Origin of the sequence: Alkalihalobacillus deserti (assembly GCF_020734105.1) — a bacterium.
In the GTDB taxonomy this organism is placed as follows: domain Bacteria; phylum Bacillota; class Bacilli; order Bacillales; family Bacillaceae_D; genus Halalkalibacter; species Halalkalibacter deserti.
This window is the reverse complement of sequence record NZ_JAJAFR010000016.1, coordinates 1-85123: the sequence shown is the minus strand read 5'-3', so window position 1 is coordinate 85123 and position 85123 is coordinate 1. Positions and strand designations below refer to the sequence as shown.

Annotated in this window: 78 protein-coding genes, 2 rRNA genes, 4 pseudogenes and 2 riboswitches; of the genes and pseudogenes, 17 read left to right on the top strand and 67 right to left on the bottom strand. The window is 37.3% G+C overall.

The genetic code is table 11. The features are described from left to right. Positions 1 to 735: pseudogene (locus LDX58_RS20255) on the bottom strand (IS110 family transposase); the annotation flags it as partial. Between the two features lie 146 nt (positions 736 to 881). Between LDX58_RS20255 and LDX58_RS20250 the strand changes: the two are divergent. After that, positions 882 to 1025 (top strand): annotated as a pseudogene (locus LDX58_RS20250) (IS110 family transposase); the annotation flags it as partial. Between the two features lie 129 nt (positions 1026 to 1154). Here the strand turns inward: LDX58_RS20250 and LDX58_RS20245 are convergent. The 4 genes from LDX58_RS20245 to LDX58_RS20230 form a co-directional block, all read right to left on the bottom strand. Next, positions 1155 to 1553, bottom strand: a complete 399-nt coding sequence (locus LDX58_RS20245; RefSeq protein WP_227938843.1) for an OsmC family protein — start codon at positions 1551 to 1553, stop codon at positions 1155 to 1157. 85 nt (positions 1554 to 1638) lie between these two features. Next, complete coding sequence (locus tag LDX58_RS20240; protein ID WP_227938842.1) at positions 1639 to 2820, bottom strand: cobalamin-independent methionine synthase II family protein; 1182 nt, start codon at positions 2818 to 2820, stop codon at positions 1639 to 1641. 143 nt (positions 2821 to 2963) lie between these two features. Next, positions 2964 to 3794, bottom strand: a complete 831-nt coding sequence (locus tag LDX58_RS20235) for a phosphate/phosphite/phosphonate ABC transporter substrate-binding protein (RefSeq protein WP_227938841.1) — start codon at positions 3792 to 3794, stop codon at positions 2964 to 2966. Positions 3795 to 3807: 13 nt separating this feature from the next. Continuing rightward, complete coding sequence (locus LDX58_RS20230) at positions 3808 to 4935, bottom strand: acyl-CoA dehydrogenase family protein (RefSeq protein ID WP_227938840.1); 1128 nt, start codon at positions 4933 to 4935, stop codon at positions 3808 to 3810. Between the two features lie 650 nt (positions 4936 to 5585). Between LDX58_RS20230 and LDX58_RS20225 the strand changes: the two genes are divergently transcribed. From LDX58_RS20225 to LDX58_RS20215, 4 genes and pseudogenes are all read left to right on the top strand, one after another. Continuing rightward, complete coding sequence (locus tag LDX58_RS20225; RefSeq protein WP_227938839.1) at positions 5586 to 6134, top strand: recombinase family protein; 549 nt, start codon at positions 5586 to 5588, stop codon at positions 6132 to 6134. 20 nt (positions 6135 to 6154) lie between these two features. Continuing rightward, positions 6155 to 6367 (top strand): annotated as a pseudogene (locus tag LDX58_RS26510) (recombinase family protein); the annotation flags it as partial. 30 nt (positions 6368 to 6397) lie between these two features. Further along, positions 6398 to 6748 carry a recombinase zinc ribbon domain-containing protein gene (locus LDX58_RS26505; RefSeq protein WP_308017588.1) on the top strand — a complete coding sequence of 117 codons (351 nt, stop codon included), beginning with the start codon at positions 6398 to 6400 and terminating at the stop codon, positions 6746 to 6748. Positions 6749 to 6777: 29 nt separating this feature from the next. Beyond that, entirely contained in the window at positions 6778 to 7062 is a 285-nt protein-coding gene (locus LDX58_RS20215) for a DUF4368 domain-containing protein (protein ID WP_227938837.1), read from the top strand. A gap of 200 nt (positions 7063 to 7262) precedes the next feature. On the opposite strand, the gene LDX58_RS20210 is transcribed toward LDX58_RS20215, so the two are convergent. From LDX58_RS20210 to radC, 7 genes are all read right to left on the bottom strand, one after another. Further along, complete coding sequence (locus tag LDX58_RS20210) at positions 7263 to 8963, bottom strand: YndJ family protein (RefSeq protein ID WP_227938835.1); 1701 nt, start codon at positions 8961 to 8963, stop codon at positions 7263 to 7265. A 30-nt stretch (positions 8964 to 8993) separates the two neighbouring features. After that, positions 8994 to 9674, bottom strand: coding sequence for a DUF4166 domain-containing protein (locus tag LDX58_RS20205; protein WP_227938847.1), 681 nt, complete (start codon positions 9672 to 9674; stop codon positions 8994 to 8996). A gap of 5 nt (positions 9675 to 9679) precedes the next feature. Beyond that, a complete protein-coding gene (locus tag LDX58_RS20200; protein ID WP_227938833.1) occupies positions 9680 to 10591 on the bottom strand; it encodes a DoxX-like family protein in 912 nt (303 codons plus the stop codon). 147 nt (positions 10592 to 10738) lie between these two features. After that, entirely contained in the window at positions 10739 to 11332 is a 594-nt protein-coding gene (locus LDX58_RS20195) for a site-specific integrase (RefSeq protein WP_227938831.1), read from the bottom strand. A 63-nt stretch (positions 11333 to 11395) separates the two neighbouring features. After that, complete coding sequence (locus LDX58_RS20190) at positions 11396 to 11863, bottom strand: site-specific integrase (protein ID WP_227938829.1); 468 nt, start codon at positions 11861 to 11863, stop codon at positions 11396 to 11398. A gap of 167 nt (positions 11864 to 12030) precedes the next feature. After that, on the bottom strand, positions 12031 to 12207 hold the full coding sequence (locus LDX58_RS20185; protein ID WP_227938828.1) for a hypothetical protein: 177 nt from the start codon (positions 12205 to 12207) through the stop codon (positions 12031 to 12033). Between the two features lie 26 nt (positions 12208 to 12233). After that, complete coding sequence (gene radC / locus LDX58_RS20180) at positions 12234 to 12713, bottom strand: RadC family protein (protein WP_227938826.1); 480 nt, start codon at positions 12711 to 12713, stop codon at positions 12234 to 12236. 256 nt (positions 12714 to 12969) lie between these two features. Here radC and LDX58_RS20175 point away from each other — a divergent pair, with 256 nt between their 5' ends. From LDX58_RS20175 to sda, 3 genes are all read left to right on the top strand, one after another. Next, positions 12970 to 13959: a hypothetical protein gene (locus tag LDX58_RS20175; RefSeq protein ID WP_227938824.1), complete on the top strand. Its 990-nt coding sequence runs from the start codon at positions 12970 to 12972 to the stop codon at positions 13957 to 13959. 555 nt (positions 13960 to 14514) lie between these two features. After that, positions 14515 to 14982 (top strand): CBO0543 family protein, encoded by a 468-nt coding sequence (locus tag LDX58_RS26845; RefSeq protein ID WP_372459259.1) that lies wholly within the window; start codon positions 14515 to 14517, stop codon positions 14980 to 14982. A 1100-nt stretch (positions 14983 to 16082) separates the two neighbouring features. Then, a complete protein-coding gene (sda, locus tag LDX58_RS20170) occupies positions 16083 to 16262 on the top strand; it encodes a sporulation histidine kinase inhibitor Sda (RefSeq protein WP_227938822.1) in 180 nt (59 codons plus the stop codon). A 330-nt stretch (positions 16263 to 16592) separates the two neighbouring features. On the opposite strand, the gene LDX58_RS20165 is transcribed toward sda, so the two are convergent. The 3 genes from LDX58_RS20165 to LDX58_RS20155 form a co-directional block, all read right to left on the bottom strand. Beyond that, entirely contained in the window at positions 16593 to 17063 is a 471-nt protein-coding gene (locus LDX58_RS20165) for a hypothetical protein (RefSeq protein WP_227938820.1), read from the bottom strand. A gap of 96 nt (positions 17064 to 17159) precedes the next feature. Beyond that, on the bottom strand, positions 17160 to 17648 hold the full coding sequence (locus LDX58_RS20160; RefSeq protein ID WP_227938814.1) for a MarR family winged helix-turn-helix transcriptional regulator: 489 nt from the start codon (positions 17646 to 17648) through the stop codon (positions 17160 to 17162). A gap of 185 nt (positions 17649 to 17833) precedes the next feature. Further along, on the bottom strand, positions 17834 to 18274 hold the full coding sequence (locus tag LDX58_RS20155; protein ID WP_227938812.1) for an Lrp/AsnC family transcriptional regulator: 441 nt from the start codon (positions 18272 to 18274) through the stop codon (positions 17834 to 17836). 118 nt (positions 18275 to 18392) lie between these two features. On the opposite strand from LDX58_RS20155, the gene LDX58_RS20150 reads away from it, so the two are divergent. After that, entirely contained in the window at positions 18393 to 18956 is a 564-nt protein-coding gene (locus LDX58_RS20150; RefSeq protein ID WP_227938810.1) for a cysteine hydrolase family protein, read from the top strand. A gap of 457 nt (positions 18957 to 19413) precedes the next feature. Here the strand turns inward: LDX58_RS20150 and LDX58_RS20145 are convergent, their stop codons facing one another. Beyond that, the gene (locus tag LDX58_RS20145) at positions 19414 to 20283 is read right to left on the bottom strand and encodes a LysR family transcriptional regulator (protein WP_227938808.1); all 870 of its coding nucleotides are present in this window, start codon (positions 20281 to 20283) and stop codon (positions 19414 to 19416) included. A gap of 147 nt (positions 20284 to 20430) precedes the next feature. On the opposite strand from LDX58_RS20145, the gene LDX58_RS20140 reads away from it, so the two are divergent. Beyond that, the gene (locus tag LDX58_RS20140) at positions 20431 to 20949 is read left to right on the top strand and encodes a prolyl-tRNA synthetase associated domain-containing protein (protein ID WP_227938807.1); all 519 of its coding nucleotides are present in this window, start codon (positions 20431 to 20433) and stop codon (positions 20947 to 20949) included. A 126-nt stretch (positions 20950 to 21075) separates the two neighbouring features. Then, positions 21076 to 22014 carry a DMT family transporter gene (locus LDX58_RS20135; RefSeq protein WP_227938805.1) on the top strand — a complete coding sequence of 313 codons (939 nt, stop codon included), beginning with the start codon at positions 21076 to 21078 and terminating at the stop codon, positions 22012 to 22014. A gap of 310 nt (positions 22015 to 22324) precedes the next feature. On the opposite strand, the gene LDX58_RS20130 is transcribed toward LDX58_RS20135, so the two are convergent. Genes LDX58_RS20130 through LDX58_RS20115 form a run of 4 tightly spaced genes read right to left on the bottom strand, consistent with a single transcriptional unit; the run spans position 22325 to position 25649 of the window. Beyond that, positions 22325 to 23425, bottom strand: coding sequence for a hypothetical protein (locus tag LDX58_RS20130; protein ID WP_227938803.1), 1101 nt, complete (start codon positions 23423 to 23425; stop codon positions 22325 to 22327). Continuing rightward, positions 23425 to 24297: an ABC transporter ATP-binding protein gene (locus tag LDX58_RS20125; protein ID WP_227938801.1), complete on the bottom strand. Its 873-nt coding sequence runs from the start codon at positions 24295 to 24297 to the stop codon at positions 23425 to 23427. Before LDX58_RS20125 ends, LDX58_RS20130 begins: the two co-directional genes overlap by 1 nt. After that, positions 24281 to 25105, bottom strand: a complete 825-nt coding sequence (locus LDX58_RS20120; protein WP_227938799.1) for a hypothetical protein — start codon at positions 25103 to 25105, stop codon at positions 24281 to 24283. The genes LDX58_RS20125 and LDX58_RS20120 overlap by 17 nt, the downstream gene beginning before the upstream one ends. Next, positions 25077 to 25649 (bottom strand): RNA polymerase sigma factor, encoded by a 573-nt coding sequence (locus LDX58_RS20115; protein ID WP_227938796.1) that lies wholly within the window; start codon positions 25647 to 25649, stop codon positions 25077 to 25079. The genes LDX58_RS20120 and LDX58_RS20115 overlap by 29 nt, the downstream gene beginning before the upstream one ends. Positions 25650 to 26222: 573 nt before the next feature. Between LDX58_RS20115 and LDX58_RS20110 the strand changes: the two are divergent. Continuing rightward, positions 26223 to 26322, top strand: a pseudogene (locus LDX58_RS20110) (MBL fold metallo-hydrolase); the annotation flags it as partial. Between the two features lie 152 nt (positions 26323 to 26474). On the opposite strand, the gene LDX58_RS20105 reads toward LDX58_RS20110, so the two are convergent. From LDX58_RS20105 to LDX58_RS20080, 6 genes are all read right to left on the bottom strand, one after another. Further along, on the bottom strand, positions 26475 to 28580 hold the full coding sequence (locus tag LDX58_RS20105; RefSeq protein ID WP_227938793.1) for a HAMP domain-containing sensor histidine kinase: 2106 nt from the start codon (positions 28578 to 28580) through the stop codon (positions 26475 to 26477). Then, positions 28567 to 29253 carry a response regulator transcription factor gene (locus LDX58_RS20100; RefSeq protein ID WP_227938791.1) on the bottom strand — a complete coding sequence of 229 codons (687 nt, stop codon included), beginning with the start codon at positions 29251 to 29253 and terminating at the stop codon, positions 28567 to 28569. Before LDX58_RS20100 ends, LDX58_RS20105 begins: the two co-directional genes overlap by 14 nt. 617 nt (positions 29254 to 29870) lie before the next feature. Then, positions 29871 to 30845, bottom strand: a complete 975-nt coding sequence (locus LDX58_RS20095) for a glycerophosphodiester phosphodiesterase family protein (protein ID WP_227938789.1) — start codon at positions 30843 to 30845, stop codon at positions 29871 to 29873. 263 nt (positions 30846 to 31108) lie between these two features. After that, the gene (locus LDX58_RS20090; protein WP_227938787.1) at positions 31109 to 32356 is read right to left on the bottom strand and encodes a DUF4153 domain-containing protein; all 1248 of its coding nucleotides are present in this window, start codon (positions 32354 to 32356) and stop codon (positions 31109 to 31111) included. 46 nt (positions 32357 to 32402) lie between these two features. Next, entirely contained in the window at positions 32403 to 32618 is a 216-nt protein-coding gene (locus LDX58_RS20085; protein WP_227938785.1) for a helix-turn-helix domain-containing protein, read from the bottom strand. A gap of 10 nt (positions 32619 to 32628) precedes the next feature. Next, positions 32629 to 33111, bottom strand: coding sequence for a DUF2975 domain-containing protein (locus LDX58_RS20080; protein WP_227938783.1), 483 nt, complete (start codon positions 33109 to 33111; stop codon positions 32629 to 32631). A gap of 285 nt (positions 33112 to 33396) precedes the next feature. Between LDX58_RS20080 and LDX58_RS20075 the strand changes: the two genes are divergently transcribed. Beyond that, on the top strand, positions 33397 to 33747 hold the full coding sequence (locus LDX58_RS20075) for a DUF2200 domain-containing protein (RefSeq protein ID WP_227938782.1): 351 nt from the start codon (positions 33397 to 33399) through the stop codon (positions 33745 to 33747). Positions 33748 to 34091: 344 nt separating this feature from the next. After that, positions 34092 to 35570 (top strand): recombinase family protein, encoded by a 1479-nt coding sequence (locus LDX58_RS20070; RefSeq protein ID WP_227938779.1) that lies wholly within the window; start codon positions 34092 to 34094, stop codon positions 35568 to 35570. A gap of 16 nt (positions 35571 to 35586) precedes the next feature. On the opposite strand, the gene rlmD is transcribed toward LDX58_RS20070, so the two are convergent. The 20 genes from rlmD to LDX58_RS19970 all read right to left on the bottom strand — a co-directional run bounded on the left by rlmD (position 35587) and on the right by LDX58_RS19970 (position 61928). Next, positions 35587 to 36975: a 23S rRNA (uracil(1939)-C(5))-methyltransferase RlmD gene (gene rlmD, locus LDX58_RS20065; protein ID WP_227938777.1), complete on the bottom strand. Its 1389-nt coding sequence runs from the start codon at positions 36973 to 36975 to the stop codon at positions 35587 to 35589. Between the two features lie 871 nt (positions 36976 to 37846). Next, positions 37847 to 38749, bottom strand: a complete 903-nt coding sequence (locus LDX58_RS20060; RefSeq protein ID WP_227938776.1) for a diacylglycerol kinase — start codon at positions 38747 to 38749, stop codon at positions 37847 to 37849. Positions 38750 to 38945: 196 nt separating this feature from the next. Further along, the gene (gene gatB, locus LDX58_RS20055) at positions 38946 to 40376 is read right to left on the bottom strand and encodes an Asp-tRNA(Asn)/Glu-tRNA(Gln) amidotransferase subunit GatB (RefSeq protein ID WP_227938774.1); all 1431 of its coding nucleotides are present in this window, start codon (positions 40374 to 40376) and stop codon (positions 38946 to 38948) included. Positions 40377 to 40391: 15 nt separating this feature from the next. After that, positions 40392 to 41849, bottom strand: a complete 1458-nt coding sequence (gene gatA / locus LDX58_RS20050; protein ID WP_227938772.1) for an Asp-tRNA(Asn)/Glu-tRNA(Gln) amidotransferase subunit GatA — start codon at positions 41847 to 41849, stop codon at positions 40392 to 40394. Between the two features lie 18 nt (positions 41850 to 41867). Then, positions 41868 to 42158: an Asp-tRNA(Asn)/Glu-tRNA(Gln) amidotransferase subunit GatC gene (gene gatC / locus LDX58_RS20045; RefSeq protein ID WP_227938770.1), complete on the bottom strand. Its 291-nt coding sequence runs from the start codon at positions 42156 to 42158 to the stop codon at positions 41868 to 41870. Positions 42159 to 42313: 155 nt separating this feature from the next. After that, the gene (gene putP, locus LDX58_RS20040) at positions 42314 to 43822 is read right to left on the bottom strand and encodes a sodium/proline symporter PutP (RefSeq protein WP_227938768.1); all 1509 of its coding nucleotides are present in this window, start codon (positions 43820 to 43822) and stop codon (positions 42314 to 42316) included. A gap of 451 nt (positions 43823 to 44273) precedes the next feature. Then, complete coding sequence (locus LDX58_RS20035) at positions 44274 to 45236, bottom strand: ABC transporter permease (protein WP_227938766.1); 963 nt, start codon at positions 45234 to 45236, stop codon at positions 44274 to 44276. Continuing rightward, positions 45237 to 46295, bottom strand: a complete 1059-nt coding sequence (locus LDX58_RS20030) for an ABC transporter permease (RefSeq protein WP_227938846.1) — start codon at positions 46293 to 46295, stop codon at positions 45237 to 45239. Next, complete coding sequence (locus LDX58_RS20025) at positions 46295 to 47824, bottom strand: ABC transporter ATP-binding protein (RefSeq protein WP_227938765.1); 1530 nt, start codon at positions 47822 to 47824, stop codon at positions 46295 to 46297. The genes LDX58_RS20030 and LDX58_RS20025 overlap by 1 nt, the downstream gene beginning before the upstream one ends. Positions 47825 to 48180: 356 nt before the next feature. Then, positions 48181 to 49293 (bottom strand): BMP family lipoprotein, encoded by a 1113-nt coding sequence (locus LDX58_RS20020; protein ID WP_227938760.1) that lies wholly within the window; start codon positions 49291 to 49293, stop codon positions 48181 to 48183. A 370-nt stretch (positions 49294 to 49663) separates the two neighbouring features. Beyond that, on the bottom strand, positions 49664 to 50830 hold the full coding sequence (locus LDX58_RS20015; protein ID WP_227938758.1) for a CamS family sex pheromone protein: 1167 nt from the start codon (positions 50828 to 50830) through the stop codon (positions 49664 to 49666). 31 nt (positions 50831 to 50861) lie between these two features. After that, complete coding sequence (gene ligA, locus LDX58_RS20010; RefSeq protein ID WP_227938756.1) at positions 50862 to 52871, bottom strand: NAD-dependent DNA ligase LigA; 2010 nt, start codon at positions 52869 to 52871, stop codon at positions 50862 to 50864. Between the two features lie 62 nt (positions 52872 to 52933). Next, complete coding sequence (gene pcrA, locus LDX58_RS20005) at positions 52934 to 55144, bottom strand: DNA helicase PcrA (RefSeq protein WP_227938845.1); 2211 nt, start codon at positions 55142 to 55144, stop codon at positions 52934 to 52936. 109 nt (positions 55145 to 55253) lie between these two features. After that, on the bottom strand, positions 55254 to 55949 hold the full coding sequence (pcrB, locus tag LDX58_RS20000) for a heptaprenylglyceryl phosphate synthase (protein ID WP_227938754.1): 696 nt from the start codon (positions 55947 to 55949) through the stop codon (positions 55254 to 55256). 655 nt (positions 55950 to 56604) lie between these two features. Continuing rightward, a complete protein-coding gene (locus LDX58_RS19995; RefSeq protein WP_372459260.1) occupies positions 56605 to 57633 on the bottom strand; it encodes a ribonucleotide-diphosphate reductase subunit beta in 1029 nt (342 codons plus the stop codon). A gap of 27 nt (positions 57634 to 57660) precedes the next feature. Next, the gene (locus tag LDX58_RS19990) at positions 57661 to 59841 is read right to left on the bottom strand and encodes a ribonucleoside-diphosphate reductase subunit alpha (RefSeq protein ID WP_227938750.1); all 2181 of its coding nucleotides are present in this window, start codon (positions 59839 to 59841) and stop codon (positions 57661 to 57663) included. A gap of 147 nt (positions 59842 to 59988) precedes the next feature. Further along, positions 59989 to 60173, bottom strand: a riboswitch (cobalamin riboswitch). 138 nt (positions 60174 to 60311) lie between these two features. Further along, positions 60312 to 60632, bottom strand: coding sequence for a YbjQ family protein (locus tag LDX58_RS19985; RefSeq protein ID WP_227938749.1), 321 nt, complete (start codon positions 60630 to 60632; stop codon positions 60312 to 60314). Continuing rightward, positions 60613 to 60819: a hypothetical protein gene (locus tag LDX58_RS19980; protein ID WP_227938748.1), complete on the bottom strand. Its 207-nt coding sequence runs from the start codon at positions 60817 to 60819 to the stop codon at positions 60613 to 60615. Before LDX58_RS19980 ends, LDX58_RS19985 begins: the two co-directional genes overlap by 20 nt. Before the next feature lie 434 nt (positions 60820 to 61253). Continuing rightward, complete coding sequence (locus tag LDX58_RS19975) at positions 61254 to 61430, bottom strand: hypothetical protein (protein WP_227938747.1); 177 nt, start codon at positions 61428 to 61430, stop codon at positions 61254 to 61256. 15 nt (positions 61431 to 61445) lie between these two features. Continuing rightward, complete coding sequence (locus tag LDX58_RS19970; protein ID WP_227938844.1) at positions 61446 to 61928, bottom strand: helix-turn-helix domain-containing protein; 483 nt, start codon at positions 61926 to 61928, stop codon at positions 61446 to 61448. A gap of 180 nt (positions 61929 to 62108) precedes the next feature. On the opposite strand from LDX58_RS19970, the gene LDX58_RS19965 reads away from it, so the two are divergent. Continuing rightward, a complete protein-coding gene (locus tag LDX58_RS19965; protein WP_227938746.1) occupies positions 62109 to 63362 on the top strand; it encodes a PucR family transcriptional regulator in 1254 nt (417 codons plus the stop codon). Positions 63363 to 63537: 175 nt separating this feature from the next. Here the strand turns inward: LDX58_RS19965 and ade are convergent, their stop codons facing one another. The 4 genes from ade to LDX58_RS19945 all read right to left on the bottom strand — a co-directional run bounded on the left by ade (position 63538) and on the right by LDX58_RS19945 (position 68687). After that, positions 63538 to 65280 carry an adenine deaminase gene (ade, locus tag LDX58_RS19960; protein ID WP_227938745.1) on the bottom strand — a complete coding sequence of 581 codons (1743 nt, stop codon included), beginning with the start codon at positions 65278 to 65280 and terminating at the stop codon, positions 63538 to 63540. 152 nt (positions 65281 to 65432) lie between these two features. Further along, positions 65433 to 65744 carry a YerC/YecD family TrpR-related protein gene (locus tag LDX58_RS19955; protein WP_227938744.1) on the bottom strand — a complete coding sequence of 104 codons (312 nt, stop codon included), beginning with the start codon at positions 65742 to 65744 and terminating at the stop codon, positions 65433 to 65435. A 119-nt stretch (positions 65745 to 65863) separates the two neighbouring features. Then, positions 65864 to 66889 carry a DUF3048 domain-containing protein gene (locus tag LDX58_RS19950; protein ID WP_227938742.1) on the bottom strand — a complete coding sequence of 342 codons (1026 nt, stop codon included), beginning with the start codon at positions 66887 to 66889 and terminating at the stop codon, positions 65864 to 65866. Positions 66890 to 66947: 58 nt separating this feature from the next. Then, entirely contained in the window at positions 66948 to 68687 is a 1740-nt protein-coding gene (locus LDX58_RS19945) for an adenine deaminase C-terminal domain-containing protein (protein WP_227938740.1), read from the bottom strand. 135 nt (positions 68688 to 68822) lie between these two features. On the opposite strand from LDX58_RS19945, the gene LDX58_RS19940 reads away from it, so the two are divergent. Next, on the top strand, positions 68823 to 69065 hold the full coding sequence (locus LDX58_RS19940; RefSeq protein WP_227938739.1) for a YgaP family membrane protein: 243 nt from the start codon (positions 68823 to 68825) through the stop codon (positions 69063 to 69065). A 123-nt stretch (positions 69066 to 69188) separates the two neighbouring features. After that, positions 69189 to 69299 carry an EYxxD motif small membrane protein gene (locus LDX58_RS26840; protein ID WP_372459257.1) on the top strand — a complete coding sequence of 37 codons (111 nt, stop codon included), beginning with the start codon at positions 69189 to 69191 and terminating at the stop codon, positions 69297 to 69299. Here the strand turns inward: LDX58_RS26840 and purD are convergent. From purD to LDX58_RS19855, 17 genes are all read right to left on the bottom strand, one after another. Next, positions 69274 to 70545 carry a phosphoribosylamine--glycine ligase gene (purD, locus tag LDX58_RS19935; RefSeq protein WP_227938737.1) on the bottom strand — a complete coding sequence of 424 codons (1272 nt, stop codon included), beginning with the start codon at positions 70543 to 70545 and terminating at the stop codon, positions 69274 to 69276. The genes LDX58_RS26840 and purD overlap by 26 nt on opposite strands. 21 nt (positions 70546 to 70566) lie before the next feature. Continuing rightward, positions 70567 to 72105, bottom strand: a complete 1539-nt coding sequence (gene purH / locus LDX58_RS19930; RefSeq protein ID WP_227938735.1) for a bifunctional phosphoribosylaminoimidazolecarboxamide formyltransferase/IMP cyclohydrolase — start codon at positions 72103 to 72105, stop codon at positions 70567 to 70569. 2 nt (positions 72106 to 72107) lie between these two features. Next, the gene (gene purN, locus LDX58_RS19925; protein WP_227938733.1) at positions 72108 to 72686 is read right to left on the bottom strand and encodes a phosphoribosylglycinamide formyltransferase; all 579 of its coding nucleotides are present in this window, start codon (positions 72684 to 72686) and stop codon (positions 72108 to 72110) included. Beyond that, positions 72686 to 73720, bottom strand: a complete 1035-nt coding sequence (gene purM / locus LDX58_RS19920) for a phosphoribosylformylglycinamidine cyclo-ligase (protein ID WP_227938731.1) — start codon at positions 73718 to 73720, stop codon at positions 72686 to 72688. Before purM ends, purN begins: the two co-directional genes overlap by 1 nt. 20 nt (positions 73721 to 73740) lie before the next feature. Next, entirely contained in the window at positions 73741 to 75153 is a 1413-nt protein-coding gene (gene purF, locus LDX58_RS19915; RefSeq protein ID WP_227938730.1) for an amidophosphoribosyltransferase, read from the bottom strand. Then, positions 75129 to 77354 carry a phosphoribosylformylglycinamidine synthase subunit PurL gene (gene purL, locus LDX58_RS19910; RefSeq protein WP_227938729.1) on the bottom strand — a complete coding sequence of 742 codons (2226 nt, stop codon included), beginning with the start codon at positions 77352 to 77354 and terminating at the stop codon, positions 75129 to 75131. Before purL ends, purF begins: the two co-directional genes overlap by 25 nt. After that, entirely contained in the window at positions 77338 to 78021 is a 684-nt protein-coding gene (gene purQ, locus LDX58_RS19905) for a phosphoribosylformylglycinamidine synthase subunit PurQ (RefSeq protein WP_227938728.1), read from the bottom strand. The genes purL and purQ overlap by 17 nt, the downstream gene beginning before the upstream one ends. Then, the gene (purS, locus tag LDX58_RS19900; protein ID WP_227938727.1) at positions 78018 to 78269 is read right to left on the bottom strand and encodes a phosphoribosylformylglycinamidine synthase subunit PurS; all 252 of its coding nucleotides are present in this window, start codon (positions 78267 to 78269) and stop codon (positions 78018 to 78020) included. Before purS ends, purQ begins: the two co-directional genes overlap by 4 nt. Continuing rightward, complete coding sequence (purC, locus tag LDX58_RS19895) at positions 78263 to 78979, bottom strand: phosphoribosylaminoimidazolesuccinocarboxamide synthase (protein WP_227938726.1); 717 nt, start codon at positions 78977 to 78979, stop codon at positions 78263 to 78265. The genes purS and purC overlap by 7 nt, the downstream gene beginning before the upstream one ends. A gap of 68 nt (positions 78980 to 79047) precedes the next feature. Further along, positions 79048 to 80346, bottom strand: coding sequence for an adenylosuccinate lyase (purB, locus tag LDX58_RS19890; protein ID WP_227938724.1), 1299 nt, complete (start codon positions 80344 to 80346; stop codon positions 79048 to 79050). A gap of 40 nt (positions 80347 to 80386) precedes the next feature. Further along, complete coding sequence (purK, locus tag LDX58_RS19885; protein WP_227938718.1) at positions 80387 to 81505, bottom strand: 5-(carboxyamino)imidazole ribonucleotide synthase; 1119 nt, start codon at positions 81503 to 81505, stop codon at positions 80387 to 80389. After that, entirely contained in the window at positions 81502 to 81987 is a 486-nt protein-coding gene (gene purE / locus LDX58_RS19880) for a 5-(carboxyamino)imidazole ribonucleotide mutase (RefSeq protein WP_227938716.1), read from the bottom strand. The genes purK and purE overlap by 4 nt, the downstream gene beginning before the upstream one ends. Before the next feature lie 147 nt (positions 81988 to 82134). After that, a riboswitch (purine riboswitch) is annotated at positions 82135 to 82237 on the bottom strand. 76 nt (positions 82238 to 82313) lie between these two features. Further along, a complete protein-coding gene (locus LDX58_RS19875; RefSeq protein WP_227938714.1) occupies positions 82314 to 82523 on the bottom strand; it encodes an NETI motif-containing protein in 210 nt (69 codons plus the stop codon). 105 nt (positions 82524 to 82628) lie between these two features. Beyond that, a complete protein-coding gene (locus LDX58_RS19870; protein WP_227938713.1) occupies positions 82629 to 83189 on the bottom strand; it encodes an isoprenylcysteine carboxyl methyltransferase family protein in 561 nt (186 codons plus the stop codon). After that, the gene (locus LDX58_RS19865) at positions 83189 to 84289 is read right to left on the bottom strand and encodes a type III polyketide synthase (RefSeq protein WP_227938711.1); all 1101 of its coding nucleotides are present in this window, start codon (positions 84287 to 84289) and stop codon (positions 83189 to 83191) included. The genes LDX58_RS19870 and LDX58_RS19865 overlap by 1 nt, the downstream gene beginning before the upstream one ends. A 479-nt stretch (positions 84290 to 84768) precedes the next feature. Next, positions 84769 to 84884: ribosomal RNA gene (gene rrf, locus LDX58_RS19860) — 5S ribosomal RNA — on the bottom strand. Between the two features lie 114 nt (positions 84885 to 84998). Further along, positions 84999 to 85123 (bottom strand): 23S ribosomal RNA (locus LDX58_RS19855); the annotation flags it as partial.

The following is an 85123-nucleotide window of genomic DNA, read 5'->3' as shown; positions in this document are numbered from 1 at the left end:
AACCCTCACGGATTCCAATTGAAACACTAGCTGCCTTCTTTAATTCTATTATTCTACTTATGCCCACTGCACGTTTCACAGCTTTTCTTAGATGAGTTAATATCTCTTGATCAGGGAGTTGAACTAACTCATGTGGTAGTAGATTTAGCTTTAATATTTGAAGAGCTGACTGCCCTTCCCAATCCTTAAACACTGTTAAGAATTCAGGAAAATATCGATCAATCCAATTGTGAATTTGTCCTTGTAGAGATCAACGGATAATAGATCACGTATTTTTCTTGCGATTCGTAGATCAGCATATACTCCCTCTGGAATTTTAGGTTCAGCGTATCTTCCGTCTTTCACTAATTGAGCAATAACCTTAGCGTCTTTCACATCATTTTTTGTGGGGGAATTATCATCTAATTCCTTCGTCTTCTTAACATGCATTGGATTAACAACGACAAGCTTGAGATTAAGTTCTTTAAGATAATGAGCTAAATTAAGCCAGTAGTGACCAGTAGGTTCAACACCGACAATTACTTTATTCATATCTTGTTGACCCTGAATCTCTCTAATCCATTCAACAAATACATCAAAACTATCTTTTGTATTTTCAAAGTGTAAAGGTTTTCCAAACTCCAAACCTCTGAAGTCTTGAGCACGAGCTACGTGCTTGAATTTCGCAATATCAACACCTATAATGAGTGTTTGAGAAGTAATTTGAGCAATTTTATTATTTTGGTTATAATTCATTTGAAGGCCTCCTGGTTTATATAATTTGTCCTTTCGCTGGCCAGCTTCGGACATTTATATCATACCAAGAGGTTATTTTTTTGTTCAAACTCCATTTTTATCATTACAGGAATGCTGCCCGTTCGTATTATAAGGTCAGCCAGAAAAGAAAATTAAGCTTAGGTATGTACATTAACATTATTCTTCAATACAAAGAGCATCTATCAAAATTAGAGTCAGAGATAGACGCTCTCGCTAAAGAAATTGAAGAATATAATATTATCAAATCCATCCCCGGTATTGGAGAAAAAACCTTACTGTCCATGAAACAGAAAGGAAAAATGGCTCTCAATCTAGTAACAGAAGTCCGAGAATCTCCTACAGATTCTCGGACTCGAACATAATGAATGGCATCATTTGGATCTGTTGAACTTGGCTCCTCATACAAGCTTTTTAAAGTTTACTTCAAGATCCATGGATCTCTTTAAAGTATTATAAACAGGTGAATGATTGAGCGCCTTAGTGCAAAAATCAGAAAGGTCACTGTCCTCAAGCTCAACATATAAATAAACGGTTACCGTTATTTTATTAATACACGGTTCTTCATCATAACCTCTTACAACTAACAAAGATAGAGGGTTTTCCAGTGAAAGATTCAAAACTCCTTCAATTTCTTCAATAATGGAACCCTTCTTTTTGGACTGCTCTAAAAGCGTCAATATAATGCTACTTAAAACAGACCCTGCAAAGTATTCTAGACTGCTGATTTGTTCGTATTCTGAGTCAAAACTTACTTGCTTTTCAATCTGAAAGCTATTTTTATTTGTAAAAATTTTCACAGATGAGAGATCATTAGACGTTCCCCTAAAGCTCATATCAAAAACTCTGGACTCATATAATGTGTTTATTTCATCTCTCGGCTGGTTATTCATATTTGCTCCTTAGCATTGAAGCGGCTTCTGTTAGTGAGCGTATTTTACCCGAGATATTTTCAAGTATGTTAACTGGACTACTTGAGAAGGTTGCAAACCCGCAGTCAGGATTGAGCCATATTTTTTCCTTTGGAAGATCATTCATGGCTTCTTCCACTCTTGAAAGAATCGAGTCCATTGTCTCAATTTCATCTGTACGTGGATTGATCACACCTAAACCAAGTGCTGTATTCTCACGAATTCTTGTATCAGACAATAAGGAGCTCAGCTCTCCTGCCCTTGGTGTTGAGAATTCAAGTGTCAATAGATCTGAATTCACCTTCGCAAATAACTCAAGCAGCGGCGTATAGGGGCCTGTCAATAATATGCTCTCATTCTTGCTCCAGTTTCCTCTGCAGACATGAAGAGAAGTAACGGTCTTTGTTCTATCAATATACTCCATAATTTGCCCAATCAAGGAGCTGGCGAATTCTAGCTCCTCTTTAGGATCCTTTCTTTCGGAAAGAGCAGCGCACATAAACGACCTTGGCTTTCCATCTGTGAAAACAACCTCGGTCAATACTGGTTCATCAAATTGAATTACATCAACTCCGATGTTGATCAGATTGTCTATCTCTTCCTTCATAATCTTTATAACATCTTGCCCAAGTTCCTCCTTGCTCCCGTAAAAATTACCAGAGAGATTAGGAAGCCACATTGATCTAGTAAGGAGATAGGGGCCTGGTAATGTAATCTTTACGGGTTTATCGGTAAATTTCTTCATAGTCCTAAGCTCATCTGCGACAATATCACCTTTGTATTTCAGCTTACCGACACAAATGGCATTTTTAATACTGATTGCTGGAACATCAAGCGTGGTCAAAATATTTTCAAAAGCTTGTTTATCATCAATATAATCGAGCATTTCACTCATGCTCATCATTTCAACGCCACCAATTTTATCGGAAACGAAGGACACATAGTTATCCCGCCCAATTTCTCCACTTGTGATGATGTCAATCCCAAGATCCTCTTGTAGCTTAATCACCTTTTCCGTTTCCATCTCAATCAGCTTGTTAAAGTCATTTCGTTCAATCGTTCCTCTTCTCATCTTTCTGAGTGCGCTTAGTACTTCTTTCGATCTAGGCATGCTTCCCATTAAAGAAGTAGGAAATAGCGGTAATGGTCTTTTCATTTTTCTCATCTCCTAAAGTGGATGTAAATAGGTAAAGAGAAGCAACGGATAACCCACGCTTCTCTTTTTCATTGCTGTTGAATAAACCAGTTTAATAGAAACGGTTGATTCTGACCGACACGTAAAATTCGATTCCTCAGAAATTACTTGTTAATGAACTTCAGATAATCATTCGCTTCACGTAATTGCTGATATCCTGTGATTCTGCCTTCAACCCATTCCTTCAGGCCTTCCATATCCATCATCTTCTTATGGTCGTCGTTATTGTAATCCATTTTATTAAGCACTTTTTCCCATTCTATAAACCTTTCCGTTGAAAAATCAGGATGCGCAACGAAAATACAGTGATCAAATACATCTGTCGTATCAATACATACCAATTGATTTTCATCAATCGTGCCATCCTTCTTCCAAGCTTCCCAGTTTAAATCCAATGTGACAGATGCGTCTACAGTACCTGCCAACAATGCTTTGATGGCATCTAACTCTCCTCCTACGTGGTCTCCATGAAGACCGATGCCAATATTAAACAATTTCTCCGTGTAATCTTCACCATACTCAAGCCCATATTTTTTATGTAAATGGTTGATCGGGATCAGTCTTGCTTGAGGTGAGTCTATAGCACCAAAACCAATCGTCTTGCCCTTTAACTCTATAAGATTTGTGATACCGCTGTCTTTTCTGACAATGATGCAGGTCTTTCTGTCTCTATCCGTATCTCTCATTGAACCCATCTGACATTTCCCATCGGTTCGCAAATATGTGTCCAACCATGCTAGAGGAGAATTCCAGGCAATGTCTATTTCCTTGTTCAATAATCCGTCTACCTGACCTTCATAATCCTTATAGAAGACACATTCTATTTCAATTCCTTTCTCCTTGAAAAAATCAGCTATGATCTCCCAGATCACTGTAACCCTCGGATCATAAATTACGGCTCCTACTTTTATTTTATCGTTATTCAATGAACTCACTCCTTATTGTTTTTTATGGAATCATCTGACCTGTTAGCGATTTGCCAAGCCAAACAGTCAGAACGTCGGTGCTTGGAGCCATAACTTGCCCAGCATATGCATCTCTCAAAAGTCTTTCAATCGGTAATTCCTTATTGTAAGCTTTCCCTCCTCCAACTCTCATGGCAAGCCTTCCACATTCGATTGCAGCTTCAGATGCGAAGATTCTGGCCGCCAGTATCTTTGCAAGCGCATCTGTTTCTCCGTTGGCTCCTGCATTTGCAGCATCTAAGGTCATTGCTTTTGCTGCAGCTGCCTGCTTATAAATATGGCCGATATGCACTTGTACCGTTTCAATATTTGAAAGTGAACTTCCATCAGGATATTTCCGATCCACAGCATAATGGCTTACGATATCAAACATATGCATGGCAGTACCACTATAAACGGCTCCTAGTCCTGTGATGAAGAATGGTGCTACGACGTTGAATACTTGCTCTTCACCAGAACCTTCTGCTCCAATGCGGTAAAAGGAGTGCAAAGTCACATTATTAATGTGCATAGGACATGACGAGTTCCCCCTCATTCCAAGTCCATTCCAACTTGAACTTTCAAAAGTTAAGCCTTTTTCTTCCAGAGAGATGACCCAGTTGTTTATTTTTCCTTCTTCTACAGATGGAGCAAGAATGAGATAACAGGAAGCATACGTAGCAGATGTGACCATGCTCTTTGTACCGTTAAAAGTTGTGTAGTCACCATTAACCTCAGCTGTTATTTCTGGTTTATAGAAGTGTGTTCCTGTTCCGATTTCGCTATAGGCTAAAGCTAAGAATTCCCCTTTTTCTACGATGTCTTTAAAAATCTTTTTCTTGAGTTCGTCACTTCCATGCGTTAGAACACACATTAACGCAACATTATGCATCATGTAGCAAAGAGCAGTAGTAGCACACGTCTCTGCAAAGGCTAGACAAGCCTGAGCATGTTCCACAAGTCCTTTGCCATATCCACCATATTCTTCAGGTACAAGCAGTTTTAAAAAGCCCTTTTCCCCCAGTTCCTTGAACGACTCTTCAGGAAATCTCGACTCCTGATCCGTCAATTCAGTGTAAGGTAGTATGTAGGACTTTGCAAAATCCTTACCATCTTGATAAACATTTTTCATTATTATCCTCCTTGTGAATGGAATCATGTTTTAAATAGTCTATGAGACTATCATTATAAGGATATAAAATTTTATTATATCTAAAATAACTTTTACTTATTATAAAGTATCACACATATTAAAAATACTCAAGATTGTGAATCTTATTTATTAGCTGATACATACCAATTTCGAAACTAAACATGAAAAGAAGCAGATCCCCCTTGGTCAGGGACCTGCTTTCTCTTCCAAATTCCAGGTGAATTAATCTTTCTCTTTACAAACAGAATAAGCATTACCTTTGTTGTGGTAACTGCTTCAATTCTTTCACAAAGTCATCTAGAATTGAAATCCCTTGTTGCGCAGTATTAGTCTAACGCGCAATAACTTCAAAGAAGATAGAATCTAAAAAGCTGATTTCCCGTCTAAGTCTAGGGAATATCAGCTTCTTTATATTTGTGAAATTATGTACTTAAACTCTGTTATATTTTAACATAAAAATCCAAATATCTTTTCTAATTACATAGAGATGTGCAGTTAACACCTCTAAAACACAATCTGGTGATATTCACTCCACCAAGGTACGTTATAATTTTATGTGTCTTGTAAATAATGTTACTAAGGTAAACACTGCTACATCTCAAATTACTCAAAAAGGAAATGATGTGAGAATGAGATGTGCAGTATATATTCGAGTGTCAACTGATAAGGATGAGCAAAAAGCATCGTTAAAGTACCAAAAGGAGCTTTTTTACAGGTACATTGAAGAAAAAGGATGGGACATATACGAATTTTATGTGGATGTCCAGACAGGAACTACGGGAAAAAGAAAAAATCTTCAAAAGATGATTGAAGAGGCTCAGGCAAAAAAGTTCGATATCATCTTAGCTAAAGAACTTTCTCGTCTAGCTCGCAATGGAGAATTATCCTACAAAATTAAAAACATTTGCGAGAATCAAGGGATCCATATCATCACTTTAGATAATGCGATTAATACTTTGACAGGTAACACTAACATGTTTGGTTTATATGCCTGGATGTATGAACAGGAATCTCAAAATACATCGAATCGGGTGAAAGAGACCTTACGTACTAGAGCCAAAAAAGGTCTTTTCAAGGGTTCTAATCCCCCATATGGATATGAGGTTCGAGAAGGAACACTGTATGTTAGAGATGATATTACCTCTAGTATTGTAAAAAGGATCTTTGAAAGTACCTAGCTGGAAGTGGTAGACAAAGTATCGCAAGAAGGCTGTACAAAGAAGGCATTTCAACACCAGCTGATTTAGCTGGTAAAAAGAATGCAGGAGATAAATGGAATGACTCAACCATTAAGCTTATTCTTACTAATCCTCCTTACGTTGGGGACTTAGTACAAAATCGTTCAACTACTGTCAGTGTTACAAGTAAGAAAAGGAGACAAGTTGAACAGGAAAATCAAATTATTGTTAAAGATACGCATGAAGCGATAATCCCACGGGATGTGTTTGATGCGGTCCAGCAGCAATTGAAAATTCGCATTAAGTTTATAACGGCACCAAAGAAACATCTTTTTACGAATGTTCTATTCTGCTCTCATTGCGGAAAAGGAATGTGGTACCGGAGCAACCGAAAGGGTTATGTATGTGGCAATTATGCACGGCACGGTAAAAAGGCATGCAGTAGTCATTCGATTAAAGAAGATTTACTCAAAGATACTGTATTAACTGACATTCAAAAGTTAGTAAAAGAAATTTATCAAGAGCAATACGTTAAGCAGTTAGAAGCTCAATCAAAGAAATTGAAGAAAGCCTTCAAAAGCAACTCGATAAAGTCGAGAAGCAAGTCAATATAATAAACGGTCGAAAAAGAAAATACATTAATATGTTAGCCGAAGAGATTATTACTCAAGAGAAATACCGCGAAATTGTTGAAGCTAATAATATTGAAATTAAAGAGTTGGTCGAGAAAAAGACCGATTTACTAACAGCAATGGCAAGTGAAAAAACAGTGGATAACATCGAGTTGTTAAAACAAGAGTTACTTCAATTTCTAAACTTTAATGAGTTAACACCAGAGATTTTACATCGTTTAATTAATCGTATTGAAGTAAAAGCTGATGGAACGCCTATAATTCACTATCGTTTTTCAGCTCCAAAAATCAAATAAACGCAGCAGGAACCCCTATTTGAGGGACCCTGCTTCTTTTAAAACTATCTGCGAGACGCACTCCACATGACTTGAATTTGTATTATTGACAACCAGTGTAACCAAATAAAATGTAGCAGTATTCACCTACTTTATTAATAATGCTTTAAAAGGAGACTAAATAACATAAGATATTCATCGTTCTTTCTAAAACACTTCACCTACGACTCGGTTTTCTCAATTGAATAATCTATTGAAAGGAATTTTATGCCCAACATCCACATTTCATGACTTGCCTTGATTTTATTTGGTGTAGAGGCTGGTACCCAAACAATAAAACGCTCATTAAGTGGTAACCGTATAGTAAACCACTTTGTAACATAATAGATTCCTTCATCCCCTTTGTCATCCCGTTTTTCTAAGCTAGTAAGGATCAACCCATTTCTTTTATTTCCCATATGTGGATTTTCAAAACGTAGTACACCCGTCATTTGTCCAAAAGGAAGTGGGAGTGCAATATTTAAATAAACTTTCTTATCATGTTCATGGTAGGAATAAGCTGCGACAAAGACTGCTTTTTTGGTTTTTCTTGATGTTCTGATCCAAGCACGAACCTTACGCCTTCCATCCTTATTACTATCCAATGCGATAATTTTACTATCTACTACTAACTCACCATCTTCATTATTTAGCGGAAGATTAATTTGTTCTATTTTTGAACTAAATATTTTATACAAACGAGATAGACCACGAAATCCCCTATGCCAATAGGTTTTTGATAATAATTGATATTCTAAAGTATTTTCATAAAAGTTTCTAATATCAGGATGAACTTCATTTTTTTCAAAACCTTTTTGCTGAAAAGTGTTCAAGTTATCCACTAAACCGTGGTAAGGAACACTATGTTCTTCGTGAAGAACGTGATCTTGAAAAAAATCCGCTCCAATTCTCCATTGACCATAGTAATTACTATATGGGATACCATATGGATTAAAATACATTTTAGGATTTATTAAAAACCACCCAATTACACCTAGAAAAACAAACCCGAAAGCATTCCCAATACCATGCAGCCATACCATATCAGGGATAGAGATAAGTTCTATATGTAGAAGCCTACCTAATCCATAATAAAAAGCAAGTACCATCGTAAAGACTAATGTACCTGAAGAAAACACTAATAGAACATAAGCAAATTTATTCAATAAGTCTTTTCGAATAGTAACAATTGTAAAATAAGCATAAGCCCATAAACATATAACAAAAACCACAACAAAAATAAATTCAATTAATCTAGAGAAAGTAATTCCGATTGCAATTCCTAGTGAACTAACCATTACACCAATCGCAATAATACGATAGATAATATGTAAATGCCCATCACAATGTCTTAATACTCTTCCCAATAGACCAACAAATATAGGAGTAATAAATGCAGAGAAATGAAAATGGATTGCAGTTAATAGAATAATTATAGAACCAAATTCCATCACATCGAACCCAAACTGAAAAATTGAAAACCAAACTCCTCCAAGAACGAGATACATCAATCCAATATCAATGCTTATTTCCTCAATAAAGTATATACCTCTAGCAAGAAGTCTGAATAAGCCATATAAAAAAACGAGAGAAGTCCAAAGCAACCATGCAATTGACAGTATTCCTGCGGTTATACCAATCGGAAAGAAAAATGAAATAAAAGCTAGTAGAGCTGCAACAGGATAAAGATAAACGCTTAACAAATAAGTTTTGAAATAATTTCCTTTACGATCTTTCGTTTCGGTTAAATATAGCGTCAATGGAAGGATCACTAACATCGCAAAAAGTAATAACCTTTCTATTTGTGGAACATCAAGGAAATAAAAAGATATTAGCCAAAAAAGCAGTCCTAATGACGCTTGTACGGTAATAATTTTCTTCATAGGTATTCTCCCTTATTGCATGAATGACAATTAGATCGATTTAAGATAAATTTCCCTTCTTGGCTTTGCATACTCAGGTATTTCATCATTACAACTAAAATAATCTATCGTAAATGTTCCTTTATACCCAAAAATCGTTCCGAAATGTTTATTCTTTACCTCGACATTGATGTGAAACTGCTCTTTATCTTCGTCATACCATTCCTGAGCTTCAGCAATTCCAGAAAAAAATGTTGGTATTGGTATTTTCACACCTTTTTTATAAAAAACTAGGGGACCTGATAAAAGTCTAATCCCTCCATTATTTAACACAGAAATATCTATGTCTGTTATCAAGTCCTGATCAATTCCTAAATAATCTACTATACCTCGCCTTTTTGAACTATATATCATAGTTGCATCAAAATGTCTCGTCTTGTCAAAATGAAATTTTCGTATCCAAGCCATACACTCGTGACCGAAGGAATTTTGATAAGCATAATTCTCTAGGGTAAAGGGGATGTTACTCCCCCTTTCTGGAAAAGTGATATGTTTTAGAGTACCTAGCTGAAGAAATGTGTACATATAAGAGCTGCCACCCCATATTTCCTCCATAACTCCCTTACAAATACTTGCCGTTTTTGCTTCACTTGTCAGCCCAAATTTTTTCTGTAATTGAGGATGAAGTTGCTTATAATCTTCCCCCAAGGCTTGTTCATATATTGAAATCATTGTTCTCACCTTCTACTAACTCGTTGTCTTTTACAGTTTGAAGCGTTTGGTAAATCACGAATATTTACCAAAGCAATAACTGAATAACCAATCATAGCGATTGTTATTGTTGTTGGATTAAAAGGAGCAGCAAAAACGATCCCTTGGCTCATTAAAGCACCGAATCCTAAACACAAAAGAGCTAGAATGTTTATTATATGGAGCAATTTTGTTCTACTAAAGCGAAGGAAAAGCAATCCAAAAATGATTTGAATCGTTCCTAAAGCATATAAAAATAGCCCCTCTTGACCTTGAAACCATCCTGTTCCTTCTAATAAAGCTAATTCCCCAGCTTCTTGATAAAGAACCTTAGGAACTAATCCTTGATAAATCCAGATAAAAGCTAAAACAAAACTCGAAATAAAATGAATTATACTTCTAATAAAGGAAATACGAGGAGGTATTTCTTTTTCTAACCACAATCGTAAACAATCAAAACTCCAAGCAGTAGCCCAACCCATAAGTGGTTTAAAGAGTTGATCAATAATCCTACCTACATAGCCAAATCTTGTTTTATAGTCATATTGAGTGAAGAATTTGATTCCACTATCAGTAGTAACATATTTCCAATACCCGCTCCCCTCTTCGATTAATGATAAAGGATGATCTGTCCAAAATTTTAACGAGGACATCCGTTCATCATCCTTATGTATTGTTTTTATACTTTCTCCTTTACCTGCAATACTAATTCCAAAACCAATATTTGTTTTGTAAAGAAACCTTTGTGGATCATTTTCTTTTTCTTTTGGCAAATAGTCAATATTGGAAAAACGTAAATCCCATTGTTGATGTATTTCGGGATCTTGTGTGTATCCCCATACTTTTTCGATATCACTATTTATTAGTGTCTCAACATAAATCGGCTTAGATTTTAACATTATTATTACCTCATTTTATATTCATTGTCTAAACTTATAGTTTAATAATTATTTTAACACAATTATTCATAAGTCTTCTTGCTACAACATCCTGTCATTTTAATATTGCCTTTTAATAATACTCCATAATAATCCATTAAAACTGTACTACATTAAACGATATTCAGCATAAAAACGAACTATATCGATTCTCCCATGACCTAAATCCGCAGATGTAAGCCATTGGCATAATTCTTTATGAGACAACTGACGTTTTGAGCGGTCTTCATCCTTAATCTTTGACCGAATGTTTTTCAGTGTATTCTTGAGTTTTTGTTTTAAATTTGGATCTAATGCAATTTTATCGGCAACTTGCCGTTTTAATTGAGAAATTGTCATTTTACAGTAATTATCCATTTGAGCCTGTGCATAGCATTTCCTACCTGAGTGCGAACTGTACTTTTTACCATCTCTATCAACACCAGCTTTTAAAGCAGCCTTTCGTATATTCTCTTCTACTTGGTTTTTTGAATTTCGAATTGATTTATCCTGATGTTCAATATTCTTTATCTGAAAAACAGGTGCACCCTCTTTTTTGTCCATTACCTGGTTTTCCAACATTTTTATCGTTTCACTGTCTGTTGTTTTTACAAAACGAACTAACCCTCCTTTCCCTTTTATTCGGGCTGTTAAAGAGCCATCACTGTTAAATATTAAATCGGATTTTTTTAAGGAGATAGCTTCAGTTATTCGTGCACCCAAATATCTTTGTACTTGATGGATTTTTGATATGACTTCTGCATTTGGTGAACGGAGTTTTAAAATTCAACATTGCACCTTTTCATAGTCTGAATGATTTGCCTTTAATGCTTTTGAATCAACACTTCTTCTATAAATCCCTGCATCTGTAATCTTTTTTAAAATAACCCTCTTATCCCCTACTTTTACTTTCCCCTTATAAACACCAGTTACCTTAGATGCTTCATGAAAAGAATGGAGGGCGTGGGCGAAACGCCGCATTGTATAAGCTGAAACATTAGGATCATTAACTTGATATTTTTTAATTTGATTATCAATATAATCATAAGCATACCTCGGTTTCGCTCGTGCTAAATCAGAAATTCCGTGTTCACGATATAAATAATTTGCATATGCTTTGACCACATCACGATATGTTTTAATTGTTCGATCTGACAGTTGTTTCTTTCGGTGATGACTTCCAAAGGTCAAACACTTTTCTTTAACCCTATCAAAAACTTTATCTATTTTCCCTAAACATTTATCTATACTCATTCATCTTATCTGACCAAGTATGTCCTAATGCTCTTGCATTAGAATTAATAATGGACTGCACTTTAGCTTTAGATCCGTGACAGTGGTCGGATCAGATGTGAAAATTGATATATTACATAATTAAGCTTTTTACATTAATAGGGAGGAAAATTTCCTCCTCCCAATAATTAAGAATCTTCATCTAAGCTGTGGTACCATTCAAACCCATTTTCTTGGGCTTCTTCTACCGTTTTTAAATCAAACTCCCAATACATTTCTTGAAATAATTTTCTTACAGTCTCTTTTTCTAAATTAGCCTTTTTACAGGCTAAAAGCATATATCCGATGGCTTGTCGGTTGGTCATATTCAATTCCTCACTTCCAAAAATCTTTAAATATATCCTTTTTCCTTCATGCTAAAATACTTACCATCGTCACCAACAATTACATGATCAAGTAGCTCTATCCCTAATAACTTTCCAGCGTCTTTAATTCTTTCCGTAACACTGATATCTTCGCGTGAAGCGATGGGACACCCACTTGGATGATTATGTCCAACAATAATACTTGCACTATTTGCTAGTATTGCTGTTTTAAAAATTTCCCTTGGACTAACGATTGCCGAATTAAGACTACCGATAGAAACTGTATTAAGAGCTGTTACTTTGTTCTTTGTATCCAAACAAATAAGTACGAAATGTTCCCTATCTTCTTTTCCAATAAATTCTTCAAGAAGTCGTACTGCTGATGTTGGATCTGTTATTTTGTTCGTGTTATAAGGAAATGTTTTTTCCTTCAACATTTGAACTTTTACAACACTTAACCTCCTTTTTCTTACTGTCTTTTTTTCTTCAATTTGTGGTTGTTGCATATCTTGCAACCTCCTTATCATTTATATTGTCGTATTTGTTACTAGTTCGCACTAGTAATCGTTGCCGCAACGCTCGCACATTTTTTGCGACTTTTTAAATCCTTCAGATAATAACACCGATTTAAAAATTGTGTGAAAAAAAATCCACTTTTTTTAAAACCATGGTATAAGGTAATTGTTTAATATGGAGGTGATTAATTTGAAACAAATGAAGCAACAGCTCTTATGAGCAAAAAATATTCCTGAATTCAAAATTTTGATACAGCAGATAGAAAGCGATAGGATAACACAAAAAGAATTTGATGAATCCACTTTAAAGCCATATATAAAAACTGGAGCAAGATTACATGAAAATACTATCGAACTCCCTATTTGGGATGATCAACAAATATTTAAAGGAGCATTTCCTCCCTGGGGATTTCACAAATTTTGTGACTATCAAAAGAGCGAATTTGGCTTAGGTCTTGTTCATGTTCAATTTCGATACGGAAAGAAAATTAGAAAAAGAAGTGATTACAGGTTTAGGGAAGAAAAGGATGTTGAAGCTATCGATTTCTATTTTTTATACGATTTTGATAAGGGACACTATATAGAGGTAAAGCCTGAAAATAACGATGATTGGAAGAAAAGAATATTCGACATGGAAACCCTAGAGAATGAAACATTTACATTTATTTGGGATTATCTTGTTAATAGAAGACCCCAAATAATAGAATTAAATGTGAACTTTAAAAAAATCGAACGGAAAACTTACTTAATCATAAAAAAACACCTTAATCTGGTTGAGGACTTTTTAGGCGATACTCGATTTTATTTCGATTTGCTGTTTATTATTTATGGAGATTTAACACAGGAAGAACATTATTATTTGGAACAATCAATTAGAAGATTTAAAAAACAAGTAATAATTACACTGGAATATATGCAACAATATGAGGATAATCAACCATTTGACGTACATCGTGACTATGCAAATAGACTTGATACAAAATCATCATTTGGCATTATTACAGAGACACTCTTTATGTTTGATAATTTACTAAGGGAAAGAAAAGAGAAAATAGATAACGATGAATGGTTCGTATATAACCCTAGGCAGGGTTATATACGAGTAGATAAGAAAAATAAAAAACTTTATCCTAATTTGAGTGAAATTGAAAGAAGGCGTTCTCTATATTCTCACGCTGCGAATTTGGAATCCGAAAACATACTCAATAACGAAATTGTATCAAGAGTAAAAAAATGATTGACAATAATATTAATAGAATTATAATTCACCAAACGGATGACTAATTATTAATACGAAGATAAACCTCCTTTTAAATTCGGGGACTGGCTTTGCCAGTCCCCACTTTTAAATTTAAGTACCAATTCACTAACGCCCTTACGGTTGTTGGCGATAAAAAAATGGTTGCAAATAATTTGCAACCATTTTTTTATCGAATTTTTAAAAACAAAAAAGGGTTTCTCCTTTTAAATATAAATATTTATATCACACGAAAAAAATATCACTGGCAGAGAGCCTCAATTAGCTATGGAAGGCATGACTAACAAACAGTAGTTAGCTTAAGTACATTCTTCCACAAAGTCAACTAAAAATGAAGACTTTTGTTGCATAGTCTAGGTCTACTACGTATTAGGAAACGATGACTTTCTTATTCCACATTATGCCTCGTTAGTTCAACAAAACCCTTCTTTTCTATTACATAATAATGATCGAACTGTACATCATTTTTTTACTATTAATCGGATCTGAATAAAAATTCAAATAAAAGACAAACTGAAAATCGGAGGTGTACCCATGAAACAAACATTTGAAAAAAACGTTTTAAGGTTCTTGTTAATATTTGGTTTAATTGCATGTATAAACATCACAAGAAAACCACCTGCTAAAGATTGGGTGATAGTATTTCTGTTCAAAGGATTCCTTGCATCCATACTTGATAAAGTAATAGTTCGCGGAGGCTATATTAAATATCCAGTTAAATTAGCTAAATGCTGTGATATCAGCTTTGTATTTGATTATTTAATATATCCAATAATATGTGTCTATTATAATCAAGTTACTAAAACCTCAAATTATCTGGGGATATTGATTAAAACACTATGTTTTAGTATTCCTATGGGTATAATCGAACACTTTCTTGAAAAACGAACGAGTTTAATTAGTTTCCATAAAGGATGGAATTCATTTATTAGTTTCTTTACAATGAGTAATAACATTTCTAATTTCTCGTACGTTCATAGCAATAATCAGAAAAGCTCCTAACAAGCCTGTTCCCGAAAACTAATTGGATCAGGCTTATTACTTGTTACACAGTTTTTAGTCTACTACGTAATACAAGAGTTAATCTGGCCTGTTGCAGAAGACGGTGTTTTTGAAAATCAATCAAATTTTTACTACATTTTTGATTCTCAGAAATATGGTTTTATATCTTTTATCACCAGAAGGATAGCAGTGGTAAACAGTCTGCCATTCTTTGGTACACTTTTTGTCATTTGGTGGTAAATACTATGTCAGAGGTGGTACATTTCAATGGCTGTAATCAATTACTATTATGGACTGGGAAAAAATAAGGAAAGATTACTTGAGGTTCTTAGAAGACTTAACAAAATTTGAGTATAGTATACGGTATTTAACATCCGTTAATTTGCGGTTAAGCTTTGATTCAAAATGTTTAACAACTTCAGCAAAAGTTAGCTTCATGGACAACACTCCTTTTTTCATAGTTACATTATGAAAAAAACAAATAGAATGTGTGGATTATTCCCCGAATAACAAATACATATTTTATCAATTATTACAATTAGTGGTTCACGACTGACGAATGCTCTAAACAAACTAATTAACCATGTAAATTAATCCCTCGTCTCATGATGTGAGGGATTTTTTAATTATAAAGTGAGTTAAGGACTTGTATTGTTTGATTGTTTGGCGTAGCTATATAGAGAGAATCTTAACCGGCTTCCGCACTTCACTAAAAAAGGTGTTAAAGCGTAACTGGAGAGAATTATTGGGGGTTATATTGAGGACTTTTGTTTTTCATTTTCAACCATCCATTTAATAAATGTAATTTCTCCCTCTTTTAAATCTCGTTGTAATTTTTCCTCAAAAAATTTTACAAGTTTTTCGTATGTCATAAGTAAAAACTCCTTTTCTATGATAGTAGCATATTTCCATTTTTCATCAATATTTTTTATCGAATAAATAGATAATCCATGTATATTTTGTCGAAAATTTAATAAATTAATTTTACTAATTCGGTTTATTAATACGTCTTAAATAGTTAAAATATTACGTATGACTACCATGCCAGTTTAAAACAAAGATAATTATATGTAAGTAGATAGGTAAAAGGAGGGAAGCATGTGTTAGATTTGTTAAGTGATGAGTCTCTATTAGAATCCTACTCCGAAGCCATTAAACAAAACTTAGATATAGAATTTATTTCAATCTTAAAAGAGGAGATCGAAGAAAGAGGTCTATCTAAAGAACTAATAAAAACACCAGCTATTGATCGTTATAATTTTTCACTTATTATGGATTGACCTTTAGTAAGCGGTATCATACACGAATAACATTTACATTTACTGGATACCATTAAAATACATGGTTGTATCCAATGAACAAACATCTCGCGAATAGATATGTCTAACCATGTAATGGAAGCCCCCACAATGATGGTAGTGGTGGGCTTTTTACACCTTTTATCTATGTTTACATGTAACCATAGATAAGCTTTTAAGGACTTGACTTGGAACCTCTGTGGGCATGATTGGTCTTGAAAGGCTAAAGTCATTGTTTTTGACAGGGAAGTCAGACCACAAGGTGTCCTATCCTGCAAGCAATAAATGAAGAGAATCCTACAATAATTCACTTCAATAAATCCAACTTTTAAGTTTATTCTTCGGATTCTCTAAGAATAATTGGTAGCTATAAATAATAATTGAATATAAAACATATGTACTAGAAATGTGAATTGGTCTGAAGTTATCCAATTTAAAAAGCTTAAGTTTTTGCAAAATGTAGCATATAGGATAAGCAAGCAAAAAGTCCATGATGATATTAGCTAGTAAATATAACCGAAACTTACCAAAGGTGAAATGGAATATCCATAAGGTACCGGTAAAAAATGGTCCTAAAATTATGCTTAAATCATTGAAAATTTTATCATTAAATCCTTTTTCAACTCTCCATAATTTGTAAGGAACAGCAAACATACTTAGTATCAATGGCAAGCTTATTGCCAAATTGGCTACAGGTAAATATCTTTTGAAGGAATTTTTGGGCAAAAAAACAATTGATAACCAGGATATAGCAAACATTCCGATTCGAATAAAAGATACCATTAAAGATATTCCTCCTTTTTGTAAAATAAGTTATTGATGAATAAACAGGATCTTCTTCTTTTTTATGCCGTATCTCGACTTGCTCAATGTTCTCATTTATACATATTTTATCCCCTTTACTTTTGCATTTATAACCTTGCTATTAAAACTCTCTCCTTTATGAGCCTTTAAAATTTGTTGTCCAACTTGTAAAAAAGCATCAAGTTCTTCACTAGTAAGATGAGCCGTATCTAAAGGGAATGTTTCCATTTGTTGTACCGAGGTAACTAACTCATTAAACAATTCAATACCCTTTAAAGTAATTGTTACATTTTTAAATTTTGGTTTATTTCTATCCCTAGATATATCAACTAACCCGTGTGAGTGTAATGGTTTCAATAATCTTGTCACTGTAGAAATGTGCCAACATCCCAACTGGCTTATTTCTGTTGGGGTAAGTTTATTATTACTAACAAGTAAAAATAAGATATGTTGTTGTGCTGGTGAAATCTTATATTTCTCTCCTAGATTAGCCCACTGTTCTTCCGCACAGAAGTATAAAGCTCTTATCATTAAAAGAAGATTTTGTTTAAGCAATAAATTCATAACTCACCCATCCCTTGTAAGTACAATTGTATTTACAAGTAATAGTGTGCAGAAATTAAGATTTCATACATAATCGTTGTACTCCGCAGCAAACGATTATGTTTTGTTAGAATTTTTTTAACTTAAGCACCCTTTAGCTCAAGTATAATTCATAACAATCTGTATTTTCATTAAGATTCATATTGTTATGTAGCAGTCAGCGGATGACGTTGTTTTATCTCTTGTATAGATAGGTTTAAACTATAATTTCCATGTTCGAGAAGTTTATTAAGAAAAATATTTAGTTCTTCTTGGGATTTAATTTTTATTTTTAAAAGGTAACAACCTTCCCCAGATATTCGGTGAGCTTCCACTACCTCATTCCTCTCATTAATAAAACCAATAAACGAATCATGATTTGCTGTTTTCATATGCATAATGACAAACGCCGTATAAGGAAGTCCTAATTTCATTTCATTAATGATTAAGGAATAGGCTTTAATTACACCATTTTCCTCAAGTTTTTTAATACGATTCCCTACTGCTTGCCCAGTCATATGAATCTGTTCTCCTAAGTCCTTCCATTGAACACGGGAATTTTCGGATAGTAACCGAAGGATCTGAAAATCGATATTATCAAGTTCCATAAAAAATTCCTTTCACTATGAAATTAATTGATATAGAAGTGTTTCATCAAAGTATCGATTAAAATCAAGATATTATTTATCATTATATTATATTAAATATTTTAATGAGGTGAAAAAAATGAGCACTGCTTTAATTATTATTGATATTCAAAACGACTATTTTCCAAACGGAAAAATGGAATTAAGCAATCCAGTAAAAGTAGCTAATAATGCAGGTGAAATTCTTGAATGGTTTAGGCAGAATAACAAAGATAATATTTTTCATGTCCAGCATATTTCGGATGATGAAGGGATAGGCTTCTTTCTTCCAAATACTGAGGGAGTAAAAATAAATGAGGCTGTATTACCAATAGAAGAAGAGAATATTATCATAAAACATACACCTAACAGCTTCTTCAATACTGATTTAGAAAGCAAATTAAAAGAAAACGGAGTGACCAAGCTAGTGATTGTAGGTATGATGACGCATATGTGTGTGGATGCCACAGTCAGAGCAGCAATGGAGCTAGGTTTTGAATCTACACTTATAGAAGATGCTTGTACGACAACAGACTTAGCTTACCAAGGTAAGATAGTGCCAGCAGAACAGGTTCATTATGCATTCATTAGCGCACTTAATGGAATATATGCCAATGTTATTTCGACCGAGGATTTCATTCAACAAGTAGCTAACAAGAACTAAAAAAGCAAAAAATTAATATGAAAGGGAGTTTGTTTTGATAACAATCTTCCTTTTTTGCTGATGTTTAAGCCAATAAATAAAGTCTCTATTCAACTAAACTCATTAACTTAAGTACATCTTTCACAAACTCGAATAAAATGAAGTCATTTGCTGCGCAGTATAGGTCAAATACGAAAAGACGATCACACTGAGCGTAATCGTCTCTTAGGTAGGTAATTTTTAAACAGTATGGTTGTACTACGTAGCAAATAGATCTGTTGTTTTTTCGGCTTGATTATTCAACATTAGCTTCTATTCCTGAATAGTTGAAAATGCGAAAAAACATGCATTCTTACCTGTCTGAATCCTTTTTTGAGTATTTTAAAAGGTCCGGACTAGAGTACAGTCGCTAACCATGATTTCAAATATTTCAAACTGACTGTCATGTGTATTTTACATTTTGATTCATCATACTTATTCACTCAATGTTCCTATATGATAAATATTCTAAAAATTCCTTGGACGCAAGGGAAAGTGATTTTTGGTCCCTTGTAGCTATACCAATATTTCTAAAAGCAGGAATTTCAAGCTCTTTCGCTATAATCTTGTGAGGAATACGCTTCAAGATCAATTCTGGTAATATACTGATTCCTAGTCCGTTTTCCACCATAGACATAATGGCATAATCATCCCATGTTGTAAAATTAACTTGGGGTGAAATTTGGTGCATCTCAAAAATTTCAGAGATTTCTGCTTTTGCTCCCTTTTCCAGTAGCATAAACGGACTATTCAATAAGTCATTGATTGGAAACCTTTCACAATTAGCAAGAGGATGATTTAACGGCATCACGACCAGCAAACGGTCTTGCTCCACAAAGATAGTATCTAAATCTGGTTTTGATGGAAGTCGCACAAATCCAAAATCAACACGTCCATTTAGAATCCAACTTTCAATTTCTGTATAATCACCAAGCAGAAGTTCAAAATCGATTTTTGGGTAATCCTTCTTAAAAATTCTAATCATATTAGGAAGCCAATGGGTTGCTACGCTAGAAAATGTCCCAATACGAATCACCCCAGTCTTTATATCGTGTAAGTCTTCGATCTGAGTCATTAAGATTTCATGCTCATTACATATTCTCTTTAATTGGGGCAGTAACTTTAAGCCATCAGAGGTTAAATTAATACCGGCACGTCCTCTTTCAAAAAGGGAAACCCCCCATTCCGTTTCTAAATCGTTGATCATACGGCTGATCCCCGACTGTGTATAGTCTAAGCTTTGAGCAGCTTTTGTAAAGCTACCCAATTCTACTACTTTTACAAACGCCACATATTTTTGGATATTCATACTCGTTTCCTTTTCCATCTGTTTTTGTCATGCGTATCATGACGAAAATTCGTTTTTGTAATACATGTGAACATGATATGTTATTACTATCAAAAATTCAAGTTAGGAAAGGCTAGGGATATAAAGATGTTTTTTGTGAGTGATATTATGGAAAAAGTACCAGATAGCTATAAGTCTCCGCTACAAGAAATGGTCTACGAATCATTGACAAAGTTACAGATTTCATTTAAACGAGTGACCACAGATGAAGCCATATCAATGGAGGACTGTATCGAGATCAATCAAAAATTGGATATGAAAATGGTAAAAACGCTGTTGCTCTGCAATAGTAAAAAGACAAAGTTTTATTTATTTATAACCACCGCTGATAAGCCATTCAAATCAAAAGATTTTAGCAATGCACTCGACATTTCACGCGTATCCTTTGCTCCGGCGGAACTAATGGAAAGTATTCTTGGCGTAAAAATCGGTGCTGCTACTGTATTTGGCGTTTTAATGGACAAGGAAAATCTTGTGCAGGTTGTTTTTGATAGGGATGTGCTTTGGGAAGAGTGGTATGGATGTAGCGATGGAACGACAACCGGATATATGAAGGTCAAAACAAAGCTGATCGTCAATAACTTCCTAACCTATGCAAAGCACATTCCGACAGTAATCGAAGTCTAAATTCGGAAAAAGAATGGTGATTCATTACTTTATTTAATAACAGGTTAATTCTATGCGAAATATAAGCAGTTTCGAGATTATTAGGAGTAGACGATGAAAACTAAAAGGTTCAAAGGAGGGAAGTTTGTGGATCAAAAGCGATTATTACTAATCTATGGTTTAGTATTTTTTGTCACAGCTATTTGGGGACTTAATATGGTTTTAATTAAAGTATTGGTGGAACATTTACCTCCACAAACCATGACGGCATTTCGAATTATGATGGCTGGGATTACGGCATTGATCATAATTGTTCTTGGAAAATCATTTCGTCGTTTATCGAAAAGAGAATGGATTTATACACTACTCGGGTGTGTTTTTGGTGTCATTCTACATCACTCGCTTATAGCAATAGGCTTAACAATTATTGATGCTTCGAATGCTTCTTTAATTCTATCATTAGTACCACTTACAACAGCAATACTTGCCGTCCTCTTTTTAGGTGAACAATTAACAAAATTACGAATCATAGGATTTATCCTTGCATTAACTGGTGTCTTTTTTATTCAAGGTGGTTCATTCAGTAATATGCAATTGTCTCAAGGAGAATTGATTTTATTTATTGCAATGTTCGTCCAAGCCATTAGTTTTATTTTTGTAAAAAAGGCAACAGCAACTCTCGATTCCAAACAGGTAACAACAATAATGTATTTATTAGGTTCAATAGGTTTGTTGATTATTAGTTTTATAACTGAACCTAAAGGATTCAACGAAATGACTTCAGCCACTTTCTTTATTTACTTTTTATTTATTGTGTCAGGGGTAGTGGCAACAGGTGTGGGGTATATAGTTTTTTATGCAGCGATCCAGCAGATAGGAGCAGGAAAAACAGCCATATTTAATAACTTTGTTCCTTTTTTTGGTCTTGTGTTCTCCGCACTTTTCTTAAATGAAACCATTACAGCTTCACAATTAATTGGATTTGTGTTTATTGTAGCTGGAGTTCTATCTGGAACAGGTTATATTGAAAAACTATGGGCGAAAAAGCATAATCGGATTAATAATACACAAAAGAGTATAGGATAATATCAATTTTTTTCAGTATTAACAATTGGAGGTTCTTATCTCTTACCTTACGCAGATCAACTATCACTATTAGTAAAAGACGCAGCACTTCAAGCACATTCTTTTAATATAGAAAACTTTTGTGGAGCAGTAATTGTTAAAGAGACGATTACTTAATATAAATGATCGTCTCTTTGAATTTTTCTCAGTATATTTGTACTACGCAGTAAATAAAGCTGTTTTATTTTTGCTTATTCAATAAAAGCGCCCGATAACGTAATAACTAGGAGAGGATTATATTTGGCATCTCGTAATATAAGTTCCGTGATTTTTACGACGTGATTTCTTTATGCTTAATTATTTGTAAAACAGTCTTAATGGAAATCAGTAGTAACATAATCATTATTAAACAAGCGAAAACAGGGTATGAAATCGGATATCCAAAGACGTCAACTGTTTTAAATTCATTAAATAAAAATTGTACTCTCAAAACTTCAGTGTAAGAAAATGCTAGAATCGTTTCTAACCACTGAACACCATCTATGATTATGGGTACTGCGAAAATAGATAATGAAACAAAAAAGGCGATTAATGAATTTTTACTAATAGACGAAATTAATACAATCAATAACGCAAAGGCGAATGCTGCTAATAAATGTATACCTAATTGAACGAAATGGTACTCTAATGCTGTAAAAGAATACGGAGAATCCCTATAATAAGGAGCCGTTAAGAATTGAATCGGTGTGCTCCAACCATCATTCCCGTGTTGGAGGAAATTCATTAGCAAACTAAACATTTCCCATACAAAAACAACAATTAGAGTATAAATAAGCGATGCACCCATTTTTGCCCAAGCTAACGATTTTCTACCTTTTTTGGAACTGAATATATAATTATCAACATTCGAACTATATTCATTAGAATATATTGGGGACAATCCAAGTAGCAGCATAACTCCAAGAACCATGAAACCACCGTCTGCTACAAAAATAACTATTTGCGAAGGTCCTGTAAAATAGGAAAAATAATTGAGGTTTATTTTTTCCAACATATTCTTTTCCACATTCGCTTTTACACTGTTTTCGCCTTCTAGTTCGTTTAACCTTTGTGTAACACTATTTTTTATCGTATCTACCATCATAATTTTTTCAAGAATTTGCGGCTCTATAAATTTAGTATCAGTGTAATTATCTCCTGGATCTACACTATGTTGTGTTCCTTTTGACTGCAAAACTTCATATTCACTTTCAGCCAGTTTAACTTTTTCCTCCGTAATAGGACCCTCCCACTTCTTATATAACTCTTTTTCTACATTTGGATCATAAGGATAATCCAAAATTAGATAAGACATGCCTAATAGAATAATGAGTGTAATCCAGATACTTTTTTGTTTAAAAATTTTATATAATTCAAATTTCAAAAGTTGCATTATACGATCACCTCTCCATCTAAATAATAAAGATATAGGTCTTCTAAGTTTGGAACCTCATTTTTTGCATCCACATGGGGTTTTGAATCGCTTATAATTCGCAATTGGAATTTTTCCTGAGCACGAGCAATATTTCCTACTTTATACTTGGATTGAAAGTTCGAAATTTCTGCTTCACTTACAAAAGCCGTCCACACTTTATCTTCAATCCCTTTTAATAATTTTTGTGGAGTTTCTTTTTCAATTAACCGACCATTTTTTAGGACTAAAATTTCTTTTGCAATAACCTCAATATCCGATACAATATGAGTGGATAATAATACGATTCGGTTTGTCGATATTTTAGATAGTAAATTTCTAAATCGAATTCTTTCTTTTGGATCAAGTCCTGCTGTTGGCTCATCTACAATTAAAATCTTGGGATCGTTTAATAACGCCTGAGCAATGCCAACCCGTCGCTTCATTCCTCCAGAGAATTTACCCACTTTTACATTGCGATCATCGGTTAATCCGACTAGAGCTAATACTTCATTTACCTTTTCTTGTGCCTTCTTTTTCGACAACCCTTTTACAGAAGCGATATATTTCAAAAACTTATCGGCTGAGAAATTTTTGTACAATCCTACATGTTGTGGTAAATATCCGATTAACTCTCGATATTGATGATCCATTCTAACAATATCTTGACCATCCAAAAACACTTTTCCAGAGCTAGGTTTTGTCACGCTAGCAAGAATTCGCATTAACGTTGTTTTCCCTGAACCATTCGCCCCAAGAATACCGTATACCCCAGTAGTTAATTCTAAATTTATTTCATTTAAAGCCTTTTTGTTTCCAAAATTTTTAGAAACCTTATCAATGGTTAAGTTCATAGTTAACACCTCTTTTATAAATTCGATTCAATTGAATAATGACAACTATCGCAGCAATCAAAGACACTAAAATATGAACTACTATTGGAATACTTTCTATTCTTTCAACCAATTTTGATTGGCTAATCATGCTACCAAAGACAATCCAAACCGCAAGCCCCGCTGTTACTGCATATACATGCCTAAATCTACTAACAATGACAAATGAAATTGCTGTGATTACAGTGAAAGGTGTAATCCAATAAAGCATCAATTTCCAAATCACTACATCTTGATAGAAAAAAGATGTACTGAACGTTAAAAATAAATTAATGATCAAGTTAAACCCACCTACTACAACCATTTTAGATAGGATAATCTCCTGTAAACTATATTTAAAAGTCACCTCGAGCTCAGCCATTCCAGCATTCATTCTCTTTATCACTTCCAACAAACCAGTGATTGTAGGAATTGGTCCAAGTAACAATAAAATCACATAGGGATTTATTTCAGATAAAAGAACAGCAGAAAGACCTATAAGGAGAAATAAACTATTTGAAAACCAAAATATAGGGCTCATATAAAAGAACTCAATTATGGATTGCTTCATAATAGCAGACATGCCCTCAAAACGATTTTTCCATTTGCTTTCTTTAACAGGAACATAAGGTCTAATAGCATCAATGGTCATCATCATTTCTGACTCACTAGGATACTCCACATCGTATTCATCTAACAAAAGCCCTATTTCTCGTTCGAGTTCGTCCAGTTCCGGATCATAATCCATATCATATTCAAATTCAGTCTTGTCCATTTTTTTCTTGCTCATCTACCTCACCTCTTCTCAAAAGTTTGGCTAATTTATTCAGCCCTTGTTTCAGTCTGGATTTAACTGTAGGAACACTAGTGTTTGTCACTTTAGAAATTTCTTTTATTTTCATGTGGTGAAAATATTTCAGAATTAGAGCCTCCTTCTGATAATCAGGTAGGCTAGCTAGAGCTAATCTCACTTGTTCTCTCATCACTTTCCGTTCAAAAATATAAGGAATACTTTTCTCGCCACTTTCTAATGTCTCAGGTAACTCTGTTTTCTGAGAGGTATGCCTGTAATACGCACTTCCCCAGTAATCCCTGCAATGATTAATGGCAATTGAGAATAGCCAGCTTTTGAATGTTCCTTTATGCGAATACGATTGTATTCTTTGTATGACTTTTATAAATACTTCTTGAGTTAAGTCATATGCGGTTTCCTTGTCGCCCACTTTACGGTAGATAAAAGCATAGATGGATTTGTAATACTTTCTCGTTAACACCTCCATCGCAGCTTGACTACCGCCTAATATTTCTTCTATTAGCTCTTGGTCATCAGGCACTTTCATCACCTCACCCAATTAAGACGAAATTAAATAAAAAAAGATTTAATCCTGCATAATTTTATAATGTTCAAATAACTGATAAAAACCTTTAAAAATGAAATTGGTATGAGAATTATTTTTCCTTCTTAAAAGAAATATCTATTACAAAGATCGCTAAAAAAAAGAGGAGCCAATATAAATTAGCTCCTCTAAAAAATATTTGTTACGATTTTACTTTTTGATTTTTCCTCCATAATCTATTCTATATTTTAACATAAGTATCCAAATTTCTTCGGGATTGATCTTCCACAATATGGCCCGATTGTTGCACAGTAATGGTCTAATACGAAAAACGATCACTAAAAAAGAGATAGTGATCGCCTTTAAAACGTATATTTAGTTACCAGTATTTTTGTACTGCGAAGTAAATATCTTTGTTTTGTTAGTTGCTCTTCTTCAAAACAACCCCCATTAGCATAACTGAAATTCTTTATAATAATTTTAAACTTTTTTTGTTTTCCAAAATTCTCCGTTCAGTCAAAAAAAGACCCATCTCCTAAAGAAATGAGTCACAATTCTTATTATTAAACTAACCACTGGACATTATCTAGAGAAGAATTAAAAAGCTTTACGAATCAAAAAAAAAATTTCTTCTAATGTTTTAGTACCAAATGATGGAGAATCATATTAATTTCAAAAAGTTAAAACAGGCAGAAATGCTCTACCATTTCTGCCTGTTTTTCATTAATATGTCCTAGTCTACACCCACTTTTTTATTTAATACTTAACTATCCCGCTCTTGAACAAAAGAAAAGCTATCGAGCTTTGTTTGTTTTTCTGTAATTACTCATTACTATATTTATACTTAGGTAAGGAGATACTAGCCTTAAATAAATCTCCGTCAACGTGGATGTTAAATCTCCCCTTTTGGATTTCAATAAGATTTTTTGCGATGGACAGGCCTAATCCACTGCCTTGGCTCGTTCTGGATTCGTCTCCTCTTTTAAAACGCTCCATTAATTCGTCTGCTGAGATATTTAACTCAGTTGCTGAAATATTTTTGAAGGTGAGAAGTACTTCGTTATCTAAATCCTCGATATCTATATATACTCTCGACCCTTCTGCTGCATATTTAAATATATTCGATAATAAGTTCTCTACAGACCGCCACAATAATTTTCCATCTGCTGAAATATAGACCTTATTCTCTGGATAGTTCATCTTAAAGTCTAAATCCATGGTTTGAATTTTATCATTCACTTCCCCTAGCCCCTGGGTTACCAAAGATACGATATCAATTTTCTCGTAATGAACTGGGATATTTCCACTAGAAGCCTTTGCTGCTTCAAATAAATCTTCTGTCAATACTTTTAGCCTTTTCGATTTTTGATCTAATACTTCAATATATTCTTCTACCCTCAATGAGTCCTTCTCCTGTTTTAATAAGTCAACATAAGTGATAATAGAAGTTAACGGAGTTCTTATATCATGGGATACATTAGTGATCAGTTCCGTTTTTAACCGCTCACTTTTAAGTTCACTATCAACTGCTTTTTTCAAACCATCCGTAATGCTGTTAATATTGGATGCAAGCCTTCCAAACTCTCCGTTTCCACTCACTTCTATTCGATGATGAAGATTTCCATCCTTTACTGTTTCCACGCCTTCCTGTAACGCCTTAAAGGTCTTGATCTTTTTAAAGGCAAACCAAGCTGCTATACCAATAGTTACCGGGAACATGAAGAACGTCAAAGCAATCAATATCGGATAACCGATGACGATCAGCACCGTTTTAACGCCGACATTACCACTTCTATATACATCTCCTACAAATGAAACTATCTTATAGATTAGGCTAAAGATCAATGTATGCTTGAAAAATGTCTTCTTTTTGATATGCTTCACGAGTGACAGTACTAGTACTAGTACTAAACCAACAATGGCAATAGGAACCGTTATTGGTATGAGGAATATTTCAATACTATTAGAGGCCTCCTCTACCAACAAAATCCAAATAGGTATAAGTAGTATACACATCACTATTTTTATATCATTGTATAGTTTATCTATTGCGTGTAAGTGTAACTCTTGATCCTGAAATGACTTTTTTCCTATGACGACGACAAGATAGGAAAATGAAAGAATAAATCCTGCCAAAAATCCTACTAATTTATACAAGTTTTTTGTGGCAATCGCTTTGTTTTCTTGCCATTCTTTTATTTCAGACTCTAAAAATTCTTCTGGGAAGGCAAGATAAAACACCGTGTTCTCTGGGTTCAATCTATCAAAGTGTCGTGTTAACCGATTTAAATAATCATTTTCTTCTTTTATTTCCTTTGGAAAAATCTCTTGTTTGTAATTTTCAAATACAATAAAAGAAGGATAGGTTTCAAACTGCTGTTTTTCTATCATAGTCGTGTTTGTGAACACATTTGTACCATCACTTGCATAAAATAATGGTCCCTTACTCTCTTCTAGGTTTTGCATGAGCATGTGATATTCTTTTAAATCATCCTTTATCATCTTTTCTTTTGCCTTGGCTAATTCATCTTCATATTCTTGTTTAAACATCTCATAATTTTCCTGTTTAAACATCTCATAACTTTCCTCATTACTTAACTCAGGATTATCACTTCTAGAACGGTGATAGTAATCTGAAAATAAATTTTCTTCTACACTCCTCCACTCATCTTCACCAATCGTTCCGCCATTTAAGATATGTTCCTCACTCTTATATTCCTCTATAAGGGTTGTGAGGTTACGGACTAGTTTTTCACTTCCCTGTACATATGACCAACTTTGAAAATAATGATCTTCCACCGCGTTGCTAAATTCCGCATCATTTTCAATTTCTACTTCTACGACTGCTTTCATGACACCCGTCAAACAGATAATTGCAATCATAAAAACTACGATTTTCGTTATAAATAAATAGCTATAATTTTTCAACTTTATATCCAACTCCCCACACTACTTTCAAATATTTTGGTTCTTTCGGATTGATTTCTATTTTTTCTCTGATTTTTCTTATATGAACGGTTACGGTATTTTCAGGACTATGAGCCGCTTCATTCCATACCTTCTCGTAGATCTCCTCAATCGAGAATACTTTTCCCGCATTTGCGCTCAGAAGTAATAGTATCTTATATTGCACGGGTGTAAGGTGAACTTCATCATCATCGACTGTGATTGTTTTACTATCATCATCGATCATAAGTCCCCCTGTCCGGTATACACTACTCCTAGTTTCAAGACCTCCTAGTGCTGTATATCTTCTCAGCTGTGACTTAACTCTTGCTATCAATTCCAAGGGATTATATGGCTTGGTGATATAGTCATCTGCTCCAAAATTTAATCCTAAGATTTTATCTGAATCCTCTGATTTTGCAGAAAGAAGGATTAAAGGTATATTATTTTCTTCTCTAATCTTCTTGGTAGCTCTGATACCATCCATTTTAGGCATCATAATATCAATGATAATGAGATGAATCTCATGATCTTTAATTATTTTAATTGCTTCAATTCCATTAAAAGCTTTGAATATTTTATAGCCTTCATTTTCTAAGTAGATCCCTATTGCATCTACAATTGCTTTATCATCATCACAAACCAATATGTTCATGTAAGTTCCTCCTAATTTTGATTTTCGACATTCGATATCACCTCTTTAAAGTACTAAGGGAATGATATCAACAAAATCTTAATATATACTTTATGAAATTCTTAAGATTTTCTTAGTGTCTTAAATGAAGTTTAACTATAAGTCGGACCCCTGTAAGTTATACTTATTTTAATTAATCAAAAAGCAAGTTATGTATAGTAAAAACACCAAACAAGGTTTGGTATTTTTATTCCATTATCATAAAACATTATTAATATCTAAGAGATATTTTTTACGAATAGACCTATCATTTTGTTACTGATAAGGTATTTTGTTCTTTTTGAAAACTTTATAATGTAGCTCTACAAATTTCAATACCCACCAATGGTGGGATTCCCCTATAATCCTACACTTTTGGCAAAAGGGTTTCTTTATACATACCTCTACAATCCCTTTATTAAAAAAAATTTTATTACATGGTATTTAGTCAAATAAGAAAGACGATCACTTTAAAGTGACCGTCTTTTAAAATTTATATCCCGTTACTAGTATCGTTGTACTATGCAGTAAATTGACTTTCTTTTGTTAGTTTATACATTTCTACATAGAACAATCCAGTCGTTTAACTTGCACGATAATTATTCTTCTAAAATAGGGGCTATAATATCAATACGATTAGTCCATATACCACCTGTGTAATTTTTAGGAAGGCGTTCTAAGTCTTGCTTTTTATCAAAACCTTCTGACCATCCACCATCGCCCGCTACGAGAATTACTCTTGTATTAGCATCCTCCATTCTGTCTAGAAATTTGCTTGGAAATCCCCATAAATATGGTGCAATTTTTTCTAGAATGTGTAATTGTGCGTTTCCGCACGCTGACGGTACATATCCTGTCCAACCAACTGCTATGTATGGAAGTAGGCAACTTTTCATCGTTTCTTTTGACATGACACGAAGTTCAGGTAGTTTTTCTTTCAGAGACAAAATCGGCTTGTCGCCACCATAAACTGAAAGGTTTTTTAACCGACTATCTGGAACCTTTGTGAGATAGTTAGACAAATGCTCGCCTTCATTTGGGCCATTACTTTTAATATGAATTAAAAAAGATTGTTCAGGAAAATGCGACAACACTTCTTCAAGTGTAGGCATAAGTCCTATTCCTTTGCCACGGAAAGGATAAGTTTCTCCGTTATTAGCCGTATAGCCATAACCAATATCTAACTGTTTTAGTTCTTGAATAGTATGCTCCCTTGTTATTCCTTCTCCATTTGTTCTACACTCTAGTGTCCAATCATGAAAAACAGCAAACTCTCCGTCTTTTGTGAGTTGAACATCAAACTCTACAATATCGGCTCCTGCCTTAAAAGCTGCTTCCATTGAAGGTATTGTATTTTCTATAAATGGATGGTCAGGTTCGAAAATTCTCTCTGCTGTACATGTTTCCCCAGTTATTCCTTTCATATCGAAAGTCTGTGCCAATCCACGATGTGCCAGTAATAAAGGGTCTCTATTACTATCTTTTGTAAATAATGATGTGTTATTTAGGTACATAAAAGCTACTAAAATAAATAGAAAAATAAAAAACCTTTTAATATTTCGTTTTAACTTCATACTTTCCTCCATATGCTACATTTAACTGCATGTTTCAATAGGAAAAATAACTTTTTAACTACTCTCCCATGTTACTTCAACAAGCTTCTGATGCAAATTCTACCGACAATACTAGTTTAAATATCCGCTTTAACTTTAGTAAAAAAAGTAAACCAAAACTATGCAGCTCTGTATAAAAAGCTGCATAGTGTCGACTCTGGCTCTAAGGATTGTGTCCATTATAGAATGGTTAGCTTGTCGTTCGTTACATTTACAGCGCCTTTCTAATTAAAAATGATAGGAAATAAAAATGTAACGAAAGCTGCCCAAAGTCCGTAGACCGGCAAATATTTAGTAATAGCATCTTGGATAGTTGAAGGTCCGGAATTTTTTTTTAGAAAACGCATATAGGAGACCATGATCCAAATTAGATTTGCCCAAATCAGTATGTTTACTCCTAAAACAGCAAGTCTATTAGGGGTAATCCCATATGAAGAAAGTCTGAAAACGATGGCTGATAGAGCCACGCTGTCAATGATAAGCGCAAGAACAATTAAGGCAAAATTTATATAATCTGAAATGTTCTTTTTCTTGTCTGAGTCGCTTTCAGTAATGGAAAATATGGTAACCGCCAATACACCAAGAAGTATCCCATTGAAGACTATGAGGAAATTACGATCCAAGAATGGATTTTTTCCTACCCATATAACCGTTATAAGATAGACCAACAATGTGATCAGGACAAGAGGACTAAAAATCTTAGCTATATATGGTGTAATATTCTTAGCAAGTTTAAGATTTATTGAGACCAGGTATGCAGCAACAATAGCGAGAGCGGCAGCACCAAATAAAACGACATTACTAAAATAAAAACCTTCTATATCCAAGCCAATAAAGCTGAATAGCTGCATGGTTAATGCTGCCAGCACCATTCCACTAACAGCCATGCTAGCGTAGAGAATACCATATTCCAAATTAAATTTGATATAGGCTAATCTAGTACTCCCTTTTGAATATTCATTTCCTGTAAATGCAAGCCCTACCAATACCCATAAGAATATTGGTAGGTGTAAATAAGCAAGAATAATACTGTCTTTATAATTTAATGGCAGCATATTAAGATAAATCCCAGAAATTAGGAACAACGCTACAAGAGAATAAATAACACTTTTGTTTGGGGTATTTTTGTAAACAAAATAGCCAGCAATAAAGGGCATTATACCAAAAGCCAGGTTAATTGGAGTAATTACTTCCTGTTCGACATAATGGAAAATGATCCTGGTGCTTAACCCTGCCAGAATGGCTAAAATGCCCATAAAAATGAAATCTTTTCGAAGCAAGGGAGATTTTTCTGTATTTGCTGTCTCCTTGAAATGCAATCTTTCATACCAAACGCCAAGAATCTGAGAATCAGGATTTTGTTCCCATGCTTGTAAGAATGAATTTTTAAAAGCTTTTGGGTCTTGTCTATATAGTCTCTCAAGTTCATAAGGGTTAGCAATGTTTTCAATAATCGAATTGTTAAATTCCATCGTTAAACCTCCTCTAATACTGTACAGTAAGTTTTCTCCACATTGATTAACTGTCTTCGTCACTTTTGTATTCTAAAACATCTCCAGGCTGACACTCTAAAGCCTTACAAATTGCCTCTAAAGTAGATAATCGAATTGCTTTTGCCTTTCCATTTTTCAATATAGAAAGGTTGGCCATCGTTATCCCAACCCTCTCCGAAAGCTCTGTTACGCTCATTTTCCTTTTCGCAAGCATTACGTCAATATTAATTATAATTGCCATTGTTTACACCTCACACTATTAAATCATTTTCTGATTTAATATCTATTGCTTCTTGTAATAGTTTTTGGAGAACAGCAGCAAAGACTGCGATAACCAGCGAAGCGAAAGGAACAGCCAATCCGACAAAGATAACTCCTGGTGCATCGTCTATTTCCGCAAAAATATAGAAGAGCGGTAAAACTAGCACATGTAAAATACTGATTGTGATTGCACAGTATTTGATTTTCTTTAAAGCTTTTACAGATAAATCAGAGAAAGCTTTATTTTTGTCAATATAGCGTAAGAGTTTGAAAGCCTGATACAAAGCAAAGTAAAAAGGTATCGCCGATCCATCAAAAACGATGAAAGCAAAATATTTTATAAAAGCAAACTCTGGAAGCAATTTTGCTGAAAGATTTGCCAGCTCAGGCACCAAAAAGATGCACAGACCGAGAACTGGGACTCCTAAAAGAATAACCGCTATTTTTAAAAACAACGTTGTAACTTTTTCCATTTAAAGCACCTCACTTATTTGTTTTGATTTTGATTTTAATATATTTTTTATCGTTTTACAATAAATATTTATTAAATTTAATGAAATTTTTATTATTAGGTTTTGTTTCTGCACAAATAAAAAGCATTCTTCATTCAAAAAAACGCTCTACTTTAAATTGTTAAATTTTATAACTTATACATCAGATTGGTAAGGGTTTAGTCCATAATTAATTGACTGGTACTTCGTTTGAACCCGCATATTTTTGTACTATAATAAAGAAAACCCTATAAGGGAGGGTGTATCATGGCCAAACATAAGATCTATAGAATGAGTGTCACAAGTGTCTATCCCCATTATGTTACGAAGGCGGAGAAAAAAGGACGTTCCAAAACAGAAGTCGATGAAATCACCCATTGGTTGACAGGGTATAACCAGGAAGAGTTAGAAGCACAACTGGAAAAACAGACAGACTTTGAAACCTTCTTTGCGGAAGCTCCTCAACTGAATCCTTCGAGGGCTTTGATCAAAGATGTAGTCTGCGGTGTCCAAGTGGAAGACATCGAAGAACCAACTATGCAGGAAATTCGCTATTTGGACAAACTTATCGATGAGTTAGCAAAAGGAAAAGCGCTAGAGAAGATTTTGCGGAAATAACAAAGAAACACAGATTCCATTTATAAAGGTTAGTGTTTTTTTGTTGAATACTCAAAATTACCCAATCCCCAAAATTTAAATATTTCTACTCTGGATTAATATACAAAACTACACTCATTCACAAAGGCACTTGAAAGTGAAGTTGTTTGCTGCGCAGTATCCGTCTACTACGTAATGAATAGCTACTCCACAATCTGGACCGATTATAGAATATAAAAAATACTTTTACTTAATGTTTCAACTTATGAATCAAGGTACCTTATAATTTTAGCTGTCCTGTCCATAATGTTATTAAGGTAAACACTGCTACATCTCAAATTACTCATAAAGGAAATGATGTAAGAATGAGATGTGCAATATACATTCGAGTTTCGACTGATAAAGAGGAGCAAAAAGCATCGTTAAAATACCAAAAGGAGCTTTTTTACAGGTATGTTGAAGAAAAAGGATGGGACATATATGAATTTTATGTGGATGTCCAGACAGGAACTACGGGAAAAAGAAAAAACCTTCAAAAGATGATTGAAGAGGCTCAGGCAAAAAAGTTCGATATCATCTTAGCTAAAGAACTTTCTCGTCTAGCCCGCAATGGAGAACTATCCTACAAAATTAAAAACCTTTGCGAGAATCAAGGGATCCATATCATCACTTTAGATAATGCGATTAATACTTTGACAGGTAACACTAACATGTTTGGTTTATATGCCTGGATGTATGAACAGGAATCTCAAAATACATCGAATCGGGTGAAAGAGACCTTACGAACTAGAGCCAAAAAAGGGCTTTTCAAGGGTTCTAATCCCCCATATGGATATGAGGTTCGAGAAGGAACACTGTATGTTAGAGATGATATTACCTCTAGTATTGTAAAAAGGATCTTTGAAGAGTATCTAGCTGGAAGTGGTAGACAAAGTATCGCAAGAAGGCTGTACAATGAAGGCATTTCAACACCAGCTGATTTAGCTGGTAAAAAGAATGCAGGAGATAAATGGAATGATTCAACCATTAAGCTTATTCTTACTAATCCTCATTACGTTGGGGACTTAGTACAAAATCGTTCAACTACTGTCAGTGTTACAAGTAAGAAAAGGAGACAAGTTGAACAGGAAAATCAAATTATCGTTAAAGATACGCATGAAGCCATAATCCCACGGGATGTGTTTGATGCGGTCCAGCAGCAATTGAAAATTCGCACTAAGTTTATAACGGCACCAAAGAAACATCTTTTTACGAATGTTCTATTCTGCTCTGATTGCGGAAAAGGAATGTGGTACCGTAGTAACCGAAAGGGTTATGTATGTGGAAATTATGCACGGCACGGTAAAAAGGCATGTAGTAGTCATTCAATTAAAGAAGATTTACTCACAGATACTGTATTAACTGACATTCAAAAGTTAGTAAAAGAAATTTATCAAGAGCGATACGTTAAGCAGTTAGAAGCTCAATCAAAGAAATCGAAGCAAAGCCTTCAAAAGCAACTCGATAAAGTTGAGAACCAAGTCAATATAATAAAGGGTCTAAAAAGAAAATACATTAATATGTTAGCCGAAGAGATTATTACTCAAGAGGAATACCGCGAAATTGTTGAAGTTAATAATATTGAAATTAAAGAGTTAGTCGAGAAAAAGACCGATTTACTTACAGCAATGGCAAGTGAAAAAACAGTGGATAACATCGAGTTGTTAAAACAAGAATTACTTCATTTTCTAAACTTTGATGAGTTAAAACCAGAGATTTTACATCGTTTAATTAATCGTATTGAAGTAAAAGCTGATGGAGCGCCTATAATCCACTATCGGTTTTCAGCTCCAAAAATCAAATAAACACAGCAGGAATCCCCTATTTTGGGGATTCTGCTTCTTTTAAAACTATCTGCGAGACGCACTCAACGTGGGTCGAATGCGGAAACATATCCACCGGTTGTACTTCCTTCGTCTTATACCCACCAGCCTCTAAGATTTTCAAATCCCTTGCTAAGGTAGCTGGATTGCAGGATACATAAACCACGCGCTCCGGCTTCATCGATAGAATCGTTTCTAGCAGTTCTTGGTCGCAACCTTTTCGAGGGGGATCAACGACGACTACATCTGCACGTATTCCTTGTGCATACCACCACGGCATGACCTTCTCTGCTTCTCCAACAGCAAAATCAACATTCGTAAAGCCGTTTAACTTAGCATTTCGCTTGGCATCAGCAATCGCATCAGGGACTATTTCTACACCATAGACATGCTTTGCTTTTTGAGCTAGGAATAGTGAGATGGTTCCAATTCCGCAATAAGCATCAATGACCGTTTCCTGACCTGTTAATTCTGCATATTTCAGCGCTTGATCATAGAGTACTTTGGTTTGTTCAGGGTTAACTTGATAGAAGGAACGAGCTGATATCGCAAATTTAATATCACCTATATAATCATGGATGTATTCATCGCCCCATAGAACGATGGTTTTATCACCAAAAATAACATTGGTTCGTTTCGTATTGATGTTTTGAACAATTGATTTTACGTTTGGCACTTCAGCTAGGATTTCATCGATGATCGCTTTTTTGTTTGGGAGTTCTTTTCCTCTTGTCACTAAGACGACCATAACTTCATTAGTAATCTTCCCAATGCGTGCCACCACATGTCTTAAGATTCCACGATGCTTTTCTTCATCATAGCCACGAATTCCGTGTTTATTGGCAATCTTTTTAACGACTCGGATGATTTGATCATTGTCTTCATGTTGAATCAAGCATTCATTCATATCAATAATGCGATGGCTTCGTTCTTGATAAAACCCTGCAATGACAAGGCCGCCTTCTTCACCAACTGGCACTTGTGCTTTGTTCCGATAACGCCAAGGATTTTCCATTCCCATTGTAGGATGAACGGTTACTTCTATAAGACTGCCAATTCGTTCTAATACGTCTCTCACTTGCTTTTGTTTCGAGACTAGCTGAGCCTCATAGCTTAAATGTTGAATTTGACAACCGCCGCACTGATGATAGATCGGACAAGGTGGTTCAACACGATGTTCACTCGCCTCTTGTATTTCAAGTAAGCGAGCAAAGCCATAGCCTTTATTCGTTTTCACTACTTTAATTTTAACTGTTTCCCCTGGTAAAGCTTGGGGAACAAATAATGTGTAGCCATTTACTTTTGCAACTCCAGCTCCTTCATGTGTTAAATCTTCAATCGTTACCTGAAGCTGATCATTTTTTTTAACCGGTACTTGTTGTTTCATTCTCAATTCCGTCCTTTTAGGTCTATTCGTTTTGTTATTGTACCACAATCAAAGAATTACTCGAAATGTCGACGTATTAGAGAGCTCGTCTTTCTTTCTTGTTCTTAGAAAAAAGAACCCTCCACTAATAGTAACGGGTTCAGTTTCAGGAGAGAAAATCACAAAATAACACCTATTTTAAGACCAAATCGAATAAGATTTTGTCTTCTTCTTTTCCTTGTTATATCAGCATTTTTTAGTTTTTAACATAAGAATTAGCAAGGTAAAGTGCTAATATCTATTATTCACTTATTAAAACTTGTGTAAAAACGACTGTTAATTAACTACTATTTATAGAGGCGTTACCAAGGATTTATGGGGTTTTATGTTAATATGCTAGTATCAACTATTTAACGAAGCATGATACTTTAACAAGCTGTCTTATAAAAATTACCGATTTTAGTTTATGTACGGACATAGGTTCCGTTATTTTGTGAGAAAGAGCTTATTTGTGGATCTACCGGACACAGGATTCGTTATTCGTCTGTATGAAGGGCATTTTCCTTTGATTTTCATTCGATAACGGATCTGGTGTCCTCAAACCTTACCAATAGTAATGATTTTAAGCAAATAGCGTATCTGATGTCCGTTAGTTTCACATATGAATGTTATGCGGACACAAAGTAGAAATCAACCTCTCTGTAACGAACAGGCGTTTTAAGTAAGTTAATATAGTAAAGAACGCTCAGATATTGTATCCAAGCGTTTAATTATAGTGTTATTGGTTGTTAAATAAACGACCAATTACCATGTTATTAAGTCATGTATTTAACGTTTTCTCTCCTAGAACTGCACCCCTTACAACTAATAGGAAGGTTCCATCTAGAAAAAGCTATCTTCGTAGCTTACGATCTTTTGGTGTCAGCATTTGAAAATGTTGATACAAATTTACAAATTCAGTCGGTAATGCCCCACCATGCTCTCCATCTAAATTTAGTTGCATATCGCCTTCAACCTCTACTTTAATGCGATTTGCATGAACATATATGACTTTCGGATGATGAATATGTTCGCCTCTAAGAGCTAACGTAGATAGGTGTAGAAATTCTGGGAAAGAAAGCTTTTTCACGACAATAAAGTCAAACATTCCATCTTGCAATGAAGCATCTGGAGCGAGTTTCTCAAATCCACCTACCGAATTCGTATTGGAAACAAGAAACAACATAATTTCTCCTTCAAATAACTTTCCGTCATATTCAATCTTGACCTTTCTTGGGGTTACTTGAGGGAGTTTTTCAAGTCCTTTAATATAATAAGCTAGTTGACCTACTACTGTCTTCAGCTTACTAGGAACTTCATACGTTAACTCTGTTAACGTTCCTCCTGCTGCGATGTTGATAAAGTAACGATCACCAGCTCGTCCAATATCAATCGGTTCGAAGTGATCTCCACAAAGAACATCGCAGGCTTTTTGAATATCCCGAGGAATATGAAGAGCTCTAGCAAAATCATTTGTCGTACCTGCAGGGATTAGACCAAGGCTTGGTCTTTCTTTTAAGGCGGCTAAACCATTTACCACTTCAAAAATCGTTCCATCTCCACCGGCGGCAATCACTAAGTCATAACCGTTTTCTCCCGCTTTGCGGGCGGCTCGCTTTGCACAGCCTTCACCCGTTGTCGCATGTGCCGAAGTCTCATACCCTGCTTTTTCGAGTCGCTCTAATATATAAGCTAAACTTTTCCGTATTTGTTCACGCCCAGACGTTGGATTATAAATAAGCCGAGCTCTTTTCATTGTAGATCCCCTACTTTATTAACGTAATTATCTCCAAATTTTGTCACTACTTGTTTTATTGTACCTTAAAAGATCCCTGTTCACAAACTCATACACACGTTCTACTAAAAAATCTGATTTCTCTATAGTTAGAGAAACCAGATCTATAACACTAATTAATGTTGGCTTAAAATCTATACATGTTGATCAATCTCAATTAACGCTTCGCTATTTCCTCAAGCAACAGTTTGTTCACCAATGGAGGATTCGCTTTTCCTTTTGACGCCTTCATAATTTGACCAACGAGGAAGCCAATTGCTCGTTCTTTCCCGTTTTTATAGTCCTCAATCGATTGTACGTTGTTGTCGAGAACCTCAGTCACCATCTTCAAAAGTGCACCTTCGTCAGAGATTTGAACAAGACCTTTATCTTTAACGATTTGTTCAGCCTCTCCACCGTTTTCAATCAATTCCTTAAAAACTTTTTTGGCAATTTTAGAAGAGATTGTCCCTTTTTCAATCAGGTCGATCATACCTGCTAAGCCTTTAGGAGTAAGAGGTACTTCTTGAAGTTCTTTTTGTTCAGCATTTAAATAAGCTGATACTTCACCCATTAACCAGTTAGAAGCTTGCTTTGCTCCTGCACCTTGTCCAATTGTCTCTTCAAAGAAATCAGCCATTTCCTTCGTTAAGGTTAAGACCGCTGCATCATAAGCTGGTAATCCAAGTTCGTCGACATAGCGTTTCTTTCTTCCATCTGGAAGCTCAGGAATTTCAGAGCGAATACGAGCTTTCCATTCTTCATCAATGTATAAGTCAACTAGATCCGGCTCTGGAAAGTAACGGTAATCATCCGAACCTTCTTTTACACGCATTAGGACAGTTTTGTTAGCCGCTTCATCAAAACGCCGTGTTTCTTGTTCAATAATGCCACCTGAGAGAAGCACTTGCTCTTGACGCTTCTCTTCATACTCAAGACCTTTTCGTACAAAGTTGAATGAGTTCAAGTTTTTAAGTTCTGCTTTTGTTCCGAATTTCTCTTGTCCAACTGGACGAAGAGAAATATTCGCATCACAACGAAGTGAGCCCTCTTCCATTTTACAATCAGAGACACCCGTGTATTGAACGATCGCTTTTAGCTTCTCTAAATAAGCATAAGCTTCTGCTGGTGTACGAATATCAGGCTCAGATACAATCTCAATTAGTGGTGTCCCTTGACGATTGTAATCTACAAGGGAATAACCATTGCCAGAGTGAGTCAACTTACCAGCATCTTCTTCTAAATGAAGACGTGTGATTCCAATTCGTTTTTTATAGCCATCTACCTCAATCTCGATCCAACCATGCTCTCCAATTGGCTTATCAAACTGAGAGATTTGGTAAGCCTTTGGATTATCAGGATAAAAGTAGTTTTTACGGTCAAATTTGGTATCAGTGGCTACTTCACAATTAAGAGCCATAGCTGCTTTCATTGCGAATTCAACAGCTGACTTATTTAATACTGGTAAAACGCCTGGATATCCAAGATCGATTACACTAGTATTCGCATTCGGCTCTGAGCCGAAATGGTTCGGACTAGCTGAAAAAATTTTCGATTCTGTCTTTAATTCAACGTGGACCTCAAGTCCGATAATGGTTTCGAAATTCATCGCTTGTCTCCCCCCTTATAACGTCGGTTTTTTCGTGTGATAATCTGTTGCTTGTTCAAAAGAATGTGCCACACGATAAACGGTGCTTTCATCAAAATGTTTACCAATAATTTGTAACCCAAGTGGAAGGCCATCTTTAAACCCACAAGGGACAGAAATTCCCGGAACACCAGCAAGGTTAACTGGAATGGTTAAGATGTCATTTGCATACATTGTTAATGGGTCTTTTGTGTTTTCGCCGATTTTAAACGCAGGTGTTGGCGTTGTAGGTCCAATGATTACATCGTATTCCTCAAAAACTTTTTCGAAATCTTGTTTAATTAACGTACGTACTTGCTGTGCTTTTTTATAGTAGGCATCATAATAACCAGAGCTTAACGCAAAGGTTCCAAGCATGATACGACGCTTCACTTCATTTCCGAAGCCTTCCGCACGAGTCTGCTTATACATCTCAAGAAGGTTTTCTGCGTTATCTGTACGGTAGCCATAACGAACACCATCAAAGCGAGAAAGGTTCGCCGAAGCTTCAGAAGAAGAAATCAAATAATAGGTCGCAAGCGCGTATTTAGAGTGGGGTAGAGATACCTCTTCCCATGTAGCACCTTGATCCTCAAGTACTTTTAAAGAAGCAAGGACAGATTGCTTTACTTCTTCTTGTACGCCCTCACCTAGATACTCTTTTGGAACAGCAATTTTTAGTCCTTTCACATCACCAGTAAGAGCAGATAAAAAGTCCGGTACTTCGACATTAGCAGACGTTGAGTCCATTGGGTCTATGCCTGTAATCGTTTGTAACAAATAAGCATTATCTTCTACGTTACGAGTGATTGGACCAATTTGATCAAGTGATGAGGCAAAGGCCACTAATCCGTAACGTGATACTCGTCCATATGTAGGTTTTAATCCAACGACACCACAAAACGAAGCTGGCTGACGAATCGATCCACCTGTGTCTGATCCTAAAGAAAAAGGAACTTCTCCAGCCGCAACTGCTGCCGCTGAACCACCACTCGAACCACCTGGTACCGTATCTAGATTCCAAGGATTTCTCGTTTCTTGAAGGGCAGAGTTCTCTGTAGAAGACCCCATCGCAAATTCGTCCATATTCAGCTTACCAATTGTGATTGCTTGAGCGCCTCTTAGCTTTTGCACAACAGTAGCATCATAAATCGGATCAAAATTCTCTAGAATACGACTTGAACAAGTTGTCCGTAGGTTTTTTGTTACGATGTTATCTTTCACTCCGATTGGCATTCCAAATAAAAGACCGCGTTCGCTGTTTGAGCTAAGAGCTTCATCCAACTCACTCGCATAAGCGCGTGCCTTTTCTTCGTTTAATGTGACAAACGCTTTAACTTTGCCGTCTACTTCAGCAATGCGCTTGTATGATTCATCAACGAGATCAGAGACTTTCACTTCTTTGTTTAGAAGCATTGTATGTAGCTCTGACATCTTATGGTCAAATAAAGACATGAAGCTTGTCCTCCCCTACTATTCTATAATTGACGGTACACGGATTTGTCCGTCTTCATGATCTGGTGCATTTTTTAATACATCTTCAATTGGTAGTCCTTTTGCTGATTTGTCCTCACGTAATACATTCTTCATATCAAGAACATGTGTAGTTGGTTCTACACCTGTTGTATCTAGTTCGTTCAGCTGCTCTGCAAATGTAATAATCGCATCTAATTGTTCTGTAAACATCTTCGCTTCTTCATCTGTAATCGCAAGTCTAGCTAGATGAGCTACGTGCTTGACTTGTTCCTCTTGGATTCGCGACATTTCTCCTTCACCTCCGAAAAAATTCGAGCATTTTGACAATATTATTATAATACCAAATTACACTTTCATAGGCAACAAACCCTAAGTGATGAAATAGTTACATAAGAAAACAAATCCCCTCTTAGTTGTTAGACTAAGAGGGGATTTATATCTTACTATAGTAATTCCTTCCTTGATTTTTCAAATTCTTCCTGAACCTCATTCGAAGGCTCTTGGCCAAGCACACTGACAACCATGATTGCAATCCAAGCGAGAATAAAACCTGGAATAATCTCATAAAGACCTAAAATTGGAAATTGCTCCGCTGATAAGCTGAACCAAGTATCAAGCTCCGCCCACAGAATAACGGTTAAACCACCAACGAGCATACCAGCTAAAGCTCCGTTACGCGTCATTCGTTTCCAGAATAACGCTAGGATTAGAACAGGGCCAAAAGCAGCGCCAAACCCAGCCCAAGCATAACCGACTAGATCAAGAACGGAGCTTTCAGGGTTGTATGCAAGCACGATGGCGATTAACGCAATGAGAACAACGCCAATTCTACCTACCCAAACAAGTTCTGTTTGAGAAGCGTCTTTTCTAATAAATCTTTTATAGATATCTTCTGCTAGAGCACTAGAAGACACTAAAAGTTGCGAATCAATCGTACTCATGATGGCTGATAGAATCGCTGCCAGTAGGAACCCAGCTACCCACGGATTAAAGAGTACTTGAGTAAACATTATAAATAATGTCTCATGTGATCCATCCGCAAGAGGCTGGCCTCCAGGACCATTTTCCGAGAAGTAGGCAATCCCAACAAACCCTGTGAAGATCGCTCCAAATAACGCTAGTACCATCCATGTCATTCCCACAGCACGTGCTTTCGGTATTTCTTTCACAGATTTAACAGCCATAAAACGTGTGACAATATGAGGTTGACCAAAATAACCTAACCCCCATGCAAGTAAGGAAACGACACCAATGAACGTGGCTCCTTGAAACGCATCTAAGTATGCAGGGTCAATCGTTCCGACTGCATGAATCGTCTCACTCCATCCACCGATACTTGAGATCGCCACAATTGGAACGATAATTAAAGCTAAAAACATAAGAATTCCTTGAAAAAAGTCCGTCCAACTTACCGCTAAGAAACCACCTAAAAATGTATATGAAATTATGACTAATGCACCAATCCATAAAGCTTGCGTGTAAGTCATACCAAACGACGCTTCAAATAACAAAGCACCGCCTACAAGTCCTGAAGACGTATAGAAAGCAAAGAAAATAAGAATAAGAACGGCCGAAATAATACGCAATGCCTTCGAGCGATCATGGAAACGATTCTCCAAAAAGTCTGGTAGCGTAATAGAATCATTCGCTATTTCTGTGTAAATTCTAAGTCTTGCTGCAACAAACTGCCAATTTAAATAAGCACCGATTGCCAAACCAACTGCAATCCAGATCTCTCCCATTCCACCAACATACATTGCACCTGGTAGTCCGAGTAACAACCAACTACTCATATCAGATGCACCCGCACTAAGAGCAGCGACACTTCCTCCAAGACGACGTCCACCAAGAACATAATCAGATAAATTACTAGTTAACCGGTACGCGACTAGTCCGATTAAAAGCATCCCTACTAAATAAATAATAAACGTAATAATCGTTGCTAATTCCAATTTTACTCACTCCTCCTTTTAAGTAATGAGATGATTGATAAGACAATTAATAAAGGCATTGGAACATACAGCAAAAACCAAGTTGCTGTTGTTAATCCGTAATCCATCTGTGCACCTCCTTCATAAATCCGCTTTTTGAAGATCTATGCAACGATTTTGTATAACATGACATAAACAAGCGTTTGTTTAATTCTCCTCTTTGAATTGGACATGTTGTTTACCATATCATATTATAAGTTCCGGAACACTTTCAAATAGTTTACATCCTTCGTCTTTATACATTTTTATTCATACTCCCTTCATATATAAACGTTTTCATAGCTATTTAGTGTAATACATACAACCTAACTAATCTTAATTAATTTCTTTTCCGTACTAAAGCAAGTACGTAAAAATCAATTTTTATCGACAAAAAAACCTTCTGATTTTTTTCATCAGAAGGCTAACTTTTTTATCTTGACCCTTTTACATATGGTTTTCCTATTGCTTTAGGTCCTTCAGCACGTCCTACAAATCCAGCAAGTGCCAAAATCGTTAATACATAAGGGGCGATCAAAAGAAACACAGACGGGACATTAGCAAGCACTGGAATTTGTGCTCCCGTAATACTTAACGCTTGAGCCAATCCAAAGAATAAGGCTGCTCCCAACACCCCGAGTGGATTCCACTTCCCAAAAATTAACGCAGCCAGTGCCATAAAGCCTTGACCGACAATCGTCGTTCCAGAAAAGTTGCCAGAGACCGTAACGGCAAATACAGCTCCCCCTAGGCCAGCAAAAGCTCCACTTAACATGACTCCTATATAACGCATGCGAATCACATTGATCCCCATCGTATCAGCAGCCATTGGGTGTTCTCCAACCGATCTGAGACGAAGACCAAATGGAGTATAAAATACAATAAAATAAACAACGAAAGCCAATAGGATTGCAATGTAAGAAGTAATATATACATTAGAGAAAAACAATGGACCAATAATCGGAATATCACTAAGAACCGGAACATCAAAGCGGTAAATTCGATTTCGAATATAGTCCGTTTGTCCTTTGCCATACATTAATCGAATGAGGAATACACTTAATCCTACGGCTAAAAAGTTAAGTGCTACACCACTAACAATTTGATCAGCCCGAAATGTAATTGAAGCGACCGCATGAAATAACGAGAAAATGGCTCCAATTAAAATAGCCGCTAACATCGCAAGCCAAACTGAAGGAGCTCCTAACCCCATTCCTTCTAGTGTCAGAGTGACCACAATTCCTGTAAACGCTCCTATGACCATAAGTCCTTCTAAACCGATATTAACAACGCCTGATCGTTCACTGAACAAACCGCCTAAACCAGTTAAGATAAGGGGAGCAGCGGCGTAAATAGCTGCAGGTATAACAAGCGCCAAAATTTGCATGAAATCCATCTAAATCCCCTCCTTCTTAATTCGATTCATGACCCAGCGAATGATATAACTAGAAGCCACAAAGAAAATGATTAGAGCAATCACAATGTCTATTAATTCGACAGGTACCCCTGCTTTTGATTGCATATTGAGTGCGCCAATTTGCAAACCACCAAATAAGAACGACGCTAATAAAACCCCTACCCCAGTATTTGCACCTAATAAGGCCACTGCGATCCCGTCAAAACCAACTCCAGTAAATCCTGAAAGAATGCTCATATAACCATAAGTTCCTAAGCCCTCCATCGCACCTGCGACACCAGCAAATCCACCGGAAATAAGCATCGCAAGAACGATGTTTTTCTTTACATTCATTCCAGAATATTGTGAAGCATGCTGATTAAACCCAACCGCACGAAGCTCAAAACCCTTTGAAGTTTTCCATAAGATAAACCACATCACTATACAACCTATAAGAGCTACAATAAACCCATAGTGCAGTCTCGAGTAATCAGTTATCGACTCCAGGAATGGAGAAGCTAATGAAGCTGATGGCGAGATAGCTTCTGTTCGTTCTCCTGGTACAAGTAAAAATGCTCGAATTAGATAATTCGCTGTGTATAAAGCAATATAGTTCATCATAATGGTTACAATTACTTCATGAACTTGAAAACGCGCCTTCAAAATCCCTGGAATGAATCCCCATAACGCTCCTGCCAAAGCACCAGCAAGGATGGCTACCGGCAAGTGAATCAGTTTAGGTAGTTCCAAAGCAATCCCGACATAAACTGAAGCAAGCCATCCGACAATCACTTGACCTTCTACCCCAATATTAAAAAGTCCCGTACGAAAAGCAAATGCTACCGCAAGACCAGATAAAATAAGAGGTGTCATCGTTCTTATCGTCTCACCCATATAATACGTATCACTAAAGATTCCTTTTAACAAAGCAGAATACCCTAACACTGGATTGTAACCAGTCAGAAGCATTACAATTGCGCCTATTAAAATCCCTAACAAGACAGCTATTAGCGGGACTAGTAGCGAGAGAAATTTATTTCTTCGAAGCAATTTTTTCATCATCTTGCTTCACCTTCCTTCTCCTTCTTTCCACCAGCCATCAGTAAACCTAATTCTCGTTCATTTGTTTGGTCAGCATCTACAATTCCGACAATTTCCCCTTCATAGATAACAGCGATTCGGTCACTTACGTTAAGAATTTCATCTAATTCAAGCGACATAAGAAGGACCGCTCTTCCTTTATCCCGCTCCATCACGAGTCTTCTATGAATCGACTCAATTGCCCCGACATCTAATCCTCGAGTTGGCTGTGCCGCAATTAAAAAGTCTGGTGACCGATCAACCTCACGCGCGATAATGGCCTTTTGTTGATTTCCTCCAGATAAAGAACGAGCCAATGTGTATTCACTCGGTGTACGAACATCATAATCGTCAATTAGAGTCCGCGCTTTTTTATAAATTTCATTATGATTTAAAATTCCATTTTTCGAATAAGGCTTATGATAGTAAGTTTGTAAAACGATGTTTTCTCCAATGGTAAAATCTAAAACTAGACCATGTTTATGACGATCCTCAGGTATATGCCCAAGCCCAGCCTCTGTAACCTTACGCGGCTTAAAATTGGTAATATCTTTTCCATTCAAAGAAACGGTGCCTGACTCAGCCTTACGTAAACCTGTAATGGCCTCAATTAATTCAGACTGCCCATTTCCATCGACCCCTGCAAGTCCAATGATTTCTCCAGCCTTCAGATCTAAACTTAAGTTGTTAACAGCCGTTACCCCACGTGAATCGTTTACAGTTAAGTTATTTATACTTATAATTGTTTCTTTTGGGTTAGCCGGACCTTTTTCTATACTAAAATTGACTTCACGTCCTACCATCATTGCAGCTAATTTATCAGGATTGGTATCACTCACATCAACAGTACCAATTCCTTTTCCACGCCTTATAACCGTACAGCGGTCACAAACAGCCATAATCTCTTTTAGTTTGTGTGTGATTAGGATGATTGACTTCCCTTCTTTGACTAATGTCTTCATAATACTGATAAGCTCTTGAATCTCCTGTGGTGTTAAGACTGCGGTAGGTTCATCAAAAATAAGAATGTTTGCACCACGATAAAGCGTTTTTAAAATTTCAACCCTTTGCTGCATCCCCACTGAAATGTTTTCAATTTTGGCATAAGGATCTACCTTTAAGCCATATCGATTCGAAATCTCTTCTACTTCCTTAGCTGCCTTTTTTAAGTTAATCCTGCCTGCTTTTTTGGGCTCATTTCCTAAAATGATATTTTCTGTGACAGTGAATTTATCAACGAGCATAAAATGTTGATGTACCATACCGATCCCAAGATTGTTCGCTACATTAGGATCGGTAATTTGTACTTTTTCACCACGAACGACAATTTCACCTTTTTCAGGTTGATACAGTCCAAATAACACATTCATTAAAGTCGATTTCCCAGCTCCATTTTCTCCAAGGAGAGCATGAACTTCTCCATGTTTCACTTGAAGAGTAATATTATCATTTGCCACAATTCCAGGAAATTCTTTACGAATGTTATTCATTTCAATAACATAACTCATCTGTAAATCACTCCTCACCTTTCGACTATATAACGGTTAAGCAAAATGGCTTCAGCCGTCTTTTCTTAGAAGCAATGAGCGGAACAGCTACTTCTTTTAAGTCAAACGACAATTGGTCTTTGTCATTCAACGCGCAATATATAGAGCCACTGCTTTTCTTCAAGTAGGATTTCAGACCTTATTGAACTCGTCCTGTATTCACTTGAAATTCAAACTTTCTTAGTCTTTAAATAAAGAGGCAATGAAGGATTGGGCAATTAACAATCCTTCATTGTCCCTTTGTCCAACTATTTATGTATAGACTTTTTATTGAAAACAAAAGGCTAGTGCGCTACTAGCCTTTTGTCATGAGAAAATTAAAGTGAAGATAGGAATTCTTCGTATTCTTCATCGGTTTGCGGAACTGAAATATCGCCTTCTTGGATTTGTCCTTGATAATCGTCAACGGCTTGAAGAGCTTCTTCAGACATGTTGTCTTGTGAAGAAGCAATTCCCACTGCTTCATCATTTAAACCAAATTCAAGAACTTCACCACCAGGGAAGTCTCCACTCATCGTACGCTCAGATACTAAATATACAGCTCTGTCTACACGTTTTATCATTGAAGTTAGAGTTACTGATTGACCATCGTCACCAAATACTCCTTCTTCATGTTGATCACGGTCAACGCCAATTGCCCAAACATTTTCACCATTTCGAGCACGGTTAATCGCTTCTGTAAAAAGACCATTCCCCGTATCACCAGCTGCGTGATAAATAATATCAGCACCTTGGCTATACATCGTATTTGCAATTTGTGAACCACGGTCAGGATTGTTAAAACTTTCAGCATACTGAACAATAATCTCTCCATCTGGATTTACTGCTTTAACACCTGCTTTAAATCCATTTTCAAATTTCTTAATTAAAGACCCTTCAACTCCACCAATAAAGCCGACTTTATTTCCAGTTGTTTGAAGACCAGCTGCAACACCTACAAGGAAAGATCCTTCATGTTCTTTAAAGGTGATGTTCGCCACATTAGCTAATGGAACACCATCCTCATCTGCTACGACAGAATCGACAATCGCTAATTGAGCATCTTCTACTTGTTGTGCGATCGTACGAATTGCATCTTCCATAAGGAAACCAATTCCCCAAACAAGATCGACATCTTCACGAACCAACGTACGAAGATTTGGTTCGAATTCAGCCATATCACCCGATTGTAAATAGCGATAGCCTGTTCCTTCTTCTAAACCTACTTCTTGTCCAAACAAAGATAGACCTTCCCATGAAGATTGGTTGAATGATTTATCATCAATTCCGCCAACATCTGTAACCATTCCTACTGTAAAGTCCACAGCTTCATCTGTATCCCCTGGAGCTGCTTCATCTTCGGTAGTAGGAGCTTCACCACCCGCTCCACAAGCTGACAAAACAACTGCTGCAGCTGCTGTCACCGTTAACGTACGTAACCACTTTTTCATGTAATATCCCCCTTTTTCCATCGTGCGAACGCTTTCCTTATGTACGTCACACAGTCTTAGAAGTAGAAGTACCCTTTCATACCAAACATTTCTTGTATAGGATTTCAACTTTGATTGATTTCTATTCCTACCTAATTAAAACTGTTTGACTTTTCGAGTGCATCGTAACTAAAATAATTCGTTAGACGTCAGACCCCTTATAAGGTGTCAGTCGGCGAGATAAATAAATCATGTAAGGTAGGATTAATAAATAGTTTTTTTTATAAATACTTAATAACTTTCGTTTCAACAAAAGCATTTAAAAATAGTAGTCTCCTTTAAAGTGAAGCACTTAAAAGGGGACTACTATTTTTGGAATTATTATTTCAATCTAATTTAACACGTGAATAAATGGTTCCTCGTCTGGATTTCGAACAATAATACTCTCTGTATTTCCAGAAACAGATGTGATCTCAACACTTACTTTATAATGCTCTTGGAATCTTTGTTGTAATTGGCTAGCTACATACTGGGAAAGGGCGACAATCTCAGCTTTCCCCTGGAAACGTAAAGGAATTTCAATATTCAATTCTTGAATTTGATTATCCACATAACGTCCTTTTCCAACTACCCCTAGATACGTATCAAAAAAATCTTGAATATCGTCTTTAAATCGCTGGAACTGATCGGCTTCATTTCGAGCTTCTTGATTTGCTTCACTAGAAGGGAACAGAAGGTATCGTTCATTTAAGCGTTGAAAACGACCTAAATCCCCTCTTGGATCAGCTAGCGCTTTCACAAAAAAATGCCCTGGAATCACAGATTCACGAGGTTGCTCTTTGAAAACCGCAAAAAGAATCGGAATATCCTGAAAAACCCCTTCTTCCATTGACCGTAATCTACTTAAAATTTCTTTTGCAATTCGTTCAGCTTCTTGTTCAATTGCTTGCTCGGATAGTGGAAGTTCATAGAAATAGTAACGGCCTTGTTCATCCTCAACTCTAAAATTATAGACACTATTCATCGAGAGTCCAATCACAATCCCACCAAGGTTTAATTGACCATTTGAATCTTTAACAAGATAATTATGTTCCAAAATATGGGATAAATAGCGAGGCTGACTTTCTTCTCTTGCACGCATATCTTCTCCTGACCCAAGTGCTGGATTAAGTCCATCTGGATTAGAGTCCTTATTATAACGCATTAACCAATTATTTAGCTTATTTCTTTCGATAAATTGTCCTTCTCTAAAGAAGTAATCTTTCGGATCAAAATGTTGCTGAGCAATGCGCGTTAAACCCATCTCTAGCTGATCTAAATCAAGGCGATTATAAATAACTGAATTTCCAAATCCTCTTGATTCTCCATGCTTATAAGAACCATCGTATAAAACACTTTGATAATAGTTGTCAGGCGTAATGATTTGTGGAACGACTTCTACTATCTGCTCTTCTTCATTTACATTTTCTTCTACCACCTGCTCTTCTTCGGGTAAACTCGAAAAACACCCCGTCAAAAAAAACAGAATGAGAGAAGTAGCTCCCCACTGTTTCAACATGATCCACTCCCCTCCTCTCTTTAAAACTATTTTATTTAGAATTTAACATCTCAACTAACTTCGCTTCATCCCAAATCTCAATATTGAGTTCTTCTGCTTTTGTTCGCTTTGAGCCAGCATCCTCTCCAGCGATGACAAGATCCGTTTTCTTACTTACGCTTCCTGTCACTTTCCCTCCGAATGCCTCAATCTTTTCCTTAGCCTCATCGCGCGTGAGTTGTTCAAGCTTACCTGTTAACACAACTGTTTTTCCTGCGAACAGACTATCAGAAATTTCACTGTCAGCTAGAGCTTTCGGACCTTTATAGACGATATTGACTCCAAGGCTCACTAGCTCATCAATTAATACTAACACTTCAGGAGTTGAAAAATAACGTTTTATCGAAGACGCCATTTTTTCACCTATTTCATTAACAGCAATCAGCTCTTCTTCTGTTGCCCTTTGAATGTTATCAATCGTTTCAAATTCAATAGCTAATGTTTTGGCTGCTTTGGCTCCAACAAAACGAATCCCTAAGCCAAACAATAGACGTTCAAGCGAATTTCCCTTTGTCTTTTCAATCGCAGCAAGCAATTTATCTACCGACTTTTCTCCCATTCTTTCAAGCTTCAATAATTCATCTCGATTTAGTTTATAAATATCAGCTACATCATGTACGAGGTCATGATCAAATAATTGACTAATGACCTTTTCTCCAAGGCCGTCAATATTCATGGCGTTTCTTGAAACAAAATGAATCAATCCCTCTTTGATCTGTGCCGGACATTGTGGATTAATGCATCTCAATGCTACTTCTCCCTCTAAACGTACAAGGTCACTTTCACAAGCAGGACAATGAGTTGGCATCGTAAATTCACGTTCTGACCCATTCCGTAAATCAGTCAGAACATTTACAACTTCAGGAATGATGTCACCAGCTTTCTTAATGACAACAGAATCACCAAGCTTCAAATCCTTTTCACGAATTAAATCTTCATTATGAAGAGAAGCCCTTTTTACGGTTGTACCCGCAACGGTAACCGGTGATAAAATCGCTGTTGGTGTGACGACTCCTGTTCGCCCTATATTAAGTTCAATATCTTCAAGTGTGGTCACAACTTCCTCAGCCGGAAATTTAAATGCAATTGCCCACCGTGGACTTTTTGCTGTGAATCCCATTTCCTTTTGTTGTTCTAGACGGTCTACTTTAATGACGATCCCATCTATTTCGTAAGGGAGTTCTCCGCGCTTTTTAACCCATTCTCCTGTATACTCGATAACTTCTTCAATAGAAGAACAATTTCTGCTTTCTTTATTTACGCGGAATCCAAGGTCGTGTAAATAATGAATCCCTTCCTGGTGCGACGGAACTTCCTTATCCTCAAGATAGCCAATCGCATAGATAAAAATAGATAAATTACGTTTTGCTGCCAGTTTCGGGTCCAATTGTCGCAGTGAACCTGCCGCTGCGTTTCTTGGATTCGCAAATTTCTCTTCCCCTGCTTGTTCTTTAGCCATATTCAACGCTTCAAAAGATCCTTTGGGCATAAATGCTTCACCACGAACTTCAATATTAACCTTTTCTTTTAAACGAAGAGGAATTGCAGGAATGGTTTTAAGATTAGCTGTTATGTCTTCTCCAACCGTCCCATCTCCACGCGTTGCCCCTCTTATGAATTTTCCATTTTCATAGATAAGTGACACCGCTAAACCATCAATCTTCAACTCGCAGGTATATGTAACATCATTTCCTACTAACTGTCTAACACGGCGATCAAAGTCACGTAGATCTCCATCTGAAAAAGCATTCCCTAAACTTAACATTGGTGAACGATGTTCTACTTTTTTAAAGAATGGAAGGGGTTCCCCGCCGACTCGAATCGATGGAGAATCCTCACTAAAAAACTGAGGATACTGTTGTTCTAATTGTAATAGTTCTTGCATGAGAGCGTCATATTCAGCATCTGAAACAACTGGATTATCAAGTACATAGTAATGATGACCGTACTCTTCTAAAAGCTTACGAAGCTCCTCCAGTCTTGTTTGGGCTTGCTGCTCCATGGCTTTCGTCCTTTCTTGAGTAGGTAAAAAGGGCTCTAAATGCCCTTTTTACCTACCATACTTTACTGTTTAGTGATGGGTGCAAATTTAGCAAAAAGACGTTTTACACCAATTGGATTCGGAAAGGCAATGTCTAACTCTACTGATTCGCCTGCTCCTTTAATACTAACGACCGTTCCAACTCCCCATTTTTTATGGAATGCTTTATCACCGACATTCCAAGAAATTTGGTCGCCACCTGTCTGAATCACTCTAGGTCGCTCAATGTTACGACTAGGCTGAGCTGGTGTTGTTTTTCGAGACGTCTTCATCCATTCAGGGGTTTGCTTTTTCTGTTGCTCATTTAAAGATTCAAGACACTCTTCTGGAATCTCATTGATAAACCTTGAAGGAGGATTGGTATTCGTTCGACCAAACATTGTCCTTAATCTTGCATTAGTAACGTAAAGTTGCTTTTCCGCTCTTGTAATTCCCACATAAGCTAAACGACGCTCTTCTTCCATTTCCTCCGCTTCAAATAACGAGCGGCTATGCGGAAAAATCCCCTCTTCTAATCCGATTAGAAAGACAAGTGGAAATTCTAATCCTTTAGCCGCGTGAAGCGTCATAAGCGTAATGGCATCCTTTGGCTTGCCTTCATTCTCATCATCTAGCTTATCAATATCAGCAACAAGGGCTAAATCCGTTAGAAACGCAACAAGTGATTTGTCATCCTCATTTTGTTTTTCAAACTCATTCGTTACAGTTAAAAATTCATCGATGTTTTCAATCCTGCTTAAAGCTTCAAGTGACTTTTCATTTTTAAGCATCTCACGATAGCCGGTCCGTTCTAATAATTCTTCGACCAATTCCGTTACAGATAAATACTCCTGCATTTCAACCCAGTGAGTCAGTTGTTTAGAGAATTCTTGTAACTTCACCGCTGTACGTCCAGGAAGTCCAACTTGTTCAACTTCTTGAAGCGCTGCAAAAATGGATATCCCTTGATCAATCGCATATGCTCCAATTTTATCAACTGTTGTTGCTCCTATCCCACGCTTAGGTACATTGATAATCCGTTGTAAACTAATATCGTCATCTGGGTTAGCGATTAAACGTAAATAAGCAAGGACGTCTTTAATCTCTTTACGATCATAGAACTTTGTTCCTCCGACGATGTTGTAATCAATATTAGACTTAACAAAGTATTCCTCAATGACACGAGACTGGGCATTGGTTCTGTATAAAATCGCTATATCAGAATATCTATAGTCATTTATTTGCATGGCTTCTCTTACTTTTTCTACGACAAATTGAGCTTCCGAGTGCTCGGTATCTGCTGCATAATAGCCAATTTTCATTCCGGAATCATTTTCCGTCCAAAGGTTTTTAGCTTTTCGATTCGAATTGTTTTCAATGACATGGTTCGCTGCTTGAAGAATCGTCTTGGTTGAACGATAGTTTTGTTCAAGGAGAATAACTTTTGCTTTAGGATAATCCTCTTCGAACGATAAGATATTGGCGATATCCGCTCCACGCCAGCGATAAATAGACTGATCGGAATCACCGACTACACAAATATTCTTAAAGCGTTCCGCTAACATTTTCACGAGCATGTACTGAGCTCGGTTCGTATCTTGATACTCATCAACCAAAATATATTGGAACTTGCGTTGATAGAATTCGAGTACTTCTGGAACTAATTTGAATAACTCAATCGTTTTCATGATTAAATCGTCGAAATCAAGCGCATGGTTTTTCTTTAATTGCTTTTGATAGTCAACATAGACATCGGCTGCTGTTTGATCATATGGGCCCGTCGCCGTTTTTGCAAAAGCATCAGGCTTTTTCAACTCATTTTTCGCACTACTAATCGTCCCAAGAATGCTTCTTGCTTCAAACTTCTTCGGATCGATGTTCTTATTCTTTAAAATTTGTTTAATAACAGATAGCTGATCTCCGGAGTCCAAAATCGTAAAGTTTCGATTGTATCCAATTCGATCAATGTCTCTCCTCAAAATCCTGACACACATTGAGTGGAATGTTGAAATCCAAATATCTTCTGCCACTGGGCCAACTAGTTGAGCAACACGATCTTTCATCTCACGTGCAGCTTTATTCGTAAAAGTAATCGCTAAGACACTCCAAGGTGCAATCTCTTTTTCTCTTAAAAGGTAGGCAATTCTATGTGTTAGTACCCGTGTCTTACCACTTCCAGCCCCCGCCATTAACAGCAAAGGACCATCTGTGTGCTGGACGGCTTGTCTTTGCTCTGGGTTTAGACCAGAGAGCATTTTTTCAATTATTTTCGCTTGCACACCCTCACCACCAAACGTATGTTCTTTTATTTTAGCTTGTTTTTAATTGGATTTCAATGTTCCTTGTTACCTATGTTAATCTATTTTATATACTCGTGCTTTTAACAGCCTCCACGGTCTTTAATGAAGAAATTAAATCTTCATATATAAAGTTCCCAACAACTACAGTATCCGCAAACTGGGCCATTTCTCTTGCTTGTTCCACAGAACGGATTCCGCCACCATAAAATAACTGTGTATTTTTCAATACAGCAGACACGTCTTTTACAATCTTTGGATCACCGTACGTTCCACTATATTCAAGATAAAAGATGGGGAAATGGTAAAGGTGCTCAGCCATACGGGCATAGGCAACAATATCTGCAGTCGTTATGTTCGTTTTGGCTTTTGTTAGCTTCGCGGCTTTGGCTTCTGGATTCAAGATGCAATAGCCTTCAACCGCTATTTCATCCCAATTCATGATAGCCCCAAACTCTTTAATTGCTTGGTGATGATAGCCTTGAACCCATTTTAAGTCAGGACTGTTCATCACAGATGGAATAAAGAAATAGTCAAATCCTGGCGTAATCGCATCCAAATTTGAAATTTCAAGTGCGCACGAAACGGTATACCGGCGAACTCGTGCAAGCAGCTGCAAGGTATTATCAAGAGTTACCCCGTCTGTTCCACCTATAATCAATCCGTCTGTACCTGACTCACAAATAGCTTCTAATGCTTCATCTGTTAACTCCTTGTTTGGATCTAATTTAAATACATGTCTCCATTCTTTTACCTCAAGCATTTTTACCACTCCCGCACATGCTAATTACCAACAAAAATACATATCTGATTAGTCATTATATCAAAGATGAGTTAGGTTGTCGCCCGAGGATGATATCCAATATTTTTAAAATTCTCTCCTGCTAAGCGCTAAGCTATTATATTTTAGTTTTGCCGATACTATCTGTATTTAAGAGCTTGTTCCAAAAGGGAATAGGCTTGGAAAGAAGTAAAATATACCTGGAGATCGAGTTAGAATCAGACAAAATAGTTTAGTCCATGTTTATATTACCTAAATAATAACAGTATCATTTTTCCATTACTCCAATAACGACAAGCCTGAGGAACTTCGTAAGGGCATTAATTGTGATTTTTTACGTATATCAGTGAAATACAGATGTTAACAGCTCACTCGACTTCATTGTGAAAATTCACCCTGCATTGCGATTTCCCCTGGTTTATTAGCGTTCTTTCTGTCTGTTTTTAGACATGATTGCTAATAAACTGCTTGAAAGCTTTTTTTAACAATTGTTAGTAATAGCAGTTCATAGAACAAAAAAAGTGTTAGCCATCCACACGTTAGAAAACTGTGCACGCTTCCCTTTTTTTACTTTTAAAAGAACCCTACCTTTAATATAAGGTAGGGTTCTTGAAAATCTAACACAATAATATTACATTTATAACTCGTCAAAGCCATTGTCACTCGATACTTTTGCATATTGGCGTGACTTTTGTTCAAAGAAATCACTCTTTGCTGCATTTACATCCTCATAAGCTTTAATCCATCTCATTGTGTTTGTCCGATGATCCGGAAAAATTGCTTCATAACCCAGCTGCTTGATTCGTTTGTTCGCCATGAATTTTAAGTACGATTCCATTTCTTGCGGATCAATTCCATCTAATTTATCTCCAATAACATAACGGAACCACTCGATCTCAAGATCGGTCGCCTTCTTAAAAGCATCCTCAACAAACTGATTCATTGCTTGTGTATCTAGTTCTGGATTTTCTTTTAAAAGTTCTTTGTATAGATTAGTAAAGTAATAGACATGAAGCTGTTCATCACGATTAATGTAATTTATCATCGTTGACGTAGATACCATTTTTTGGTTACGAGCTAAATTATAGAAAAATGCAAAACCTGAATAGAAATTTAAGCCTTCTAAGATCACATCATAAACAATGGATTTGGCTAATGTTTCCGGTGTTGGATCCGAGGAAAATTTCTCATAGCCATCAACGATAAATTCATTTCGTTCACGAAGCACGGGATCATGCTTCCAGTATTCATAAATCTCATCTTGTGTGGCCTTTGGAACAAGACTCGAGAGAACATAAGAATAGCTTTGATTATGAACTACCTCTTGAAAAGAAAGCACACTCATCAGCGCTGCCATACTTGAATCTGTTAAATAGTCAGCCACACGTAGCGTATAGTCGGTCTGTATGCTATCAAGAAAAGCTAGTAAGCCAATAATCTTTTTAAACGCTTCCTGTTCATCCTGTGTAAGGGCTGGAAACTGTTTTGCATCATGGGTCATATTAATTTCAAAAGGCGTCCAGAAGTTGGCTAACATATTTTTATATAAAGGATAGGCCCATGAAAAACGGACATCATCCCAATTTAAAACATTCGAACTTCTTCCATTGATTAATGCCGTTGAAGCATTCGGTGCTTTGACATCATATAATTTACGTTTTTGCATTCGATCCAACACTCATTCCCCCTCTTGTTAACTAGAACAACTTTCGCAATCATCTTCTATTGAAACAGATGTCGATCTGATATAATAGGTCGTTTTCAAACCATTCTCCCAGGCTAGTAGGTGCATTTCTAGTAGATCTTTTGCTCTTACCGTGTTTGGAACATAGAGATTAAAAGAAATGCCTTGATCAACATGACGCTGTCTTTTCGCATTTTGACGTATACTCCACTTTTGATCGATGACGTGCGCCGGCTTGTACAGCCACGTTGTTTCAGCATTTAAATCTGGTGCGACAACAGGGATCCGATAATTTTTCTTTTCTTCCATATACGATTTTGCAAAAATCGGATCGATGGAAGCGGTTGAACCTGCTATTAATGAGGTCGTTGCATTTGGCGCAACAGCCATTAAATAGCCATTTCGAATTCCATACTCATTCACTTCAGCTCTTAAATCATTCCACCTTGTAGAATCGTACTTTCGTCTATCAAAGAATTCTCCTGTTTCCCAATCCGAGCCTGCAAAAGCTGGATAAGCTCCTTTCTCTTTTGCAAGCTGCAAGGAGGCTTTCACAGTTAGATAAGCAATTTCTTCATAGACTTCATCTGCATAGACAACCGCTTCTTCACTTTCCCATCGGATTCCATTTGTTGCTAGTAAGTGATGCCATCCGAACGTACCTAGCCCAACGGCACGGTATTTTTCATTTGTCAACTGAGCTTGCTTTACTTCAATCGTGTTTAAGTCAATGACATTATCAAGCATTCTTACTTGAATCGAAATCAATCGGTCAAGTACATCATCATTTACCGCTCTTGCTAGTGCAATAGAAGACAGATTGCAAACGACAAAGTCACCAGGTGTTTTAGTCGTAATGATTTTTCCGTCTTCTGTTGTTTCTTCTTCAATTACGGTGGGACTCATGTTTTGCATAATTTCCGTACAAAGATTCGAACCATAAATCATGCCTTTATGACGGTTTGAGTTAAGACGGTTAACCGTATCCCGATAAAACATGAACGGACTACCTGTCTCCAATTGTGAAAGCATGATTCGCTTCATAATATCAATTGCTTGGACTTCTGTTCTTGATAATTTTTGATTTTCAATACACAATTGATACTTTTCTCGGAAAGATCCGTTTCCTTTTTCCTCATCATAATAATCTTCAAGTGAAAAACCCATTACTTGACGCACTTCATGAGGATCGAACAAATACCAATACTCACGATTATCAACGGCCTCCATGAACACGTCTGGAATTGAAATGGCCGTGAACAAATCATGAGTTCGTTGTCGTTCATCGCCATTATTTAGTTTTGCATCAAGAAAGGAAAAAATATCTTTATGCCAGACATCCAAATAAACAGCAATTGCCCCTTGACGTTGTCCAAGCTGATCGACACTTACAGCTACATTATTTAATTGCTTCATCCAAGGGATCACACCTGATGATACCCCCTTAAAACCACGGATAGATGAGCCTTTTGCACGAATTTTCCCGAGATAAAGTCCCAAACCACCTCCATTTTTACTCACTGTTGCCGCATCTGTACAACTATCAAAAATAGACCTTAAATCATCTTCTACCGTATCAATAAAACAACTCGAAAGCTGTCCATCTTTTTTACCAGCATTTGCAAGAGTTGGCGTCGCAACTGTCATATATAAATTTGATAAAGCCCAGTAACTTTCTTTTACTAGTTCTAGTCTTTTTTCTATTGGTTCTTCTACCATTAACGTCATGGCTATCACCATCCATCGCTCCTGTGGTAGCTCAAGTAAAGTTCGGTCAAAGTGCCTAGTTAAATAACGATCAGCAAGAGTTTTGATTCCAATGTATGTAAAATGTTGATCTTGTTCCAATGTGATCGAGTGAGCTAATTCCGTTAATTCTTTTTTTGAATAGCTTTGCAGTCTTTGGTCATAGAAGCCATCTTCAATCAGCTTCTTTACCCAATCAGCAAATCCAACCTTCCAATCTGTGGACCATCCTCTTACTTTTGTTACTTCCTCGTAAAGTGAATTTAAATAAGCTTGCGCAGCAATATACGTCCAATCAGGTTGGTCCGTATCAAGAAAGTTTAAGGCATCAAGCGCTCGCTTTTCCCAGGTTGATTCTTCTTTCCACCATTCAGCAATAGATAGGTCTGGAAATCTATTTTTCAATTCTTCAACTAAAGATTTTTCTACCGTCATCGTATCCATTAAACAACCACTCCTCATAATCTAAATAAAAAACGCTCTTCCTCAGCTATAAGGAAGAGCGTAAAACGGCGTAAGAGAAAGACACACAAACAACTAAACTTCATTGTCGATGTTAATTGCCGTCTCACTTCTCACACCCCGAAGAAACCTGACTGAGGAATATAGGTAGGTCTCCTGACTCGTGTTTCAACCTCCTCAGAACCTTCCCGTGTCATCATTGCTAACACAGTGGTATTCTCTGAATTGTCGACACTTACAGTTGCGGGGACAGTTCTGGTTTTTCACCAGATTCCCTATTAAGCCGTACGGCACCTATTATTCCGCTTAAATCAATATATAGTTATAATCAAAACACTAGATTACGATATATTGTATATAGTAATAGAGTCAGTGCGAGATTGCAAGTCTAAGTTCCTTTTACAAATTAAAAAAACGTCCAAATGCGCTTTCCTCTAGACGATACGATTCTTCTATTTCTTCTCAATCACAACAGCCGTCCCATACGTAATAATTTCAGCCGCTGCACTCATCACTGTTGACGTTTGCATGCGCATTCCGATAATAGCATTTGCTCCTTTTTCTTCTGCTTCTTGAACCATACGATGCATCGCTAATTTACGAGCTTCCGTCATCATCTCGTTATATCCCTTAATCTCACCACCGACAATACCTTTTAAACTTGCCGTGATATCACGCCCAATGTGCTTGGTTTGAATTGTACTTCCTTTGACATACCCCATAACATCCGTTATTTCATACCCAGCTACTTGATCAGTAGTCACAATCATCATAATCGATTTCCTCCTTTTTTTCTTTCCTACGCTCCACAATAAAAACAACTAATAATATCAGTAAAAGAACTCCATAAGTAAAAAAAGCAATGATGGCCCAAGCCTTATTGAAAAATAAAAGAACCAATCCTCCGAGTTGAAAGATAACAATAAACACAATAAGAATATACTTTAGTAAATCAGACATGCTTATTCAACCATGATCTTAGCAATTCTAAAAAAGCAGATGAAAACGGTTGTCTCCCTACATTTTTGTATGTTTTTTTCAATTGAAGTATACCTATATCTTCTTCTTGATCCCTGAGCATATGGTTCATTCCATCAATAATGTGAGCTTCCGTTTCGACATTTGTATACTTTCCTGTCTCATATACTCGTTCCGGAGTTGCTTGAAGATCCTTTGCACCAGTAACCGCAAGAATTTGACACTCAACCTCTGAGAGCCCTTTATAGACATTTTATCAGAATCAACCAACTGCTCTTCTTTTAGAAATTTAATGGCAGCCCTAGCATCCTCAACCAAATCTCAAAAGCCCGCTTCCATAAAGGCGGCTTCACTTTTTCCAGTCCCGCACTTCTCAAAGCGTAATGTGATAAATCCATTTCTCGTTAAGAAGGAGGCTAGCTGTTTGTATAATTTAATGTTTGGCTTTTTCTTTTTCCGTTACCACTACGATCTAAAGGACCTGATCCTGGAACAAGTAGAATAGCCATCTTCTTATCATCAGAAGATGTAGGAATAGTTATCGTACCAAAAACTTTTATACTGCTTTCAAACTGTATCTCTCTTTCATTCATCCGAGTTCCCTCCCATTATTTTTGCGGAATAAACATCGTTGCAAAAGTTCTTGCTTGCCGTTTTTCAGAAGCTTTAACCTCCGTCCATTTTTGAACTACCTCGCTTAGTTCCTTTCCAAATTGATTCATTTCATCGTTGGTTAAATGTAGAGTTGCTTGCCAGTACCCCAACCCATCTTCTTTATACTGAACTGGTTGGGGTTTATTCGCATATTGCTCAAACTCCTTAAGCAAATTAGCCTGATACGTCATAAAATAACGTAGATGTTCTTCAACTGAAGTATGTTCTATATCCGACTCGGATAATTTTACATTTTCTTTCTTGACCGCATAGTTTTTTTCAATTGTTCCCCTTACTTTATTTGTTTCAATAACTTCAATCAGGTTTGCATCGTTTAGTTGCTTTAGATGACGGTACATTGTCGCTTGAGGAATATCCTCAAGTTTTTCTAATAATTGCACAACCGTCATTTTCTCATATGAGAGTAACGCTTGAATAATTCACATACGGACTGGATGAAGCATAAGGTCGGCTTTTTTAGATTTCATATGAGCCCCTTTCATCATTATCATTATATATAATGATAATGATACTATTTGATAGTGAGCGCAAGTTTATTTTTATAACTTATGCTATAGTAACTAGTATCAAACGGTGAGAATAGTAGGAGTTAAATCATGGATATAAAAAAATTTGACCGTGTTTTCGATTCCCTTGAAGACTTCGTTGACACAGTTAGTAATGTTCTTAATTGCCCAGTCACTCTCGAAGATGCTAACCATCAATTATTAGCTTACAGTTCGCATGACGATACAACAGACGCCACTAGAATTTCTACGATTATCGGCAGGCGTGTGCCGGAAAAGGTGATTAACCGCTTCTGGAAAGATGGCGTGATTCCGGCCTTAAATCAAAGCAACGAGCCATTAGATATTCATAGTATCTCAGAATTGGGTCTTCGTAATCGTGTTGCTGTTTCCATTCGTAAAAACAGTGAAGTACTAGGTTATATTTGGGTGATTGAAGTCGATACAAAACTCTCAGATCAAGAAAAACAACTATTAAAACTAGCTGCGAGCAAAGCAAAAAATTTACTGCTTCAATTGAATCTTCAAAAAAAGCGTCGTGAAAAAAATCATCAACAATTACTCTGGCAGATTATCACAGATACAACGACACACGAAAATACGGCTCTTTTGCTTGAGAAAGTAAATATTAGAGCGCAAACTTTAGCAATTATGATCTTTCAATTTGAAGAAATATCTGATGTTCTTTACCGAAACATCATGTATATTATCAAAACAACTAGTAAGGTTACGATGCTTATTCATACGATTGATGAAGATCAAATGATTTGTCTTGTTAACCCTGTTCATAATCATTCGAGAAAAACGGACTTGATTCATTTTATGGAGACTCTACAACTCCAAATGAAAGAACGCTTTAAAGTTGAGAATATCCACATTGGTTGTGGCTATTTATATAATGATTATTCTAAATTAACTGAGAGTTACCATGAGGCTAAAAAGGTTGTTGAACTAAAACAGAATCGTGACGTAATAATGAAGCGTGCTTTTTTTTATCACGAACTAGGGGTTTTCCGACATCTCGATATTTTGTTACAAGATGAAAAGAATTTGGTCATGAATCCGGCCCTTCAGCAAATTAAATTATATGACAAACAGCATGCGACATCTTTATATGAAACTCTTGAAGTAATTTTAAGCAAAGATACAAATATGAATGAGGCTGCAAAAGAACTCCATATACACGTCAATACACTAAGCTATCGTTTAAAAAGGATTCAAGAGATTACCAATATCGAACTTAAAGACCCTATTCAACGAATCGGTCTTTACTTAGACGTTAAGTTAGGCCCTAAAACACGCGAAAAAAAACTAGCGTGTGCGAGGCCACTGAAAAAGGTGTGATTTCCACCTTTTTCAGTGGCCTTTAAGCGGAACCGTTGGTTTGTCTTAAGCCCTATGAGTGGTTTCTTATAGGGAGCGCAACGTGTGGAGTCATTGCCAAATCCTCGAATCTACTAAAAGGGACTTTTTCAGTGCCCTCGCGTGTGCCTCCTTTTAAAGAGGACACATGGTAGTTTTATTTTTCATCAATGATCTCCACAGATATATGTTGAAAGCTCTCTACATTGAATAAACCGGAATCTGTTAGTTTTAATGAAGGGATAACAGGAAGTGCTAAGAAAGACAAGGTTAAAAACGGATTCCATTTTTCTTGAAAACCAATATCTTTTAATGCATCCTCAATTTTTTCCAATGCTACATTCACTTGTTCATATGGTTGCAGCGACATCAATCCAGCCAGTGGTAATGGCAATTCCGCAAGAACCTCATCGCCTCTCACAACGGCAATTCCTCCTTTTGTTGCTGCCACATGTTCAATCGCGTTTTTAATGCTTTTATCATCCGTACCACAAGCAACTATGTTATGAGAGTCATGCGCAACAGTTGCCACGATGGCTCCCTCTTTTATTGGTATTCCCTTTACAATGCCTACACCAACATAACCAAGCTCACGATGCCGCTCAGCTACAACGAGCTTCAATTGATTGTTTTTAATCGACGGTGTAAATAAGCCTTCGACCAAATCGACTTCTTCAACCAGATGTTCGGTTACAATTGATCCTGGTGTTACACAAATGACATGGGCTTTTGCTGATTCCATTTTCAGCCTTAGACTTTCTGTTGTTATTGGAGCTAAATGCACACTATTTAAGAGAGCAGCCGGTGGAAGTAAGGCATCTCGGATTCCTACAGTCATTTTTCCATTTTCCGCAACTCTTTCGCCTTTAATATAGACCGCTTCAATTTTCAGTTTATCTAAATCGCGAATCAAAACAAAACTTGCTTCATATCCAGGGGCAATAGCACCTTTATCCTGTAATCCAAAGCACTCAGCTGCATTTAAAGTTGCCATCTGAATCGCTTGAAGTGGGTTTACTCCAAGTTTTATTGCTTTTCTAATACTAGCATCGATTGAGCCTTCTTTTACGAGATCGTCTAGATGCTTATCATCTGTTGAAAACACACAACGCCGTGCATTCTCTGGAGTAAGAATAGGAAGTAAAGCCTCGATATCCTTAGCAGCTGTTCCTTCACGCATTAACACAAACATACCCCTTCTCAAGCGAGCAAGAGCCTCCTCAGCTGTAACAGCCTCATGATCGTTGCGTATTCCTGCAACACGATAAGCATTCAACCCCGTCTCGTCTAGACCTGCAGCGTGCCCATCTATTAGCTTCCCACGTTCCATCGCAGCTGTAAGTTTGGACATCATTTTCTTTTCGGCAGAGAATACAGCAGGATAATCCATCACTTCAGCAAGACCATATGCTCCGTATTCATCGAATAACTTTTCAATATCATATGATGTTAGTTCTGCGCCGTTGTGTTCAAAGTCCGTCGCTGGGACACTTGAAGGAACCATGATTTTTACATCAAGTGGCAGATCTTTTGCTGCTTCAATCATGTACGTAACTGCTTCAAGACCTCCCACATTAGCTATTTCATGTGGATCGGCAAAAATGGTCGTAACTCCCCGAGGTACGACGACTTTTGCAAACTCCTCAGGCGGTACCATGGCCGATTCAATATGGACATGTCCATCGATAAATGTTGGAGCTATGTATGCCCCATTTACATCTACTTCCTCTATGCCTTCATACGCTCCCACACCGACAATGACACCGTCTGTAACCGCTACATCTGCCTCATAAGTGGTGAGCGTAAACACATCTATAATGTGCGCTCTTTTGATGACTAAATTTGCTTTTTCTCTTTTCGTTGCTGCTGCTATTCTTCTACTCAGTTGTTGTTTCATCATTTTCACCACTCCGATCTACCTTATATTTCATCTATTGTAGTACTAAATCGATCAAATTACACATGTTCGGAGAGGTTATCTTACAAAAAGTGAATTCATACTTGTTTTCTCAGTGGTTGGAGACATAAAAAAACCACAGGATAGCCTGCGGTTTACTCTTCAACACTTACTTCGTTTTCTTTTACTCGATCCAATGTCATTTTATACCCATCATTTCCGTAGTTCAAACAGCGTTTCACTCGTGAAATTGTCGCTGTGCTAGCACCGGTTTCTGTTTCAATCTTATGATACGTATAACCATTTTGTAGCATCCTTGCTACTTCTAAACGTTGTGCTAGGGATTGAATTTCATTAATTGTACAAAGATCATCAAAAAATTCATAACACTCTTCAAGATCTTTTAGCGATAATACCGCTTTAAATAACTGATCAAGTTCTTTCCCCCGAAGTTTATCTATTTGCATTTATTTCACTCCTTTCTTGAAGCATTAGCATTCACGAGATGTTTATATAGACTGGCACCTAGATCCTATTGAAAAAGAGCGGTTTTTACCTTTTTCAATCCTTCGCAACCTAATCCTTTTTAGTATGAAACCGTTTCTTCTAATCCTGGCGATGTTGGAACTACATTAATCCAAGTTTGACCAGGTTTTAACGGTATTAATTGACCATCTTGAATTGGCACAATTTGTCCATTGCGGTTTTCCCAACTTATTTCATTGGCAATTCCACTTTGGAAAAGAATTGCTTTTCCACCTGATGTTAAATCAATGGCTCGTCGACCTTGGTCATCTAATACCATATGTTCAGTCTCTACAACAAACAGATTTGAAATCTCGATCAATTCCTCTGTTTCAAAATCTACTGTTTGATTTTCTCCGTTGAACCGGTGATAAAGTCCAGACTGCTCATCAAATTTATACTGAACACGGTTAATATTATAATAATTAACCTCGATCTCCTTACCTTCTACACCGACGATGTTCATGTCCTCGTGCTCAAAAAAAGATAAAGGGGTTGTCTCGCCTTCTAAAGAATAGCCTAATGAACTCATTCCCTCAAGAATATGATCTGATGTAATATATGAATTGTGTGGAGCCTTGCGTTCTGAAGAGCGTTTAAAATAGGTTCCATCGTAAAATAGGCCATTTAAAGCATTGATCTCTCCTCTTTCAATTTTCTGTCTTGCTTCAGGACTCCATCCGTGATGAACTATTACCCCATTGTACCCATTTATCAAATCAATATGATAAGGTCTCGCACTTCTAACAGGACCAACCCGTTCAGGCAAACGACTCTGGAATAGAGCCACTAGCCGTGTAATTTCAAATTCAGATAAGATTTCATAAATAATGTCAGCATCGCTAATTCCAGATTGTGGGCGAGCTGCCGGGTGATTATTAATCGTTACCCCAATAACACGACGATTAGACTCCTGTTCCGATTCCATCCCTGTGAGTGGATATGTATACAAAGAAGGAGCCTCAACAAGCTCTTCTTCTTCGACAGGTTCTACCTCTTCTAGCTCAGTTACTGGTTCATTGTTATTTGCACATCCACTTATCATAAAAGCAGCTATAAGGAAAGATATCTTCCAACTTTTATTCATCACACACACGACCTTTTTTAAATTACCACACTAAAGCACAACAGTGCACTTTCTTAGTTTAACGCATAATAGCAGGAAAGAGTACCGTTTTCTTTTTCACATCATAAATCCCTCTTTGTGTCACCCTAATATATGGAAGATGCGTTGAGGAGAAGAAAAATAAACTATAAATAGGATCCTCATATTTATAACCGCGCCCCCTTAACAAAGAGACAAAAAATTTCTCATCTGCCATAACGCCTTCCATCGTTTTCGCAGATAGGATACCGAATAGCTCTAACTCAATACGACCAATAACCTCTCCACCTTCTACAAGAGTCATTCCTCCACCTTGTTCTTTTAAAGCATTGAAGGCTACAATCATATCCGATACACTTTTTCCAATCAGGATAATATCACCTGTATTTGTAAATGAACTTGCAAAACCTGAAACATGTGTTGCAAAACCTTTGATCATTGTCGCGATATGCCATTTGCCAAACTTGTCAATCATCACAAAGAAACTTTCATCATGGTCGGTACTTAATACTCGATTCGTACTTTCAATCGGAATTTGGTAAGGTTTTAAGATAACGGAATTCACCATTTCAATTCCCATTGGCATAGAAAAATACAAATCATCTTCAGTTAGATCCCAATCAATCTTAAATGGCTCAACTCCATATTCCTCCCAAGGGAAAGACGTCATACAATCACATTGTCTTCCATCACGAACAACCCATTGTCCCTTCGCAATCACCGACTGCGGAGTTGGATTTTCTATGCCATCGAGAATATTTAAATGTGCGATTCGACCTGGAGCAATCATCCCTAGCTTATGGTCAAGATTGTAATATTTTGCCACATTATAACTAGCCATTGCATACGCATCTATTGTATCTATACCGCTTTCTAAAGCGATTTTTATTAGATTGTCCATGACCCCCTCCTCATAAAATGAAGGAGGAGATCCGTCTGTTGTCATCAAACAACGTTCAAAATAGTCAACCCCTAATTCCTGCATCTCCTTAAAAAGCCTCGGTAAATCAGGGCGTATTGAAGAGTGTCTTAACGAAGTAGTATAGCCATTATCCAACCTTCTAATGACTTCTTCACCTGTCATAGCCTCATGGTCACACGTCACTCCTAGAAGAGCCATTTGTGCAAGAGTACGCTCGGAGGCACCAGGAAGATGTCCTTCGATTGGTTTACGAAGTCTAGTTGTTTCCTGCATCCAATGAAGGGTTGAATCATCACCATTTAAGACTTTTGGCCAAGACGTTAATTCCCCCCCTTGAACAACAAGGGGATGTTCTAACCATTCCTTCATTTTTGAATTCGATAGTGGTTCCTCATCCCTTAACTCGGTTTGCGCATCATAACGAGACCACCAATACATTGACGTAGGCAGCTCATCAAGTGCCTCAATCAAAGAAAGCGCTTTCTTTTTTTCAAGATGCAAAAAAAACATAAGGTTGTCATTAATAAGTGTAGTTGTTCCCCTAGTTGCTGCATACTTCCCAAAGCTATGGGGATTATAAAGTTGAAACGGGTGAGCGTGGTGCTCAATATAACCTGGTACAACTCGTTTATTTTCACAATCTACAATTTCTGTATCCGTTAAAACGGTTGGCATATCCTGACCGACGTACACAATGCGGTCTTCGGAAATCCATATGTTTGCGGTAAGCCATTTACGCCGTGCAAAATTTAAATAATTAGCATTCCGGAGGACAAGTGAAGGAGCTTTCTCTCCTTTTACTACAGCCAATTGCTGTCGTAAACGTTGTTTTGTCCAGCGGTAAAGTCTCTCAGTCATCCTGTCATCACCCATTTCGTCAATTCCTATTTTTCTAATCGTAACACAAAATTGTTAAAACATTCACTAACAATGTTAAATTTTTTAACATCTTTTATTGTAATATTTGACAAACATGTGAAAGGTGGGTCAATTATGAAACCAAATATCGGTCGAGTTGATGCGTTATGTCGTATTTCCCTAGGTTTCACCGTATTAGCCTGTTCTACCGCAAAGCTTGTTCGAAAACCAAACGAGGGAACGTTGCTTTTTGCTGCAATGTGTGGAGGGATGAAAGTGGCAGAAGGCATTACAAGGTTCTGTCCTCTTACTTACTTGGCAGAAAACAACATGTCCACAATGCAAGAACAAAGTCAAGACGAGAATCACCGACATTAAAAGATGCAGTCAATAAATAAGCCGTATAAAATTCTACGTGAACTTATACGGCTTCTGATTTTTTTAGAGGTTGTTCAATTTGAACAACCTCTCCCCCTTTTAACAATCTAAGGAGATGATAACATGTTTAATGTTCAAGAATTCGCTACTGATAGCCTTTTTATCTATATTATGGTCATTGGTAGCATTATTGCTTTAATTTATATGTTCATGAAGAAGAAACGCGCGAAATAGCTTTATGAGCTATATCTGTCCGGTAATATAATCCGTCCTTGCTCACTTTATCGAGCTCGCTATAAACACGCTGTTGAGCTGCATGTAGTGAGCTTTTTTTTGTTGCCAGTAACAAGACACGACCACCATTTGTTGTCCATTGGTCATTGACCTTTTGTGTCCCAGCATGGAACACAAGAATATCGTCTCCCACTAGGTCAAGACCTTTAATGATCGTTCCTTTATCATAGGAACCCGGGTAGCCTTCACTTGCAACGACAATACCTACAACCTCATCATCTGACCACTCTAATTCCGGTGTTTTTCCATCTAATAATGTTGTGTAAACCTCGACAAGATCAGATTTCAATCTTGGAAGGACAACCTGTGTTTCCGGATCTCCAAAACGAGTATTGAACTCAATGACTTTCGGCCCTGCTGATGTCATCATTAATCCTGCATATAGAATACCCGTAAATGGAGTTCCTTCTTTAATTAATGCGTTGGCAGTTGGTTGCAACACTTTTTCAACTGCTTCGGCAACATCTTCTTTTGAAAATTGAGGTACTGGTGAATAGGCGCCCATTCCACCTGTATTTGGACCTTTATCTCCGTCTAAAGCTCGTTTATGATCTTGTGCTCCGACCATAGGGAGAACTGTTTCGTTATGCACAAAAGCCATTAACGACAACTCTTCACCTTCAAGATATTCCTCGATCACCACTTGTTCGCTAGCTTTTCCGAAAGCTTGGTCTTTTAACATCGCAGAGAGGGCGTTAATAGCTTCCTCTTCCGTCATTGCGACAACAACACCTTTTCCGGCTGCTAAACCATCTGCTTTGATGACAATAGGAGCACCTTGTTCTTTCACGTAAGCCACAGCTTTTTCATAATCAGAGAATGTTTCATAACTTCCTGTTGGGATATCGTACTTTTTCATAATTGATTTGGCAAACGATTTACTTCCTTCAAGCATTGCTGCACCTTTTCTTGGGCCGAAAATGCGCAATCCTGCTTCTTGAAAGCGATCGACTACTCCACCAAGTAAAGGAACCTCTGGACCGACAATCGTTAAACCTATCTCTTGCTCCTTCGCAAACGCAACGAGCTCATCAAAATTATTTTCATCAATTTTAACCAGAGTTGCTACATCAACCATTCCATCATTTCCCGGCGCTACAAACACTTCAGTTACTTGATTGCTTTGAGCGACTTTCCATGCAATTGCATGTTCACGACCACCGCTACCAATAATAAGAACTTTCATGGGATCCCCTCCTATGTTGAATTAATGTTTAAAGTGTCTGACCCCCGTCATAACCATTGCGATTCCATATTTATTAGCCATTTCAATAGACTCCTCGTCACGGATGGATCCACCTGGTTGAATAATGGCTGTCACACCTGCTTTACCAGCTAGTTCAACAGTATCTCCCATTGGGAAAAAAGCATCTGAACCCATTACCGCTCCTTCAATTCGCTCATTTGCTTGAGCAATTGCAATCTCTGCAGCTCCTACACGGTTCATTTGACCTGCACCGACTCCAACGGTCATTTGACCGTTAGCTAACACAATCGCATTTGACTTTACGTGCTTAACTACTTTCCAAGCTACTCTAAGAGCTTCCCACTCTGCTTCTGTTGGTTCGCGCTTTGTTGGGATAGAAACCGTTGCATCATCAAGTCCATAATGATCTTCATCTTGAACAAGCAATCCACCATGAATCGATGTAAGCATCGCTTCAGGTCGTTCTTGTTTATTCATAGGAACTGTTAAGAGACGTAAATTCTTTTTAGTTGTTAACACATTTAACGCTTCTTGTGTAAAAGAAGGAGCAATGATAATTTCTAAGAAAATATCTTTCATCTTCACAGCCGTTGCTTCGTCAATTTCACGGTTGGCAGCAACAATTCCTCCAAAAATAGAAACTGAGTCCGCCTCATATGCGCGTCCATAAGCTTCTTCAATGGTTGTACCTGTTCCAACACCACATGGATTCATATGCTTAACGGCTACAACTGCTGGTTCAGCAAATTCTTTAACGATAGCAAGAGCGGCATCAGCATCATGAATGTTGTTGTAAGAAAGCTCTTTTCCATGTAATTGAATCGCACTTGCAATCGAACTTTCATCAGCTAACGGTTTCTGATAGAACGTTGCTTTTTGATGAGGATTTTCTCCATAACGCAACCCTTGCTTGCGTTCATACGTAACCGTAAATGTTTCAGGTTCTGTTTCACCAACAGCCTCAGTAAGATATTCTGCAATTAACGCATCATAAGCCGCAGTATGTCTGAACACTTTGGCTGCTAGACGGCGTTTTGTCTCAAGCGAAACAGCCTGGCCATTTGTAAGCTCATCGAGAACCGTTTGATAGTCAGTTGGATCAACGACAACCGTTACGTGCTGGTGATTTTTAGCCGCTGCACGAAGCATACTTGGACCACCAATATCAATGTTTTCAATCGCATCTTCATACGTACAATCTTGTTTAGCAATCGTCTCTTTGAAAGGATATAAATTAACAACGACAAGATCAATCGGGGAAATGTTGTGTTCAGCAAGTTGTTGCCTGTGTTCTTCACGTTCTCTCATAGCAAGTAAGCCACTATGTATATTAGGGTGTAAAGTTTTCACTCGTCCATCCAAAATTTCTGGAAAACCTGTTACTTCAGATATTCCAATTACAGGCACGTCCGCTGCTTGCAATGCGTTCTTCGTTCCGCCTGTTGATACAACTTCAAATCCTTGATTTACTAGTTCTTTCACAAACTCAACAATCCCTGTTTTATCTGAAACGCTGACCAAAGCTCTCTTTTTGCTCATTACTAACTCAACCTTTCCATCTGATCTATAATCGTTTGTAATGTTTCTGGGTACAATCGATGCTCGACGACCTGCACTTTTTCTTGCAAAGAATCGACTGTATCATGTCGTTCAATTCTGACCGGTTCTTGCGCTATAATCGATCCTGTGTCCATTCCTTCATCAACATAATGAACCGTGACTCCCGTTACTTTCACTTTTGCTTGAAAGGCTTGTCCAATTGCATCAAGTCCTGGAAAAGAAGGAAGCAAGGAAGGATGTATGTTAACGATCCTTCCTTCATAGGCACTTAGCAAGGTTGTTCCAATTAATCGCATATAACCTGCTAGTACGACAAATGATACCTCTCTCTTATGAAGTTCATTTACAATCTCTTGTTCATATGCTGCCTTTGTTTCATAAGACTTAGGATCAAACGCAACAACGGGAACGTTATAATTAGTAGCTCGTTCAATTACCTTAGCTTTTGGCTTATCCGTGACTATAAGAGCAACTTCAGCATCAAGGCGTTGAGTTTGTGTTGCTTTAATAATTGCTTCTGCATTCGTTCCAGCCCCTGATGCAAAAATAGCGATCCTCATTACTCAATGCCTCCGATTGTAACTCCTGATCCTTCTTCTACTCGACCGATAACATGAGCAGATTCTCCGTGTTCTTTTAATAGACCAAGTACATCTTGACTTTCTTCTTCAGGCACAACCATAACCATCCCAATTCCCATATTAAAAGTAGAGAAAAGCTCTTTATCTGTTAACTCTCCATATTTTTTTAATAAGTTAAAAACAGGAGGAACAGGCCAAGATCCGTTAGTTACGTTAACGCGAACACCTTCTGGTAACATACGAGGAATATTCTCATAGAAACCGCCACCTGTTATATGTGCCATTCCATGCACTGTATGTTCCTTCAAACAAGCAAGTAATGGTTTCACATAAATTTTAGTAGGAGTTAGCAGTTCCTCACCAAGTGTTTGCCCTAACTCTTCAACATGATCCGTTAAAGAAAAAGAATGATCATGAAGTAAGATTTTCCGCACTAGTGAAAAGCCATTACTGTGTAGTCCACTTGACGCTAGACCAATGACAACATCACCTGCTTTAATTGATTCACCGTTTACCATCTTTTGTTTTTCCACAGCTCCAACAGAAAAACCCGCTAAGTCATATTCATCTTCACTATACATACCAGGCATTTCAGCCGTTTCTCCTCCAACTAACGCACAGCCAGCCTGCACGCAACCATCTGCCACACCTTTTACAATCGCTTCCAACCGTTCTGGAACCGCTTTTCCACAGGCAATGTAGTCAAGAAAATATAAGGGTTCTGCTCCTTGAACAACAATATCATTCACACACATCGCAACCGCATCAATTCCGATCGTATCATGGCGATCTAACATAAAGGCAAGCATCAGCTTTGTCCCTACTCCGTCCGTCCCTGAAACAAGTACAGGCTCTTTCAGATTTAATGTAGATAGGTCAAACATTCCCCCAAAGCCACCAAGTGACCCCATCACACCAGAACGCTTTGTTCTATTTACATGACTCTTCATTCGCTCTACTGCCTCGTACCCCGCTTCAAGACTGACTCCTGCTTTTTTATAAGCTTCTGACATTCTTCTTGCTCCCTTCTCCTCTAAACCTTTGCGTATGGATGTAACGTGTCTGGGTAAATTTCAGTCGGATATTCACCTGTAAAGCATGCAAGGCATTGACCGCAATTAGACGTTGTATCAGAACGGCCTATCCCTTTTTTCAAGCCCTCTGTTGATAAAAATTCAAGAGAATCGGCTCCCATCATTTCTCGCATTTCCTCTAAAGAATGATTAGCAGCAATTAATTCACCTGAATTAGACGTGTCGATTCCGTAAAAACAAGGGTTCTTAATTGGAGGTGAACTAATTCGAACATGTACCTCTTTTGCCCCTGCATCACGCAACATATTCACAATTCTTCTACTTGTTGTACCACGAACAATCGAATCATCAATCATGACAACACGCTTTCCTTCGACAACACCACGTACAGCTGAGAGCTTCATCTTAACCCCTTGCTCCCGTAACTCCTGTGACGGTTGAATAAACGTACGCCCAACATAACGATTTTTAATCATGCCTAGCTCATAAGGAATACCGGTTTGCTCCGCATACCCAATCGCGGCTGAAATAGAAGAATCGGGAACACCCGTTACAACATCGGCTTCTACTGGAGCCTCGATAGCTAACTGTTTTCCTAAACTCTTTCTTGCTGTATGAACATTAATCTCATCTACATTGCTGTCTGGACGAGCAAAGTACACATATTCCATGCTACAGATAGCTCTTGTCGCAGAACCCGAGAATCTCGTTGAACGTAATCCTTCATCATCGATAATGATGAGCTCTCCTGGCTCAACTTCACGCTCATACGTAGCTCCAATTAAATCAAATGCACAAGTTTCTGATGCAACAACATAAGCATCACCAAGACGACCAATTGAAAGTGGACGAAGACCATTAGGGTCTAATGCAACCATCAGCTGCTTTTCGTTTAAAACAGCTAATGCATAAGCACCCTTAAGCATCTCAAGAGAATTGCGCAGTTGGTCTTCAAGCTTGTTAAAGCCACTACGTTTAATTAAATGAGCGACTACTTCTGTATCTGATGTTGATTGAAAAATACTTCCTTGGCCTTCAAGTTGATGCTTCATGCTGTTTGCATTAACAAGATTACCATTATGAGCAATCGCTAAGCTTCCCGTTTGCGAGCGGAAAAGCAGGGGCTGCACATTGGCAAATCCCCCTCCACCGGCTGTTGCATAGCGGACATGTCCTATCGCACCATGTCCACTTAACGCCGAAAAATCATTTGGGCTAAAAACGTCATTAACAAGCCCTAACCCTTTATGAACCTTTAACTGTTCTCCGTCTGTTACAACAATCCCAGCTCCTTCTTGCCCGCGGTGCTGTAAACTGTGAAGACCGTAATACGTTAAGTGCGCTGCATCTTTATGTCCCCAGATAGCAAACACACCACATTCTTCATTTAGGCCTTTGATTTCAGCAAACATGGAATGGCTCCTTTCCAAGCCGTTACAATTTCATCCTGTGATGCTTCAAGGATGATACGTTGTTCATCATTTTTAATTTGAAGAGTTTTCGTATTTGTTACTTCCCCGACTCGTTTAGCTGAAACAAGTTGTTCAAACTTCTCTGCTTTTTCACTTGGTACTGTGACAACAAATCGAGTTTGTGACTCAGCAAATAGGGCAGCTGTCGTTTCTCCAGCTAACGTTACGCTTGCACCAACTTTACCTGAAGTCATAGATTCAGCCAGTGCAATCCCTACTCCACCTTCTGCAACATCGTGGGCAGAGGCTACAACACCTGAACGAATAGCTGTCAGAAGTTGTTTTTGAAGTCTTTTTTCTAATTCTAAATCTAGTGATGGCGCTTTACCTGAAATATCGCCTTCTACTAGCTTTTGCAATTCACTTCCACCAAACTCAGGTCTCGTCTCACCAATTAAATAAATAACGTCTCCAGCTGTTTTAAACGATTGAGTCGTAATATGATCAATATCCTCAATTAAACCAACCATTCCGATAACAGGTGTTGGGTAAATCGCTACACCAGCCGTTTCATTATAAAGAGACACGTTACCACCAATAACTGGAGTTTCTAACACTCGGCAAGCTTCGCTCATACCATCTGTTGATTTTTCTAATTGCCAGAAAATTTCTGGTTTGTCAGGACTTCCGTAATTCAAGCCATCCGTTAAACCAAGTGGAACACCACCAGAACAAATAACATTTCGTGCGGCTTCTGCAACAGCAATTTGACCGCCTACCTCTGGATCAAGGTATAAGTAGCGAGAATTACAGTCTGTTGTCATCGCTAAGGCTTTTCTCGTGCCACGAATACGAACAACAGCAGCATCTGAACCCGGCTCAACAACCGTATTCGTTTGAACCATATAATCATATTGATCATAAACCCATTCCTTGCTTGCAATCGTCGGTTGAGCTAACAATTTTAGAAGGGTTTCTTTATAATCTTCAACTACTGGTGTTTTTTCTTCTTGTTGTTGGAACTTCTCATAATAAGCAGGAACGCTTGATGGCTTATGATAAACCGGCGCTTCTTCAGCTAACGCATCAACAGGTAAATCAGCAACCACTTCACCTTTATGAAGCAGACGAAGACGCTTGTCATCTGTTACATGACCAACTTCTGCTGATAATAATCCCCAACGATCAAAGATTTCTTTGATTTCTTGCTCACGGCCTTTTTTAACAACGATCAGCATACGTTCTTGAGATTCTGATAACATCATCTCATAAGGTGTCATTCCTTTTTCACGTTGTGGAACTAGGTCTAAGTTCATTACCATTCCTGATCCAGCTTTACTTGCCATTTCTGCAGATGAAGAAGTTAAACCTGCAGCACCCATGTCTTGAATCCCGACAAGTGCATCATTTTGGATTAACTCTAAACAGGCTTCAAGTAATAGCTTCTCCATAAATGGATCTCCTACTTGAACAGCGGGACGCTTTTCATCAGAATCTTCTCCAAGCTCTTCTGAAGCAAAAGTTGCACCATGAATTCCGTCACGACCCGTGCTCGCACCAACGTACATGACTGTATTGCCGACCCCTTTAGCTTGTCCCTTTTGGATATCTTTGTGATCAATTAAACCAACACACATAGCGTTTACAAGCGGGTTTCCTTCATAGCAAGGATCAAATTGAATCTCTCCTCCTACTGTTGGAACACCCATGCAGTTACCATAACCAGCAATACCTGCTACGACTTCCTCAAATAAATAACGAACACGTGGAGACGTTAACTCTCCAAAACGTAATGAGTTTAGTAATGAAATTGGACGAGCTCCCATTGAAAACACATCTCGAAGAATTCCACCAACTCCGGTTGCAGCTCCTTGATAAGGTTCAATCGCTGAAGGATGATTATGGCTTTCGATTTTGAACACGACTGCTTGCTCATCACCGATATCAATGATACCTGCTCCTTCACCCGGACCTTGTAAAACACGTTCTCCTTCAGTAGGAAACTTCTTTAATAGAACTTTTGAATTTTTATAGCTACAATGCTCAGACCACATAACAGAGAAAAGACCTGTTTCTGTGTAGTTCGGAGTTCGACCAAGAATATCTTCTACCATTGCAAACTCGTCATCTGTTAAGCCCATTTCGCGGTAAAGCTTTTCCTCTTTCACTCGCTCAGCCGTTGGTTCAAGAAGTAGTGACATGAGATTCCCTCCAATTTCTTACGATCGATTGAAATAAACGTAACCCATCCGCGCTGCCGAGTAGTGACTCTACTGCACGCTCGGGATGCGGCATCATTCCTAAAACATTTCCACGCTCATTTGTAATTCCAGCGATATCCGCTTTTGAGCCGTTAATAGCTTGTGAATAACGGAAAACAACTTGGTTATTGGCTTCAAGTTTTGCTAATGTTTCTTCATCACACTCATAGTTTCCTTCACCATGAGCAACAGGAACTATGATCACTTCACCTTGCTCATAGGCTGATGTGAACATCGTTTTATTGTTGTCTACTTTCAACTCAGCTGGTCGACAAATAAATTTCAAGCCATCATTACGTTTCATTGCGCCAGGAAGCAATCCTAATTCAAGTAACATTTGAAATCCGTTACAAACTCCAAGAACCGGTTTCCCTTCTTCAGCAAACTGTTTCACTGCTTCCATAATCGGTGAAAAACATGCAATTGCACCAGAGCGTAAGTAATCTCCGTAAGAGAAGCCGCCTGGTAAAAGAACACCATCAAAGCCTTCTAATGACGTTTCATCATGACGAACATACGCCACTTCTTCACCTAGTGCATCTTGGATCGCAAAGAACATGTCTGAATCGCAGTTTGAACCTGGAAAAACAATTACTGCAAATTTCATGACGAGACAACCTCCTCGATTTCATAACGATAATCCTCAATCACCGTATTAGCTAACAGCTTTGAACACATTTCATCAATTCGCTTTTCAACGTCATCTGTATTTGTCAATGTTAATTCCATGTATTTACCGATACGAACTTCCTCTACTTCAGAATAGTTCATTGTATGAAGAGCACGTTTTACCTGTCCTCCTTGTGGATCTAAAACACTTTCTCTTAACGTAATGTAAACTTTTACTTTTAACATGATGCGCCTCCTAAGCGTGATAATATTTCTTGATACCCTTCTTGCAAACTTCCTATATTTCTTCTGAATAAATCTTTATCAAAACGTTGATTTGTATCTTTATCCCAAAGACGACAAGTATCAGGAGAGATTTCATCAGCTAGAAGAATGTCCCCTGCAGTCGTACGACCAAACTCCAATTTAAAATCAATCAAACGTATGTTTAAGTTATCAAATAAATTAATCAAATGTTTATTTACTTCTTTTGCTTTCTCTCTAAGTACTGCTAAATCAGCATCAGATGCTACTTCTAGAATAGCGATATGATCTTCTGTTACGAGCGGATCACCAAGTGCATCGTCCTTGTAATAGAACTCGACGATCGGCTCGGAAAGGGCAGTACCTTCTTCGATTCCAAGTCGTTTAGCCATGCTACCTGCAACTACATTACGAACGACAACTTCTAAAGGAATGATATCTACTTTTAAGACCAACTGTTCTGTTTCGGATAACTTTTTTAAAAAGTGACTTTCCACACCTTTTTCTTTCAAATGCGCGAAAATTAATGATGTGATCTCATTATTTAATCGAGCCTTTCCAGCAAGAGTTTCTTTCTTCTCTCCATTAAAAGCTGTAGCGTCATCTTTATAACTGATCCAAAGCTCATTCTCATTACTTGTTTCAAAAATTTGCTTTGCCTTTCCTTCATAAAGCAAGATACCTTTTTCCATGGTTCACCCTCCGAAAAACAGAATATAAACATTTTTATAAATGAAGGGGGACTAGCCCTCCACACCTTCTACTCTTGTAATCCTACTCTTGTAAAAATCGTATCTACGTGCTTCATATGGTGTTCATAATTAAAACACTCTTCAATCTCACCCGGAGTTAATAGCCCCGTGATTTTCTCTTCAGCCTCTACTAGCTCACGGAATTGAACGCCTTTTTCCCAAGCTTCCATTGCTTTCGGTTGAACAAGATCATACGCTTCCTCGCGTGCCATCCCCTTATCAATGAGTGATAAAAGTACACGTTGCGAGTAAATTAAACCATAAGTACGAGTCATGTTTCTCTTCATGTTTTCAGGGAAGACCGTTAAGTTTTTCACGATGTTTCCAAAGCGGTTAAGCATATAGTTAAGGGCAATTGTTGCGTCTGGAAGGATAATACGCTCTGCTGAAGAATGAGAAATGTCTCGTTCATGCCATAATGGCACGTTCTCATAAGCTGCTAACATATGTCCACGAATCACACGAGCAAGTCCCGTCATATTCTCTGACCCAATTGGGTTACGTTTATGTGGCATAGCTGAAGAACCCTTTTGACCTTTACCAAAAGCTTCTTCCACTTCTCTTGTTTCACTCTTTTGAAGACTACGAACCTCTACCGCAAACTTCTCAATCGATGTTGCCACAAGCGCAATCGCTGCTAAATACTCAGCATGACGATCACGTTGTAATGTCTGTGTTGAAATCGGTGCAGCTTGAAGACCTAGATTTTCACAAACAAAAGCTTCGATGGAAGGATCGATGTTTGCAAATGTTCCAACCGCTCCAGAAAGCTTCCCAACTCTTACTCCTTCAGCAGCATGCTTGAAACGTTCCAAGTTACGTTTCATTTCTTCATACCATAATGCTAATTTCAAACCAAACGTTGTAGGCTCTGCATGGACGCCGTGAGTCCGTCCCATCATAACCGTATACTTATGCTCTTGAGCCTTGGTTTTCAAGATTTCAATAAAGCGCTCAATATCAGCCAATAAAATTTCATTGGCTTGCTTTAATAGATAAGATAAAGCTGTATCAACGACATCAGTTGACGTTAACCCGTAATGAACCCATTTTCGTTCTTCTCCTAATGTTTCGGAAACAGCACGTGTAAAAGCGACAACATCGTGACGAGTTTCAAGTTCGATTTCATTGATGCGGTTAATATCAAAACCAGCATTTTCACGAATTTTAGCGACATCCTCTTTCGGAATGTCTCCAAGTTCTGCCCAAGCCTCACATGCTACAATTTCTACTTCAAGCCATGCTTGAAATTTATTTTCCTCTGTCCATATTGCTCCCATTTCTGGTCGAGTATAACGTTCAATCATCTATGACCAACCTCCACTTTATCTATTAGTTTAAACCGTTCTATTTGTCTAATTCGTCTAACTTTGTACAAGCTTCTTCTACTGAATCAGCGGTTACAGTTAAATGACCCATTTTTCTTTTTTCTTTGGCTTCTTTTTTTCCATAAAGATGTAGTTTAATATCTGCTAACTTCGCGACATTATCCATAATAGGGGCTAGTTGCTCACCTAAAATGTTCTCCATGACAACCGGTGAACGAAGAGTCGTCGGCCCAAGAGGCAAACCACAAACAGCTCTTATATGCTGCTCAAACTGTGAAGTCTCACATCCCTCAATGGTATAATGCCCCGAGTTATGAGGACGGGGCGCTAGCTCATTGACATATAATCTGCCATCCTCGAGCATGAAAAGTTCAACAGCAAGTGTACCTATGACATCTAGACCCGTTACAATCTCCAAAGCCATTTCCTTTGCTTGTTCAGAAACCTCATTACTTACCCGTGCAGGTACATGTGAGCGATATAAAATATTATCTCGATGTTCATTTTCTACCACTGGAAAAACAGCTGTCTCCCCGTTTCTAGAACGTGTTACAATAACTGATAATTCTAACGCAAAAGGAATCCATGCTTCTAGGACACATTCTCCATTTTTAAGTAGTTCTTTTGCTCCTTGTTTTAATTGCTCTAAGTTCCGAACTACTCTTTGACCCTTGCCATCATAGCCACCACGACAAGTTTTCAAAACAGCTGGATACCCTAATCTATCACCGGCTTCTTCAGCATCCTCTATCGTACGGATTGGTTGAAATGGAGCAAGTGAGATCCCTAATGATTGGATCGCTTCTTTCTCTGCTAAACGATGCTGTGTGATCCCTAGAACCTTTGCTCCTTGAGGAAAATCTGACTTTTTCGTTAACCAATTTGCTGTTTGTTCATCTATATTTTCAAATTCATACGTAATCACATCTGATACTTCAGCTAATTTCTCTGCTCCAATTGGATCATCATAAGCAGCTTTTATTACAATATCTGAAACTTGTCCACATGGAGAATCTTCCGTAGGCTCAAGGACCGCGATACGGTAACCCATTTGTTTGGCTGCGATCGCCATCATACGTCCTAATTGTCCTCCACCAATGATACCAATTGTTTGACCTGGCTTAATGACTCTAGTCATAGGGTATCACTGCTTTCTATCACTGCTTGTCTCGTTTTTTCTCTTCTCGCTTCAAGACGCTTTGCGACTTGTGATTGAGTTGCTCCTAAAATTTGAGCTGCTAGTAATCCTGCATTTGTTGCTCCTGCTTTCCCGATAGCAACAGTTGCAACAGGAACTCCGCCAGGCATTTGAACTATCGATAATAGCGAGTCCAAACCTTGGAGCGCCTTTGATTGTACGGGTACACCAATTACTGGTAAAGTCGTCTTTGCGGCAACCATCCCAGGTAAATGTGCTGCACCACCAGCCCCCGCTATAATCACTTTTATTCCACGGTCTCTTGCTTGCTCTGCATATTCAAACATTAAATCAGGAGTTCTATGTGCTGAGATGACTTTTTTTTCAAATCCAATCTCTAACTCTTCAAGCACATCACAAGCTGCCTTCATCGTTTCCCAATCAGAGGTACTTCCCATTATTACGCCAACTTCAGGATTCATTATTGAATTCCTCCATTAATTTTTGTCGATTTTTGCTCTATTACATTAAAAAAGCGCAGAATCACTTTCTTCATCTGCTCATTTTTTTGAGAGAAAGGAAGCCACTTCTGCGCTTTCATGGTTTTAGAGAAAACACTTGGATCAATCTAAGCAACCACTTTCCCTCATAGTCCGATTTTTTTACGGTAATCGGGTAGAAACTAATGGACCATATTCCCAAGATTATATGAGGTCTTATTCGTTTTTTGAGCATTCTTATGTGTATATCTTACAATCATCATCCGTTACTGTCAACAAAAAGTCGAACGATTAAAAAAGACAGACTTTTATTGTTCGCTTTCTACCAAAAGACCTTCGAAGATGATTTGTTGTTTAACAGGTACATACTCCTTATTGGAATTCACCGTTCTCTCTTCAAAAATCGGTTTTTCCATTCTTCTAATAGGTTGATATCCTTCTGCTTTCATTCTTTCTAAACATTCTTCAATCGTTTCTGTTTCTTTTACTTCAAATCGTTCTTTTCTTTTTTGCGCCAAATTATGTACCTCCGTTATTTAACATATTTCGACTATATATTTACGTAAGAGTAACATGATCTGTTCATTTAAGGAAGAGGGTAGACTCATCTTGCCTCCTCTCATTTATTTTTCATATGTAGGAAAAAACCTTCGCCGTTTTTCAAAAGTTTTTTGATAATTTGTGGCTTCTTCAAGTGCACGCTCTTCGACTTGAATACGAGTAGAGAGGATAACCGCATTCAAAATCGTAAAAACAATCGCTGTCCAATAAGCTTGAAAGATTAGAGGTAGGCACGCTAATTCTGTTACAACAATAGCATAGTTGGGATGACGCAAATAGCGATATGGCCCTTTTGCAATCACTTTAGCTCCAGGTAAGATCATGATTCGCGTATTCCAAAAACGTCCTAAAGATGACAGTGCCCAAACTCGGCCTAGTTGAGCTAAAAGAAATACAACTAATGGTAAAACAGACCATAACATAAACGTATGATTTGTAACTGTTACTTCTATTAGAAGAGAAATGAAAAATAAAAAGTGAAGGGCAACAATGTATTTGTAATGATCTTTTCCTGCTTCATACCCACCTTGGCTTCTAATCCACTTAGCATTTCGATTCGCAATCAGTACCTCAACGATTCTTTGAACTACAACCAACAAGATGAAAAGATATACAGCAATCATTAGTGAACTCCCTTCCAAGTTAATAAAACTAATTCTGATGAAAATCCAGGACCAAGAGCAGCCATCAGTCCATATTCATTTTCTTCATGTTCTTCAAGCATAATTTGCTCTAGAACATAGAGAACGGTTGGCGAAGACATATTTCCATGCTTTCGAAGGATTTCCTTTGAGACATTTGTCATCCCTTCTTCAATATGTAATGCTTCAACATAAGCATCTAATACTTTTTTACCACCTGGGTGAGCAATAAATGATGAAAGCTGTCCAAGTGTCATTCTATTTTGGTCAAGAAAGTCTCTTACATTTGGTTCCAACCATTCCTTTATAATGATTGGGATATCCCGCGAAAATACTACATGTAATCCGCTATCCTTCACTTCCCAACCCATCACATCTTCTGAATAAGGCATAAGCGTAGATTGACTTGAAACAACGGTCGGCCTAGTTGGTTTGTCTATTTTCATACTTAATGACGATTCATCTCCAGTAACAAGTGCACAAGCAATGCCATCAGCAAATAACGAAGTTCCAACTAGATTACTTTTGGAACGATCATTCCTTTGAAAAGTCAAACTACAGAGTTCAACACAGACGACTAAAACGTTTTCTTCAGGAAACGCCCTGCAATACTCATTCGCCCTACTAATTCCAGCGGCACCACCTGCACAGCCAAGACCCCATAAGGGAATTCTTTTTGTATGTGGCGAGAAAGACATTTCATTCATAATCCGTGCATCTAAACTAGGAGTCGACATACCCGAACTTGAAACTAATACAATAGCATCAATTTCGCTTACAGCAACCTCCTCATTTAAAAACTCGTTTGTGGAAGAAAGACATTTCTTAATTGCCTTTCCACAAAAAGTTGTCGCAAGTTCAATATAAAGGTCGTTTTTTTCCTGTAACGAATGTTCGGTTTCAAACCATTTGATAGGTACAGCAAAATGCCGTTCATCAATCTGCCCGTTTTTAAAAACTTTTAACAGCCGGTCAATATCTTGAAAACTCTCACTAAATAACTCTCTCGCAAATTCAGTTGTTGTTTCTTGGTCTAATGTATATGGTGGATTAAATGTACTAACGGAGATTATAGATGGCATTCACTTTCACCTTCCCCTAACTTTAATGTAATGTTAGGTTTCTCCAATATATAGTAGTTCATGCATTTTCAAGTCAGTCTGGAACATAGAATTATGTTTGTTATTTGGTAAGCACTTTTTATTATCTGGAGCAGTAATTTCATGTCCGAATACCTTTATTTCTATCCGAACTCCAATCTAGTGAAAATCAAATTTCTCTCACGTAAGGCCTTGAACGTTATGTTTTTCAACCTACCAATGTCCTGACTCACCATTACACTTCTACGGGCAAAGTAGACACGATACCTTCATAGATGTGTTTCACTAAGAGAAACGTGTTCGCCACCCGGGAACCCGTGGTATTTCAATGAAGCTTACTCCTGATGTTCCATTGGCTCCATTCTAAGATGATACCGTCCCCTCTCGATCAAATGCTCTTAAGCTCCCTCTCTAAATTTACACATTAAAAAAAGCATTCCTCAATGGAATGCTTTTAGATTGCCTGGCAACGTCCTACTCTCACAGGGGGAAGCCCCCAACTACCATCGGCGCAAAAGAGCTTAACGACCGTGTTCGGCATGGGAACGGGTGTGACCTCTTCGCTATCGCCACCAGACTATAAGGTATTTTTAATAAAATACCATTGAAAGAATTAAGGTTCTCTCAAAACTAGATAATGCAAAATAGAAACATTTTCATATTTATTCAAAATATGACGTCAAGAAATATATTGGATAAGTCCTCGACCGATTAGTATCTGTCAGCTCCACGTGTCGCCACGCTTCCACACCAGACCTATCAACCTCATCATCTCTAAGGGGTCTTACTGGATTAATCCATGGGAAATCTCATCTT

What these genes read in the sequence shown, in the direction of transcription:
- LDX58_RS20145 (WP_227938808.1), bottom strand. Translation starts at nt 20,283, where the DNA reads ATGAATATCCAAAAATATGTGGCGTTTGTAAAAGTAGTAGAATTGGGT.
- LDX58_RS20085 (WP_227938785.1), bottom strand. Translation starts at nt 32,618, where the DNA reads ATGGCAATTATAATTAATATTGACGTAATGCTTGCGAAAAGGAAAATG.
- rlmD (WP_227938777.1), bottom strand. Translation starts at nt 36,975, where the DNA reads ATGAAACAACAAGTACCGGTTAAAAAAAATGATCAGCTTCAGGTAACG.
- LDX58_RS20020 (WP_227938760.1), bottom strand. Translation starts at nt 49,293, where the DNA reads ATGAAAAAGTGGTTACGTACGTTAACGGTGACAGCAGCTGCAGCAGTT.
- LDX58_RS19870 (WP_227938713.1), bottom strand. Translation starts at nt 83,189, where the DNA reads ATGATTGCTGTATATCTTTTCATCTTGTTGGTTGTAGTTCAAAGAATC.
- purQ (WP_227938728.1), bottom strand. Translation starts at nt 78,021, where the DNA reads ATGAAATTTGCAGTAATTGTTTTTCCAGGTTCAAACTGCGATTCAGAC.
- LDX58_RS20030 (WP_227938846.1), bottom strand. Translation starts at nt 46,295, where the DNA reads ATGAAAAAATTGCTTCGAAGAAATAAATTTCTCTCGCTACTAGTCCCG.
- purM (WP_227938731.1), bottom strand. Translation starts at nt 73,720, where the DNA reads ATGTCAGAAGCTTATAAAAAAGCAGGAGTCAGTCTTGAAGCGGGGTAC.
- purH (WP_227938735.1), bottom strand. Translation starts at nt 72,105, where the DNA reads ATGAGCAAAAAGAGAGCTTTGGTCAGCGTTTCAGATAAAACAGGGATT.
- LDX58_RS26845 (WP_372459259.1), top strand. Translation starts at nt 14,515, where the DNA reads ATGAAACAAACATTTGAAAAAAACGTTTTAAGGTTCTTGTTAATATTT.
- LDX58_RS19950 (WP_227938742.1), bottom strand. Translation starts at nt 66,889, where the DNA reads ATGAATAAAAGTTGGAAGATATCTTTCCTTATAGCTGCTTTTATGATA.
- LDX58_RS20225 (WP_227938839.1), top strand. Translation starts at nt 5,586, where the DNA reads ATGAGATGTGCAGTATATATTCGAGTGTCAACTGATAAGGATGAGCAA.
- LDX58_RS20015 (WP_227938758.1), bottom strand. Translation starts at nt 50,830, where the DNA reads ATGTTGAAACAGTGGGGAGCTACTTCTCTCATTCTGTTTTTTTTGACG.
- LDX58_RS20165 (WP_227938820.1), bottom strand. Translation starts at nt 17,063, where the DNA reads ATGGTATCTTTTATTCGAATCGGAATGTTTGCTATATCCTGGTTATCA.
- LDX58_RS20035 (WP_227938766.1), bottom strand. Translation starts at nt 45,236, where the DNA reads ATGGATTTCATGCAAATTTTGGCGCTTGTTATACCTGCAGCTATTTAC.
- LDX58_RS20205 (WP_227938847.1), bottom strand. Translation starts at nt 9,674, where the DNA reads ATGATTTCAATATATGAACAAGCCTTGGGGGAAGATTATAAGCAACTT.
- purE (WP_227938716.1), bottom strand. Translation starts at nt 81,987, where the DNA reads ATGAATCCTGAAGTTGGCGTAATAATGGGAAGTACCTCTGATTGGGAA.
- LDX58_RS20025 (WP_227938765.1), bottom strand. Translation starts at nt 47,824, where the DNA reads ATGAGTTATGTTATTGAAATGAATAACATTCGTAAAGAATTTCCTGGA.
- LDX58_RS20140 (WP_227938807.1), top strand. Translation starts at nt 20,431, where the DNA reads ATGGAAAAAGTACCAGATAGCTATAAGTCTCCGCTACAAGAAATGGTC.
- LDX58_RS19965 (WP_227938746.1), top strand. Translation starts at nt 62,109, where the DNA reads ATGGATATAAAAAAATTTGACCGTGTTTTCGATTCCCTTGAAGACTTC.
- LDX58_RS20215 (WP_227938837.1), top strand. Translation starts at nt 6,778, where the DNA reads ATGTTAGCCGAAGAGATTATTACTCAAGAGAAATACCGCGAAATTGTT.
- LDX58_RS20120 (WP_227938799.1), bottom strand. Translation starts at nt 25,105, where the DNA reads ATGAGCAAGAAAAAAATGGACAAGACTGAATTTGAATATGATATGGAT.
- LDX58_RS20230 (WP_227938840.1), bottom strand. Translation starts at nt 4,935, where the DNA reads ATGAAAAATGTTTATCAAGATGGTAAGGATTTTGCAAAGTCCTACATA.
- LDX58_RS20060 (WP_227938776.1), bottom strand. Translation starts at nt 38,749, where the DNA reads ATGAAAAGAGCTCGGCTTATTTATAATCCAACGTCTGGGCGTGAACAA.
- purB (WP_227938724.1), bottom strand. Translation starts at nt 80,346, where the DNA reads ATGATTGAACGTTATACTCGACCAGAAATGGGAGCAATATGGACAGAG.
- LDX58_RS19990 (WP_227938750.1), bottom strand. Translation starts at nt 59,841, where the DNA reads ATGGATACGATGACGGTAGAAAAATCTTTAGTTGAAGAATTGAAAAAT.
- LDX58_RS20095 (WP_227938789.1), bottom strand. Translation starts at nt 30,845, where the DNA reads ATGAAGTTAAAACGAAATATTAAAAGGTTTTTTATTTTTCTATTTATT.
- LDX58_RS19865 (WP_227938711.1), bottom strand. Translation starts at nt 84,289, where the DNA reads ATGCCATCTATAATCTCCGTTAGTACATTTAATCCACCATATACATTA.
- LDX58_RS20130 (WP_227938803.1), bottom strand. Translation starts at nt 23,425, where the DNA reads ATGCAACTTTTGAAATTTGAATTATATAAAATTTTTAAACAAAAAAGT.
- LDX58_RS20080 (WP_227938783.1), bottom strand. Translation starts at nt 33,111, where the DNA reads ATGGAAAAAGTTACAACGTTGTTTTTAAAAATAGCGGTTATTCTTTTA.
- LDX58_RS20200 (WP_227938833.1), bottom strand. Translation starts at nt 10,591, where the DNA reads ATGTTAAAATCTAAGCCGATTTATGTTGAGACACTAATAAATAGTGAT.
- LDX58_RS20125 (WP_227938801.1), bottom strand. Translation starts at nt 24,297, where the DNA reads ATGAACTTAACCATTGATAAGGTTTCTAAAAATTTTGGAAACAAAAAG.
- purS (WP_227938727.1), bottom strand. Translation starts at nt 78,269, where the DNA reads ATGTTAAAAGTAAAAGTTTACATTACGTTAAGAGAAAGTGTTTTAGAT.
- LDX58_RS19940 (WP_227938739.1), top strand. Translation starts at nt 68,823, where the DNA reads ATGAAACCAAATATCGGTCGAGTTGATGCGTTATGTCGTATTTCCCTA.
- LDX58_RS20190 (WP_227938829.1), bottom strand. Translation starts at nt 11,863, where the DNA reads ATGAGTATAGATAAATGTTTAGGGAAAATAGATAAAGTTTTTGATAGG.
- ligA (WP_227938756.1), bottom strand. Translation starts at nt 52,871, where the DNA reads ATGGAGCAGCAAGCCCAAACAAGACTGGAGGAGCTTCGTAAGCTTTTA.
- LDX58_RS19980 (WP_227938748.1), bottom strand. Translation starts at nt 60,819, where the DNA reads ATGTCTGATTTACTAAAGTATATTCTTATTGTGTTTATTGTTATCTTT.
- LDX58_RS20160 (WP_227938814.1), bottom strand. Translation starts at nt 17,648, where the DNA reads ATGAATTTATTGCTTAAACAAAATCTTCTTTTAATGATAAGAGCTTTA.
- LDX58_RS20100 (WP_227938791.1), bottom strand. Translation starts at nt 29,253, where the DNA reads ATGAACATATTGGTTTGTGATGATGATAAAGCAATTGTAGATGCAATA.
- pcrB (WP_227938754.1), bottom strand. Translation starts at nt 55,949, where the DNA reads ATGCTTGAGGTAAAAGAATGGAGACATGTATTTAAATTAGATCCAAAC.
- gatC (WP_227938770.1), bottom strand. Translation starts at nt 42,158, where the DNA reads ATGTCGCGAATCCAAGAGGAACAAGTCAAGCACGTAGCTCATCTAGCT.
- LDX58_RS20070 (WP_227938779.1), top strand. Translation starts at nt 34,092, where the DNA reads ATGAGATGTGCAATATACATTCGAGTTTCGACTGATAAAGAGGAGCAA.
- purC (WP_227938726.1), bottom strand. Translation starts at nt 78,979, where the DNA reads ATGGAAAAAGGTATCTTGCTTTATGAAGGAAAGGCAAAGCAAATTTTT.
- LDX58_RS19945 (WP_227938740.1), bottom strand. Translation starts at nt 68,687, where the DNA reads ATGACTGAGAGACTTTACCGCTGGACAAAACAACGTTTACGACAGCAA.
- LDX58_RS26840 (WP_372459257.1), top strand. Translation starts at nt 69,189, where the DNA reads ATGTTTAATGTTCAAGAATTCGCTACTGATAGCCTTTTTATCTATATT.
- LDX58_RS20150 (WP_227938810.1), top strand. Translation starts at nt 18,393, where the DNA reads ATGAGCACTGCTTTAATTATTATTGATATTCAAAACGACTATTTTCCA.
- LDX58_RS20155 (WP_227938812.1), bottom strand. Translation starts at nt 18,274, where the DNA reads ATGGAACTTGATAATATCGATTTTCAGATCCTTCGGTTACTATCCGAA.
- purN (WP_227938733.1), bottom strand. Translation starts at nt 72,686, where the DNA reads ATGAGGATCGCTATTTTTGCATCAGGGGCTGGAACGAATGCAGAAGCA.
- LDX58_RS20090 (WP_227938787.1), bottom strand. Translation starts at nt 32,356, where the DNA reads ATGGAATTTAACAATTCGATTATTGAAAACATTGCTAACCCTTATGAA.
- gatB (WP_227938774.1), bottom strand. Translation starts at nt 40,376, where the DNA reads ATGAATTTCGAAACCATTATCGGACTTGAGGTCCACGTTGAATTAAAG.
- LDX58_RS19975 (WP_227938747.1), bottom strand. Translation starts at nt 61,430, where the DNA reads ATGAATGAAAGAGAGATACAGTTTGAAAGCAGTATAAAAGTTTTTGGT.
- LDX58_RS20240 (WP_227938842.1), bottom strand. Translation starts at nt 2,820, where the DNA reads ATGAAAAGACCATTACCGCTATTTCCTACTTCTTTAATGGGAAGCATG.
- LDX58_RS19985 (WP_227938749.1), bottom strand. Translation starts at nt 60,632, where the DNA reads ATGATGATTGTGACTACTGATCAAGTAGCTGGGTATGAAATAACGGAT.
- LDX58_RS19995 (WP_372459260.1), bottom strand. Translation starts at nt 57,633, where the DNA reads ATGCAAAAACGTAAATTATATGATGTCAAAGCACCGAATGCTTCAACG.
- purK (WP_227938718.1), bottom strand. Translation starts at nt 81,505, where the DNA reads ATGACTAGAGTCATTAAGCCAGGTCAAACAATTGGTATCATTGGTGGA.
- purL (WP_227938729.1), bottom strand. Translation starts at nt 77,354, where the DNA reads ATGTCACTACTTCTTGAACCAACGGCTGAGCGAGTGAAAGAGGAAAAG.
- purD (WP_227938737.1), bottom strand. Translation starts at nt 70,545, where the DNA reads ATGAAAGTTCTTATTATTGGTAGCGGTGGTCGTGAACATGCAATTGCA.
- LDX58_RS20210 (WP_227938835.1), bottom strand. Translation starts at nt 8,963, where the DNA reads ATGAAGAAAATTATTACCGTACAAGCGTCATTAGGACTGCTTTTTTGG.
- ade (WP_227938745.1), bottom strand. Translation starts at nt 65,280, where the DNA reads ATGATGAAACAACAACTGAGTAGAAGAATAGCAGCAGCAACGAAAAGA.
- gatA (WP_227938772.1), bottom strand. Translation starts at nt 41,849, where the DNA reads ATGTCTTTATTTGACCATAAGATGTCAGAGCTACATACAATGCTTCTA.
- radC (WP_227938826.1), bottom strand. Translation starts at nt 12,713, where the DNA reads ATGCAACAACCACAAATTGAAGAAAAAAAGACAGTAAGAAAAAGGAGG.
- purF (WP_227938730.1), bottom strand. Translation starts at nt 75,153, where the DNA reads ATGTTTGCTGAAATCAAAGGCCTAAATGAAGAATGTGGTGTGTTTGCT.
- LDX58_RS20075 (WP_227938782.1), top strand. Translation starts at nt 33,397, where the DNA reads ATGGCCAAACATAAGATCTATAGAATGAGTGTCACAAGTGTCTATCCC.
- LDX58_RS20185 (WP_227938828.1), bottom strand. Translation starts at nt 12,207, where the DNA reads ATGACCAACCGACAAGCCATCGGATATATGCTTTTAGCCTGTAAAAAG.
- pcrA (WP_227938845.1), bottom strand. Translation starts at nt 55,144, where the DNA reads ATGCTCTCTGGTCTAAACCCAGAGCAAAGACAAGCCGTCCAGCACACA.
- LDX58_RS19955 (WP_227938744.1), bottom strand. Translation starts at nt 65,744, where the DNA reads ATGCAAATAGATAAACTTCGGGGGAAAGAACTTGATCAGTTATTTAAA.